This is a genomic window from uncultured Mesonia sp., from assembly GCA_947499595.1.
Taxonomy (GTDB): Bacteria; Bacteroidota; Bacteroidia; order Flavobacteriales; family Flavobacteriaceae; genus Mesonia; species Mesonia sediminis.
In genome coordinates, this window is the sequence record CANMOY010000006.1 from 1 (window position 1) to 115,343 (window position 115,343).

The window sequence follows — 115,343 nt, forward strand, 5'->3', positions numbered from 1 at the left end:
AAACTGCTAAACAAGTCCTTGAAAAACTTAAAGAAAATCACTTTACTACCAATCCACAACCAAACTAGGATTGAAACCGAAGTTATTTTATTAGACGCTTGTTTAATCGAATCTTTACTACCAATCCACAACCAAACTAGGATTGAAACTTACAGTGAGAAAATTCTCACAAAACAACAGAAAGACTTTACTACCAATCCACAACCAAACTAGGATTGAAACTCGGAAGTTCAAAAAGTAGTGTGCAGATAGGAGAAGCTTTACTACCAATCCACAACCAAACTAGGATTGAAACCTAAGAGAGCAAGAAGAAATACTTAACAACCTAAAGCTTTACTACCAATCCACATCCAAACTAGGATTGAAACTGTTCTATATGATTGATAAAGGTATCAATGCTTTAGCTTTACTACCAATCCACAACCAAACTAGGATTGAAACAGGCAATGGAAAAAGAGCAAAAAGAACAATCTGAAAACTTTACTACCAATCCACAACCAAACTAGGATTGAAACCAACAGTGCAGGTGTTGAAACTCATATTGAGATAAACTTTACTACCAATCCACAACCAAACTAGGATTGAAACATTACGTTTGAATCTGCTGCAAATAACTTCAAGTACTTTACTACCAATCCACAACCAAACTAGGATTGAAACTTATCGCTGAGTTGGTAGGGCTGCCTACATACCTATCTTTACTACCAATCCACAACCAAACTAGGATTGAAACTTAGGCTTATCGAGTTAGCAAATGGTAGACAAGCGTACTTTACTACCAATCCACAACCAAACTAGGATTGAAACTACGAAGTAGAAAGCTATGAAATAAACAGAATAACTCTTTACTACCAATCCACAACCAAACTAGGATTGAAACACGAATCTATAATAGGGATATTTATAGGGATATTTGCTTTACTACCAATCCACAACCAAACTAGGATTGAAACTGTTTGTGTAACAAATCACTTGCGGTAATGTGCCGCCTTTACTACCAATCCACAACCAAACTAGGATTGAAACACCAAGTAGGTAATAGCAATGTGAGCCAAGTTCAGCCTTTACTACCAATCCACAACCAAACTAGGATTGAAACCGCCTAGTAAAATAAAGGGGTATATCAAAAAAGATCTTTACTACCAATCCACAACCAAACTAGGATTGAAACCAGAACTCCCTGCTATTTGCGCTTGCTCTGTTGGGCTTTACTACCAATCCACAACCAAACTAGGATTGAAACTCATGCAAATAGAGCTTTGGAAACTTTGGATCGGGTCCTTTACTACCAATCCACAACCAAACTAGGATTGAAACAAATATGGTTTCAAAAATTATTTTTTAAACAATACTCTTTACTACCAATCCACAACCAAACTAGGATTGAAACACTATTTCAGCGGACGGTGAACTCCCTAAAACTTACTTTACTACCAATCCACAACCAAACTAGGATTGAAACAGCATTAACGCTGTTTTACCCATTCCAGGTCGAGCGGCTTTACTACCAATCCACAACCAAACTAGGATTGAAACTGCAATCTTGGAGCACTTAACGCACAGTGCCCGTGCCTTTACTACCAATCCACAACCAAACTAGGATTGAAACTCACCAGTTAAAGACTGAAAAAGATTTAAGGGAATACTTTACTACCAATCCACAACCAAACTAGGATTGAATTCTAAAGACCTGTTCTACCTCCAGTGACCAGGCCATAGCCCGAATAACAAAACTTTGTGTAGAAAACGGTCCCAGTCTCGAGAATCAACGGAGCACGGCGGAGTTAAACAATTGCAAGTAATAAATTTCCTTTAAAAATGCAGCAGCCTTCAAAACCTAGCCATTAACCAAATTGTAGCATAGTGTCTAATAACTAGACCTTCATGCAAGCCTTACTGGCCACACAGCTTGCCCCGATTTTTCATTGGGGAACGCTTAGTTATTATGCCACGTTTTTCTATTTTTTTAATTGGATTCTTACCGCGGGAACATAAAAATTTTCTTCTCTAGAAATATATTTATTCCACATTTCTTTTACATTTCTAGTGCTACCAAGATAAGCTTCCAAAAATGTGTTTTTTTTAGCACGAGCAACACCAAATACAATATTTGAACTTTTGGCAATATACCCGGCGAATATTTGTGATTTCATTTTTCCCGCATACTTCTCTAGGGGTATGTTTATCCATGCTTTCCTGAATTTATCTTTGAGGGTGAGCAGTTTTCCTTTAGGATATACATATATTTTGTTGGGATCATAAAGACTATCCGCTAAAAACAAAACTGGTACAAATACCGAATTTTCAACTTTATTTTTGTGAATTAAAATGCTGAAACTTTCAATCTCTATGGGTTGTTTTAATTCGAAACTCACTATATCGCCACGAGAATTTTGCGTGTTTATGCCTTTAGTATTTTTATTAAATGTGCCTATTGTCTTAGTTTCTTTTTTTTCCACTACCACTTCCTCCAAATACAATTGCTTATTTATATAAATTAGATTTTTATCAAATTTTCTTTTAGGAATTTTTTCTTGATACCAATAATCAAAATACAAAACAATGGAGTCGGCTTTTTCAATCTTTTCTAGGCTCAGGTCAAGCGCATTATTTTTTCCAGGAAGATATATTATTGGGTCGGTTTGGTTGTATACTTTAAGTTTGTAATTAGAGATGGTGTCAAAATCATTATTGGAAACAAAATAATAGTGCTTTTGCGCGCTTACCAAGTTGAACGTTAATAAAAGAAACAGAAAAACCAACAAAAAATATTTGTTCATAATTAAAAAATTTTTAACCTCTCCGACAATATATCCGAGAGGTTATGTTCATTCAAAATATTTATCCTTCTGCGACCCATTCTTGCCAAGTGCAAGGAACTTCAACTGAACCTCCTCCCATAGCAATGCCAAAACGATATTTTTTGACCGTGGCATTTCTTGCCAGGTAATAACCGCCTTGAGGTCTTTCTTTTGTTTCACAAGGTCCTGGATTGGAAATTTCATTGCACCAAAAGCACGCATTGGGTTCGACACCTATTGACGGGGTGTCGAGGTAATATATTAAGTTGATTACTTGATTAGGCTCGAACACCGCAAGGATGTGTTTATTCAATACATTAAATTCATATTCATTGTAGTTTTGATTAAGATGGGCGTCGTGAACAAAACTAGATAAAATATTCAAATACTGCATTTGTTCATCGGAAAGTTGGGAATTTTCTTCAAATATATTGTATTTGATAACCCAAAAATTCGCCTTTTCTTCATTGGACAATGCATTAAATTCAGCAATAGCATTGTTTGAATTGATAATATCAAAATACCAACTGCATTATACTGAAATAGGTTGACCTTTTTTACGGTCTTTTTTGGTTGATTAACTACTACTTTTAGATAGTAAGTTCAGGTAAATTTACATTATTTCTTCGATAGGATCTGTATTTGATCGTTGGATTTTTGTGGACTTCAGCTGGCTTTCTTAAATCCAGGCTAAAATGTGTACTTAGGTTATTGTAAATATACACTGCTTATGCAGTCATATTCTGCGCTAATTCGGTGTTTTTAATCGTTTGTTTTAGTCCATATTCATATTTAAGGGTTTTGTTAATTCGCATTGCAACTGCGTTTTTATAGGGAGGATACTATTCTGTCATACTCATAATAATAATAATATTTTTTTTCAGCAAATTGGGTGTATTTGGGGTTACAGTATTGAAAACTTCTGTTAGAGTGGTGAATCAATTTTTCATTGGAGTATTTTCTATTTTTAATAGCCATAGCCGGATATAGACTTCCCAAAAAAGGGAATGCCTATAGTGAACCTCCAGTATATTGGATTGAACGACTCAAAAAACAAAATTAAATGATAATAAAAAACGATTCTTCAAGAGGTAATAGAATGCTACACCCCAAAATCAAGAAAAACCGCATAAAGTGATACCAATAAACCAATCAATACGCAAAGAGGTGCAATTTATAAGCTTTTTGGTTATCCTAAGTCTACCGCTAAGAAAAGAAATCTTGCTAATCATCTCTAAAAGAGCTGCACAGCAATAGATTAATCCCCATAGTACCAACCGACAAACAGCCGGGTTAGTCAACACGGCGTTCATGTTAGGCTCCCGAAAAAAGAAGTCGGGACAGGCTGTACCGGCCACACGAACGCTTAGTTATTATTATTGCCAGTAGTTTTTTAATTATTAAAATCAACTGTGTAATCCAAAGTTGTTCCTGCATCGATAAATAGCGTGTCGTTTTCTCTCGTTGTTATATCGTTAATTTTACGTACAATTTCAATAACCACTGGTTGATTTCCTGCTGTTTCCAATAATTGATTGCTGTCAAACTCGTTTGTCCAACCTCTTATATTGCCATCGATAGTTTGAGAAAAACCTGAGGGTCGTGGATATTCAAAATTTGTCCAAAGTTGGTCACTACCTTGGATGTCGTCAAGATTTAATAGAGTTAAATTCACAAAAGCTTTCTTAACAACATTATGATTCCGAACAACCAAAGTATCCCGAACAGATTGAATTGATGGCATTCCATTCAAATCTGAACGAAGAAATTCATTTTCATTAAGTCTATCAAATCTCATTCTATGAATTCCGCTTTCTAATTCGTCGTCTCGCATAAAGAAACTTATACTAAAGTCGCCATTTGAGTCAGTTCTTGCAGTCGCTTTTGTTCTTACTGTTCCGAATCCTAAGCTTGTATTGTCCCAGACAACAGTAATTTTCTGATTTGTTATTGGTGTAGTTCCATCGTCAGTCATCAATTTTCCAACTATTTCAGTACAATCTGCTTCACAGTTTTGACTTATTAAATCATCTTCCTTTTCGCAACTTTGAAACGCAAAAGCAATTATTATCAATATTATTAAACTCTTTTTCATAGACGTTTTTCAAATTAGTGCTAACTCGTTACACCAACTCAAATATACGCTTTTAAAACAATTTTATACTGGTTAAAGTTGAACACGGTTATTGCGATTACTCTGTCTAGACTGCTCTGGTTCAAAAGGCTAGAAGCCTGCGATCCAATTGCGCAGCAGCGGGGGCCACCAGAATATTGGATTGAACGACTTAAAAAACAAAATTAAATGATAATAAAAAACGACTCTTCAAGACGTAATAGAATGCTACACCCCAAAATCAAGAAAAACCGCATAAAGTGATAGCAATAAACCATTCAATACGCAAAGAGGTGCAATTTATAAGCTTTTTGGGTATCCTAAGTCTGCCGCTAAGAAAAGACATGTGGCTAATCATCTCTAAAAGAGCAGCACAGCAATAGATTAATCCCCATAGTACCAACCGACAAACAGCCGGGTTAGTCAACACGGCGTTCATGTTGGGCCGTACCGGCCACACGAACGCTTAGTTATTGGTAGTAGTAATTTTTAGAAACTTGTTGAAAATCCTAACCCAATTAAATAAATTTCTATTTGTTTTTGTTCGTATCCATTGTTTTTAATGCTATCTGTTTCGTTCATAATATCAAAAATAAGTTTAACAGTCGTGTTTTCGCTTAAATCATAATCTAATCCTGTCGAAATGCCAAACCCTAAGTTAAATCCGCCACTTTTTGTGTCAATTTCTTTTGCCAATTCTAATATTCTTGAACGTAACAAAAAGTTCGCATATCCACCTATTCCAATTACTAACTTTAATTTCTCTTCCTTTTCTAAATTCACTCTGTGGGTCAATTTTAAGGGTATTTGCAGGTATTCGTTTTTTAGACGACTTTGATTAGTTCCATTAAAAAAATTAGAATTAAATTCTAAAGCCTCAAGTCCTGATGTAAGTTTAGTCCTTGAGTTGCTGCTAAAATCATAGTCGACATTAAATTTAATTGCGAGTAGATTACCGTCAAGAACTCCAATTTGATTGTTTTCGAGTGCTGAATTTCCGAAACCAAAGTTTAAACCATAACTGAATTTACTTTTATCGTTTTCTTGGGCGTAAGAAAATGAAGTAATTGCGAAAAAGCAGAACAAAGTAAATAATATTTTTTTCATATTCTTATATTTTGTTATGGTGAAATGGTGCACAGCTCGTTATATCATCCCAAATATACACTTTTAACACCATATTTTACTGGTTAAAGTTGAACACGGTTATTGGGCATAAAATCTGGAAGGGTCAACATTACCCCGTCTAGGCTGCTCTGGTTTAAAAGGTTAGAAGAACAAGGCGATGCAATCGCGCAGCAGCGGGGGGTGAAAGCAAGAAACTGGCGTTGATTGCAGTGGTCAATAAGCTTTTAAAACAAGCCTTCGCTATAGCTAAATCAGGATTGCCTTATGATGAAAAATATGTTTCTATTCTGGCAAAAAGATAGATATAAAATAAAAGTAAATAAAAGTATATAAAACAGGCTAATTAAGTCTCAAATTTAAGATAGAAAAAAGTTGGTTTTTACCTCAGTTCTTTGTTCTCGGGTGTTTTTTAAAATATAGAATACCCAAATATTACCGATACTGTATGATAATCAGAATGCCAAAAAATATAATTGCTTAAAATTTCTCTACTTGTCTGATATCTCAATTCTAAACTATACTTATCATTATTTTTATAACCTATACCTAATGCTAAGTTATTTCTTGTTTTGATTTCTAAATCTGTTCCAGAACTAAAATCAATAATTGAATTACTACTTAAATCAAAAATGAATGAGCTATTAATAAAAATTTTAGAATTCTCATTTAGGAAAAAATAATACCTTATACCAACAGGTATTTCAATTGACTTATAGTCAGCTTTAACCTTCTGATTTGTTTTTTCTTTTTCCGATTTAAAATATTGATATGTTGGCTCAATTATAAATGACCATTTATTTTTATTAAAAGGCATAATAAATTCTGCCTCAACACCAAATCTAAATCCTAACTCGTTATCAAAATCTGTGTCTCTTAAACTTGAGGCACTATTTTGTATTGAAAGAGAAGAACTATTAAGACCAGGTCGAATACTTAAATTAAATAAGTCTTTTTTCTGTTTTTTTTTCATAATTGATGTATTTTTCATTGTTACATTCGTTGTATTCTACAAAAATATCAATTAGTTCATTTTTTTGATAATCTAGATTTTCAAATTTGTTTATTTTCAAATTTGGACATTTTAGGCTATTCCAAAGTTGATTCTTAAATCTATTATTCTTACCGATTTTATTGTCCGAGGTTCTGTAAGATTTGAAAACTAATTGCTCAATTGCTGAATTTCCTTTATTGAAAAAGTATCTTCTTAAAGCTCCATCTTCAAATAGATACAAATTTGCTTTTCCCTCAACTAATACCTTTAAAAATAGTTTTTCTTCTTTAAATATAGGGTTTCTATCATAACTTAATTTATTGATGTCCTCACTAGACCTGTCAAGGTTTACACTACTTCTGACATATTTTGAAATATTATCAATTCCAAATTCTTTAATTGATGCTATAGTTTTCTTTTTCGATTCGCTATTTTCAGATATTTTATATTTAAATTCAGTTGGATTACTTTTCCAATCAATATTTTTGATTAAACAATGAGTCTTTTGATTGTTGTTATCAATGTAATATCCTTTCTCAAAAGAAATTTGTGCATGGCAATTAAAGCTTAAAATTGTTATTAAAAGAAATAAAAGTTGCTTTTTCATTAATATTTTAATTTATTGATATTCATCTAGTTGATGCATTATACTGAAATAGGTTGACCTTTTTTACGGTCTTTTTTGGTTGATTAACTACTACTTTTAGATAGTAAGTTCAGGTAAATTTACATTATTTCTTCGATAGGATCTGTATTTGATCGTTGGATTTTTGTGGACTTCAGCTGGCTTTCTTAAATCTAGGCTAAAATGTGTTCTTAGGTTATTGTAAATATACACTGCTTGTGCTGTCATTTTCTGCGCTAATTCGGTGTTTTTAATCGTTTGTTTTAGTCCATATTCATATTTAAGGGTTCTGTTAATTCGCTCTGCAACTGCGTTTCAAAGGGATCATACTGTTCGGTCATACTCATAACAATATTATTTTTTTCAGCAAATTGGGTGTATTTAGGGTTACAGTATTGAAAACCTCTATCGGAATGATGGATGAGTCTTTCACTTGGAGTACTTTAGCCCTTTATGTAAAAAAGGGAAACTAGTGACCCTCTACGTTTTTACCGCACGTGGGCCACCAGAATATTGGATTGAACGCCTCAAAAAACAAAATTAAATGATAATAAAAAACGATTCTTCAAGACGTAATAGAATGCTACACCCCAAAATCGAGAAAAACCGCATAAAGTGATAGCAATAAACCATTCAATACGCAAAGAGGTGCAATTTATAAGCTTTTTGGGTATACTAAGTCTACCGCTAAGAAAAGAAATGTGGCTAATCATCTCTAAAAGAGCAGCACAGCAATAGATTAAACCCCATAGTACCAACCGAAAAACAGCCGGGTTAGTCAACACGGCGTTCATGTTAGGCTCCCGAAAAAAGAAGTCGGGACGGGCCGTACCGGCCACACAGCTTGCCCCGATTTTTCATTGGGGAACGCTTAGTTATTATGCCACGTTTTTTACTTTACTATTTTTATTTTTATCGCAAGGGTATAAAAGTCTTCTTCCCTATAAATATATTTCTGCCATATTTTTTTTACATTTTTACTGTTTCCAAGGTAGCAATCTAAAAATGTGTTTTTTTTAGCACGAGCAACACCAAATACAATATTTGAGTTTTCAGCTATTCGACCAGCAAAAATTTTGGACTTCATTTTTGACGAATATTTCTTTATGGGTATATTGACCCATTTTTTTTTAAATTTTTCATGCAAAACAAATGACTTTCCCTTTGGGTAAAGGTGTATTTTATTGGGATCATCAATACTATCTGCCATAAATAAGACGGGAATAAATACCGAGTTTTCAACTTTGTTTTTAAAGATCAATATATTGAAACTTTCAATTTTTTTGGCTTGTTCTAAATTAAAACTTATCAAATTACCAATCCCGTAGTTTGATTTTATTCCTCTGAAATTTTTATTAAATGTGCCTATTGTCTTAGTTTCTTTTTTTATTACAACTTCATCCAAATATAATTGCTTGTTTAAATAGATTGTATTTTTGTTGAATTTTTTCTTCTGAATTTTTTCTTTGTACCAATAATCAAAATGCAAAACAATAGAGTCAGCTTTGTTAATTTTTTCTAAGTCAACTGTGACACTATTATTTTTATTTGGAAGGTATGTTTTTGTATTGGTATGATCATATAGCTTAAGACTGTAATTTGAGATTGTATCTAAATCATTGCTCGTTAAAAAATAATAATATTTTTGCGCTGTTGTCAAGTTGACCTTAAATAAAAAAAACAATAAAACCAATATAGTGAGTTTGTTCATAATAATTATTTTACTTCTCCCACAAATTGTGGGAGAAGTGATTAAATTTAATACATTTAGCCCTCAGCAACCCATTCTTCCCAAGAACATGGAACCTCTACCTCTTGTCCTCCACCCAAGGAGATGCCAAAACGATATTTTTTTACAGTTGCAGTTCTTGCCAAATAGTATCCGCCTTGTGGTCTTTCTCTTATAGTGCAAGGTCCTGGATTGGAAATTTCATTGCACCAAAAGCACGCATTGGGTTCGACACCTAATGACGGGGTGTCGAGGTAATATATTAAGTCGATTACTTGATTAGGCTCGAACACCGCAAGAATGTGTTTATTCAATACATTAAATTCATATTCATTGTAGTTTTGATTAAGATGGGCGTCGTGAACAAAACTAGATAAAATATTCAAATACTGCATTTGTTCATCGGAAAGTTGGGAATTTTCTTCAAATATATTGTATTTGATAACCCAAAAATTCGCCTTTTCTTCATTTGACAATGCATTAAATTCAGCAATAGCATTGTTTGAATTGATAATATCAAAGTACCAACCTTCTGTTGAATTGGTTTGCATATCGTATTCCTCAGAAGTTTGAAACCTATTAACATCTTCTAATTGCCCGTTTTTTTCTAAACTGTTTACTTCGTTGTTCAAAACTTCATCTCTTTAATAGCCAAGAAATAATACAATGCCTTATAGTATTAGGCTCAAATTTAATTTTCGATTCTTCATCTTAAAATTTTTATACTCTCATTTTTTTTGAAAGCTAGATTATTATCTTTTAATTAAAATATTGTGATGGATTTATTGAAACGACATCACTCACATAAGAATGGATGGTCAGTCCTTTTTGACCGAAAATGCTGTTTTAATGTGGCATAACGTGTTTGTATAACAATCAGTTGCGGATTGTTTGAAAACTAAGATAGCTAAAATTCCTGACTTTTATGCTTGGGCGGTTGTGTCCGCAGGACATAAAACCGCAATTGTTGTTATACTTTGTGTGTGCCCAGCATGGGCATCTTTATCATATCGAAGATATGATATTAATCTATAGGGTGCAAGTCCCTTATGGGCAGGGGCGACGCCTTGAACCATTAGTAAGCTGCAAGCTTGTCTGTTGCGAGACAGGAAGTGAAGGAAGCAGGACTACAAACCCTGGTACTGACGAACAGGAACCAGATATGAGGCTACAAGGTTGGATGAGCAAGCACATCATTGTGATGTCCTAAACATTTCTTTTGAAATGGAAACCAGAGCAGTAGATCTGGCAGGAATCAAGGTGCAGAAAACTGCATAGGTCTCACGGGTGGGGAAGTACCGAACGCAGTCATTCCAAAAATTAGAATGGGAGCATTGATTTTCATTAATTGGGTGACCGATTCCCAAGAAAATCTGTAGCCTATTCATAAAGTATGGAATAGTTTCAATGGGTGTAAAGAACGATTGGAAAGATGGGTTGTGAACCGCCGTATGCGAGACCCGCACGTACGGTGGTGTGAGGGGTGCACTCCGTCATTTGAAGGCGGAGCCATCCACTCGATTGGCAACTGGCTTTTATTTTTTTCGTCCTATTTTTATTGGATTTTGGCGAGTATCAAAAACATCATTTATTTCAATTCTATTCTCTTCCTTGTTAATCCAATAAATAATTTTATAGTTTTTGTAGATTAGATATCTAAACCCTTGATTTCTGTTTTTAAGAAGTTCTTCGGCTTGTCCAATTTCTGGTTGCCTTTTTAATTTTAAAGTTTCATTATAAATACCGTTAACGAGTTTTTTTGCTATTCGAATTCCTGCTTTTTCTCGATGATATTGATAAATTTTTTCAAGTTCATTTTGAGAAAAATCAGTTCAAAATAATTTAATTCCATTTATCAATCTTGGCTTTTAATTCGCTAGATTCTATTAGTCGATCATTTATTGAATCTTCCATAGATTTGTCAATTCGAGAATTAAACTCCTCTATTGTCATTGGTTTAAAATCATCATTATTAAAATTCTTGTTTTCTTTTCTAAGGATTTTTTCAAGACGTGAAATTACATCTTCACTTTGAATCTTTAAAAACTCTTGAATAAGTTCTAATTTTCTTGTTTGTAAATCCATTTTATTAGCTTTTTATCAAAGATACAAAATTATCAATTTAAACCTCTAATTTTCTTGCTTTCACGAATTTCACAGCTTGTTGCCAACGGTTTGCGTATATGGTTTGTGGCGGAGAAAAAAGCGTAATTTTTTCGGTTAAGGTTTTACGTTTCTAAAAGTACAAAAATTTTGGGTTTGTTACTAATTCCGCCATAAACTATATGCGCTGTTGTAGCATGTTTTTTTTATCTAAAATTATTTTCGTTTAATATCAGTTTATATTCAACCTCGTCCATTGCAAAAAGTCCACTTTTCAACACTTTATATTTCCAATTTTTTCGATCAAATATATCTTTAGTCAATTTTCCGTTTATTTTTTTTATAATTATTGTGTCAATTCCATTGAGGAAATTATTTCCTTTGTCGTGAGCATTTCCAATTTCTCCGTATTTTGTAATTATTGATTCCATATTTGGTTTTAATTCAATCGTTTTCACAGAATCTTTTTCGGTTATTTTTCTTTTACCATATTCCAGTATTGATTCAATTTCTAAATCAGATTCAGTTCTGTTTTCAACTACATACTTATTTACAACTCCTGGGTCACAAGATGTAATGAACATTAAAGTCAGAATTGGAATTATTTTTTTCATTCGTTTTTATTCTATTTGGTGGAATCCCCTTTCACTACTCATTCCAATTCTTTTTTTCTCAACTGATTTTCCATAAAACATAATAGCTACTATCACCGAAGTTTTTTCAGTCGGCTTTTCCCAGTTCAGATTTTTGTCAATTATTTTTTTAAGTTTTAGCTTTTCAGTCGGAATATTTGTGTCATTATCGACACTTAAAAGACAAGATTTTCCATTTAAGTCAACTATGATTTGGCAACTCAATAATCCTCTAATTTTCTTTACATTTTCTTCTTCCAGATTATTCGCTAAAACGTAGACTAAGTCTTTATCAGTTTCTTTAACTTCTATTGAATCCTTTTCGGTGCTAAATCTATCAGTATTACATCCTTCAAATTTTTCATCAAAAATGTTTTGGGCGTGAACTCCAAAAGAAATACTGAATATAAGAAGAAATATTGTTATGCTTAGGGTTGGTTTAAACTTTTTCATATTTTTTTCAAATGTGCTACAACTCGTTATAAACCCTCAAATATAATCTTTTAACATAATATTTAATAAGATAAAGTGTCTTTTTTATTTTGACTGCAAGGCTGTAACCGTATTTGCTTATTGGTTTTAACACTTGCCTGTACGCTCTTTTCTTATTCAATCATCAGTGTGAAATTTTCGTAATTCTGTTTGGATGCAATACTGCTTTAGGCCGCTATATTAATCCGCTACAGCTATAGTAATCATTCGTATGTAGCAGTTCTTTTGATGCTTTGGCGTTGAATTTCAGCGTTGACGATCTTTCCAAAGTTGTCGGGCCTTCTGCCAGCAATTGGTGTGCGCAAACTGTTCAAATTACAGACAACTCACCCTTATATGTAAGAACGGTACTGCCCAGGCTTATATAAGGCGTAAAATAAAACAAGCAGCTCGATTATAATTTAAACCAGCTGCTTGTTGTTAAGTCGAATAGGTAGGCCTACTAGTGCGGTAATTTGTTTTTAAGTAAGCCATACAGAAAAGTACCAGCGATTGCACCAACTATAACAATCAAAATAGAAAGATAACCGCTTCCTGCCAATACATACATAGGGCCCGGACAAGCACCGGCGAGCGCCCAACCTAAGCCAAATAATATACCTCCTATTAAATAACGGGCAATACTTTTATCTTTGGGTTTTAAACTCATCTCGCCGCCCCCCAAAGGTTTGAGGTTTTTGCGTTTGATAATTTGAACCCCAATCACCCCAATAAATAAAGCAGAACCCATAATGCCATACATATGAAAACTGCCAAATTGAAACATTTCATAAATACGAAACCAAGAGGCAGCCTCTGATTTAAACATTAAAATGCCAAAGAAAATACCAACCAATAAATATATAAAGTAACGCATAGCTTAAAAGATTAAAGGAAATAATAAATGTACCATTATTAGGCCGCCTATAAAGAAACCTATAGTGGCGATAAGTGACGGTAATTGAAGGTTACTCATTCCCGAAATAGAATGACCAGAGGTGCAACCCCCTGCATACCGCGCACCAAAACCAACGAGCAATCCGCCTAAAAGCAATATCAAAATATTTGATGGGTCGCTTAGGTTCTCAGTCGCAAAAATTTCGGTTGGTAAGTAGGCTTCCCCCGCACTGTTTATCTGGTAATCCTCAGCAAGTTGCTCAGCCACCGCTGGGTTTATCTCAACTTTATTATCACTCAGGTAATTAGAGGCAATAAAACCACCAATTGCAGCTCCTACTGCCAACATTAAATTCCAACGCTCAGCTTTCCAGTCAAACTTAAAAAAGTCTGCTGCTTTATCAGCACCTGCGATGGTACAAGCGGTACGTAGGTTAGACGACATTCCAAATTTTTTGCCGAGAAATAATAACAAAAACATCACTAAGGCAATCAAAGGCCCGGCTACATACCAAGGCCAAGGTTCATAAATTAAGTTCATTTTTCAATTTTTGACAAACATGGTATTTTTAAATGAATTTGTAAGTAACTAAAGTTACAATTGTCAAAATTTAATTTTAAGAATTTCAAGTTTAAAACGGATTGGAATAGAACTATAAACTCAAATTTAAGGTAAAGCCATAGAGAATAGTAAGTCGTTTTTTGTTTTTTTAATCGGTAAAGAGATCGGGAAATAGAGCGTATTATGCTATCACTTTTTTTCGCAGCTCATACTATTCTTAATTTTTTTGAAGTTGGGTAACATTAGTTACAAAACGCCTGCATAAAATCTGCTATATTTGCTAGCAATATGAAAAGTAAAGCAGTTTTATCCATTTTATTGAACCTTGTGTTTGTGGTAAAATTCATCGCCGTAGAGGCAAATGGATTAAACACATTACTTAATGGTAATGAGTTTAAGCTGGTAAAAACTTTTTGTGCAAAAGAAAGGGCAGCCAATAAAACTAGCGAAGATGCAACTTATTTGTCGGTAGACAATAATGCTATGCAAGAGGTTGCGCTAAGCAGTATTTGTACTTCCCCATTTCAATTTGATCTTTTTAGCTGGGAAACAAATTTGGTAGAACCCATTGCCGCCCTGGGTAATTACTTTCCCACAGATTTACTTTATCGTTACTTAGAAAACGATTCTCCGCCTCCCCGCTGGGCATAAACTTTTTCCAATTATTTAAATCCGTTTTTCCGTAAAGTTTAGTCAATAGCAATAGGCGAAAATACTATTCGCCTAAAGGCAGGAAAAATGCAAATAAGTAAAAGGCTTTTGAATAATATATAGGAAAATTTAAGGCTTGTAAAGTGGTTGCTCTTACGATTGTAAATAAGGTAGGTATATTTTAACAAGTTGTCTTATAGACGATTTAACTCCGATATCCCCTGGCCAAGCGCTGGTTGATAAAATTTAAATCTAAATTGTAATTATAACACATTAATAGTTTTCGCTTAGTAGCGGATGCAATATTGCCAATAGGCTTAAGCCGAATAAGCTTCACAAAAGCATCTATAATTATTGTTAAGCATAAGTTTATATAAATCAAATACGAATCATCATGAAATTATTAAATAAAAATATAGTACCGGCTATTATTTTAGTAGCCTTTGCGGTGTTTGCCGTTTCTTGCAAAGCCGAAAAATCTAAAACAACCAAGAGTGCTCACCCGGCAAAAGACACCTTGAAAATAAGCGTGTTACAAACTGCCGATATACACGGACAGCTCGATACCCATCCAGAACTGTTTTGGGAAAATGAGCAAATCGTCTTTAAAAATCGGGGTGGCCTGGCTAATATAAAAACTCTTTTTGATCAAGAACGTCAAAAAAACCCTAACCAAACGCTTATTGTAGATGGCGGTGACTTAATTCAGGGGAGCGGATATACGGCGCTTTCTAATGGCGATGTAATGCCTCAACTTATTAAAGAAATGGGGTATGATGTAATTATTCCTGGTAACTGGGAAGTTGTATACGGTAAGCAAATTATGCTAGAGGTGATGAATGCTTATGATACCGATGTAATTGCCCAGAATATGTACCATGATAATAGTAAAGAACCGCTTTTTCCTGCTTATTCTGTTAAAGAAATTGAAGGTGTACGCATTGGTTTTATGGGTGTTAATGATCCCGATGTTCCCGTTCGTCAAAATCCAATTTTTAGTGAGGGAATCGCTTTCAGCGGTCTATCAAAAGAATTAAAATCACAAATAGATGAGCTAAAGCAGAAAGAGAAATTAGATGTACTTTTCTTGGTGACCCATATAGGGATTTTTAAACAAGTAGAATTGGCCAATAATCCTATAGCCGAAAATGTCGACTATATTTTAGGGAATGATACACACGAACGTGTGCGCGAACCCATACAAGGAAAATATGCAAAAGTAACGGAGCCAGGAGCATTTGGTTCGTTTGTAGGAAAGCTGACACTACATTTTGTAGACGGCGAGCTGGTAGGCGATGAGTATGAGTTAATAGAGGTAGATCCTGAAGTGTTTCCAGCAGATAAAGAAATGCAACAATTGGTTGAAAAAGCCAAGGCACCGTATAAAGAGCATTTAGAAACCGTAGTAGGATATACCAAAACGCCTATTTACCGGTATCTAACCGTTGAAAACCCGATGGATAATATGATTACCGATGCGGCTAGATGGAAAACAGGAGCAGATATATCTATTTCTAACGGCTTTAGATTCGGAAATCCTATCGTGCCCGAGAACGGTCAGCCTGCACCTATTACAAGAGCTAACTTATGGAACTTGTTGCCTGTAAATGAAAAGGTTAAAACCGGAAGGGCTACAGGTAAACAAATTAAAAATTGGCTAGAAAAAGAAATGCACAATGCGTTTGCACAAAATCCTACCGAGAGATTTGGGGGTTGGTTGGTTCGGTTCTCAGGAATGAAAGTCGATTTTGATAGCCAAAATGAGAAAGGGAAACGTATAAAAAGTATTACGGTAAATGGAGAGCCAATGATTGATGATAAATACTATACCCTCTCAGCTTGTGTTCGTCCAGGCGATCCTATAGATAATCTTTGTAGAATGCCCAACGTGAAAGATGTTGAAGTTAAAGACTATACCATTCACGATGTTGTTGAAGAATACCTAAGAAAAAATTCTCCTGTTGCGCCAACTTTAGAAGGAAGGGCCTATTGTGAGTACCTAGGGGTCAATTCATTTTCAACCGTACCAAAAACAGATTACCAATTTAAATAAACACTATGCAAAAGAATAAAAATAAAAAGAGTACCAAGAAAACGTGGATGCAATATGCCATTTTTGCGGTCGTCGGCCTAATCTTGTACGCTACTGGTTGGCATACCGAGATAATAGGATTTGCTCAACGCGGTGTGCTGGCTACGGGTTTAATGAATCCAGATGTTGAAGAAATTGCCGAAAAAAGAGAGCAGACCAATACACAAGATAAATCTCAAGCGAGCAATCTTCAAAAAGTAGACTACAACCTAGATCTTATAGATGCAGCCGGCAACAGGAGATCGCTGAAGGAGTTTGAAGGTAAAGTGATTTTCCTAAATTTCTGGGCTACTTGGTGTCCGCCTTGTGTTGCAGAAATGCCTAGTATAAATAGTTTACACGAAGAAATGGGAGATGAGGTGGCTTTTGTGCTGCTCTCCTTCGATAAAGATTTTGAGAAAGCCAAGGCTTTTGATAAACGCAAAGGCTATAACCTGCCTATTTTCGCACCAGCGGGTAAGTTACCCTCCATGTTCCAATCTTCGGCACTGCCAACCACCTATGTTATCGATGCCGCAGGTAACTTGGCATTGACTCACACCGGAATGGCCCATTACAGTGATCCAAAATTTAAGAAGTTTTTAGAAAGCCTGAAGTAGAATTTTTATAAGCTGGAAGCTAATGGCTTCCAGCTTACATGAAAAATCCCGAAAAGCTTAGCTCTTCGGGATAATCAGGGTAACCAAAATAAGGGGCAACATAAAGGTTATAAACAAAAAACATCAGGTTACCTATTAAAAGTCTATAACCAATAGGCCTTGATTTAGTCTTTGAATTGTTGTATCGCATCACTCAAATCATACACCTTTGTTCCTGCTAATTCTTTTTGAAGAATACTGCTACCGGTAGCACTGCGGTAACCGCCGGCACAATGAACAACAATGGGTTTATCGGTTGGTATTTCACTGGCTTTTTCCCTTAATTCATTCAATGGATAACTAAGTGCACTTTCAAAATACTTACCTTCTTCTACCTCGCTCGTATTGCGTATGTCAACAATTGTATATTGATCTAGATTTTCTTTGAATTCCGTAACATCTAATAGTTCTGTATTTTCTAAATTTTCATCTGAGAGGGTAATAACCTGCTCCAGCAATTTCTCATAACTTATTTTGGCTACGCGTTGCAATAAAGTCTCTTTATGCTCAGCGCTATCAATTACCAAGGTGAAGGTCTCCTCTGGTTTAATTACAGAACCGAGCCATGTTTCGAATTTAGCGTTTTCAGATACTGCTTGTATGTTTATACTACCTTTTAAATGACCTTTTTTAAAGCTAGCTTCATCGCGGGTATCTACAATTATACCCTCGGCGGTTGCATTTTCGGTAAAAGGAACCCTTGCAATAGAGGGTTGCAAATCTTCTGCACCTGCTTTATTGGTATCTACGTCAAAGCCAAAATAATGCGGAATAAAAGGCTGTCCGTCGAGTAGGGTATCCATAAACTCTTCTTTAGATTGCTTTTTAAAAGCCCAATTTCCCATACGTTCATTGCCAAGTGTACTGCTCGCTGCATCGCTCATATTTTTTCCGCAAAGCGAACCTGCACCGTGTGCGGGATAAACTACTGCATCGTCTGGTAAATCTGTGAACTTATGTTGAATGGTTTCATACATCATCTCGGCAAGTTGCTCACGCTTGGCCTTCATATTCCCCGCTTTTTCGCGCAAATCTGGCCGACCAACATCACCTATAAATAGAGTATCACCTGTAAATAGCGCTGTTTCATTTTCTTCTGTAGCCACAATAGTTATACTATCGGGGGAGTGCCCGGGTGTATTTATGGCCTTTAACTTAACACTCCCCAAGCTTATGCTGTCCCCTTCATCAAATGCCTCGTGAGGGTAGTCTGCACCTAGTTTTTCGCTGTTGTAAATAGTGGCCCCCGTAGCTTTGTGGATTTCTAAATGTGAGCTCACAAAATCGGCGTGCGGGTGGGTCTCGATTACTGCGACTATTTCTGCATTATTGGCTTTGGCAAATTCAAAATACTGTTCTGGATTCCTTTCCGGATCTATAACGGCCATCTTACCATCGCTTACAATAGCATAACTGTAATGAGCTAATGGTTTATATTCAAATTGTTTAATATTCATAATTATTCTTTTTTTCAATTTACTATAAAAATAAGTCCTAAAATTGAGAATACGAGTGACTTAGGTTACATTGTGAAATTTTTAAAATTCCTTTAACACATAAAAACCCGTCGGTAAAGACGGGTTTTAAAAATCTTATTCTCAATAGAATTTAATTTCACTTCATTTATATTTAAAAGAAATTTAACCTATAGCAGCAATTGGTGTTTAGGGGATGATTACATTATACCCCTTGGCCTGGATCTGCAAAAGTCTTGAAAAGGCATTTTCAACAGGAATAACAGATTGTGGCAAATCTTTTTCGGTTACTTTTAACCTTTTCATAGCTTGTTTGCAAACGCTTATGCGCAATTTCTGATGTTCGTTGTTATTAATTAAACGAGAGAGATCAGTACCTTGTTTTAACTCAGCTACTACACCTCCCCAAATTACGATTTCAAAATTTTCGAAGTTAACCTCACTTTTCAGCAATCGATCAAAAAACTTGAAAGCCCCTTTTATATGACGTTCTTTTTGTAATCCTAGGGCCATATAAGGAGTTTTATTCAAATCATTCACCATTTCTAAATCAATAGCTTTTTGGTTGCTGCTTTGCGCGGATAAGGTTAAAGAAGACAAGGCGATTAAAGCGATTGAGATGCATTTTGTTAACTGTGCTAGTTTCATAGTTTAATTGAATTTTTGTTTATAATTAATCTTATTGTTTTTAGAAATTTGAATCCTTGTAAAAGAAAGAGCACCTCTTATTTAAAAACCCTGTGCCGCTAATTCTTTATAAATGATATAGATTCCCATTAGGAGAACAAACCAGCCAAAAGCTTTTTTTAACTTTTTGCCGTCGATGAATTTATTCAGCCATATACCGATAAATATCCCTACTATAGACAAGCCCGAAAAGGTAAGTAGAAATGGCCAATTAATGTCTAAGTTTTGTACATCGCCTAAAAAGCCGGTAAGCGATTTTATGGCGATGATGAGCAAAGAGGTGGCCACTGCCTTTTTCATGGGTAATTTCGCTAAAAGTACAAGCGCAGGAATAATCAAAAATCCGCCGCCAGCACCAACAATACCGGTTATGGCGCCCACTACAATACCTTCAACAACTATTAGGGGGTAATTATAAGAAACAGGTCCATCCTTATCATTTTCTCCTTTCTTGTTTCGTATCATAGAAAAAGATGCCACAAGCATTATTATGGCAAAAAAGAGCATTATGGCTAAATTTTTAGTAAGCGTGAAATTGTTAATTTCGAGGAGCTCCTCGGGTAGGGCAGGAATTAAAAAAGCTCGGGTAAGATAAACGGCAATAAAGGCAGGTATAGCAAAAATAATGGCGGTTTTAAAATCAACCAGACCTTTAGACATATTCTTTATTGCCCCAATAAGCGATGTGATACCAACAACAAAAAGAGAATAAGCCGTAGCGATAATAGGGTTAAGCGAAAGAGCATAAACTAATATAGGAACGGTTAGAATAGAGCCGCCGCCACCAATTAACCCTAAAACCAGTCCGATAATTAGCGCGCCCGCATAACCTAGAATCTCATATAGCTCCATTTATATACCTTTTAGAGTACAAATATACATGGGTAAACTTACAAGTTTTGTAACTCTGGTTACAAGACCTTGTTATACCCATGAATTTTCACCGATTTTGGAAAAGCGCCATATTAATAGCCTCATCGGGGCGGCATATCAATAACCCCGTAGGGGTGCCATATCAATAGCCCCGTAGGGGCGACATATCCATAACCTCGCCAACGCATAACCCCGTAGGGGTGCCATATTAATAATAACCCCGTCAACTCCATAATCCCGCCCGTCCGTAACCCCGTAGGGGTGTCATATCAATAGCCCCGTAGGGGCGGCATATTAATAAACGTAGGGGCGGCATATCCATAACCCCGTAGGGGTGACATCAATCATCTGTAAAAATATATTCGCTATTAAAATCAATTTCATAAGCGTTTAAAGCATCAATATATTCTTCTCTAAATGATTTCTTCCTATGATGATTTTCTTGATTTTTAATATAATCTACCACATGATTAACACCCGATTGACTCACCGTAAAAGCACCGAAGCCTGTTTGCCATTCAAATTTGCCCTTGATGAGTTGTTTTTGGTTTATCCATCTAGAAGAATTCGCTTTAATATCTCTAACCAAATCCGACAAGGTACAATTTGGTTTAGTTCCGATTAATATATGGATATGGTCAGGCATTCCGTTGATAATCATTAATTTTTGGTTTTTATTGGTTACAATGCCTGTAATATATTTATACAACTCATCTTTCCATTTTTTTGAAATATGGTTTTTTCTACCCTTTACGGCAAAAACAATATGAAAATATAATTGAGTGTAGGTATTGGCCATATTGATCTATCGTTGCTCAGCTATAATTTAAAATTGAATTACTGGCTAATATTAAACGGCCAGGCGAAGGCTATGATGATCTTACTCCATAAGGGGCGGGATATTAATTGGGTGATGAATTATATCACCGCCATCACCGATAAACCTGTTATAGGTAGAACGCCTTTGAAGTTCACAAGCCAAAATCAAGGCAAGTGCGTTTTAATTATTGTTCACTAATCGCATTTAAAATTCTGGTTGCGAGTTCATCCTGTCCTTTTTCACTGGTCAATATTCGGCGATCATTTTCATTTGAAAGAAAACCCAGTTCAACCAATGCTATAGGATAGTCTACTTGTCTAAGCAGATAAAAACCAGCTTTTTTTATGGCCACTTTTTTATCCTCAAAGCCATAAAGTAACTTCGAGGCCAAATCTGCAGATTTTGCTCTTTCTTTATTTTCATCACTAAGATAAATTTCTATTCCTTGCTTGTTGGTGTTGGTATGTTGGTTGACGTGCAGCGAAATCACCATATCGGGTTGTAATTTATTGATGTGCTTAGCGCGATCTATTAGCGATATAAACTCATCTGCTTCTCGCGTTAAAATGATTTCAATGGCCGAATTACGATTAAGCGCCTTAATTTTGTTGGCCACTTTAAGCGCAATCTCTTTCTCTTGAAAGCCTTCAATTGTGCTGCCATTGTCTTGACCGCCGTGCGCCACATCGATTACTACCGTCTTTTTGTCTACACCTGTAAACGCCATACAAAGCGTTAATAGGGCAATACCGATAAATTGCAATAGTTTTCTCATACCTTTTTGTTATTTAATTAAGAATTACCGATTTAAGATAGATTCAAAATATTATACTTTTTATTAAGAATCATCTTTTAAAGATATCATAAAAATTTAATTTTCAGTAATAGGAATATATTTTTCAAGGTTTTTCACGCATTTGTTTTTAAGTGATATGCCCGAGCAAGGCTCTATTTTAGTTGATTTTTGTAACCGCTAAAAACAACCTAAGAGCAGGGCTACTTCGTAACTCCTTCGGTACTTCTTCGTTGATCCCTCGAAATATAAGGATTTGTCGATGTTTTATCGAAGGAGTATCGAACTAGTATCGAGCTAGCTATGGAGTATCTCTTCGGTTTTTTCGGGTAAGCTAAGGGGTTCTCTTGAGTTTGGTTCATAGCATTTCAACTTTTATTCCACCGCCACAAGGAAGATTGCTTCGCTTTGTACGAATTAGCCCTTTACAAAAAGCCAGCATCCCTTATTATTTACGAGGCCCACCGTTTGGTAAACACAACAGCAATCAGCTACTAGCTAACCAAGTAAACTGGGTAGTTGATCAAAATTTCAGCAATTATACCGGGACCACTGCTCATTTTCATGAACACTTAGACGTTCCGCAAAATGCGACTCCGGGTGAATACCACCTGAGCATTAGCGTAACCGATGAAGACGGGCATACGCATAGCGAAGGCGCTCACTTTATGGTGAACTAAGCCGCTTATTTTTTTTAAAATCATAGTCTGTTACCCCCAAGTGCATTTGCGCTTGGGGGTTTTTTGATTTTGCGGCATCTTTATTTTTAGAAAGTTATATAGATAAAAAGTTAAAGCTTAAAGCGGATGAACACTCGCATAAAAATCAAGCATTACATTTTAAAAAATAGCTTTGATAGATTTCATTAGCTATTTTTTGCTTAAATTACTTCGATAATTAATGCATACGGCGAAACCTTTTTGTTTGGGTGGTGTTTAGATCTTTTTGTATTCGCCATTGAAACAAATTTATAACGTGTAGATGGTTGATAAGCTTAAATTTTTTTTAATTCAACCTAAACCTTATCCGCCTTGAGCTAAAACAGTATCAACCTTAACACCTTTTAAAAAAATAGTAGAAAAATCCAACGCCTATGAACCTTAATAAATTACTTTTTTGTTTATTGTTTATCCTTTCGGGTAGTATGATGGCTCAAGAACAAGCGCCTGAAAACCAAAAAACCTCCACTACGGTGGTAAGCAAGTTTGCTTTTTCAACCGGCAACCTTGAAGAGCTCAAAAACATCGATTATGATTTACTACGCGCTGCTTTTGAAGGTAATGCTGCCGATGCGCGAATTAGTGTAAAAATTAGTTTCGAAGGTGAAGTACCCGAGGTTGCCGATGGTCAACTGACTCAATTTGTGATTGAGATGAAAGGACGTTCGGGTAACTTAGAGAAAATCATTCATAAATTAGACACCCGACTAAAAAAACTAGTAGCCGAAATGGAGTGAGTTGCTTCTTACCAACGGTTTATCAAACACCAGCCTTTAAAAACGCTGGTGTTTTTGGTTTTAGGCAAAAAATTAGGGACAAAATAGGTATAAAATAAAAGAAACTTGATAGCAACTAAGTAAGAAAAATTCCTAAGTTGCTGTTCTTTTTTATCTAAGCTGCAAGGCTTGCAGAGACAAGCCTTGCAGCTTGCTATAAAATATTGTACAATATTTAAGTAAAAATTGTACAATATTTTTATAAAAGTTGTACAATATTTTTTAGAAAATTGTAGAAAATGTACAAAAAAGCTCTTGAACGCGCTATTCATTCGTCGGCAACTTATTATGATTTGTTCGGCAAGAATTTGTTCTTGGGTTTGTAATAGTTGTTGCATTTTGGCTTATAAAAAATTAGAAAATAGGTTTTGCTGGGTTATTGGCTTAATGTAGACTACACATTACTGGGGTATATTTCATATTGTGCTAAGCATCTCTTTACCTTTTCTTGATATAAGGCAACACGAAATATACTTTTTTTGTAAAAAGACAAAATCCGTGTTACGTAATAACTACAAAAGACTTAGCGATATAGATTTATTGAGTTTGGTTGTTAAAGACGACAGATTAGCTTTTGCTGAAATATATTCTCGCTACTGGCAAGCTTTATACAAGTATGCTTACAAGGTATGTCCAGATGAGATGCTATGTGAGGATATGGTTCAAGAGGTGTTTATAAGCCTTTACTATAAGAATCGAGAGACGCGTATTGTACACCTGGAGTCCTATTTAATCAAAGCGGTAAAATACAAAGTCCTAAATCAATTACGAAAGAGAGAATTCACCGATTTGCAGCAGCGGTATATAGAATTAATACCCGAAAAAGAAGAGTCGCAAGAATTAGAATACCAGGAGTTGCTGGCGCTTACTCATCGTTCTATCAATCAGTTACCCCCAAGGTGTAGGCAAGTATTCAAAATGAGCCGAGAGCAGGGTTTAAGTCACGCCCAAATAGCTGCAGAGTTAAGTTTATCGGTGCGTACCATCGAGAAACACATTAGCAATGCCATAGCGGCCTTACGTCATTTAAATGAGTTTTCGATTTGGTTCGCCTTTATATTAATAAATTATTAAGACAGAACGGGGATTATGAAGAAAGCGTTAAGACTAGATTTTTACTTACGTATAATCTGCTTTTAAAGTGACTTATAATAAAGAAGCCGTAATTTGAAGCCAGAACAATTTAAAAAACTAATTCGAAACTATCTTGAGGGTAGTTGTACTGACGCGCAAAGGAGACAAGTAGAGGCTTTTTTGAGAGAACAGCAAAATGCTTCTATAGTGATTAAGCAGAGACCTTTTGCAAATGCGCGTATTTGGATGCGAATAAAAAAGGGGTTACCACAACTCAAAGTACGTAGCAATAGAGTAGTAATAGCTTCGGCGATGGTCGCTATTCTTATATTGATTTTTATGTTGCCTCATTTTTTAATCAAAACAAACACAAATCAGATAACTGAAAAAGGTGAAAAGAAAGTTTTTATACTTCCAGATGGATCAGAAATACATCTGAATTCGGCTTCTCAACTTAGCTACACAAAAGATTTTAAAAATAAGCGTAGGATCCAATTTAATGGTCAGGCATTTTTCTCCATTGCCCAAGATAGTTTAAAACCCTTTACTATAGAGACCGGTGAAGCACAAATTAGGGTTTTGGGTACTTCTTTTGACGTAAATACCTACCATAACGAGCGCTTGGTTGTAGAAGTTACCGAAGGTAGTGTTGAGGTTGAGAAAGGAGGAGCGTCTATTGTACTAGAGGCGCAAGACCGTTTGGTTTGGGAGCAATCAACTTGGAGATGCGAGCGAGTGGTAAATACGGATGAGAATTGGAGACAACATTGGTTAATAATAAAAAACCAAAAGTTATCGTCGGCCATAAAGCAGATTGAAATATGGTACAATACCCGAATAGAGCTGGGCAAAAATTTAGATAAAGACTACCGTGTTTCTGGAAAATTCAAAAAAGCTGAACTTGAAGAGGTGTTGGCCTCCCTAAGCCATATTTATAATCTAAATATAAAATTAATAAAACCCAATCATTATGTAATAGAGAACTAAGAATTAGCCCACCAAAAAAGCCCAAGACTGCTGCAACAGTTTGGGCTTATGAGTATGCAAACAGCCATTAAAATCAGCTATTTAAACTATGAAAACTAAATTACAAAAATTAATTAAACTACCTTACTTATTTTTAGGTTTATGCCTTTTGCTGCCGGGAATAAGTACATTCAATTCGCTTGCTGCCGAAAAGAGTGTTAGTGCTATTGATCTCGCTATAAGGAATAAAACCCTAATAGAGATTTTTGAGACCATCGAATCACAAACGGCATATAATTTTATTTATGATACTAAAATTACTCAAGATGCAGCTAAATACAACATTAATATCAGCCATAAGGATATTCAATCGGTTTTAAAACAATTGGAGAATTTAAGCCCATACACTTTTCGCCTTTATCAGCATAGTATTAGTGTAAAATATCAAGAAGAGCAACAACTTATTTTAAAGGGCAATGTACGCGATAGCCAGAACATTCCGTTGCCTGGAGCCAGTGTTTTGATTAGGTCTAGTGGGGTAGGAACCACCACCGATTTTGATGGGAACTTTAGCTTAGAGGTGAGTAATTTTCCTGTTGAAATTCAAATTTCATACATGGGCTTTGAGACCCAGCTTATCAATTTAGAGACCAATCGAGTACTCGAGGTAACTCTTCAAGAATCAGACAATGCACTTAGCGAGGTGGTTATAACCGCGCTCGGAATTAAACGAGAAGAAAAAAAATTGGGTTATGCCCAACAAAGTATATCAAATGAATCATTAACAGCAGCAAGGCCAAACAACTGGTCTGAAGCGCTTAGAGGAAAGGTGCCCGGACTTAATATAAATGGTTTGGGTGGGCCCGTGGGCTCCCAGCAAATTGTTTTGCGGGGTAACGCCTCTTTAGATCCGAGTAACAATGCTGCATTAATTGTAATTGATGGTGTGCCTATACAAAATGAGTTTCCGGGTTCGGGAGCTTCCAATGGGTATATGGGAGGCTCGGCTAGTAATGATACCCCTGTTGATTTTGGAAATGCTATAGCCGATCTTAATCCAGAGGACATAGCCAGCATTTCGGTACTAAAAGGACCAGCTGCGGCTGCTCTATACGGTTATCAAGGTGCCAATGGTGCGGTAATCATAACTACTAAATCTGGTAAAAAGGCAAAAGGGCTAGGAGTTACTTTTTCAAGTAATACAAAAATTGATATCATACAGCGTTGGCCCGATTGGCAATATACCTATGGGCAGGGAAGTGGAAAAGGTAGTTATTTAAAACCTGCTACCGACGAGAATGGTAACCCAGTTGCTTATAACGATAGGTTGTATTATTCTTACGGAGCCTCGGAAGATGGGAATTCGACTGGTGGAAGTAGTAGTGCTTTTGGGCCTAAGTTTGATGGTCAGTATTACTTTCAATACGATCCAGAGCTAGAAGGTCAATCGGCCGAAAGACAATTGTGGAGACCTTACAAAGATAATCGTAAAGACTACTGGCGAACTGGGGTTACCCACACACAAAACGTAGCGGTGCAAGGCGGTGGTGATGCAGGAAATATGCGGGCCTCCCTAACCCATACTAAGAATGAATGGATTATGCCTAACACAGGCTTCGAACAACTGTCTTTATCGCTTAATGCAAGCCATCGGATTTCTGAAAAAATAAAGATGCAAGGGGTAGCCAATTATCGCAACAAAACCAGCGATAATCTACCAGGACAAGGCTATAATAATCACTCTATAGCTTATTTCATGATTTTTCAAAATCCTAACGTAAACCTAGATTGGTATAAGCCCATTTGGAAAAAAGATGCAGATCAACTGGATATGATTAGACCTTATAGCAGCTATATAGACAATCCTTATGCTATGGCACATGAAATTATTAATGCACTAGACCAACATGCCTTTACCGGAAATTTAAATACGCAAATAAAATTATCTCCTTCACTAGAGTTAATGTTACGCGGCTCAATAAATATGTATAATAAGAATATGCGACAAGAGCGACCATATGATATTAATCGTTATGCAAGAGGTTATTACCGAAAGACCAATGTGTTTAAAAATGAAACCAACTTAGATTTCTTACTTACCTATACCAAGCAATTTAAAAATTGGAACCTCACCGGAAATCTAGGAGGCAATCGTCTAGATTACCAATATTTGAGGCAAGACTCTTGGGCAGAAGGTCTCGAAATTCCTGGACAGTACAACTTGGTTAACGGCACTGAGACTTTTACAAGTGAATATGACGGTTTTAATAAGGTTAATTCTCTTTATGGCTTATTGAATATAGCTTACAGAGGGTATTTGTTTATTGATGTTACAGCCAGAAATGATTGGAATTCAATGCTACCAAAAAAGAATCAATCCTATTTCTTTCCTTCTATAAATTCTGGTTTTGTATTTAGCGAGATCATTGATTTAGGACAATCGGTGAGTTTTGCGAAACTACGCGGGTCTTGGGCACAAGTAGGAGGTGCAGGTCAATTTGCTAACCGCTACAAAACCCAAAAGTATTATGGACGATCAGATTTTCCAGGTGCGGCCGTTGCTCCTGGATCACTTTATAATACCAATTTAAAACCAGAGATCACTACGAGTACAGAGTTCGGGTTAGACTGGCGAATGTTTAAAAGCAGACTTAAGCTTGATTTGAGTGTTTATGAAAATATCTCTAAAAATCAAATTTTATCTACGCCATTACCACAATCATCTGGCTATAGCAATATGTTGATAAATGCCGGTAAGGTACGCAACAGAGGAGTAGAGGTTTTGCTTTCGGCAACCGCATTGAAATCTCAAAATTTCTCATGGAACACGACCCTCACTTGGTCTAAAAATGAGGGTAAGGTATTGTCTTTACACGAAAATGCAGAAAACGGTCAATTAGAAATGCTTAGCTCTTCTGGAGCCAAATTAATGGCGGTTGAAGGAGGTTCTCCAACCGCTTTGTTTGGAAGAGCATATTTAAGAAATGAAGAAGGTCAGGTGATTTATGATAATAAGGGAGCTCCAAAAATGACCGATAATAGTGTTTATATCGGCGATACTCAACCCAAATGGATTGCTGGTTTTATCAATAAATTTACCTATAAAAACTTTGATTTAAACTTGGTGATTGATGGTAAGTACGGAGGGAAAATTTATTCGCATACGCATCATAAATTGACCCAGCAAGGAAAACTAAAACATACTCTAAAGGGTAGAGATACGGGGGAGTTAATAGGAAAAGGAGTAGTGGAAAATCCCGATGGATCTTATTCAGAAAATACTACACCGCTTAGCATTGCAAATTATTACAACCTACACTATCCCTTAGCCAATACCGAAGCTAACTCTTTTGATGGTTCTTTTGTAAAACTGAGAGAAATAAGCCTAGGCTATAGTTTTGGAAGGCAATTTTTAGCGAAGAGCTTTTTAACCGATCTTAAACTTTCTATTTACGGTAGAAATTTAGCTGTAATTTCAGACTTTCCTATTTATGATCCCGAAGTAGCAGGTATAGCAGGAGGTTCAAGTATGCACCCTGGCGTTGAAGTAGGGCAAATGCCTGTGCCAGCTGAATACGGGTTTAATCTAAAAGTTAGTTTTTAAAACCATAGAATAATCAACAACCATGAGAAAATTTATATTGATAACTTTAACTGTAATTGGACTAAACGCTTGCACTAAAGATTTTGAAGAAACCAATACAGACCCTAATAAATTAACCGAAATTACGGCGGGTAGCGTGCTGAACCCAGTATTGTATGAATTGGCAAAGAGAAATGCTTATACGGTTCGTAATTTATCTGCACCAATGATGCAAATGTTTATTCAGACCGATGATTATATCAATGCACCTTTTTTATACAGTTTTACCCAGAATGTTGGCGGATCTATGTGGAACGCCTACTATAAGCAAATAAACAATTTAAATGAGATGGAACAGGCCGCTATTAGGGAGGGACTTCCTAATTATGAGGCTATTGCACTTAGCTTGAAAGCCTATACCTATTCGCTACTTACCGATACTTTTGGAGATGTACCAATGGTTGAGGCTGGCCAAGCAGAAAATGGTGTATTCTATCCTTCCTTTACCCCTCAAAAAGAGATATATGAACAGATTTTTAAAGATTTAAGCTATGCTAATAGTCTCTATGACCCAGAAAGTCCAATGCCTTATGTTCCCGATATTTTATTTAATAATGACGTTTTACATTGGCAAAAATTCACTAATTCCTTGCATTTAAGGTTGCTGTTACGGGTTTCAAACCGGCCCGAACTGCAAGCTTTCGATAAGTTAAAGCAAATGCTAAATGACCCCATGCAGTATCCTGTATTTGAAAGTAATGAGGAGCATGCAGTAATCGAAATTACTGGAATACCTCCTTTACTTTCACCTTGGGATCGCCCGCAGGATTTTGGCGTATTTAGATACTATACAGCATTTTTTATCGATCGGTTAAACGAGTGGGATGATCCCAGAAGAGCCGTTTTTGCTAGTGAAGCCAAAGGTCTCAATAATGAGAATTACGGCTATATAGGAGAGCCAATTGATTATCTAAATGAATCATTGGCAGATAGTATTGCAACCGCTTCTGGAGTTCAAAATTCATTAGCTGAAGCCCCTTTAATTATACCCATTTTAACTTTTGCAGAAGTTTCATTTATAAAAGCCGAATTAGCGCAAAGAGGTTACTTGGGTCAGGCAGAAATGCACTACAAAACGGGTGTAGAAGCTGCGGTGAAATTATGGGGAGAAGATTTGCCCAGTGATTATTTTGACAACCCCTTAGCAGCTTATGATAATAGTTTATCTAGAATTTTAACTCAAAAATACTTCGGTTTATTTTTTACCGATTTGCAGGCATGGTATGAACACAGGAGAACTGGTCTACCGGTTTTACCTACCACTACCGCTATGGAAAATAACCAGCAAATGCCCGAGCGACTTTATTATCCGATAGATGAGGTAGACCGGAACTATGATAATTATCTAAAAGCAATCGATCAAATGGGACCAGATCAAATCAATACCAAAGTTTGGTGGAATAAATAAATAGAGAAAAATGATAAGAATATTACCCATAGTACTATTGACTTTTATTAGTCTTTGGTGCGTAAGTGCCCAAAATAAAGTAAGTGGTTTTGTTTATGAAGATCTTAATAAAAATGGTGTTAAAGATCTAGGCGAACCAGGAATAAGCCAAGTTGGCGTTAGTAATGGCGAACAAGTTGTACGCACAGATAAATCTGGAGCATACCAGTTAAGCGTTGACAAGGATCAAATTATATTTGTCATAAAACCTACAGGGTATAAGGTACCCGTTGATGAAAACCAATTACCGCAATTTTATTATATTCATAAGCCTGAAGGTTCGCCAGTTTTAAATTATAAGGGGGTGTCACCAACTGGACCGCTACCAGAGGAAGTGAATTTCCCATTATTTGCAACCCAAGAAAGCGATCGTTTTAGTGCTTTGATTTTTGGCGATCCGCAAGCTTATAATAAGAAGGAAATTGATTACTACTACCGCGGGATAATTAAAGAGTTAGAAGGAATACAAGGAGTAGAATTTGGCTTGAGCCTAGGGGATTTGGTAGGAGATGATTTGAGCTTGTTTAAACCCTATATCAAGGCCACTCAGGCAGTAGGCATACCATGGTATAACGTACTTGGTAATCATGATTTGAATTTCGATGCCGAGCTAGACCAACATTCAGACGAAACCTTTGAAGCTCACTTTGGTCCGACCAATTATGCATTTAATATAGGGAAAGTCCATTTTATAGTATTAGATGACGTACTTTACCCTGATCCCAGAGATAAAAAAGGTTATTGGGGTGGCTTTCGAAAAGACCAACTTAATTTTGTAAAAAACGATTTAAAATACGTACCCCAAGATCATTTGATTGTTCTGGCTTTTCACATTCCGATTTCAGAAACAGGAAAGGATACCTTTAATGACAAACATAGAGAGGCTTTGTTTCGATTATTAAAAAAGCACCCTTATACTTTATCATTGTCGGCTCATACCCATATACAGAAACATGACTACTTTGGGAAAGAATCGGGTTGGCGGCATAAAACTCCTCATCACCATTATAACGTAGGTACCACTTCGGGCGATTGGTATTCGGGAGCTTTAAATGAATCTGGTGTACCTATTTCTACCATGCGTGATGGCACCCCAAAAGGTTATGCGTATATTCATTTTGATGCGAACCAATACCGCATTCAATACAAAGTGGCTGAGCAGCCTATTAGTTATCAAATAGAATTATATCATCCTAAAGTTGTAGCACAAGCAAATAAAACCCGTGCAGGCTTGTTCGCCAACTTCTTTATGGGGAGTAAAACAGATTTGGTGGAGTATAGAGTGGATTCAGGAAAGTGGAAGACTATGCGTTTTACCCCTACTTTAGATCCGAGCTACCAGTTAAACTTATTTAAACGTGATTATGCCAACCAATTAATGCCGGGTAAACGAGGTAGTAATGCTATTCCTAGTACACATTTATGGTATGCCAAGTTGCCAGCTGAATTAACTATTGGGAAGCATCAAATTGAGGTGCGAGCTACCGATAGATATGGCCAAGTGCATTACGCACAAAGTGTCTATAATATTGAAACTCCGCAAAACAATGACTATGAATAAAAGGAGACCTAAAGTAGTGGCCTTAATAATATATGCTTGTTTAGTGGCAATATCTTGTAAGAAAAAGTCTTCGGATTTACCGTCAGAGGTTCAGAATTTGTCGAAGTATAAAGGCGAGATTCACGGACATCGAGGAGATCGTGGGAGTTTCCCTGAAAACACTATTCCGGCCTGTATTAGTGCCTTAAAGAAAAAAGTAGATTTTATCGAAATTGATGTGGTAATTTCAAAAGATCATCAAGTGGTTGTATCTCACGAGCCTTATATGCATCATATTCTTATGAATACTCCAGACGGTGGGGTTATAGATGAGGCAAATCAGCTAAATTATAATCTATTTACTATGACAGCCGATAGTATTAAAACGTATGTAGCGGGTAATTTGCCTCATCCGCAGTTTAAAAGTCAACAACCAACCAAAACTTACAAACCAACATTGGTAGGACTTATTGATACGCTTAATATATATGCTGAACAATTTAATTTACCCGAACCTAAGTTTAATATAGAACTCAAATCTAATCCGAATCTCTATGGGAAATACCAACCCAAGCCAGGCCAGTTTGTAGAACTACTTATGCAAACCTTAAAAGATAAAGGAATGATAGACCGTGTGCAGCTGCAGTCTTTTGATTTGGCCGTGTTGGAATATCTGCACGAAAATTATCCTGATATGCCTTTGAATTATTTGGTTGGTAAAGGGAATTTGGACGAGAATTTAGCTAAACTGAGTTTTAAACCCCAAGCTTATGCTGTGCATTTTGAGTTGCTCAAATCCGTAAAGGATGTAGAAGCAATTAAAAATAAAGGCATGAAGGCCGTAGTCTGGACCGTAAATGAAAAAAAACAGATTGCGCAGATGAAAAACTGGGGAGTTGATGTGATTATAACCGATTATCCAGAAAGAGCCTTATTTTAAACCTGAGCGTAGTTAGTTTTGCAGTTTTCAACGCTCTTAAGGCAGGTGCAAATTGCGCCTGCCTTTCTTATGTTAGCGCCGCTGGCATCCGCTTAAAGCGAAAAGAGATTATTTGTTATAGGTGTTTGAGCTGGTAGAGTTTATTTTTTAGACAAGAAATGAAGTATTATAAAGGCTTATTTTGTTATTTTGCTTAAAATAGGAGAGCAGATGAGTAAAAAATGGGTTTATATGGTTTTGGCACTGGTGGCTTTAAGTGCTTTTACGCATTGTGCCAAGCGCGGGATGCCAACAGGCGGTGAGAAAGATACTATACCACCGGTGTTTTTACGCGCCAATCCGGGGAACTTTACCACCAATTTTAAAGCTGAGGAAATCCGTATTCATTTCAATGAGTTCATCAAATTGCAAGATGCGCAAAAACAAGTTATTTTCTCGCCGCCCCTAGATCCCAAACCTACTTTGAGTCCGCTAGGCAATCCGCAAAAATACATCCGCATTCAATTTAACGATACGCTGTTGCAGCCCAATACTACCTACACGATAAACTTTGGGAATAGCATTGTAGATCATAATGAAGAAAATCCGTTGCCTTTTTTTAAATACGTTTTTTCTACCGGACCCCAATTGGATAGTTTACAAGTTAGCGGTCGTGTTGACAATGCGCTTGAAAGAGAAACCGATGCTTTCGTAGCGGTGATGCTTTACCGATTAGACGAGCAGTATACCGACTCTATTCCTTATCAAAAGCCGCCCACCTATATTGCTTATACTAAGGATTCTACAGGGCAGTTTAGTCTAGAGAATATGCGTGCCGGAAAATACAAAGCCGTCGCGATAAAAGACGAGAACAGTAATTATTTGTACAACCCTTACCAAGATAAAATAGACTTTTTAAGCGATACCATAAGCCTACCCACCGATAAAACCTTACGTTTTAGTTTGTTTAAAGAAAAGCCGAGCTTTGAATTGGTAAAACTCAAACAAGAATCGGCGCGAAAAGCTGGCATTGGCTATGTAGGAGAACTGCCCGATAGTCTAGAGATTAACCAAATTTATCCGACATATGCCAACGCTAAATTGCCTTACATCAAAAGTTTAGATACCGATACCTTATATTATTTTGTTCCAGAAGCTTTAAAACAAGACAGTTTGGTGATAGCCTACCGCCACCAGCAGCAAGTAGATACTTTGCACACCCGCGTGAAAGAATTGTATAAAGATTCCTTGCAATTTACACCGCTTACCAAGCCCAATATCGGTTTATTAGATAGTATTGGCGTTTATGCCAATGTACCTAAAGCCGACTTAGATCTAACAAAAGTTTCGCTGACCGATCAAGACAGTGCGACAGTAGCATTTAAATCGGTTTTTAAACCTATAAAAAACCAGTGGGTATTCGGTTTTGAATCGGCTCCCAGTAGCAAATACAATTTACAACTTTTACCCGGAGCTTTTACCGATATTTATGGTGCAACCAATGACACCTTAAGTTTTAACTACCAAACGCCAAGTCTAGATAATCTCGCCAATTTACAGGTAAATGTAAGCATAGATTCGCCGTACCCTTTGCTAATGCAGGTGCTTAATGATCGTGATGAGATAGTACGCTCTATAAGTCAAAACAATGCGCAAAAAGCATTTGCGTTTAATTACCTTAAACCTGGCAATTATTATATTCGTTTAATTGAAGACGTTAACGGCAATAAGCAATGGGATACCGGAAATTACTTAAAAAAGCAAAAACCCGAAAAGGTACATTACCTGCCGGGTAAGGTAGAACTACGTGCCAACTGGGAGGTGGTAGAGCAATTTAATATAAGGTAAAGCTATCGGCATCTCGTAAGAAACCCAACTTTTTTCTGGCTTTTTGCAATGCTTCTTTGTTTAGTAGCACTCCTTGGCTAGTGTCTTTTTCAAGCTTCTCGGGGGTGAGTGCTTGGCCCAGCATATCGCAAATTATGGAATGCCCTAGGTACTGGTTTTCATTGGCGTCTTGCCCTATTCGATTTACGCCCACAACATAACTCATATTTTCAATGGCACGCGCCTTTAACAGCTGATCCCAAGCATAGGTGCGGCGTGCAGGCCAATTGGCTACATATAGTAGCAAATCATAGGCTTCATCTTGATTACGCGACCAAACCGGGAAGCGCAAGTCATAGCATATCAACGGGCAAATGCGCCAGCCTTTATAAGTAATAATGTTTAGCGCTTTACCAGGCGAGTACTTGTGCTGTTCACCTGCTAAACTGAACAGGTGTTTTTTATCATAATGCGTGTATTGGCCATCGGGATAAACAAAATACAAACGGTTGTAATACTTTTGCTTTTCTTGAACGATTAAGCTCCCGCAAAGGGCAAATTGATATTGGGTAGCCATTTTTTGCATCCATTGCAAGCTGGGTCCGTTGGTCGGTTCGGCTAGGGGTTCGGGATGCATGCTAAAGCCCGTACTAAACATTTCGGGCAGCAGCACTAAATCGGTAGGAGCTAAGTTGGCCAATTTAGCCTCAAAATGAGTCCGATTCTTCTGCGGGTCTTCCCAAAAAAGTTGCGTCTGAATAAAACTTACATGTAAATCTTCCATGCTTCTAAGATATAAAATACTTCTTGAAAGCGAATGGTTTTTCCGCTTAAAGCGGATGCTTGAGACGCATTTAGCATTGAAAATTAGAATTTTCTAATTAATATTTTGTTTATGGGGAGCCTACAGCCGTAATTGCGGTTATGCATTGTTGGCAACTGGCTTTTTTTATAATATGTCTTTGTCTTTTCCGTCAATTTTATGTTTCATTTTTTGTCCCATCCCGTTTGTCACATATCCAGCAACCATTTCTTTTTTAATTTCTCCGTTTTCTAAATATTCCAAGGTTATTGAGCAATCTCCAGTAATTCCAACCCACACAGTTTTACTTTCATTCGGTTCAAGTTCAGCGATGTGCTCTGTTTCACATCCGACTATTTTAATGTCAGTCAGTTTGTTATTAGTTCCGTTTGTGAACGTGATTCTCATATTCCCAATTAAAATCAGCGAGAACCAAATGAAAAGGAACATTATTGGTAGATTAATCAGCATCAATCCGCTTGTTTTTAAAAGTCTTTTACGATTGGTTGAGTCCGAATTTGATTTAGCTAAAATTGCTATTAAAATTATGAAATTTACAATTCCTGTAAGAACTATAAATCCGTATCCGATAAATAACAAATCGCTGTTTGAGGTCAGAAAGTAAATTCCGAAAATCAATGCTCCGATTAAAAATGATAGTATAGCAGTTCCTTTTCCTAAATTGATATATTTTTCGGATTTCATTTTTTTTAGCTTGTTGCCAACGGTTTGCGTGTATGAGAAGTAGCGGATTAAAAAGCACTTCATTTTCAGTCTGGTGCAAAACTTTATTAAAAGAACAGACCTTTGATTTACCAATAAACCCGCTATTTTTCATACACGCTGTTATAAGCTGGCCTTTCTATTATACTTGCTTTTCCTCGCTTTATTATTTTTACTATTTCATACCAAATAACGGAAATAAACCCGATTATTATACTGGTCAAAAGTTGAACCCAATTCAACCTTTCAAATTCAAAAAATACTGTCAAAGGATTTACATAAAGTATTAACCCCACAAGAACGATTGTAATAAAGACAATAAATAAAACCATATTGTTTTTATACTTCAAGGTCGTTAAAATGGAATAATAAAATGAACGATTGATTAATGTAAGAAAAATATTTGCAGTAATTAAAACGGTGAAAACCATCGTTCGTGTAATTGCTTCGTTATAACCACTAACCACGGCAAACTGGTAAATAGACAATGTTCCTACTGTGATGAACAATCCTTGAATAATACTAACAGAAAGCTCCTTCAAATTAAAAAAGGTTGTAGATAGCGGTTTCGGTTTTTTAGACATTGTATTCGGCTCCATCGGTTCGTTTTCGTATATTATGGAACAAGTTGGCCCCATAATTAACTCTAAAAAAATGATGTGTATCGGAGAAAAAATATTCGGATAAATCCATCCAAGGGCTAAAGGAATAAAAACGGTAAATATAATGGGGATATGTATAGAAATGATGTATTGGATAGCTTTTTTTAGGTTGGTATATATTTTTCTTCCCATTGCAACGGCATCCACCATTTTGGACAAGTCATCTTCCAATAAAATTAAAGAAGCTGCCTGCTTGGCTATTTCAGTTCCTTTTTGTCCCATTGCAATACCAATATGTGACGCTTTTAAAGCAGGGCCATCATTCACGCCATCACCTGTCATTGCTACGATTTGATTGTTGGATTTTAAAGCATTGATTATTTTCAGCTTGGCTTCGGGAAACATTCGGGTGAAAATGGCCGTGTCCATTACCCTAACTTGCAATTCTTTTTCCGATAGTTCCATCAACTCATCTCCCGAAATGGTTTTATCATAATCCTTAAAACCAATTTGCTTTGCAATGGAAGCTGTTGTAGCTGTATTATCACCCGTAATAATTTTCACTTGTATGCCTGCGGTATAAAAATCTTCCATTACTCGCTGAATATTCTTTTTTGGCGGGTCATAAAAGGCAACTATCCCCTTAAATTCAAAAGGTAAGTCTTGTTGTTGTGCAGGATAATCTTCACCTTCAAAATTGGAGACACCTACACCTAAAACCCTATATCCTTCAGTTGCTAAAACCTCGATAGCAGAATGGATTTGTTGTATATCCGTCTTGTTAAGATTTGACACTTTGATTAATGCTTCGGGAGCACCTTTGGCCGCAATAATTTTATTGTCCTTATTATCAGAAAAGATATGCGTCATCATAGGAGGTTTACCACCTAAAGGATATTCGTGAATGAGCTTGTAATTAGGTCGTTCGTCATTTATTATTAGGTTTTTATACGCTTGATGCAATGCCACTTCCATAGGGTCGAACGGAATGGGTTCACTTGCCCACATTGATAATTCTATAAGCTCTTTTTCGCTGTCGTTTAATACTGACTCAGGGCTTACAATTTTATTATTTTTCAAAACAAACAGTTTGGCCAAACTCATTTTGTTTTCAGTAATCGTTCCTGTTTTGTCTGTACAGATTACCGTTGCACTTCCAAGGGTTTCTACTGTTTTAGTTTGTTTTACTACAATTCCCAACTTCATCAATCGCCACGCCCCAAGCGCCATAAAGGTGGTAAAAGCCACAGGAATTTCTTCGGGCAAAATACTCATTGCCAAAGTGAGCGATTGTAGTAAGCTGTTTAAAATATGTTTTGATTGCCAATAATTGATAACCCAAACAAGCACAAAAACGATAGCCCCTACGATAGCCATCCATTTGACAAAATTGGACACCTGAATTTCTAAAGGTGTTTTTTCTTCGCTGATGCTCTCTAAACTCTTTCCAATTTTACCTAATTTGGTTTCGTTACCAATAGCCGTAATTTCAGCAATGGCCAATCCACTTGCTACAATGGTTCCGCTGTAAATAAATCTGTCTTCTTTTTCTTTATCCTTAAAAACAGCAAGCGATTCACCTGTAAGTATTGATTCATTAACAGAGAAATCGTTCGACTGCACTATGTTTCCATCTGCGGTGATTGAGGTGCCTTCTTCCACCAAAAGAAAATCACCCACCACCAATTCTTCACTTTTTATTTCAGTAAGGATTCCATTCCGAATGACTTTGCAATGGGGTTGGGACAGATCCTTTAATTTTTCAAGGGCGTTTTTACTTCGCGAATCCTGATATAATGAAATGGAAGCGATAAAAAGGATAGCAACGACCATAAAAATGCCATTACCTGTTTCACCACTAATAAAATAGATAGTAGAGGCCACCAACAATAAAATGGTCATAGGTTCTTTAACTATCCGAAGTAAAACATCTAAAAAGGTGTTTTCTTTTTTATAGTCAAGCTTATTGCGTCCAAATTTTTCTCTTGAAAAGTTAACTTGTTCGCTATCTAATCCTTTTATGTTAAATTGATTTACAGGCATTTTAAGCTAACTTTTATTGCATACAAAAAAGATTTTGTTAGCTCTATTAGTCATCATCATCTTCTTGGTTTTCAATATTTTTAAGTGAAATAGTTAGGTCTTTCACAATTTCTGAATGTCTTATTTGTCCACCTAAATAGCCTGTTCTTGCTACCAGTCCGAAACTAACTAATGAAATAAGAAAAATTACAAATGCTATTGTTCTTGTTGCAGGTGATTTTCTCAAAGTCAGGAATATCCCTATGATGGAAGCCACTCCTAAAATGATTAGTGAAACCAAAGCATAGATTGCAAAATCTTCGTGTCTTTCGATTGTTGCTTCAAAAATTCCCGGCAAATGTTCCACACTTTCTTCTGCTGCTTCGCCTGTTAAGTAAGCAATGCCTACACCCATAGAAGAAATGATAAAAAGGCCATAAGCGGCAATTTTCGTTTCATTGCTTTTTGTCCAAAGGCCATAGGCAAGGACAAGTCCACCCAAAATTGAACCGAATATCGGAAGATGGGTGATTACTAAATGAATGTGTGTTTGATCCATTGTATTAATTTTCTTAAAGGTCGTCTTTATTTTTCAATAGGAATATGATATTTCACTTTTAAAAATGATTCTTAGATTGATGTGTTGTTTAGGCTTGCTTATAACTCGTTATATCCACTCAAATATACACTTTTAAAACAATTTTGTACTGGATAAAGCCTAACTCGGTTATTAGGGATAAAATCTGGAAGGGTCAATATTTTCCCGTACAGGCTGCTTTGGTTTATAAGTCAAGGAGAACGCGATGCAACCGCGCACTAGCGGGGAAAGAATATCTAATCATAATGTAAAAATTTATAAATTTGTATTAATATTTTCAAAAAAATACTAAAAAAATGGAAAAACAGAGTAAAATTCTACTTTATATATCTTGTTTCATTTTGGTCTACTGGTTTTTGACTAAATTGATTGACTTATACGATTACGCAATTATAGGTGCTATTTATGAATTGACAGCTTTAATTTTTCTATTTGCTACTTTTTTGATGCCTATTTTGGCTTTAGTATTTTGGATTAAATCCAAATTTTCCACAAAAATCAAAATTATTTCTCCAGTAATTATTTCCATTATCAGTATTTTGGTTATGATTTATTTTCCTTTTTTATATGAAAATTGATGTTTGGTAATGAATAGGCCATAAAATTCTTAGCTATTGCACAACTCGTTATATCAACCCAGATATACACTTTTAAAACAATTTTGTACTGGATAAAGCGCTACCAGCTAATTGCGGTGTAAATAAGATGGGTGCAGTATTAACTTGTTAAGACTAGTTTTGGTGATAAGGCAAGGAGAACGCGATGCAATCGCGCACTAGCGGGGATAGCCCCGATTTGGCAGCTATCATAGCAGACAAAGTTCGAGGTTGGATTCATTATTATGGTAAAGTTCGAATGAGCGAACTGCATTATGTATTTCGGTTTTTGAATAAGCGATTAGCGAAATGGGTACGAAACAAATATCGGAGGTTCAGGCGAAAACATTGGTTCTTTGCTTACAAATGGTTACAGGAAACTGCAAAGCATTATCCTAACCTGTTTGTGCATTGGCAATATGGTTTTAAGCCTTAGACCTGCCTGACGGCAGGCAGGCTTGTTAAGAAGAGCCGTATGATGTGAGAGCATCACGTACGGTTCTGTGAGAGGTTTAGGGGTGAGACTCCCCTTTACCTACACGACTATTTCCCACAATATGGACAAGTGTCCGTCATCATTGGTCCTAAACTTCTTTTAAAGGATTCATTTATTTCTCTTTTTTCTGAATATTCCTTTTTTTCAAAATCTAATATGAAGTCTCTAACTTCTTTTCTACTATCCCAATCTAATTCTGAATAAACTTTTAGTAGCCTTTTTACTTTCTCATCCATTGAATAATAATTTATTGATTAAACTTTTTTCATAATTTCCACATACTTCACAATCTGTTGAATCTAGAGATAGAGGAACTTCTTTGCATCCGATACAAGTTCTTTGGAATTCACGTAATGCATATCTCATTCCTTTTCGTCTTTCTAACTCTTTGATCTGAAATTTCGAATCTTGATCATTTCGGAGATTGTATTTTGTATTAAGAATATCTATTTTATGTTCTAATAATTTTAAATCTGATGGTGGATTTTTTCCTAACTTTTTAAATTCTTCTGATAAGTTTGCGTAATCATTTGTAGCCTCAATAGAATAAGAAAAATTTTCACTCCATCTATTTACAATTGAAAATACTGATATTACTAGCTGCAATATTGTAAGTGGAATAGAGATATTGATTGTCCATTTTAATATATCTGAATCAATTCCATAACCAGATGCTGTCGCTCCAATAAACACGGGAACAATTATCCCTAAAATTGTCAAAAACCTTATCCAGTTATTGTAAAAAACTGTCCGTTGACTAAAAATATATGATTTCCCAAAACTTTGTATTGCTTTATCCCAAGCTTCTTTTCCAAATATTTGTTCTTGTTGTGTCATTGTTTAAATTATCGCCAACTCGTTATATCCACTCAAATATACACTTTTAATAGCATTTTTTATTAGGTAAAGCGCTACCAGTTAATTGCGGTGTAAATAAGATGGGTTCAGTATTAACTTGTTGAGGCTAGTTTTGGTGATAAGGCAAGGAGAACGCGATGCAATCGCGCACTAGCGGGGATAGCAATAAACCATTCAATACGCAAAGAGGTGCAATTTATAAGTTTTTGGGTATCCTAAGTCTACCGCTAAGAAAAGAAATGTTGCTAATCATCTCTAAAGGAGCAGCACAGCAATAGATTAATCCCCATAGTACCAACCGACAAACAGCCGGATTAGTCAACACGGCGTTCATGTTAGGCTCCCGAAAAAAGAAGTCGGGACAGGCTGTACCGGCCACACGAACGCTTAGTTGCTGTGTACAGTTTTTATTCCTATTTCTTTAATTTAAAAATCCAAGATGTCAATTTGTATTTATATTTTAAATGAAAAATTAATATTGGAATTGGTCTTAGAGGTTTTGATTCCTTTTCTTCCAGTAGCTCTTTTAAAATCGCTAAATCGAAATTTGTATTTTCAGCTTTGGGATTAAATCTATTCAAGTTTTTAACAATAGAGATATAATATTTTTTGAATAATATAAAATCATAATTGAAACTATTCAGTTTGTTATAGAATTCATCAATGTCAGATTCGGTCAAACTAATTTTTTGAGTAGACAAGTCAATAACAGTCATTGTTTTTGAAATTCCTCTCAACATAATATTATTTTCAACATCTTTTTCTGTTAATTTACGAGCTTCGTTTTGTTTTCTAGGTAATTTATTTCTGAACTCAACTAATATTTCGTAAAACGAATTATGTTTCTCATAAAGAGGTTTAATTCCAAATGTCAGAATGTTTAATATTAAATCCATTTTGTTGTTTCAGAAATTGTACCCAACGTGTTTGTATATGGCTCGTAGCGTGCAAATTAGCGATTATTTTCGGTTGAGCCACAAGCCAGATTTTTAAATTTTGCTATTTATCTTTTTTATTGGAAAATCGTCAAATTTAAAAATTTGGCGACTTTCCAAATATGCCTTAACTTCGATTAAGCAACTCACTAGCTATGAGCTATATACGTTGTTGTAGCCAGTTATTTTTCCAGAGTTCATATCTTCTATCAGTACAATTATCTCTTTCGTTAAAAAATTCGCTCACAGGTTCCATAAACTTATTTAATATTTTAACCGAACCAATATTCGCAATATTTACATCAGCCATTACTTTTTCTACGTTCATTTTTTTAAAATAATATTCTAACATTCCTTTCGTAGTTTCTGTTCCGTATCCTTTTCCCCAATAATTCGTTCTGAATCGGTATCCTAATTCCTTTTCGCCATCCTCGTTAATTAGAAATAGAGCAAGTCCAATCATTTCAGATTTCCCTTTTTCATATATACCACAAGCACGTTTTTGGTCTTTTAAATCATTCAATTCCAAATTCAGACTTTTGTTAAATCTATCTGTTATTTGGTCTTCAGTAAATGCTTTTTGGGGTATTAATTCCAATATTTTTGTGTCAGTAAAAAGTTCAGCGAAATATTCCTTATCCGCTTTTTCTAAACTTTTAATAATTAGTCTTTCGGTTTCGAATATTTTCATTTTATCGAAATGCTTGGTTTTAATTGGCTACAACTCGTTATATCCACTCAAATATACACTTTTAAAACAATTTTGTACTGGATAAAGCCTAACTCGGTTATTAGGGATAAAATCTGGAAGGGTCAATATTTTCCCGTACAGGCTGCTTTGGTTTATAAGGCAAGGTGAACGCGATGCAACCGCGCACTAGCGGGGATAGCAATAAACCATTCAATACGCAAAGAGTTGCATTTTATAAGCTTTTTGGGTATCCTAATCTACCGCTAAGAAAAGACATGTTGCTAATCATCTCTAAAAGGGCAGCACAGCAATAGATTAATCCCCATAGTACCAACCGAAAAACAGCTGGGTTAGTCAACACGGCGTTCATGTTAGGCTCCCGAAAAAAGAAGTCGGGACAGGCTGTACCGGCCACACGAACGCTTAGTTATTAGGCAAAGTATTTTTTAATTTATAATTCCAACCGCAATTATTCCAACCACAACTGCTCCAATTATTACAGCTTTGAGTTTCATATTCGAACCATATAAATGTCCATATAAAGTTGTAAGAATTTCTAAATCCGTAACTTTCTTGTTTGTTATTTCAATTTCGTATTTGTTCGTATTTACAATTTGGTTCTCATTTCTGATTTTCAAAAGAGTATTTTTTTCTTTATCAACCATTTTTGTCCCCCATTTTAATCCAAAAACACCTGTTATTTTATTTCCTGTTTCTAAAATCTCTGCATTTCCTGAAAAAGAGTTCATTTTCAAATTATAAATAACTTTACCATTTTCGGAAATTTCGGTATTCCATTTATCGCGATATAGTTCGTATTTGTTTTCTCCGATTTTAATTTCCGTATTTTTAAAATTCGGTTGTGTTTTAATTCCACCAATTAAATTGTTTTCCTCGTTATAGACATTCAAAATATCATTTTCTAATTTAGCTATCATATCTTTTTTTTAGTTAACGTTTTCTATTTGTTGCTCGATATTTTGCACAACTCGTTATATCAACCCAAATATACACTTTTAAAACAATTTTGTACTGGATAAAGCCTAACTCGGTTATTAGGGATAAAATCTGGAAGGGTCAATATTTTCCCGTACAGGCTACTTTGGTTTATAAGGCAAGGAGAACGCGATGCAATCGCGCACTAGCGGGGATAGCAATAAACCATTCAATACGCAAAGAGGTGCAATTTATAAGTTTTTGGGTATCCTAAGTCTACCGCTAAGAAAAGAAATGTTGCTAATCATCTCTAAAGGAGCAGCACAGCAATAGGTTAATCCTCATAGTACCAACCGACAAACAGCCGGGTTAGTCAACACGGCGTTCATGTTAGGCTCCCGAAAAAAGAAGTCGGGACAGGCTGTACCGGCCACACAGCTTGCCCCGATTTTTCATTGGGGAACGCTTAGTTATTAGGCATAGTTATTATTCCGCTATGATTTCAGGGTCATTTTTCCGCCCTCTTTTGTTTTCAGCTTGATATTCTCTCCGCTGTTTTGTTATTTCATAAAGTACAATTCCAGTACTTGTCGCAAGGTTCATACTTTCAATTATTCCAGCCATTTGAATTTGCACACAAGCTTTACAATTTTTAACTGCCAAATCGCTAATTCCACGAGCTTCGTTTCCGAACCAAACTGCTAATCTCTTTTGCGTATAATCTCCATTTTGTAAGTAAAGATTGGTTTTTTCTTTCGTATGCGGTGAAGTAGCAATTGATATGAAACGTTTTTTTTCTAAATGTTCAATACATTCTTCCGTGCTCGAAAATGTTTTTACAAAACTCCATTTAATAGCGGAAACGGAAGGTTTTAAAAGTGATTTTCGTTCACGCATTTCCTCCCAGTTTTCTGGTAATCTTTTCTTTCCATCAACTATATAAAGCTTTTCAACTCCAAGTGCATTTATATTCCGCACAACAGTTCCTATATTTTTTATGTCAGTCGGTTCTTCGAGAACTGCGATAAGATTTTTACATCTCAAATCCTTGACTTCATCAGCCTTTTTTCTCAAACTTGACTTGGTATTTTCGGTCTGTTTATTCAATTGACGAATGTTTGTTTTTAATTATGCCTAACGTGTTTGGCTATGGTTTCGTTGCGGATAAATCCGCAGGATTTGTCCGCCGTAGACCAAAGATAGTAAAGTGGAAGGAATTTTCGGCAGAAAATTCCGAAGCAATGAACTATAGCCGGTGTGTGTGCCCAGCATGGGCATCTTTATTATATCGAAGATATGATATTAATCTATAGGGTGCAAGTCCCTTATGGGCAGGGGTAACGCCTTGAACCATTAGTAAGCTGCAAGCTTGTCTGTCGCGAGACAGGAAGTGAAGGAAGCAGGACTACAAACCCTGGTACTGACGAACAGGAACCAGATATGAGGCTACAAGGTTGGATGAGCAAGCACATCATTGTGATGTCCTAAACATTTCTTTCGAAATGAACACCGAAGTAGTAGATCTGGCAGGAATCAGGGGAAAGAAGATGTTCTTACCTGGGGAGGTCTCTAAAGTTACGTGTAACTATATGGAGAAGTCAGCCGAAGTCGTAGTAGCCAGCCGCCTGATAGGTTGGTGAAGGACTGAACGATAATGGTCCTCAATAAACGAGGGAGCAATCTTACGCTTGCGGATAGTGTTCCAGTAAGATAGTAGCCCTTGATTAAGCGGGACAGCGAATCGATTGTAATGATTTATGATTAAACAATTAACAAGTAAAAAGAACCTAAATGCTGCCTATCGACGGGTGTACCGCAATAAAGGAGCAGCAGGAGTAGATGCAGTTCAAATAATAGAACTGAAATCCATTCTACAAACGCACGGTAAGCGATACATCCAACAGATAGGACGGGAGCAATATCAGGTATCTCCAATACTGGGTGTTGAAATACCAAAAAGCAATGGGAAGAAACGTTTACTCGGCATTCCCACCGTTGTGGACAGGGTATTTCAACAAGCACTGCAACAAGTTTTGCAACCTGTATTCGAGCCAAGCTTTCAGAAGCATAGTTATGGGTTCAGACCAAAGCGCAACGCCCACGGGGCTGTTGTCCAAAGCCTTGAAAATATTAACTCCGGTTATCAGTACATAGTGGATATCGACTTAAAGAGTTTCTTTGATGAAGTGGAACACTATATTCTTTTGGAGTTGATTTATAAAAAGGTAAAAAGCAAGCCAACGATGAAACTGTTGCGCTCATTTCTTAGAGCGCCAATACTGATTGACGGTAAACTACATAAACGCAGAAAAGGAGTACCGCAAGGTTCCCCCTTAAGTCCGCTGCTTTCCAATATCCTGCTCAACGAGCTGGATAAAGAACTGGAAAAACGTGGACATCGTTATGTAAGATATGCCGATGATTTCAGTATTTACCTCAGGAGTAAGAAAGCTGCAAAACGAGTAGGCAACAGCATCTACAAGTTCTTACGGGACAAGCTCCAACTTCCCATAAACAGGGAGAAAAGTGGTATACGTAAACCTTTAGATTTTCAAGTACTGGGGTTCGGTTTTGTGCCGACCTACAAGAAAGGGGAAAAAGGTAAGTATCAACTGGTGGCTGGATTATCGAAATGGAAAGAATTTAAGGCAAAACTTAAACATCTAACCAAAAAGACGATTCCTGCCAATTTTGAAGAACGTATCCAACGGATCAACCTGCTACTGCGGGGCTGGATAAATTACTTCAAACCTGCCTCCATTCAAGGAAAGCTTAAAAAGCTGTAAGAATGGCTAAGAAACCGTTTACGGTACTGCATCTGGTCCCGAAGCTTCGGGAGAAAAAGCCCGAACGAAAACGGAAAAATCTTATCCGATTGGGTGTAAATCCAGATCAAGCCTATGCCTGGAGTCGTACCAGAATGGGAGGTTGGGCAGTAGCCCAGAGCCCTATTTTGCGTACCACTATAACCGTAAAACGATTAAAGTTGAAGGGTTATGTTAGTTTAATCGAATATTATAACCGATGAGTTTCATTATTGAACCGCCGTATGCGAGACCCGCACGTACGGTGGTGTGAGGGGTGCACTCCGTCATTTGAAGGCGGAGCCATCCACTCGATTGGCAACTGGCTTTTTTAATTTAAAATAGAATAACCGATTGAAAATTGATATACGCTATTTTTGTATTCCACGAAATCAGATTTGTTTATATTATTTAAACCTAAAGAATACCTCAAATTAACGTTTATACCGTTATTAAATTCATAACCTATACCAAAGTTAAAGTCAAATGTAAATTTTTTGAAATCCCCATTGAAATTATGATTAGTATAATATGAATTAGAATTATCAATAAGTTCTTGTTTGGATGAAATTAAATATCCTAATTGAGGTCCACCAGTAACGAAAAATCCTTTGTAAAAATTATATTTTAACATTATCGGTAATAAAAGGTAATTAAATGAATATTTCAGTTCGGATTTTGAACCTGAAATTACTGGATCTCCAGGATTTGTGCCGCCAATTAAATCACTTTCATCTAAAAATACTTTCGAGCCTTGAGCTGAATATAACAATTCAGGCTGTATTTTAATTTTTTCACTAATTGAAACGTCGGCATAAATTCCAGCGTGGTAAAAGAACTTATATTCAAAATCGAAACGACCAGTATTAGAAGTTTCAAAGTTTGAATAATTTAAACCTGCTTTTACTCCATAGTTAATTTCTTGCGCTTTCACTTTAAAATTAGAAATTAATAAAAACGATACTGCAATTAAAAATAATAGTTTATGTTTCATCTTGATGTGAAATTTTTAGCTTGTTGCCAACGGTTTTGGCTATGGTTTCGTTACGGAATGGTACGCGAGTATCATTCCGCCATAACCATAAATTTAGCAAAAAGGCTTGAAATTCCGATTAGGAATTTCAGCCGTAATGAACTATAGCCGTTGTTGTAATGCGTTTTTTTATTGAGTTTTTTCAATTAGTGTTATTGTCAATTGTTTTAAAAATTCATCTGTTAGATTTCGGTTATAACCATATAATTCGTGCCAGTCTTTATCCATTGGTATTCCAACACAAACCATTACACTCGGTATTTGGATATAATAATCTTCGAGAATCAAGTTTCCATTTTCATAATAGAATTCTGTAAATTTCCACGCATCATCTTCGTCTTTAAAATCAGGACTTTTTTCAGCCATTTTTACAAAGAGAATTTTCCCATTTTCAAAATATAATTCCGAAACAAGATAAGTTCCGCTATTTTTAAATTCACTTTCCACGTAGACTTTATTTGAGTATAGTTTTGCTTCGTGTTTTATACTGTCAGTTTCAAATTTTCGCTTTTCGAGTATTTTGTTGGACTGCTCCTTAAGTTTAGCAGATTTTATTTCGATTTGTCGCATTTTAAGACTATCTGATTGTGAGAAAATCAATCCACAATTAAATATCAAAATAAGTATGATTATTATTTTCTTCATTGTTTTTCTCAAATGCATTACAACTCGTTATATCAACCCAAATATACACTTTTAAAACAATTTTGTACTGGATAAAGCGCTACCAGTTAATTGCGATGTAAATAAGATAGGTGCAGTATTAACTTGTTGAGACTAGTTTTGGTGATAAGGCAAGGAGAACGCGATGCAACCGCGCACTAGCGGGGCACAACGTGTTTGTGTATAATTTCGTTGGTTTAGCGACTAATTTACTAAAAAATTTCTGGCTTTAATTCAGCGCAAGAATTTTCCGAAAGGAAAATCAGAAGTAATGAATTATACCGGTTGCTAGCCATTGGCTTTGCCTTTCAAATACGTTTCAGGGGTAAAGATAGCTAGATCACTTTTTTTAAAGTCCTTTAAGTTTCTTGTTAGAATGATATTTATTTGTCCGTTTTCCATTGCCGAGAAATTCTGTAAGGCATCCTCGAAATCTTTGAATTCAGAATTCAATGCATTTAGGACAGCATTTTTATCCATGCTAACAATGTCAATTATATTTAGAAGTTGTTTGATCTTCTCAACTATAATATTATGCTTAGCCGTTTTTCTAAGTAAGTAATATACATTAGAAATTATAACTGGAGTTGTATACCCTTTGATGTCTTTTTCTGCACAAAGATTAAGAATTTCAGCTGAATATTCTGCGAATGGTTTTCTGTCAAAAAAGAAATCAAGAAGGACATCTGTGTCAATTAGAACTTTATCCATTTATAAATATTTTTTTTCTAATCGATTTTTAAGTTCTTTTTTATAATCCATATCCTTAGGCATTTTAAACGACCCTTTTAATGACTCTACGATTGGATTCATTTTTTTTCTTTTATCCTTCCGTTCTTCTTTGGTAAGTATTTTTAAATAGTTTTCGATAATATCAGACAGGCTACGATTTTTTTCTTTCGCATAGTTTTTTGCCCGTTCAATTATTTCTCTTTCTATTGTTAATGTCAACTTTGTGTTCATAATAATAAGTTTCTGTATGCAAAGTTACAATATAAATTTTAAGCACGTGTTGATATTTTTTTATTTACACGTGTTGGTTTTTGTTTGTGCAAAACGCTTTTGTGTATGGATCGTTACGGAAAATCAGCTATGATTTTCCGCCGTGACCGAAAGATAGCTCATTGCAATGAATTCCGATTAGGAATTCAGCCGCAATGAACTATAGTCGTTTTTTTATTTTTTCTCAAAGAATGCTTTTACTTCAGAATAATAATCTTCACCGTATTGTTTGTAAAATTCTCCGTTTGGTTTTATTATTAAAAATCCAGCGCAATTTTGATGTTCTGTAAAAACATTTTCATAGAAAAACCCTGAATCCATTATAAATTCAGTCATTTGTTCATAAATCTTTTTGTTAAATGAATCTTTAGCATAAACAAAGAAATCAACTGCATTATAATTAGAACTCATTCTTGAAGAGATTCTAATTCGATTATTAGTTACTTGTTTGTTGTCTTTTTCACTATAACGAACATTTGTACAATTCGGTGCTTTTTGGTTATAATTTATTAGAATTGACTTGTCATTAGGGATTGTAGTTTTTAATTCTATTTCCAATCTTTTAATCAGCTCATCGTATTCATTTTTATTTAAGGTTCCAGCGTAAGCTGTTCTGCTTTTCTTGTATTTAGAATTTGGGTAAGTGTTTACTTTCGTATTAGTAATACCTTTATTAGTTCCACAAGAGATAAGTAAAATGATGAATACTAAATAGGTTACTTTTTTTAATATATTGTTCATAGATTTTGATTTGGTCAAATTAAGTACAACTCGTTATATCAAACCAAATATAGACTTTTAATACCATATTTTATTGGATAAAGCCCAACCAGGTAATTGAGGTGTATATAAGAGAGGTGCAGCATTAGCCTATTGATTCTGAGTTGGGTGATAAGGCAAGGTGAACGCGATGTAATCGCGCACTAGCGGGGGGGCTAAAGGAAAGAGCAAAAAGTTGGCTTTAATTGCAGTATGCAATAAGCTACTAAAACAAGCTTTTGCTATTGCTAAATCAGGGTTACTTTATGATGATTCTCATAGAAGTACTTTAGTGAAAAATTAATGCGATTTTACTTGTTTTTTACCACAGTACTTTGTTGGCAATCAGGCTTTATTTTGTTCGTTTTATTTTTGGTGGATTTTGTCGTTTATCATAAACGTCAGCAATTTTTATAAATCCGTTTAATTCATCAACCGAATATATCACTTTGTAGTTTTTGAATACCAAATAACGATATTGAATTTCTCTATCTTTAAGTAATTCTTCTTCTTGTCCAATAAAGGACGCTTTGATTAATTTTTCCGATTCTTTAATTATTCCAGTTACGATTTTGGTAGCAACTTTTAAACTTGCTTCCTTTTTGTAATATTCATAAATTTCGTCAAGTTGAGTTTCCGAAAAGTCTGACCAAATAATTTTAAAGTTCATTATTCGTATTTGGCTAAAAGTTCAGAACTTGTTTTAAATCGATTGTTTTGGAAATCCGATTCCGATTTGTCAATTCGCTTGTTTAACTCATCAATGGTCATAGGCTTAAAAAGCCTTTCGTCAGAAGTGTCTTTTTCCTTTTTCAATATTTTCTCAAGTTTGGAAATTGTTTCCTCGCTTTGAAGTTTTAGGAATTCTTGAATAAATTCTATTTTTCGAGCTTCAATATTCATTTCGAGTTTCTTTTTATCAAAGATATTAAATTATCAAATTCAATCAATATCTTTCTTGGTTTAACGAATTTTTCAGCTTGTTGCCAACGGTTTCTGGTATGGCAAGTAGCGTGTAAATTAGCGATTATTTTTCGGTTGGACACAAGCCAGATTTTTAAATTTTACTATTTATCTTTTTTACTGGAAATCGTCAAATTTAAAAATTTGGCGACTTTCCAAATATGCCTTATTTGGTTAAACAACTAACTAGTTATGAGCTATATACGGTGTTACCTGCAGTATTCTTTCCGCTGTTTTAGTCAACTTGTTTTTTCATCATATTCGCATAGTTCGTAAACAACACATTCTCGGCACTTTGGTTTTCGTGATATACAAATATTACCACCGTGCTGTATAAGCCATTCGTGAGCGTGCTTTTTATACTTTTTCGGTGTAATATCGTTTATTATATCTGCTGTTTCTTTACTACTCTTAGTTTCTACTATGCCCAAACGGTTTAAAAGGCGATGTACGTGAGTGTCAACAGCTATTGTCTCTCCACCGAAATTGAAGTTCATAAGTATGTCAGCTGTTTTGCGTCCAACTCCTTGAAGAGACATCAATTCTTTTTTGGTTTTTGGTACCTCGCCATCGAATTCCTCGATTACCTGTCTACATAATTCTTTTAAATGTTTTGTTTTTTTATTGTAATGAGCAACCGGTCTTATCATTTCGGTTAATTCGTCATCTGTCAAAGCGATGATTTGTTCTGGTGTAGTAGCTTTTTCATATAGCGCGTTACAGGCTCTAACTACTCGCTTTGTATGTGTCATTGCCGATAGCATTACTGAAACAAGACTTTTGAAATCCGTACTGTTCAATCCATTATTATCCCATTCGTTATCGGTTTCAGCAAATACATTATATTCTTCACTTAATATTTCATAAATTTTTTCGAGATTCTTCTTTGCCATTGCCGTTTTAGTTCTTCTGATTAAGTAACAGATTGATATGGTGGTTTATTTGTTCAATTTGCTCGGCCTCTGTAGTTTTTGAAATGATATCATCTATGATTTCTTTTTGTTCATCTTTATTCAATGATTTGAAAGAATCTTTTACGCCTGCGTCTTCAAAACATTTGGTAATTTCCGAATTGTCATTGATTCTGTTGTGTGTATGAAGATATAAAGTTACGGTAACTTTATCACCGCCGCTTTTACCGATTGCATTTCTAATTTCTTCGTTTATTGAAATCATTTTATCTTCTTCCTTTCTTGGTGCCAAATTCATTTCTTTCAACTCGTAATCATCAAGCAAACCAGTGACTTTTAGCGAACCCCAAGTTCCTTCTATGTCGGCTGTATTTGGTATAACGATATGGTATGTCCAAGCTCCATTGCCTTTTTTATAGACTAATTCGAGTTCTTGATTATCGACAATTTTTTTCATTCTTCAATCTTTACGTTTTTTTTGATATTGCAGGTAACGAGTTTGTTTAAGATTAGTTGCGTGATTTAAGCACTAAAGTTAGCAAATAAATCACAGATAGAAAGTCCGCTAGGACTTTCGTAAGTAGGCTTTAACCAAGCAATTAATTTTATACGATGTTGGCAACTGGCTTTTTTTCAGTCGTAAATTCTAATTATTTCTCCATTTCCTTTTCCGTTTACACTTCTTACATATCCGTTAATTACTTTTTTCATTGGTATTGGATTGTGCCCTGGGAAATAGTCTTTGTATTTTTTATAAGCATCTTCCACCATTCCAGAAGAAACCACATTTACTCTAATTCCGTTTTCAATTTCGAGTGCAACAGCTTGAACAAAACTATGAATTCCGCCATTTACCATAGCAGCACTCGTTGTTTTTACAACTGGGTCATCTGCTAAAATTCCTGTGGATAGAGTTATGGAACCATTTGAATTTAAATAATTCTGTCCAATACGTACAAGATTAACTTGTCCCATTAGTTTACTTTTTAGTCCGATATAATAATCGTCTTCAGAAAGTTTATTGAAATCGTCCCATTTTGCTTCTCCAGCGATACAAATTATAGCGTCCAGTTTTCCAATTTTTTCAAACATTGACTTTATCGAGCTACTATCAGCAATGTCAACAGTCACATCTCCATTGGTTCGTCCACCGATTAAAATTTCATTTTTTTGTTTAAAATGCGAAACAACTTTTTTTCCTATTGTTCCATTTCCTCCAATTATTAAAATTTTCATTGTTTTATTTTTAAGTTAAACATTTAGTCTTGTTACATTTCTCTTTTTTATTTCTTGACTTATATATCGTTAAAGTTGCAATGACACTCCAAAGTAGATTAGTTGCAAATGGTGGAATTGCACTATAGTAATAACAGTTTATGGCTATTAAAAGTCCTCCAAGCAAATTTAAATACTTGCCATAGTGCAAATATTTTTTGTTTTCGATTAGAGTTAGGGCATAGGCAAGGATTATCAATCCTGAACCTGACCAACCTAATATGTCAATTAATAATGTCATAGTTTGTCATATTGCGAAATGTCGATATGTAATATCAAATTTTTTTATGTTAGAAAATCCGTAAACTGTTTAATAGTCTCTTCGTTCCTTTTTAAATACGACCATTTTCCGTGTCTTGTTGAAATTAAAAGTCCACATTTTTCCATATTGGTCAAATATGTTGAAATAGTCGATTGAGATAACTCCGTTTTTTCTTGAATATAGGTAACGCAAACACCATCATTGAAGTGTTTTAATGTTTCGTGTGGTGGAAAGTGTTTTTCTGGTTCTTTCAGCCATTCCAATATCTGAAACCTGATTTGGTTCGATAAACATTTACCAATTTCTGTTGCCGTTTTCAAATTCATACTACAAACATATTGATAAATCTCGATATATGAAAATGATTACGTGTTTTTTGTTTGAAGTTCGATGTTTTTTTAGCTTGTTGCCAACTCGTTATATCCACTCAAATATACACTTTTTATAGCATATTTTATTGGATAAAGCGCTAGCAGTTAATTGCGATGTAAATAAAATAGGTGCAGTATTAACTTGTTGAGACTAGTTTTGGTTATAAGGCAAGGTGAACGCGATGCAATCGCATAGCACCGGCAGGCAATGAATCAGCGTAAAAGGAATATAGTTTTAAAACAATATATCAAATTAAAATATGCAAACAATAGTAGTAATTGAAATGGCTTGAAAGGAATGTTTGGGGTACTATCGAGAAATAGAACTAAGCGCGAATGTTAATAGTGTTTGATACTTACCTATAAGGCTTGTTTAGTAACACAAAGACACGATCATAAATGTACTAAGGATTAGATTCCTTTTTAATGGGAGATTTGGTTTTTCTAGTGCGGTACACCAGTGCGCCAAATAGGATGAATAATACAATTTTTCCCGCCAGATAACCATAGCCATAAGAAGTAAGTCGGCTAAAATCAGTAATAAAAATTTTTAAAATATTGAGCAATAGCACGAGGCTTAAGGCTAGTGCAATGTAAAAGATTACTTTTCTCATATATGGAGACAAATGGGAGTTTGCTAAAAACAGCGAACTCCCAATTTAAAGATTATTTGGTTACCGTAGTGGTAGTTGGCGTGTAGATTCCAAAAGTTAGTGCAGAAACTAAGCCATTTACAAAAGACTGTCGGGTATGTACCGTGTAATTTTCGGCACCATTAGCCATTTGCTTAGAATCAGAAACTCCTACAGGGGCAAGACCATAAACCACGTAGTGGTTCCATTTAGTGGTTTCGTTAGATCCCTGAGCTCCTTCGCCTACAACGCTGGTATACGAATAACAAGAAGTAAGCAACATTGACGCAGCAAATAAAACTGACATCATTTTTAGTGATTTTTTAATCATTTTTTAAAATTTAATGGTTATTTAAAATACTCTTTTAGAGTGGGTTTGGTCTATTTTGGTTTTTAACGTCCAGATTTAGTATTACTTAAGATCAAAAAAAAATTTAAGCTTTTCATTTTAACCCTTTTACGATTTGATTGTTAAATATTTAGATTGTCTTAAATTTATCGCGGCTTTTTAAGATTTTCGAGGCAAATATATCAAAAAATTTAAAGAAGAAAAGCGTTTTAAAGTTGGTTAAAATCATAATTTTATTTAATAAGCTAAAAGCCAGTAGATGGAATTTGGCGTGCTTACTCGTATACGGTTTTGCGTAAAACCTATGTCTTGCAGATTTTAAAATCGTAAACAAACAAATCCCGCTTGTTCTGCTTTACATCAAAATAAATTTCAGGTATGTTTTCTATTGGCATTTTGTCGCTGTTGATTGTGGGTAGTTAAATTTACGTGAAATTAGTAAGCAACCACCCCTTTTCTTTTGATGCCCACCACTTCGCAGGCTATGCACTCACCATCTTGCAACTGTTTAAAGTATCTTTTGATCGTTGGTTTGGCTTGTCAATAAAATGCACTCTTCCTATTAATCTTACTGGGGTATTTTCTTAAAACATAATAGGCAGGTCGGTGCTGCTTAGGCTTTGAACCCTGTACTTCCTGAAAATTCTCAGTCCATTTGGTATCACACCTTTTAGTCACTTAGGGCGTTCTAGGTTATCGCCCAATATAAGTTGTTGCTTCTCATTGTATCCCATAAATTGGGTGGAAATAATTTCACCCTCCTGTACAGCTTCCCATTGATTTTCATCTTGCATATTGGATTGATGAATTAAACCCAATAACGAACCGTATTGCCAATTAAAGTGAACGCCTAGGTCGGCAAAAATACCATATTTTGACTTTTGTAAAGCCACTGCCCGATAGGAGGAATGCAAGGCTAGCGGTGCCGGCTCAAAAGAAGAAGATTTGGCATCGATTAAAATACCAACTGGATTTTCTTGAAGGCTGTGAATACTTCCGCTAAAGCTATGACCCACTAAATGACGAGAGGCATTGTGCCAGAATTTAATATTGGGGTAAGACCAAGCAAAATGACCAAAGCTAACAAAGGCAAACAAGCCGTTCACTTTTATGCTAAAGCCTTTATCCTTGGCTTCTATGATGCTAAAGTTTATAGGTTCTTCTTGTTCAAAAGCCTGCCTTACTCCTTGCAAAGCTTGCTTTAAATAAGCTGGTAGCTTAGCCGCTGCTGTATTGGATGAGTGCTGTGTTCTTTCGTTTTTCATCGAGTAAAGCTTTAGACTGTTTCTTTGGCATTTAGCCTTATCACTGCTAGTGGTTGAAATATAGGTTTTTTGCTTGACAAATAAAACCGACGGCCCGAGTATAATTCTTTTTTAATCAAGTTTAAAAAAATCTTCGCCCTGCCGCAGCACATGGTCTTTCCCGTACTCCCCTAAATAGTAATAGTAGCGGCCATCGGGTTTTATCAAAATATAATTGCCGAGGGCCACAGTTTTCTTAAGGAATAAAATAAAAAGCGCATCTTTCTCATCGGCTAACCAATTTAAACGATTGGCGTGGTGGTAGTCTAAAGTTTTAATAGTGGGGGAGTGCATCCAAAATTGCTTTATTGGCGCAAGTTGATGCAATTTCTTTAAATAATTCTTATGGTAGATATTCCATTTTGATCGACTAGAATGACCTGTTGGTTGATTCTTTTCGGGATATCGACTAAGGTAATTGATGACTATATTTTCGTTTTCACGGATTTCTTTTCCGCTTAAAGCGGATAAATACTGCTTCAATTGCAAAAAGGTAGAAGGTTGTAAAGTGCCGGTATTCTCTCTCCGAATCAAGCGATACTGCATAGTCGAATCGGTCGCCGTAATTTGGTTTAAACTATTGGTCTCTTCTTTTAGTTTAAAATAAGCTTGCCAACCTATCTCCTCATCGTTTAGGTTGTAGAAAACTTTTGGTTTATCATTGTTCTGCCCCCAAACGCCGAGGCTGAAGAAGCTTATAATAAAGAGTATTTTTTTCATATCGAGACTTGGTTTATAAACAATAAGTTGATTAGCCATACTATATTAATAGATTGATTAGTAATTTACAATAATAAGGGCAGTTGATTTTATTTTTACTAAAAATTGTCTGTATGAAAATTCTTATATCAAAGCTAAGACAATTATGTTTTTGACTCCCCTATTACAAATCCTAGGTTTAATTTTTAGTCAACCTATTTCAAGTAAAGTTCGTGCTTTATGTTTTTACCAAGTATCTTGTATATCATTCTTTTGTAGGAATTTAGAACTTAAGATAGTAAAAAGAACTGCCGTAGATGCTTAAACGCTTGTGCCCGAAGGACACAGAGCCACAGTTGAAGATATGCGTTGTTGACTTCGTTTTCTAATTTTCTTTTCTTTTCAAAAGGTATATTCCATTTTCGGAATTATTTGGATATAAAATTTTCGCAAATTTAGGTTCGAAGTAATAAAAATGAAATTTATCATTTAAATGATTTAATTCTTCAGACTTTAGCTTTTTTAAAAACTCATCTAATGTCATTTCTTTATTTTCAAAAATAAATATCGCTTCATATTTATCGTAGGAACAAGAAACTCGTCCCAAAATTACGTATGAATTTTTAATTTTAATTTCTTGATTCTCTGAAATATTTTTCTTTGATAAGATTAAATCTGTGGTTTCAAACTGGGTGTTATTCTGATCGAATGAAACTTTTATAACATTCTGATCTTTTATTAGCGCGTTTGGGATTTTAATAGAAAAATTTCCTTTTTTATCTGAATAGGTAGTTAATATCTTCTCAAGTGTAACAAAACTAATTTTTGCATTGATTATTGGATTTCCATTTTTATCAGATATAACCTTGCCTTTAAAATGGGTTGAGTCATTAGGTTTAAGCTTATTTGGCTTTTTTGTGGAAGAAATTCTTTTTGATTTCAAAAGGGAATCTGTTGACTGCACCAACTCAGTTCTTGGCTTAGCATTTTCTGCATTTAAAGGTTGGCCAATAGATAATGAGGTAGCAAGCATTAAACCTATTGCTATATGAGAAGAAGGTAAATTGTAATTTTTTTTTGGCTCAAAGTCCAATAATGGCATATTCAATTGTCTCTGAGTTACTCTTGCACAAATATTACCGTTTGCTTTTTTAATTTTATCAGATATTTCAAATTGGTTCAATTGGGTGAAATCAATTACATTTTTTGAACATAAATCACAAAAACCACCTTTTTCATTAGGGTTCATATTTTCCCATTTTTCGCTGCAAGGCTTTTTAATTTTTAATGATTTAGTTTTCATATTTAATTTTTTATAATGAATGGTAGCGGTTTTGTATAGGATGCTTTGCGGTTGAAATGCGCGGACTTGTCCGCCGCAACTTTTGCTTTTTTAAAAGTAAAAAATTTTGAGCTAATACAGACACAGCAATTTTTTATATGCGTCGTTGTTGTAACACGTCTTTTTAATCCATAAATATCAATGTAAGCCCCAGCATTATTAACATCAGAGTAAAAGCCCAAGTCTCAACCATTAATTTCCAAGTTATCACGTTAAAGTCTTTCATTTTAAAAGAATGTTTTTTGTTGATTTTATAAATTAAAAATGAAACTCCTAAAATCAAACATAAGCTCCCTATGTAAAATGGATATTCCGTCATTAATTCGTTGAGTTTGTCCTTCATCTATTTAAGCTCTAAATTCTATTTATTTTTTAGAAGTTGCTTTGTGAAATTTGTATTATAATCAGAACGCAAAATAGGCCGAATAAAACTTTTACATTAATTTTCTGAATTTTTAAATTTACAAGAATTAAAATGAAAAGTACACCGAATAATATTCCATAACTTAAATTTATCATAGAATAAAGTTTCGCGCTTTTATAATAGTAAGGAACAGGTCCTTCACCTCTAAAAGGATAGAATTCCGTATTCTTCTTTATTGATATATTATAATATTCAAATAGTTCGAGTGAAGCAAAAATTCCGCTCCACAGAATTGCTATTCCACTTATAATTTTTGTCGATATTGTTAGGCTTTTGTTCAGATTTAAATGTTTGCCAACTCCTTATATCAACTCAAATATACACTTTTATTACCATTTTTTATTGGGTAAAGGGCTACCTGTTAATTTCGGTGTAAATAAGATAGGTGCAGCATTGGGCTGTTGAAGCTGACTTGGTTGTTAAGGCAAAGGGAACGGGATGCTATCGTCTAGCAGCGGGGTAAGCTGTACCGGCCTCAAGAAGGCTTAGTTAGTGTACAGGGTTTTCATTCTCTTCCTTTAATGAGGTCATTTCCAAAATATAATACCGATAAACTGATTAAAAGACAAGGAAATAGCCCAGTTGTAAAACCAGTGGGGAATCCGTGTATTACCATTACCAGAACAAAATAAGCGAGATAACCAAAACCGAATTTTAGCATTCTTTCCATTCCGTTCAATTTCTTTGTCGTTATAACTATAAAAAATGGTAAAAAAATACTCAATAAAAGTCCGCCAAATACACTATTTGTATTTGCGTTTGAATCTAAAGTCAGGTAGCCGATAATACCCATTAAAACCACATTTAAGGCAACTAGAAAAAGGCCATTAACTATTTTAGTTTCAATATTTTTTTCTCTAATAGAAGTTTTATTTAAAATCAATTCTTTTGATTCAATTTCTAAAACGTTACAAATTAAATTAAGGGTTTTCCCTCTCGGTTCACTTTCTGAGTTTTCAATTCGCTGAATGGTTCTCAAGTTTATTTTTGCTTTTTCAGCCAATTCTTCTTGAGTCAGTCCTTTGATTTTTCGAGTTTCGCTTATTTTCTTTGCAATCCAATTCATTTATTTACTATTTAAAATTAATGCTAAAAGTAAATAATCAGTCCAATACAGATAAGGGTTTTATTCTGATTTTTATACGACATTTGCTTTGTCATTAAATGTCGTAAAGGAATTTTTAAAGAATTGGGAAATTTTCAATAATTTTAACTTCCTTAGAATTATTGATTTACCGCATCCTTTAGCAATCCCGAGTGGATTCGGACGTAGTCTCCCGACGGTTCGGGACGCCGTAATTGCGGTTATACATTGTTGGCAAATATTTTATAGGTTATAACTCCATTTATTTGTCTTTAGATCATAATAGACCCAAATGTGTCTTATGTACGGAACGTTAATTCCTGTTTGTTTGTGTTTTTTTATTTCCCATTTTTTAACTTGACTAATTAATTCAATAGCATCTTTTTCAAATTCCGTAATTGGTTTTCTATTAGCATCTCCAATTTCTATTGTCAAATTAAAAATTGAGTCTTTCTTTCTTATCAGTTCTCTTTGTCTAGTGACTGATTTTAAGTTACCATTAGAATCAATCGAAACATTTAATAATGTCGTTTGAGTTTTATATTCTTTTATTTTTCCTTTTTCAAGAATTGAACTTATGTCAGTTATATTTTCACAGTAATTAAATGCATTTTCATATTCGAAAATGTAATTTTCAATTTTGAATGAATTACCATTATCCAGTATTTTTTGTTCACTGGCTCTTATACGTTTATAATCAAGATTTTTCGAGTTAGAACAAACATTTGGGAAATGGAATTTTCCTTTATACCTGCTTGCATATACTAGCCAAATTTCCCCTTTTTCGGGATAATACTCACAGTTTGAACCAATTCCTATATATTTTCCTTTTGAAAAAGCTTCGAACTCTATTTTTTTTGGTAAATCTCCGTTCTTATAATGTTTTGAAATATCAAAGGTAATTTTATAAGTTAAGCTGTCTTTAGCGTAAACCTTTGAAATTACTTTTCCTTCAAAAACATATTCTGATGAATAAAATTCTATTATTGGTTTAATTTCATTGCAACTACAAGCAAAAGTTAGAGTTGAAGTAAGAATCGCCATTAATGTAAGGAGTCGTTTTTTCATATTTGTGGTAGCGGTCTTGTATATCTTTCAGTTGTGGGAATTTAGAAATTAATGATAGTAAAAAGAACTGACTTTGACGCGTGAGCGTCTGTGTCCGCAGGACCCAGAGCCACAATTGAAGATATACGTTGTTAGCAAAAGTTTTATGAAAAAGTCAATGGTATACTAAATAAAACCCTAACAGGTTTATCTCCACTATATGCAGGAATAAATCTAGGTAATTTTTTTAAAGTTTTTAACCCACTTTTAATTTGTTGCTTTGAAACACCTTCACTCTCTTTGACCTTGACATTAGTAACTTTTCCTGTAGTATCAATAATTATCTCATATAACACTTTACCGTGAATATCAGGTGTTGGGTTTTTAAAATTATTTTTTATAAAATCAATAATTTTTTTGTTAGTACAAGCCTTTCTTTGTTTGTCACCTTTAACATTTTCACATCCAAAAGCTATAAAATCTTTTTGTTCAACTTTACCATTTGGTTCAATAAATGAAAATGGTTTTCCCTCAACATTTAAACCAACAAACCCTACGCCCTTTTTATAAAAGGATTGATAACGCTTTTTTGATTCTTTATTTAAATTTTCAATTTCTAATAGGTTTTTTAGCTCACAATATGGTGTTTCTAGAGTAGCATCTAAGTCAGTAATTTTATACTCCCATTTCTTATCAGCACTTTCCCATTTTTCACCTTTTTTAATATTTGAAGGTAATATAAGAGATTTTGAATTAGTTTTTTCATCATAGTAATAAATGGAGCCATTTTCATTTCTAAAATAGGATTTAACTATTTTACCGTTTTTATGTTTCTTAACTCTGGTAACGTAAAATTGATTATTTATTTCTACACTGTCTTTGATATATATAAATGAATACTCGCCATTAAGCGAATATATATTTTTCACTTTTGAATCAAAAGGCCAATATTCTCCTTTAGATATTTCATAACATAATGATTGGCCGTGAATAGTTAGACTTAATAGAAAGGTTGATAAGAAAATTATAGTTAATTTCATTTATTTTGATTTTAATTTTTGCTAACTCGCTATATCCACTCAAATATACATATTTAATACAGTTTTGTTCAGGATAAAGTCTAACACGGTAATTGAGGTGTAAATAAGATAGGTGCAGCATTGGGCTGTGGAAGCTGACTTGGTTGTTAAGGCAAAGGGAACGGGATGCTATCGTCTAGCAGTAAGAGTTTTAATCAGTTTCGCTTTTAAATTTGTTCTTGCGGGGTTAACAAAGGAGTCCGAATTCCGATAAAAACCACATTATTAAAACTATAATTGCGATATAGAACCTTAAGTCTGTCAGAAAATCCCAAAAGTCCGTTTTCTTTTTCGGTCTTTCTTTTTTTACTTCAGACTTTTTTTGCACTTAAATTACCTTATATCTTTTAATTATTGAATATCAGACCTAATTTTTGCAGGATGATTAAAATCAATACTATTAGGGTACCATAAAATGAAAAATTCCGCCAATTTCCTATAAAGTCAAATTTATCCTTGTTTGATTTATTTTTAGAGGACCTATTTCCATAATAATCTGAATTGATTTTTTTATTTTGTTTTTCCATTATACGGTTTTTTATCCTAAGACTTCTTTCCGGCCTAGCCGCAACTACCCAGTAAAAATAAAATTACTTCTTATTTTCGGTATTTACAAAAAAACAAGTCCTGCTAAATCGCTTTAATTGAACATTTCTTTTCCTGTTTTATTCAGATTACTTGTTCCTTAAATGGCAAATCTTGAATTTATTTGCCAGTATGCAACTATTTATAAAATAGAGTTTTATAATTTGCAGATGCGGCTGAAGGTCGGTTATTAGTGACTTAGGCCGTGAATAGAACACCTTAAGCAATTGCTTACAACCGTTTGAAAACGAATGTAAGCACAAGCAATTGGTTACTAACCGATTAAAAACAACCAAGCGTCTCATCTTTGTACCGTTGACAAACAACACATTTATTAATCATTTAAAACTTTATACTATGAACGCTTTTAAAAACAGAATTCAGTTAATGGGAAACTTAGGTAATGATCCCGAAATCGTAAATTTAGAAACCGGTAAGAAGCTAGCCAAATTTTCGTTGGCGACCAATGAGACCTACAAAAATGCTAGGGGCGAAAAAGTAACCGATACCCAATGGCATAATGTTGTTGCCTGGGGTGGTGTGGCCGATATTATCGAGAACTATTGCAAAAAAGGAAATGAGTTAATGTTGCAAGGTAAGCTAACCAACCGCTCGTATGAGAATGCGGCAGGAGAGAAGCGGTACATCACCGAAGTGGTGGCCCAAGAAGTATTGCTGATGGGTAAAAAAGCATAAAACTGCCCTGGCCTTCGAGTCCAATTAAAAAATAAGGATGTTCTTCTTTTATAGGGCATCCTTATTTTTTGTTTTTAAATTTCAATTAAAATGCTTATATTCAGTTGGTTAATTTTTAAAAGTAATGTTATGGGTATTAAAAGCTTTCAAGGTAAAATGATAGGAGATACGGGGGTAAATCCCGAAAAGATAGAAGTCCGTGATTTTATGATTCGGGAGGTGATTTATTTTCACGAGCAAGAGCATATTTTTGAGGTGATGCAAAAAATGATTCAATACAATATTTCGGGAGGCCCTGTGGTAGATGATCAGCACCAGTTGGTTGGAGTTATTTCTGAAGGAGATTGTATCAAACAATTATCTGAATCGCGCTATTACAATCAGCCGCTCGAAGGCGTTTTAGTTAGTGATTATATGATTAAAGAGGTTGAAACCGTTGCTCCCGATATGCATTTATTCGATTTAGCCCAAAAGTTTTTAAATTTAAAGTTAAGGCGTTTCCCGGTTTGTGAAAACCAGAAATTAATCGGTTTGGTGAGTCAGCGTAACGTACTAGATACAGCCTTGGCTTTACACGGCCATACTTGGCAACGACCGGCCTAAGCTTAATAATATATTGCTTGAACAAGTTTAAAGGTATTGGCATGTGCATTTACAATATGTTTGATGGCCGGAGAATAGCCTCCGCCCATACTAATTTCTACCGGTAAATTACGGGCCTTTAATTGTTCTAATACCATTTGGTCACGCATTTTACAGCCGTCTTGGCTAAGGCTTAGTTTTCCTAGCTTATCGGTGGCTAATACGTCTACTCCACTCAGGTAAAAAACAAAATCGGGTTGCACTTGATCTAACAGTTGAGGTAGCTTTTCTTTTAAAATTTGTAAATAGGCATCATCTCCTGTGGCATTAGGCAAAGCGATATCTAAATCGCTTTTCTCTTTCTTAAACGGATAGTTTTTTTCGCCATGCATAGAGAAAGTAAATACACGCTTTTCATTTTCAAATATTTTTGCGGTTCCGTTGCCTTGGTGCACATCTAAATCGATGATTAAAATTTGTTGCGCCAGTTGGTGGTTGAGTAGGTATTGAGCGGCTATCGCTTGATCATTGAGCATACAAAAGCCCTCTGCACTATCCGCGTAAGCGTGATGGGTGCCGCCTGCAATATTCATTCCTACCCCTTGATTTAAAGCGTGTAGGCTGGCTTGCAAAGTACCTGCAGCAATTAATAGCTCTCTGCTAACCAAACTTCTTGACAAGGGAAATCCGCTTTTACGGATTTGTCTTTGAGTAAATTTTAAATTTAAGAAGTCATAAAAATACTCGGCATCGTGCACCGCCAAAAAATGCTTATGATTGATGGCTTGAGGCTCAAAAAAATGCTTATGCTCTACTATACCTTCTCGCAGTAATTGTTGAGGTAATAGTTCATACTTTGCCATAGGGAAACGGTGTTTGGGCGGCAGTTCTTGAACATAACAAGGGGCGAAGGCAATTTGTAACATAGTAGGCCAGGTTATTTTATAGGCTCTAAATTAGGCAATTTGAGGCAAGTTAACACATCATAAACAGCGAACAATGCTTAAAAGTTTCTTTATGGAAATAATCGTAGATGTAAAAAAAAACCGTTTAAAAAGAAAAAGAGTATACGTGCTTTAGCTTAACCAGAATTGGTTTTGGCTTTTACAGCTTAATTTCTTTTCGCTTTTTAAACGGTTGATGAATGTAGCCGACTTATTTAGTCTATAATATCAAAACCGGTATAAGGCACCAATACTTCTGGTATTTTTATTCCTTCTGGGGTTTGGTAGTTCTCTAAAATACCCGCCAGTACGCGAGGTAAAGCAAGCGAACTTCCGTTAAGCGTATGCACTAATTCTTTTTCGCCTTGACTGTTTTTATAACGCACTTTTAGTCGGTTGGCCTGAAAATCTTCAAAATTTGATACCGAAGATATTTCTAACCAGCGGTCTTGAGCGGTAGAAAACAATTCGAAATCATAGGTTAAAGCCGAGGTGAACCCCAAATCGCCTCCGCAAAGTCGTAGTATGCGGTAAGGTAATTTTAATTCTTTTAAGATGCCTTTTACATGCTCTACCATTTGGTCTAATACGGCATAAGACTCGCTAGGTTTAACCAGATTAACCAATTCTACCTTATCAAATTGGTGCAATCGGTTTAAACCTCGCACGTGAGCTCCATAAGATCCAGCTTCGCGTCTAAAGCAAGGGGTAAAAGCTGTACACTGTATGGGCAGGTCTTTATCGGTTAATAAATCACCACGAAACATATTGGTTAAGGGAACTTCAGAAGTAGGAATCAAATACAAATCGTCGTTTTGTACGTGGTACATTTGTCCTTCTTTATCGGGCAATTGCCCCGTACCGTAGCCAGAAGCTTCATTTACCACCAAAGGAACTTGGTATTCGGTGTAACCAGCCTCAATATTTTTGTCTAGAAAGTAAGTGATTAAAGCGCGTTGTAAACGTGCACCTTTACCTTTGTAAATAGGGAAACCAGCACCAGTAACTTTGTTACCGAGCTCAAAATCTATCAAGTCATACTTTTTAGCCAGCTCCCAATGGGGTAGCTTGTCTTCGTGCAATTGTGGCACTTCACCGGCTGTAAAGATGCACTCGTTGTCTTCTTCAGACTTTCCTGCGGGCACACTCTCGTGTGGTATGTTGGGTATATTGTATAATCTTTCTTGTAAAGCTTCTTGAGTGCTTTGTAACAAATCGGTAAGTTGTTTAGACTCTTCTTTAAGACCTGCCGTTTGCTCTTTCACCTTGTTGGCTTTTTGGTGCTCACCCGATTTAAAAAGCATGCCTATTTCTTTGGATAAACGGTTCGATTCGGCCAGTACTTTGTCTAATTGGGTTTGTGTAGATCTTCTGGTTTCATCAAGTTGTAAAACCTCTTCAAAAATAGCGGAAGCATCAAAATTTCTTTTGGCTAAAGCCGCAATAAATTTTTCTTTGTTTTCTCGGATTTGAGCAACAATAAGCATAATCAGATTTTTTATCGATTTATAGAATAAGCAAATGTAGTATAAAAGCCTAAAATTACAGATTTTGCGGTAACAAAATCCAAGTATTATGTTTAAAATAATTCCAATCCGCGGCAGCTAAGTCGACCTCCGGATTGATTAAAGGCGTATACGAACCCTTATTCACCCGAATGCCACAGCGTACAAATACTTGTACCTCTTTTCCCTGTTGGGCATAATCACGAGCAATGCGTTGGGCGAACTGCCAAATGATATCGGGCTTGGTAGTGGCTTGGCGCATTTGCTTAGGGGTAAGGTATTTTGCTTTGTTAATGATTGTTTTTTCTCCTGTTTTGGTGTCAACTACCGTGTAAGTGGCGTGGCCGCTTTTGGTGCGCAACATCATGCGCCAACTCATACGGTGGCCTTCTTCTGTGTACAAAACATCTCCGGGTATAAACCAATGCCTTAGAGGCAAGCCTATTTGGCAAACAAACCACAAAACCATAAACAGTTTGAGTGCACCAGCGTAGTTAGGCACTTGAATGGCTTTTTCTTGGTAAAAATCTTTTTTCTTTAAAAACCAGCGATGGACTTTTTCTGCTGGAAAGAAAAATAGACTAAAAGCTAATGAAAGATAGGGGAATATTCCTATTTGAAACACAATGCTGTTGAAAAGGTGAAAAAAAACAGAGAAGAAAAAGATATACTTTCGTGTGGGCTTATACAACAGTAAAGGAACTACTAGTAGGTCGAACAATATACCAAAATAGGCAATCACATAATGCGTCCATTTTTGCTGTAAAATATCGCCTACAATATAGTAGTGCGCTTTTCCTGCCATTAAAATTTCGGGAACTTTGGCTTGCAACCAATCGGGATATATTTTCGCCAAAGCGGCGTAGGTATAAACGATGAATAATTGCAATATAATAAAGACATTTACCCAATTGGGCATGGCATTGCTTCTTAAACTTGGCTTGCGTTTGGCGTCGATAGAGGCATACGTATGGGCAGGGACTAACAGCATAAAAATGCAAATGAGAATAAGCAGGTAATAATGATTGTTGTAGCTCGATTTTTGCATCAAATAACTCAGCGTCCACAGCAAGGTATAGCCCCCCATGCTCCAGCGGTATTTGTAGCCCAAACATACCATAAGTCCTAAGCCGCCCATAAGTAAATAATAGCCATACATAAAGGGGCCTACGAATACCTGCAAAAAATCAAAACCAATAAAATTAAAGGTAAATTGAGGTTCTACAAAAACGCGTTTTACCCAACCAGTGGCAATTGCTCCCCAAGCTTCTAAGGTGATAAGTATTCCAAAAATAATTCTGAAAACAATAAGAGCACTGTTGTCTACCTGTTTAAAAAGGAGCGTCTTCATAATGGTGTTCTTTTAAGTAAGCCTTCGTAAAGTGCAGATCGGCTTGCATAGCTTCTTTGAGTTTTGCTATAGACTCAAATTGCTTTTCCCCACGAATGCGGCTTAAAAACTCGATTTTTAATTTTTTACCATAAAGTGATTCCGACCAGTTTATAAAATAAGTTTCGATGGTTTGTTGGTCGCTGCCCACAGTAGGTTTAAAACCTATATTCATCATACCATACACATAATGCCCTTTAATTTTACTGCGAACAATATAAACACCAATTTTAGGGATGAGCTTATAAGTTTCTTCAACGGCTAAATTAGCGGTAGGAAAACCAAAACCTTTACCTTTACCATTGCCGTGAACCACTAATCCTTGTACAGAAAAGGGTCGGCCTAAGTAAATATTGGCCTTTTCAATATGTCCCATCTCAAGAGCTTTACGGATTTTTGTACTGCTTACCGCGACATCATCAATATCTTTTTTAGAAATCTCTTCAACTTCAAAACCATATTCTTTGCCCAATTTGCGTAAATCATGAATATCTGCAGCACGATTGCGTCCAAAATGATGGTCGTACCCGATGATCACTTTCTGAGCTTTCATTTTCTTAACCAAGATTTGTTCAACATATTCTTGGGCGGTTAATCTTGAAAAATCTTTGGTGAACGGGTGTACGATAAAATAATCGATTCCTTCACTTTGGATCACCTCTTGCCGCTCGTTGATAGTTTGAATGAGCTTTATATCCATTTCTTTTTGTAAAACCATTCTAGGATGCGGAAAAAAAGTAAGCACAGCCGAAGCTAATTCTTCTTTTTTGGCAGACTCGATAAGGCGTTTTAGTATTTTCTGATGCCCAACGTGCACACCATCAAAAGTACCAATAGTAACCACAGTTGGCTGGTTTATTGTTAAATTATTAGCATCTTTCATGATAAAAAAGAATATATGTTTTAATTAACGCTGCTTATCTTGTAAATTAGTCGCAAAATTAAACAACTATGAAAGCAAATTTACGAGATGTTTTGAGCATACTTTGTATTTTTTTTAGTTTTTCTTTGTTTGCCCAAACCAATTACTGGAGCAAGGTAAACCAAGAAGAGCTTAGTCAATTCGAAAAAATCAATCGAAAATCGCAACCCGATGGTTTTACCTTATACCAATTGGATTTGGATGCTTTAAAAAACAAATTAAAGAAAGCACCACAGCATACGCAACAAGCCGCTCCTTTAATTCTAGAATTCCCTATGCCTAACGGCGAGATGGAGCAATTTAGCGTAGTTGAGTTTTCAATTATGGCCGAAGAGCTTCAAGCAAAATATCCTCAAATAAGAACATATAAAGCTAAAGGAATTGATGATCCTACCGCAAGTATGCGCTTTAGTGTCACTCCACAAGGATTTCATGCGATGAGTTTATCGGGAAAACGTATGGCGATGTACATCGATCCATATACCACTGATAGGGAGCATTATATTGTTTTTGCCCGAGAAGCTTTAAGCGGACAAGTATCTGATTTTACTTGTTTTATGGATGAAGAGTCGTTAATACCCACTTTGGTACGCGGCGAAAGCCAGCAAACTATGGCCGCTAATGACAGTCAGTTGCGTACTTATAGATTAGCGCTTTCTTGCACAGCCGAATACGGTAATATATTCGCTACTAGCACGGCTACAGCTAAAGCTGATATTCAAGCCCAAATGGCTGTAAGTATTAACCGGGTGAATGAGATTTATGAGCGAGATCTGGCTATTACATTACAGTTTATACCCAATAACGATGCTTTGATTTATTTTGGCTCGACCGCTGCAGACCCTTGGTCTAATGAATTTAATCAAACCACGCAAAACACTATTGATAATACCATAGGGAATGCCAATTATGATATTGGGCACAATTTCAATACCACTGGTGGTGGTAATGCGGGTTGTATAGGATGTGTATGTGTAAGCGGACAAAAAGGTAGCGCTTACACCGGTAGTAATAATCCGGTAGGTGATGCCTTTTATATCGATTATGTTGCCCACGAAATGGGGCATCAATTCGGTGGGTATCATACTATGAATATTTGTAGTCGTAGTGGAGACGGAACCACAGAAGTAGAGCCAGGAAGTGGAAGCTCAATTATGGGTTATGCAGGTATTTGTTCGCCAAATGTTCAAAATAATTCCGATGCTCACTTTAATTATGTGAATATTCGTGATATTGCCGATAATATAAAAAACGGTCCGAGTAGCTCTTGTGCGCAAATTACCACTTTGGTCAATGCTGCTCCTGTAGCAGATGCAGGTTTAGACTATACCATACCAAAATCTACTGCTTTTGTTTTAGAAGGTAGCGCTACAGATGTAGACGGTACGGCAAGCCTTACTTATAACTGGTCACAAAATGATCCAGAGCCTGCACCCGGAAATGGGCAACCTCAACCTACTTGGGTAGACGGGCCGCTATACCGGTCTATTTTACCTACCTCATCACCAAAACGTTATATGCCAAAATTGAGCGATGTAATAGCGGGTAACTTAACCCCAACTTGGGAAGTAACCCCTTCTGTAGGAAGAGAGTTGAACTTTGCGTTTACTGTACGTGATAATGCTAATACCTTTGCCAATGGAATCGGGCAAACCGATACCGATTTGATGAAAGTTACCGTAGCTAATAATGCGGGTCCGTTTGTGGTTACTTCTCAAAATCAATCTGGGATAACCTGGAATGTGGGAAGCTCGCAAACCATCACTTGGGATGTTGCCAATACAGATGTAGCCCCAGTTTCGGCAAACGAGGTAGATATTCTATTGAGTATTGATGGCGGACAAAACTTTAATCAAGTGATTGCACAAAACCAGCCGAATACAGGAAATGCCTTAATAACCGTACCTAACGTAGGAAATGTAGCCAATGCCCGATTAATGGTAAAGGCCAGTAACTCTATTTTTTATGCGGTGAATACCACCAGTTTTGCTATTCAAGAGGTAGATTATGTGTTATCTTTTAATTCAACTTTTCAAGAAGTTTGTTTGCCCAATACTGCTAATTACACGTTTACCTATAACACCTTTAATGGTTACAGCCAAAATACCACCTTTAGTGTGAGTAATTTACCAACGGGAGCCACCGCTACCTTTACTCCAAATGCGGCGAGCAGTACAGGTACACAGGTTGACTTAGCATTGAGCAATCTAAGTGGAGTAAGCGTAGGAGAATATACTTTTAATGTGAAAGCAACGTCAAATGGGGTAACTCAAGAATACCCATTGGTGCTTGGGGTATATGATAACAATGCGGTAACGCCTACTTTGCTTACACCTGCGCAAGGCGCTATTGATGTAGCAACCCCTAGTGTGCTTACTTGGAGTAATGAGAGTAATGCTTCTTCGTATCAATTGCAAATAGCCGAAGATGCTAATTTTACCACCTTAGTGGTCGATGAGAGTTTAAGCGATAACAATTACACTTTTGCGGGTCAAAATGAAACAACTTACTACTGGCGAGTAAAAGCAACCAATGCATGTGCAGCATTCTCTTACTCTGCTGCCAATAGCTTTACTACAGAAGCTTGTGATATTTGTCCGTCTTCCGGCGACAGCCAATCGCCAGTTGCCATTACCGAGGTAAACTTTAATACCATTAGTAATGTATCGGGTAAATCTGGAGGTTATAGCGACTTTACAAGCTTGACCACGCAAGTTGACAAAGGGCAGAACTATATTTTAAGTGTTCGCGGTGATGCCGGAGGATCGAACTTTATTGCAGGAGTGTATGCTTATATAGATTGGAATCAAAACTGTGTTTTTGATGCGAATGAAAGATATGATCTTGGCGGTGTAGTCGGTGCTAGCCAAAGCACCAATTCGCCAATAAATATTACTGTGCCTAATGATGCCGTAGAAGGATCAACAATTATGCGTGTGTCTACAGAATTCTTTGCCTATCCTAATGATTGTGCCGTAGGTTTTACCGGTGAGGTAGAAGATTATACGGTTGTGGTAAATACTTTAGGTTTGAATGAGAATGATTTGGCACTTCAATTCAAAGTATGGCCTAACCCTAATGAGGGGGCATTTAATCTACAATATACTGGTGAAGGATCATTAAAAGTTCAGGTTTATGATGTAGCCGGTAGGCTCATTTATATAAGAGATTTTAAAGAGAACCCTCAGACAGGCTTTAAGGTAAACCTGCCAACTGCTCAAACCGGAGTGTATTTCTTAAAAGCGAGTACAAGCAATAATCAGGCTATAAACAGAAAAATAATTGTACGTTAATCGTATAGTGAAATTTATAATAAACAAAAATCCGCTAAAGCTTCATTCGCTACAGCGGATTTTTTTATTGCGATGCCAGCAAGAAAAAGCTATTTATTGTTAAAGGCATTCATGGTATTGGCTAGTGTGGTAGTACCAAAAGACTGTATGGCTTTTACGGCTTGGTCTAGGCGTTCGGGTAGATGTTTTTGTTCATGGGGAGACCACTCGCCCAACACATAATCTACTTGTTTGCCCTTGGAGAAGCTATTGCTAATTCCAAACCTAAAGCGGTTGTATTTACTGGTATTTAGTTTATCTTGAATGTCTTTTAGTCCGTTATGACCGCCATCACTTCCTTTGCTTTTAATGCGAATTGTACCAAACTCAAGGTTTAAATCATCGGTAACTACCAGAAGGTTATCGATATCTATTTTTTCTTTTTCTAGCCAATAGCGCACTGCTTTACCGCTTAAATTCATATAGGTATTGGGTTTAAGCAAGACAAAGGGGCGGCCTTTGTACTTATAGGTGCAGATATCGCCTAATTTATCGGTGGTGAAGCTTAAATTTTCTTGTTCTGCCAGATGATCTAATATTTTAAAACCAATATTATGTCTGGTATTGGCGTATTTTATTCCTGGGTTACCAAGGCCTACGATAAGTGACTTTTTCATTTCCTTTACGGATTTTTTTTTCGTTTTCTTATTGTTGAGTATTCTTCCAAAAAAGGCAAGCATAGGTTTATTTTTATAAAAAGAACTATAAAAATAAAAAAAGCACCTTAGATAAGTAAGGTGCTTTCTATTTATTTAAAGATTGTGCTTAACCGTCGTTAGAAGCAGCTGCAGCACCTACCTTATCGGTTTCTGTAGAAGGTACATCTTCATCTTCATCTTCATCAGCTCCAGCTACCACGTTACGAGAAGTTCTCACTTGGCAAATAACCGTGTTATCTGGGTGCATAATGGTATAATCATCAGAAGTTACTGCGGTAACATATAATTTGTTTCCGATTTTTAATGGAGTAACGTCAGCAACGATATAATCAGGTAAGTTTTTGGCTAAACCTCTTACACGCATTCTACGTAAGTTGAAACGTAAAACACCACCATTTTTAACCCCTTTAGCAACTCCTTCAGAGTGCACAGGAATCTCCATAGTAATTTCTTGATCGTCACCAAACTCATAGAAATCCATATGTAAGATTTCATCGGTTACTGGGTGAAACTGAATATCTTGTAAAACCGCATTGTGTTTTTGTCCATCTAGTTCTAAAACAACAGTATGAACGTCTGGAGTGTAAACCAAACTGTTAAACGCAATTGTGGGTGCTGAAAAATGTACAGGTTGATCTCCTCCGTATAATACGCAAGGAACCTCTCCAGCATTACGTAGGGCTTTAGTAGCTTTTTTTCCTACGCTTTCTCTTTTAGATCCGTTGATCGTAATTGACTTCATTTGTAAAAAATTTAATTAATTATATTTATTGTTGTTCTAGTTTAGCCATCTTCTTTAAGAAGATTTAGAACAGGCTTTTACATTAAAAATTTTGAGCTGATGGATTTGTTCTCGTGAACGGCTTTCATCACATCGGCAAATAAGCGGGCGCAAGATACAACTTTTATTTTTTGGCTTTCTTGTTTTAGAGGAATAGAATCGGTAACAATTAATTCTTCTAATTTAGAGTTGGCGATACGCTCGTATGCATTGCCCGAAAGTATAGGGTGTGTACATATAGCACGAACGCTTATTGCACCGCGTTCAATCATCACATCGGCTGCTTTGGTTAAAGTTCCGGCGGTGTCTACCATATCGTCTACCAATACAACGTTCTTACCTTCAACATCACCAATAAGCTCCATATGAGAAATCACATTGGCTTTTGCTCGTTGTTTATAACAAATTACCACATCGCTTTCTAGGGCTTTTGAATAAGCATAAGCCCTTTTTGATCCACCCATATCTGGTGAAGCTACGGTTAGATTTGCCAAATTTAAATCTTGCAAATAAGGTAGAAAAACAGTTGAGGCAAAAAGGTGATCAACAGGTTTCTCGAAAAAACCTTGAATTTGATCGGCGTGAAGATCCATTGTTATCACTCTTGTGGCACCAGCGGTTTCTAACATTTTGGCAACCAGTTTAGCTGCGATTGGTACCCGTGGTTTATCTTTTCTGTCTTGTCTTGCCCAACCAAAATAAGGTAATACCGCCGTAATATGTCTTGCCGAAGCGCGTTTTGCAGCATCGAGCATCAAGAGCATTTCCATAAGATGGTCGCTACCAGGATGGGTAGAGCCAATAATAAAAACACGATCTCCTCGTACAGACTCTTCAAAAGAAGGTTGAAATTCACCGTCACTATAGGTTGAGGTAATGACATTACCAAGTTCAATTCCGTATTCTTGGGCAATTTTTTTGGCTAAAGTTTCGCTTTGTGAGCAAGCAAAAAGTTTTGCATCGGGTAGCGCGTGTGTCATAAGTGCTTATTTTTCTTTAAGTTATCTGCTTGAAGCAGCGAATAATAAGGTTGCAAATTTAAGGATTTTATTTTAGTTGAAAAGAATTCTTTTTGTTTATTTGAAAATGAAAAAAAAGTTTTAAATTTGCGCATCCATTTAGCTCAAGTGGCGGAACTGGTAGACGCGCTGGATTCAAAATCCAGTTTCTTCGGAAGTGCGGGTTCGATTCCCGCCTTGAGTACAAAAGACGAAACCCCTTGTATTTACAGGGGGTTTCAGCGTTTTATAAGGGTATAGTTTACCATGAAAAAAACGTACAAATTGCAAAGTGAACCTATAAACGAACCTATTAGAATAGAAATAGTTTTGGCTAAAGTAAAGTATTCTACTCCTAAATTGTACGCTCCAAAAGTTCTTAAAAATGGTAAAAAGGTACACGCAATTGTACCCGGTAAAAGATGGTATGTATATTTCTATTGGTTGAACCCAGAAACCAATAGAAAGGATATAAAAATAATGATCTACAAAGGGCTAAACCGCCTAGATTCCTTGCAGGAGCGCAAATCAGCTGCAAGTGCTTTGATCGATGCCGTTAAGCTTGCACTATATCAAAATTGGGTTCCAAAACAGGTGAGAGGGCTTGAATATAAGAACGAAAAAACTTATTCAGTAGGGGAAGCTTTAGACTATGCGTTCAAGTTAAAAGTTAACTCAATTAGTGAAGCAACCGCACAGGATTACAGCACAAGAAAAGAGTTCTTTAAAAGCTACCTAATTCAAAATGGCCAGCAGTATATTGATATAAGACAATATGGGTTAAATGACTTTTATCGGTTTTTAGATTGGTTGCAGTTGGAATACAAAAAACCCAATGGAACAACTCTATCAAATACGAGTATTGATAATTATAAAAGATCTATATCGGCCTTGTTTACCGTTTTGCAGCATAAGCGTATAATAGATCATAATTTTATAAATGATATTCCTAAGCTCAAAAGTAAACCGGTAAAAAACAAACCTTTTACAAAGAAAGAATTTACCAAGGTTTTAAAGCAGATTAAAAAAGATGATCCTTATTTGATAAATGTAATCGGACTTATGGTTTTCGCTTTATTAAGACCCAGGGAAATCATAAGGTTAAAGGTTGGGGATATTAATACAGAAAATTGGATTTTGGGTGTTGAGCGTAAAAATCAATCAATCGGATATTCCAGGGTAATTGAAAAACTTAAACCACTACTCAAAGAAATGAATTTGGACCAGGAACCAAAGGATCATCATTTAATTACAAAATTTGATAAACCAGCGGTTTGGGAAACAAACAAATTGAGTAGTAAGGTTAATTATTTTAGTCGGAGGTTTCGAAAGATTTTAAAGAAACTAAAGTTTGATCCTACTTACAATTTGTATAGTGTACGACATACGGCAATATTAGATTTATACAGTTCATTGCTAAACCGGGGGTTTAATGAACAGGAAATAATATTCAAACTCATGCCTATAACCGGCCATAAATCGCAAGCAGGTTTAAAAAACTACCTTAGAGATATTCAAGCATTCATACCTGCAGACCATAGTGAGATTTATACCTTAGAATTATAGAAAAAACCGCCGTAAAGATTTGGCGGTTTTCGAGCTTTATTCTAAGTTAATTTTAGTCCAGGTATTTTTTGTTCTAGCTTTTTAGCATCTGAAACGCTTAGCTCGTTGGCTAACCAAGTAATCAAATGATGCTTGTCAGATGTGATCGGGTCTCCTACATTACCCCAAAATAAAGAATATTGGCGCATTCCAAAAGCATTATATACCTTTAGGAAATCATTTGCATTTAAACCACTTAATGCGCTGAAAATAGCTTTTTCATCTGTGCCAACCGTCGCCATGGCTGTAAATAGTTTTTCAGCAATATTTTGAGCTTGAACGTCTGTTAATGTGCTTTTAGCTAAATTGGAATCTTCGATTAACTCTGGCCTTTTTGGAGCTGCAGGAAAAACTTTTTTGTAAACCTTGTATCCAACTGCGGCCACAGTTACGGCTGCAGCTGCATACAAAATTGTTTTAGGGTTGGCCAAGGCATAATCTTTAGATTTTTTTGCTACGTTTTCTATTTTCGTTATTGCTGTACTCATATTTTTAGTTTAAAATTCAGTTAATATTAGGTTTCCAGTTGGCTTTATTTGCACTTGCGGATCTGCTTCTGGTTGGGGTAAGTTGCCTGATGGTTCGGGAACCAACATGGCTTTGTGATAAATGCTATACTTTAAATCGGTTGCAGGTAGTTCATTATATCGGTTCTTATCAACGTAAATATAATTTTCACGGTAATCATCAAACTTTTCTGTAAACAAAACTATATCTACGTCAAATTGGCTTTTTGAACCGCCACGCATTTTTCCGTCTGATGTCATTTGAAAAATAAAAATGAAAAGTTTACCATCATATTTTTTCCTTAAATCTTTGTCAACTTCTATTTGCTTGTTGATTTCTCTTAGCTTTTCAAAACTGTCAATGGCTATAATATCATTGCGCATAATTAAGCCATGCAAATCTGCCATGGTTTTAATTTCTGGTGCTTCAATATTTGCTAGATTTTCTGGTTTAATATACTGTTCAACTTTACTGGTGTAAAGGCTACTATCTGGGTGTTCTTCCATAGAAGCATGACCAACCTTATAATGATCTGCAAACGCATCAATTACTTGAAAAAGAAATCTAGTTTTCCCTGCTCCTTGCGGGGCGGTAATTGAAATTCATACGCTTTCTTTTTCTTTAATTTCTATTTTCCCGAGGAATTTCGACAATTCGGGGTTTGAAATTGTGTAATAATTGTAGACCTTATTTTTATTGGCGGCCATTCGAGCTGCTAGACTATTTTTATTAACAGGGTATTCAACCGGTTGGGGTAGCGGTTGGGGCAACGGTTGACCTACTTGTAAGCCTGGTTTATGATTTTGGTTGAGCTTATTTTTAACATCATTTTGAGGTTTAGAAACTTCTTTTTTAGTATCTTTGCTATAAGAGAGCGGTTTTTTGTCGCTTTTTATTACCTCATTTGGGCTGCTGGATAGCTTTTGCGATTCCTTGGACAAATGAGTTTTTTTCTTTCCTACTTCATAAGATTTTAAAAGCGTTTTTTTATCTTTAAACACTTCAACCGATATTCTTACGTGTCTATTTTTTCCGTCAATATTTACCTTTGATTTAAAATTCATATAACCAAGTAAATCTGGACTATCTTTTGGCTTTGGTTCGCCCCAATTATTATAAGTGGAATTTTTTAAAACAACTTCAAAATGCTCAATAACAGCGGCCTTTGCTTTATATGCAGCACTACCCTTTGAAATTTTCCTCCCAGCTCGACTTAATAATTCTACTTTCTGCAATGAGTTTTTTATAGCTAAGGTTTTATTTTTAAGAAATAAATTATAATATTTTAAAATAAATGCTCTTAGCTCTGGGGTTGAAAACTCTTTAAAATTTTCAGTTGAAATTTTGATTTGATTTTTAATGCCAATCAAGCCTATGCCATTATGGGGGGTTGTTCTATTTTTAACTTCACTTTGAGGTTTAGAAGCTTCTTTTTTTTTGGCGGTATTAGCGCCTAAAAGTGCATATTGACCGGTTTTCTTGTTTACTTTTGGCTCTTTTTTGGTCTTTTTCTGGGCTTTTTTGGTCTTTTTAGACTGGGGTTTTACTTCCTCTGCATTTTTGCTTGTGGGCTTGTTTTTTGTTTTAGGTTTCTTTTTGGCTTTTCTTCCTTGTTTTCTTCAAACTTTAAATTTTTAAGGTAAGCCGGATTACCCTCTTTATCAAGATTTAAAATATAATCTGCAGCTTTTTGCGATTGGCTGATGGCTCGCATGAGTAAACGGTTATCTTCTTTAAGAAATTCAGCACGGTTTTTCCAGCCTTTAATATAAGCCGCGTGATTTTTATTTGTGTACCACATTATTCCTTTAGACTTGCATAAGAGAAAATATAAAGATAAATAATTAAATTTATGGATGTTTAATTAGAAAAAGAGAGCTGAACTTAAGTACACTATCCGGACTCAGAATTTAAAAAATTCATATGTCGATTCAGACTTAAGTTCAGACTTTCATCAACAATCTCTAATAGAAATTCGGGATTTTAAGCCCATTATTAAGGAGTTGAGGTATTGATGAAATCCCTCTTTTCAATAAAAGTATTACAAAGTTATGAAAAGTATTTATGTTGGTATTGACATTAGTAAAAAGACATTAGATTTTTGTGTTCAAAATCAAGGAGATCTAGACTATTTTAAGATACCTAATAAGGTAAAAAGTATTCAAAAGTTGCTAAAAAACTTAGCGAAAATAGACCCCAATACCTATATAGCTATGGAGAATACTGGTTACTATAATTACAACTTGTATGAAGTTTTAGAAGGCTTTGACTTTAGGGTATATGTTGTAGATCCTAAGCATATCAAGAGAAGTATTGGTTTGGTTCGTGGCAAGAATGATAAAGTAGATGCCAAAAGAATAGCTGTTTTTATTGAGCGCAATCATCAAGACTTCGAACCTTGGAAACCGGCCAGTGAAGTTGTTAAAACAGTAAAAATCTTAATGAGTCAGCGGAGGTCAAAAATTAAACAGCGTAAGGCTTTAAAGCAACAAGTAGCTGATCTTAAATACGTATCTTTTAATAAAACAACTAAAAGGCTCATTACAATTAATGAAAGAGCTATCAAGCAATTGGATAAGTTTATAAAAGAATTAGAAGCTTTAATACGAGCAGAGATTAAAACCGATAAAGAATTATCTACACAAGTTAAGCGCATTAAGACAGTTCCTGGAATCGGAGATATTACAGCTTGGATGATCGCGGTAAAAACAGAGGGTTTTCAACGACTTTTAGATCCAAGAAAATTAGCTTGTTTTGCTGGTGTAGTGCCCTTTGAACAACAAAGTGGTAGTAGTTTAAAAACAAAACCTAGAGTCTCTAAAATAGCAGACAAGAAGCTTAAATGGGTGTTGCAAATGGCTGCCATGCGAGCAGTCAGAATGCAAAATCAATTAAAGGTGTATTACGATAAAAAAGTGAAAGAAGGTAAAAATAAAATGAGCGTTTTAAATGCGGTAAGAAATAAACTTTTACACATAGCTTTGGCTCTTATTAAAAATCAAACTTATTATAAAAATAGCTTGGATTTGTCATAGAAATCGACATACAAGAAGCTGAATATGAAAAGGAACGTAAAGGTAGACAAAAAGCAACCTTAAAAAAGCTAACCAAAAAGTTAGAAGATTACAGAAAGTGGTTATTGCAGGTTACCATTTGCGACCCAGCCTGTGGTAGTGGTGCTTTTTTAAATCAAGCCTTGGAATTTCTAATTGCAGAACATAAATACATTGACGAGTTACAGGCCAAACTTTTTGGAGATGCGATTATTTTAAGTGAAGTTGAAAACTCAATTTTGGAAAACAATTTATTTGGTGTAGATATTAATGAAGAAAGTGTCGAAATTGCTAAACTTTCATTGTGGCTTAGAACTGCTCAAAAAGGTAGAAAATTAACCTCATTAAATAACAATATAAAATGCGGCAACAGTCTAATTGATGATCCCAATGTTGCAGGAGAGAAAGCCTTTAACTGGCAAAACGAATTTCCAGAAGTTTTTGCAAAGGGAGGGTTTGATGTAATAGTTGGGAACCCACCATACATAAAAGAATACACAAACAAAAAGGTCTTTGAGGAATTGCATGGGCATCCTTGTTATCAAGGTAAAATGGATTTTTGGTATTTCTTTGGAGTTTTGGCTTTAGACATAATCAAAAAAGATTATGGTCTCATAGGGTATATTGCACCAAATAATTGGATTACAAATTCGGGGGCTTCAAACTTTAGGAATATCGTCCTCACAAAAGGAAAAATAAAAAAATTTATCGATTTTGGTGATTTTAAAGTTTTTGATTCAGCAGGAATCCAAACAATGATTTATATAATGAAAAGGTCAGATAGAAATAGAAATTACAATTTCAACTTTTCAAAAGTATTATATAGCAAAATAAAGCATGAGGACGCTCAACTATTTTTAGATCGTGTCAAGGACAAAAGATTTGAGTACTTCGAGGCAAATATAGAACAAAATGAAAACTATGATAAGCCTATCAATTTTGTGAATGCAGAACTTACTCTAATAATTGATAAAATTCGGGAACATCAAAATTTTGTATTTGATAAAAAAGAAATAGCCCAAGGAATTGTTGCTCCACAGGATTTTTTAAATAAGAAGAACCAAGCGATATTGGGAGAAGAATTTGAAATTGGAGATGGTATCTTTAATTTGAGTCAGGAGGAGTATGAAAACTTAAATCTTACCTCTCAAGAAAAAGAGTTGGTAAAACCATTTTTTACAACATCAGAGTTAGGTAGGTTTTACGGAACAAACGAAAATCGATTTTGGATAATTTATACAGATTCAAATTTTAAAGATCCTAAAAACATTAGAGTCTATCCGAATTTAAAACAACATTTAGATAAATATCAAGAAATAATTACTTCAAGTAATAAACCCTATGGTTTGCATAGAGCGAGAGAAGAAAGTTTTTTTAAAGGAGATAAAATAATTTCATTACGTAAATGTGCTAGGCCAACTTTTACATTTACAGATTTTGATTGTTATGTTTCTCAAACCTATTTCTCTATACAGACAGGCCGATTGAACCAAAAATATTTAACTGGGCTACTCAATTCAAACTTGATTGCATTTTGGTTAAAATACCAAGGAAAAATGCAAGGGGATTTATATCAAGTAGATAAAGGACCCTTGATGAATTTACCCATTATCAAACCTTCAAATAAAATTCAAAAACAAATTGCCGATTTAGTCGCAACCATAATTTTAAACAAACAAAAGTGTAGCGACTATGGTGAATTGTTGAATAAAGCAAAAACTGAAAATAGTTTTGACAGGGAAATACAACTAACAAAAGAATTGGAGCAACTCAAAGCAGAAATAGAAAAATACGAGAGCAAAATCAATGCTTTGATTTATGAGGTTTACGATATTAAACCGAAAGAAATTGCAACGATTGAAAAAAACATAAATCTATAATTTGGAACATTTAAAAACATTATTTGATTTAACTAAACTTCCCACAAAATTTTTTATACTTTTTGCGGTAATATCAGCTTTTATACTTTTTGCGGAACCTGAATGGTTTGCAATTATAGAAATTGAAAACATAAAGGTAGAACATGGCAAATATATAGGCTTGACTTTTATATTTTCAGCGGGGTTAGTAGCGATTAATTTTTTAATATGGGTTGAAAAGTTTGTTTCAAAGGAGATTAGAGCTTATAAATTCAAGAAAAAGTATTCGGAAAATCTTAAAATGCTTGATCCACAAGAAAAAGCGGTTATTCGAGAGTTTTTTATTAGAAAGCAAAATTCAATTGAAATGCCTATTGACGACCCAGTAGTAAATGGATTGATAAGTAAGAACATTCTGGGAATAAACAAACAATTCGGTAACTCATTTATTTTGAGCGGAATGAATACGTCGGTTTCACTGAGGGATAGAGCTAAAAAATTATTGAAATTATCAGATATTAATTTAAATGAAAATCTTTCAGAAGATGAAATTGAATTAATTAAATCCAATCGACCTTCCGGGGTAGATAAGTGGGATGTAAGATACTAATAAAAAGCCAGCACTGTGAGTCAAATATATCTGCAATTCCAACAGCCAACGCGATGCCAAGAATTGCAAAAATCGAGTTAAATTATCATTAAGCGAAAAGGCCGAATGGGCACAGTATTTTAACGAACAAAGGCAAAATGAAAAGAGAAATAAAAAGTGAGTATCAAATTAAATTAGAATTTAAAAAAAATAAGAAAATCACAAACATAAAGGATATAAGTGATTCTAAATTTTACAAAGATTACTTTAGACCTTCAAGTGAATACAAGGCAGGGTGCATGTTAATTGCAGATGAGTTTAAAACTTACCTTGATCATATCGAACTTAAAAATGATGAATTTGGAAAAAATATTAAATATAAACACGTACTTTCTAAATTCGATTTCAACTTAGATTTTAATGATAGTTATTTTTATTATCTAGCCAAGAATAATAATTATACTATTTTAACACATGATGGAGATTTCAAAGTTAAAGGTGTTGATGTTTTAACATTAAATGGTAGCTTATTGAAAGCTTAACTATTATTTTCTGTGCCATAGGCGAACCATTTTAATGATATAATCTAACAATATTAAAAAACACAAACAACTAACTAATAGTGGTGTATCTTTTTAATTAAACTAGAATTTTTTATCCATAATTTAGTTTCTTCGGAGGTGCGGGTTGAATTTCAGCGTTGAGTACAAAACAAAACCTTCTTCTAATTTATGAGCAGGAGGATTTGTTATTTTTCTCTATCATTTTAGTTGTCAATAAATTCCCCCAAACACAAGGCAATACAATTACTATTTGCGATACAACCCAAGAAGTCGCAAAAGAAAACGACACTCATTTTTTAAATTTTGGTAGGCCTAATACCAATCAAACTTCTACTACAATTATTTTTAACGAATACATTGCCAATTTCTATTTCGTTTTTAATACCTAAAAAAATTAAAATGTTTGAATATCCCAAGAAGTTGTCAAGTATAAAAACACAATTCAAGTCATTTTAGAAGATAAAAGTTAGATTGAGGCAAAAAAAATATTTAGAGGGGATTTAAAGCTGAAATAACATTTATTTATTCTATTACAATTATTTATATTCTATTTTACTCAATACCCTATATGTAATTGACAGTAGATAAGCTGAAGTAATTTAAAATTTTTATTTCATCTTTAAAAAATATTATTATTTTTATTCTTTTAACCAAAATTATACTTGTTAAGGTTAGGTCTGACAAACCATTTTATGCGAGAATAGTTGATGCAGAATATTCTATTCTCTGACTATTTCTGTTATTTGTTTAACTTACCCCACCAATAAATTAAAATCTTGAAAATAAATTATTTAAAAATCACTCTTGCCTTAGTTTGTTCATTAGCAATTTTTAGTTGCTCGAAAGATGAAGAATCCATTAATACAGAAAATGAAGTGTTTGAAAAAACAACTTTTTCTACAAGCAGCATCTACTACGATGTTTTGAATTCAGATAACCCTCAAGAAAGCTACGACGCTTTATCTAATGAAGATAAGGCTATAGTTTGGCAAACTAAATATGAGATTTTTTCTGAAAACTCAAATTTAAATGAAGAACAATTAGATGCCATTAATAATTTATCAGAATTCGTTTATAATGCTCAATTGAATCAAGATTACAATCTTGAAGAATCTTATGAAATAGAAAAACAGTTGATTATGTCTGGTTTTACAAACACCGACTTGAAAAATCTTATAATTGCTGTAGATAATCCATTTGAACCTGCCCCAGGAAACCAAACTGAATGCTTGGTTTGCTCAGTAATTGTTGAAGAAGGGCCTTGCCATGCTGAAGAATATAATGGACATACACATTTAGTAAAAGACGTAAAAGTTGTAAAGAAATTTTTAGTCTTTAAAAGTGAACCAAGAGACGCTCAAATACCTTGTTCTGATGAAGAAATTGAAGATTGGTTTAATGGTTAATAAATATTATTAAAGTTAAATAGTGAGGTTCATCAAAATGAGCCTCACTAATACATATTATGCAAAATTTTTTTTTACAAATTCTTTGTTTTTTTCTACCAATAATTACTTTAGCACAAGTAAAAGAAATTAATTTATTTGATGGGAATGATGCTATAAATGAGTTTCAGCTTTTCCTTTATTATAAAGATTCTACAGAAGTTCTTTACAACAACAATTCTAATAAATTAATAATTCATAAAAGTCAAAAGAAAAATTTAGACTCTTTATTTATTCATTATGATGGTTTCTATTCGCAAAAATTAGAACTTTCAGAATTAGAAAAAGATTCAATAATTTTAGATAAAAGTTTGCATTTGGAAGAAGTAATCATTAAGAAGAAACTGAATTATGAAATACTAGGGATTAGGAAGGAAAAAAGAAAAATAAATGGTTTTGGTGGTGGTACAGTCTCTGGAAAATTAATTCAATTAAATGCTGAAGAATATGTAAATGCAAAGGTGAAAAATATTAACCTATATATCAAAAAAGGTTTTACTGGTTTTTACGGAAATAAACATCGGAGTCAAAATAAAAATATTCAATTTCTCATATTTCAATCTAACTCAAAAAACCCCAATGACAGCATAATAAATTTACTTCCAAATAAATTGATTGTTAATACTAAAAGTATTAAGAACGATTGGTTAAAAGTTGATTTAGATAATGAAAACATTATCCTGAAAAATTATAAATATTTATATATAGGTTTTATAAATCTGCAGGGGTCTCTCGAGTATGGAGTAGTTTATAATAGAAAGTTAGAAAATCCACCTGCTTATTTTGAAAATTCATATTATGAAATAAATAAAAAATGGTTACCTATAAATTACATAGAGAAATATAAAAAGTTAGAATCTGTTCCGGCTATTTATATTGAAACTGTCAAATAAAAATATCGTTAAAGTTAAAATTAGAAAAGAGAAAATAATACTATAATATATAGAGCCATAAAGCGAGCCATTTTTATGATATATTCTAACAATATTAATAAAAACAAATAACTAACAGCTAGCGGTTTATCCTTTTAATCGAACTAGGATTTTTATTCAAAATCCAGTTTCTTCGGAAGTGCGGGTTCGATTCCCGCCTTGAGTACAAAAGACGAAACCCCTTGTATTTACAGGGGGTTTCAGCGTTTTATAAGGGTATAGTTTACCATGAAAAAAACGTACAAATTGCAAAGTGAACCTATAAACGAACCTATTAGAATAGAAATAGTTTTGGCTAAAGTAAGCCAGCGCCCACGATAAGCTACTGGATTGTACTTATTAAATAGGAGTAATTTTTTGTTTAAATTGGATACCTCTAATTCAGGCCATACCATTTTATTTTTTTTCTCGTTTTAAAATAGTTGTTGGCGCTAAATTTTTATGCCTTAGCGGTGATGTAATATTTGCGTTATTTAAATGAGTAAGTTTATAGATGTTCAAAAATTGAAATAAGGTTTTGATATAAAGCAATAGTTTATTTTTCTGGAAAACAGTAATTTATGAGCCTGTTATGTAGGAATTTTGGAGTGTGTAAAATTATTTAAAATTTAACATTTAAACTATTTTTTTATTTATAAAAAAGTATTCCATTTGTACTTATAAACGCGTCTGTTATAAGGCTCTAATTTCTTACAAGATAAAATTCGTTAAGCGTACTATTTTTTTATTTCTGCAATAGTATTTATATATTTAAATAACTAAAATATTGACGATTTACCCTTTACACATTCAATGAACACAAAATACATCGATTTAATCGAACAAACTTTTGATTTTCCTCAAGATGAATTTCAATTGCAAAATGATCAACTCCGTTTTCACGGAATAGATCTGATGGGTTTAATCAAGGAGTATGGAGCTCCTTTAAAATTCACCTATCTTCCTAAGATTTCAGATAACATTCAACGAGCTAAAAGCTGGTTCAATGGGGCAATAGAGAAACACGCTTACCCAGCGAGTTATAACTACTGTTATTGTACCAAAAGTTCGCATTTTAAGCACGTTTTACACGAAGCTTTGCGCAACGATATCCATATTGAGACTTCCTCGGCTTTTGATATCGATATAGTGCAAAACTTGAAAAAAGAAGGTAAAATCAACGAGCAAACCTATGTGATTTGCAATGGTTTTAAACGCGATCAATACATAAAAAACATCGCTCAACTGATTAATGAAGGGCATGAAAATTGTATCCCAGTAATCGATAATTATGAGGAGATAGCATTGTTAACCAATCAAACGCATAAAGATTTTAAAATCGGTATCCGTATCGCTTCAGAAGAAGAACCTAAATTTGAGTTTTATACTTCACGCTTGGGTATTGGTTATAAAAATATTGTTCCGTTTTACGAAGATCAAATCAAGCATAATGACCAAATCGAGCTTAAAATGCTTCATTTTTTCATCAATACAGGTATCCGTGACAACGCTTATTATTGGAATGAACTTCAAAAATGTTTGCGTGTGTATACGCGCTTAAAAAAAATATGTCCCACGCTAGATAGCTTAAATATTGGAGGCGGGTTTCCTATTAAAAACTCGCTTGGTTTTGATTATGATTATGCCTATATGGCCGATGAGGTGATAAATCAAATTAAATTATTCTGTGAAGAAGAAGGTGTAACTCCGCCGCATATTTTTACCGAGTTTGGCAGTTTTACTGTTGGAGAAAGTGGAGGCGCCATTTATGAGATTTTATATCAAAAACAACAAAACGATCGCGAAAAGTGGAATATGATTAACTCATCATTCATTACCACCTTACCCGATTCTTGGGCCATTAATAAACGTTTTATCATGCTGCCCATCAACCGTTGGAGCGATCGCTATGAACGGGTGCTGTTAGGTGGTCTAACTTGTGATTCTGATGATTACTACAACTCAGAACAGCATATGAATGCCATTTATTTACCGCGCTATGATAAAGAAAAACCTTTGTATATCGGGTTTTTTAATACCGGCGCTTATCAAGAAACCATTGGGGGTTTTGGCGGTTTGCAACATTGTTTAATTCCTGCGCCCAAACACCTGCTAATACAAAAAAATGAAGACGGCAGTCTTTCTACACAACTCTTTAAAGAACAACAAAAAAGTGAAGACTTACTTAAAATTTTAGGTTATGAACACTAAAAGAAACTATGCGGGAATTCCCGATAAATATGCACGTATAGATGATGCCAAAGTGGTATTAATACCTGTGCCTTATGATGGAACCAGTACCTGGCAAAAAGGTGCAGATAAAGGTCCAGCTGCATTTTTGGAGGCTTCTGAGAATATGGAGCTATATGATATAGAAACCCAAAGTGAGGTATATAAACAAGGTATTTATTTAGCTCCTGCTGTTTCAGAAAATTCTTCGCCAGAAAAAATGGTCGAGAGCGTTTATAAAACGGTAAAAAACTATTTGAAACAAGATAAATTTGTTACGCTTTTTGGTGGGGAACATTCGGTGTCTATTGGTAGTATTCGTGCTTTCAGCGAAAGCTTTGAAGAGCTAAGTGTAGTTCAAATCGACGCCCACGCCGATTTGCGTAAAAGTTATGATGGTTCAAGTTGTAATCACGCTTGTGCGTTGCACGAGGCAAGTAAAAACACCAACCTTATTCAGGTAGGAATACGATCGATGGATGCTTCTGAAAAAGAGTTTATGGACGAAACTCGGGTTTATTTTGCTCACGATTTGTACGAAGACTGGATGGATGACGCTATAGGGCAAATGACTCCTAATGTTTTTATCACCATAGATCTAGATGCCTTTGACCCTTCTATATTACCCGCAACAGGAACCCCAGAGCCCGGTGGATTACTATGGTATGAAACCTTAGATTTTTTAAAAATGATTTTTAAAACAAAAAATGTAGTCGGTTTTGATATCGTAGAACTTTGCCCCAATGAAAATCATAAAGCTTCAGACTTTTTAGCGGCAAAATTATATTATAAGATGCTGAGTTATAAATTTAATGCTTCCAAACTGAGGGAAGCCGATGAGTATTAAAATAAACTGAATAGATCTGTAAAGCAGTTGCTTTTCATAGATTTCTTAATGTAAAATCTACCACCATGAATAAACCTATTTCACAATTTATAGAAAAATATTTTTTGCATTTTAATGCTGCCAGTTTAGTTGATGCTGCCTTAGGCTATGAAAAACAACTCGAGCAGGGATCAAAGATGTTAGTATCCTTAGCAGGGGCAATGAGTACTGCAGAACTGGGTAAAATCTTCGCCGAAATGATTCGTCAAAACAAAGTGCATATCATTTCTTGTACCGGCGCCAATTTAGAAGAAGATATCATGAATTTAGTGGCGCATTCACATTACAAACGGGTGCCTAATTATCGCGATTTAACCCCGCAAGATGAATGGGATTTACTAGAGAAAGGACTCAATAGAGTTACCGATACTTGTATTCCCGAAGAAGAAGCTTTTAGACGTATTCAAGAGCATATTGTAAAAATTTGGAAGGATGCAGAGGCCAATGGAGAGCGCTACTTTCCGCACGAGTATATGTACAAGCTTTTACTCTCTGGTGTTTTAGAAGAACACTATGAAATTGATATTAAAGATTCTTGGATGTATGCCGCAGCAGAGAAAAATTTACCTATAGTGGTTCCCGGTTGGGAAGATAGTACTATGGGAAATATCTTTGCTAGCTACGTAGTTAAAGGTGAATTAAAAGCTTCTACCGTAAAATCTGGAATCGAATATATGACTTTCCTAGCCGATTGGTATACAGAAAACACAAAACCAGAGGTGTCTAATGGTATTGGCTTTTTTCAAATAGGAGGAGGTATTGCTGGTGATTTTCCTATTTGTGTAGTACCAATGCTTTACCAAGATTTAGAACGAACCGACACTCCGTTTTGGAGCTATTTTTGTCAGATTTCAGATTCTACCACTAGCTATGGCTCATACTCTGGTGCTGTGCCTAATGAGAAAATTACTTGGGGTAAACTCGATATCAATACCCCGAAATATATCATCGAGAGCGATGCTACCATCGTGGCTCCCTTAATTTTCGCCTACTTATTAGGCATGTAATCGCTACTTCTAAGCAAAAAAATTGCTGGGAAGCCTATAGACGATAATTAACCAACAAGCAATTGAAAATAATTTTCAATTGCTTGTTGTTAAACGAGATATACTTTTTGTTTTCCACCTAAAGCACTATAAACTTATAGCTACTTTTTCCCTTATCGCCTTTCGCAAAATAACATTTGTCTAAAACTGTATATTAATGAATAACCAAGCTCCTCATATAGAATTGCGCTACCTGTCTTTAAATGATTTTGAAGACTTAAAAGAAGTTTTTATCGAAATTTATGGCGATGCACCCGATGCGTATTGGAAAAAAGAAGAGTTAAGAGAATTGCTTAAAACTTTCCCTAAGGGGCAAGTCGTGGTAATGGTTAACGGGAATCTAGCCGGTTGTGCCTTCTCTATTGTTGTCGATTCTAAAAAGCTAGACGAGAAACATACCTATGAAGATGTGGTGGGTGATGCCAAGTTTAAAAATCATACCCTAAATGGCGATATGCTTTACGGAATTGATATCATCATAAAAAGAGAATTTCGCGGTTTGCGTTTAGGAAGACGACTTTATGATTACCGCAAAGAGCTATGCGAACAACTCAATTTAAAAGCGATTGTCTTTGGAGGTAGATTGCCCAATTATCACAAATACGCCCAAGAACTAACGCCTAAAGCCTATTTAGAAAAAGTACGCAATTGCGAGATTGAAGATCCTGTGCTTAACTTTCAATTGGCCAATGACTTTAGACCTGTAAGAATTCTCTCTAATTACTTAGAGGGAGACCAGCAGTCAAAAGAGTATGCGGTATGGCTACAATGGGATAATATTTACTACACCAAAGACAGCAGTAGGCCTATGCCTACGAAAACAGAGGTGCGTTTAGGCTTAGTACAGTGGCAAATGCGCTCATATAACAATTTAGAAGAACTGCTGCATCAAGTTGAGTATTTTGTAGAATCTCTTTCGGGCTACCGATCAGATTTTGCGTTGTTCCCCGAGTTTTTTAATGCGCCTTTAATGGCAAAATACAATCATTTATCAGAAGCCGAAGCTATTCGTGAATTAGCGGGCTATACACAGCCTATAAAAGAAAAAATGATGCAGCTAGCCGTAAGTCATAATATTAATATTATTACCGGTAGTATGCCAGAAATTATAGAAGACAAGCTATACAATGTGGGTTATTTGTGTAAAAGAGACGGCCTCGTAGAGCAGTTTAAAAAAATTCATGTGACTCCAGATGAGGCCCAAATTTGGGGGTTGCAAGGCGGACAAGAATTTCAGGTTTTTGATACAGACTGTGGTAAAATAGGAATATTAATCTGTTACGATGTTGAATTTCCTGAGCTTTCGCGGATTCTAGCTCTAGAGGGGATGCAAATTTTATTTGTTCCTTTTTTAACCGATACCCAAAACGGATACTCACGCGTAAAACTTTGCGCCCAAGCCCGTGCGGTAGAAAACGAATGCTATGTGGCCATTGCTGGCAGTGTTGGTAATTTACCAAAGGTGCATAATATGGATATTCAATATGCACAATCTGCTGTTTTCACCCCTTCAGACTTTAAATTTCCGTACGACGGGGTAAAGGCTGAAACCACACCCAATACCGAAATGATTTTGATAGCCGATGTAGATCTTGATGCCTTACGCGATTTACATAATTTTGGAAGCGTAAAAAACCTAAAAGATAGAAGAGAAGAGCTTTATGTGCTTAAGCGGAATAAATTAAACTAACACAATTAAATAAGTTGGCAGACTTAGGTACCATCAATAACAATCCATTTTAAGCTGTTTTCTACTTTCATAATAGCAAAGTGCTTTTTGGTTGTGCGTGAGCGCAATTTTGTTGAGACATGCTAAAACCGCCTCCTGCATTACTACTGATCCGCAAATCATAAAAACAGCTTTGTTTTTAAGTGCGTCGGCAATAAACGTGGCATCTTTTATCAACAGGTCTTGAACATAGCTTTTCTCCTGATTAGTTTCGCGCGAAAAAGCCAATTTTAAAGTAGATAAGCTACCTTCTTGTTGGGCACGTTCTAGATGCTCTCGGTAGGGAGAAAATTGTTCTTGATTACGGCCACCCCAATATAAACATACCTGTTGTTTAGATTGCTGAAGCATACCTAAAAAAGGGCCTACACCAGTACCCGTGGCTAACATAATAACTTGTTTAGCGCGTTTGGGTAAATGAAAATTTTTGTTTTTTACTAAACCAGCACTAAGTTCGCCGGTTGTATTTAATTGGTACAACCAATTGGAGACTAATCCAAATTCGTGACGCTTTACAGCAATCAAAATTTCATTATTTGTAGATTTACCAATAGAATATAAGCGTTCGCGTTGATCTTCTGGCGGAACTATCGATAACAAATCTCCCGATTTAAACTTTAACCTCCCTTTGGGCTTTAAACAAAGTAAAAAGCTAGCATCTAATCCTTGTCCTCCTTTTGTGTTTTGCGTGCAAACTAATTGTTGTTGCTTTATTTTTCTTGGTTTGACGATGTTTTTGGGTATTCTGGCAGGAATATTTAACCTATCGCACCAATCCATCATCCAAGTTTTAAAAGCTTCGGTAGATTGGTTGTTTATGCTAGTGTAAGGCATTTCTTCCTTAAAGTAATTTGTTTCGCTTAAAGCGGATTGCACTTCTTTAGCAAATGCACAAAAATGTGGGTAGCTTCTCGAACCAAAACCCAAAACAGTAAAACCAATTTCATTTGATGTGTGCTGTTTTTGTAAGTGTTTTAGAAATTTTTGAGCGTTGCTAGGTGCCTCACCGTTTCCGTAGGTGGCGGTCATAATAACTAGGTGCTCAAGTTTAGGTTTTAGTTGCACTTGGTTCATCTCTGCCAAGTAAACGCGTTTTCCTAACCGAATCAATTCCGCGTAAAGCGCTTTTGCAAAATTAAAAGTAGTTCCGCCTTCAGACCCTACTAATATAAGATGAGAACAATCTTTAAGCGCATAATGATTCTTAATTTTTCCCGATTGCCTAGACCACATAATTTTAAAGCCAGAATAAATAAAAAACAAAATTCCTATACTAGCCAGAACAAGTAAGATAGACCACAGCCAGCTGCCTTGACCGGTATGCAATACCAAACTATAATGTGCCAAAACATGGCTGATGGGGTAGGTGTGGGTACTGATGATCTCGCCACTAAATTGGTTGATAATAACATGTTGTGTGCGTGTTTGTAAACTAAAATAATCTTCGGGGAAAGGCGAGAAAGGAAATTCTACGCGTTTCAAATCGCCTAACATGGTCTCATTAAAGATTGTAAACTCAGTTATTTTTTGCGGTTCGCTTTCTTGCCATTCGTGCTCATCTAACTGATGCTTGGCATCGCTTGGGGTTATGAGGTTAAATTGAAGCAAGCTAAGATAGCTCCCGCTTAGAGCGATAATTAAAATGGGTAGCAATAACCAACGTCCTAAAAGCGCATGCCATAACGGATAAAATTTGTCTTTAATTATGGGTTTAAACCACTTTTTAAATCCGCCTTGGCGTTTACTAACGAGAAAAATTCCGCTTAAAGCGATAAAAAACAACAAAAAAGCAGTTAACCCGATAAGAAAACGCCCCGTAGATTTTAAAAATAAAGAGCGGTGTAAGGTTTTTGCCCATAAATAGATAGGTTTTTCGGGCTCTTTAACCGCTAAAATCTCCCCGGTGAGCGGATTGATATAAACCTCTTGGTTTTCACCCTTGGCATTCACCACCGATGCCAATACACCACCGTTGTTGTCTACCTCTAACCAAAGTACTTCTTCTTGAGATTGGCTGAGCTTTTCAAGCGTGCTAGCTAGGCTAATATCTTCTAGGGAGAAGCGGTTGTGTTGTTGCAGCTTTTGATCTATTGGGGCTAGCCCGAGTATAATTCCGGTTAAACTGGCCAATGCCAGAAACAGAAAACTTACCCAGGCTAAGGCCAAGTGAATCAATCTCCAAGGGGATATACTCATACAAGCGCTCGTCTAACTTTTGTTGCTTTATTTTTGTTCGAGTAGGCGTACGTATCGTATGTAGCCTTTACCTTCTTGTTTTTGTTTAAGGTTTTCTTTGGTGAGCTCAAACTCCAAGTCTGTTGCAAAATAATCTTGGTCTTCTACGGCGGTTTCAAATCTTAGCTTGAAACCTGCATCTATGGTGTGTGTGGGTATTTCAAGTATTTTTATGGCACGCTCCCCACCGCCTATGGTGGCTCCCGTTATAGCGTCTATGCTTTCGGTCTTTTTTTGCCAATGTGCATACCATTGAGGAAGGTCTTTGTACCACTCTGAGTCATCGCCTAAAACTTGTAAGGTTTTTTGGTATTCGTTGGCTTGGTTTACCACCGATACTACTACATAAGCGCCTTCTCCTTCATAATTCTTTAACTGAATAAGGCATTTATATGAGGAGCTAGGGTTGGAGTTAAAAGCCATTAAGGCTAATAGAAAAATACTAAGTATTGCAGATTTGATTCGCATAACTTGATTTATGATTTTAAAAATTGGATGTTTTCATTCTTTAGTAATTCGTTTTCACGTGCCATGTCATAGGCGGTTTCTTCAAAAAGCGTTTTAATGCTTGGGTCGGCACCGCGTTTCACTAATTCTTTCAACATTTTGCTGTCTTTTGCCGTTAAGCTTATTTTATGAAGTAAGGTTACTCCCTCGTCATTTTGGGCGTTGATATCAACCCCCTCTTGCAACAATGCGTCGATCAAGTTGAGGTCTTCTTTTTCGGCAGCTAAATGCAATAGGGTATTCCCGTTACCTTGTTTCGCTTTAAAGTCAAGATTTTTAGCTTTAAGCAATTCCCATTTTTTATAAAAATCTTCTTTTGATCGCGCTGAGTATCCTGAAATCAAATGACCCAGTAGGGTTCTTTGGTCTTGACTAACGATATTGGTATGCGCTCCGTTTTCTAATAATATCGCTACTATCTCTGAGCTATTGTTTTGTACCGCTAAACTCAATGCACTTTCACCTGCTTTATTGGTGTGGTTAATGCTTTGACTTTGGTCTAACACAAAATTAACCACTGGTAAATTATTTTGAGAAGCAGCATATAGTAAAATGGTATTCCCATGATTATCTATAGCGTCTATATCAACTTTTCTAGAGAAAAAGTAATCGAGGTTTTCTGGGTGTGAATTATTTTTTGCCAGGTAATGGAGTATGTTTTTGTTTTCTAGATCTTTTTGATGCGGGTCAAGCTCTAGACTATTCAAGTATTTAAAAAATTCAAGTTTATTATCGCCTGCACGGCTACTGCTTGCCGCTTGATGAAACAAATTAGTATTATCTTTATTAATGTCTTTATAAGCTACTCCTTTACGGATTAGTTCGGTCATTATTTTTTTATTACCGGTTACCGCTGCATAATCGACAGCATTTTTTCCAGTTTTGTCGGTATGATTTAACGTTAATCCTTTTTTGATGAAGTAGTCTAAAATTGACCAGTCTTTTGCCGTCCCTGCCAAAACTAAAAGAGCGTTTATTCCTTTGGGATTTGCATAGGCTGGATCAACTCCATTTTTAATTAAGATATCATAAACCGCGGTTTTTTCAAGTCCAGCCCGTGCCGCAAACATAATTGGGCTGTACAGGCGGTTGTCAAAAACTTTTGGGTTTGCGCCCTTTTTAAATAAATAATCGAGCAGGGCCACATTGCCTCTATTGGCTGCCCAAAAAATATAGGTGCGTTTGTCGTGGGTAAGTTTATTTACTTCGTTTCCTGGTAGCTCTAAAAGGTATTTAATACTAGCATTAGAAACTTTATTAAGAATGGCGTAGCTTACGGCATCAAAACCGCGAGAGTTTAAGGCAGTTGGACTGTTACCTTCCTTTATTTTTGCTTCAATGGTGGCGATATCGGGATTTTGTTTCCAGAAATCGGCAGACCAAAAGACATTATCTTGTGCATTTGCCGATAAACTCAGCAAAAGTATCAGGCTTATTTGAAGTAAATGTTTCATAATGTATTATGTCTAGTTTTAATAATTGTAAAAGTCGGACTTTTATAAAAACCTGCTCCATTTTTAGAGCAGGTTTTTGGTTTTAGTTTTGGGTATTTTTTTAATAAACCCCTAAGTAAAATGAATCTGCTCCGTTTTCTAGCTGTGCACCAACCTCAAAAGCATCTGGCGAAGTGCTGCTAGGATCAAATTTATAGATGTTACCCTTTTGCCCTAGTGGGGTAATGGCCATGTAAAATTTACCATCTCGACCAACCACACCCGATTGGTAGTACCACATCCAAAGGTTATTAGGAAGGTTTAATTTGGTAGCTGTTTGGTTATAAATATCAATACGTGCTACTCCCCAAGCGGCTTCTTCTTTTCCTCGACCTTTGCTAGCATCGTAAAAAGGAACGTAACCGATTCCGTTACCTACATAGAACCAACCGTTTGCACCCACTTTGGCCATTCCTAAAGCATTAGCTAAATCAAATGAGTAGCTGTTGTCGTAGTCTTCGTTACTTATTTTTAAAAGCTTAGCAGGATTGCTGGTTAAATGATAAATATCACCTTGCTCGTCACCGTGATAGACAGGAGTTCTGTATCCATAAGTAGAACCTTGAGCATTTTCAGACCGTAAAAATTGTAAATTGGTCAATTCAGGATAATCTACCACCATAGTAGTTGCTTTATAGGTTTCTGGGTTTACGTTTTCACCCGTAGCAGGATCAAACTGGCGCATTGCCACCCCATAGTAAGCCTTTCCGTTTTTGATAGTCGGGTTATCTATTCTCCAGATATGGTAGTTCTCCTCAAAACTTGGTATTTCCAATACGCTTTTTTCTTCTAAACTCATATTCTCTAAACCAATATTCTGTAATACGGCCTCAGACTTAGTGTAAGTGTAGTTCTCGTTCTCATCGTATTGGTTTTCGGTGTTAATCGTATGCACTAAAGCATTGTCTTTACTTACTACCGTCCATCGCGGGTAGGCGGTACCCATTGCTACCTGTACATTAGTTTCGGCTAATTGGGTATAATTAGACCCGCCATTTACTTGGTACTTATAAATCATACCGCCACCATAGCTAAGGTTATATAAAAATTCACCTGAAGGAGATCCGTAGATTCTAGCTGTTCTTACCGAAGGAACTTCAAAACCTTTACCATTAAAACTGATGTTACCCTCAGAGATGTTTTCAAGTGCCTGTGCGTAGGTTCCCGAGTTACCCTCAGAACTTACTCCAAATATCACATTGTAATAGGACTGGTTCCCAACAGGCGGAGTGGTTTTGCTGCCGTTATCATCATCAGAATCACAGCTAAACAAGCTTAATGAAAGGCCAATCGCGGCAAGCAAATTAATTTTACTTTTACTTAAAAAGGTGTTTTTAAAAATCATAGTATTTAGGTTTATATAGCGTTATAGGTTATTTTAAAATAGAAGGCTCTACCTGGTTTTTGCAGTGCCCAATTGTCGAATAAATGCTCGTTGGTAATGTTTTTGGCGTCAAAGCCAAGTACAACCTTGTTTCCTGGGAAACGGTAATTCACCCCTGCACTGTGCACGGCTTGTGTGGGTATATAGGCTTTACCTTGACTGGCTAGGCTTTCCCAGTTTCTAAAAAACCGATGCGTGTAGCCAAAATTGTAGTGTACATTGAGCCCGTGGTTTTGTTTAAATAAATTTTTAAACTCATAATTAGCATGTAAATTACCCGTTAGAAATGGAGCATTACGCAAGCGGTCGCCATAATAAATGTATTCTGAGCCATACTCATCGTACTTTAAGTTATAGCGGGCATTAAAATTAGATAGGTTGGCGGTAAGGGTAAAGCGCTTGTCATAGTTATAATTCATTTCGAGGTCTACCCCTGTACTGCGTACCTTACCTAGATTTTCAAATCCGTATTGATCGGTGATATTACTTGCAATTCCGCGTACAATCATATCGCTAATATCTCTTAAGAAAAAATTTATATCCGCTTTAAGCTGATGTTTATTAAAGCTAAAGCTGCCTAAACTTGCGCCTAGATTTACATTGGTGCTGTTTTCTGGTCTTAAGTTGTAGGTAGGTAAAATATTCTCTGAAGTATTACCTAAGAGTTCAAATATTCCTGGCATACGTATGGCTTTTTCTACCGAGCTGGTAATCAAAATTTCATCGGTCAAAGCATAGGAGAATGCTGCACCATAGCCGTTAAAGCTTATTTTTTTATCATACGCAGTGGCGGTAAGCTTGTCTTGTCTTTTGGTGTAGTCTGTAAGTTTAACTTTTTGGTGATAATTCTTAAAAAATAAGGTTGAGGTGAGTTTCTCATTCAACCATTTGGCTTCATAAGAGAAACTGAGAATGGTTTTGCTCAAAAAGCGCGTGTCAAGCAGTTCATTTTCGGCCTCAGGTAATTTTGGGTCGTCTATATCCCGAGTAAATTGGTTATAAAAAAAGTTAGCATTTAGCTTCTGAGTATCAGAAAAAGAATATCCTAATCCGGTTCTATTGGCAAAGTTCTTCTCGTTATTATTGGCTAACGTAGCGGGGCCTGCCTCTCCTCCTGAATTTCTCCAATTAATGGGGTTGTCATCTTGATCTCGAACAATCTCGCCCAACCAATTATACATATAAGGGATAGTGTCAATAACTTTACGATTGGTTTGAGAATAAGATACAAAGGTTTTTGCGCTTAGATTGGGTAAGATTAAGTTGTCTTTTTCGTATTTTAAGTTAAACATACGAGTGTCGCGCTCAGACCTTCTATTGCCATAAACCACATCCATGGTTGCACCGGTTTGTATGTCATTATCCATATCAGAAAATAGCAAACCTAGACTCAACTCATCTGCGAAAGACTTGTCGCGTATACTTATATTGGCTTGAATACCCTTAGATTCATAACTATCGTGAAAACGCTCTGCCTTAACATACTTTACTTTACCCGTTTGCGGATTAATAACATAAACATTGTCTCCATAAACCTCATAATTATTATCGGTGTAAGCATAAAAAGCGCCTATTTGAGCATTAAGTCCGGTTTTACTATCAAATAAATTAGCGTTCACGTCGGCCTGGTGGGTATTAAATGAGCCATAACTATAAGCAACCGAAAGCTTGTTCTTTTTTTCTTTCTTTAGAATTATATTTATGCCGCCTCCTAAAGCGTCTTCGGTAAGGTGTCCCGGTAGCACCCCTTTGTAAATTTCAATTCGTTCGATCATACTGGGCGGTATGTTGTTTAAAGAAAAGGCCTTTCCGTAATTGCGCAGTGGGATTCCATCTATAAAAATGCGAACAGAGTTTCCTGTTAGACCATTTAGGTTAAAATCGATATGAGAACCCAATCCTGCAGATTGTCTTATTTTTACCCCCGCCGATCGATCTAATAGCTCACTGGCGGCGACATTTTGAACGGTATAGGCTTGGGTGTTCACCACCTCTATATTATAGCCCTTTTCTTTGCTTTCGCGGATTTTAGATTTGCTTTTAATTACAATGTCTTCTAAAGCAAAATTGGTTTCTTGTTGGAGCGCTACATAAAGATTGTCTGAATGCTCGCTTAAATCGACTGTGAGGTGGATCTCCTTTTGCCCAAAAGGCTGAATGATGACTTCATATTCTTTTGCGGCTAGGCCCGAAATATTAAAATTGCCTTGCTCATCAGAATACGCCGATTTTGCATTTGCAGGAATATAAATGAGTGCCGATACCACAGGACTAGCGTCTTTAAAAACCACTTGCCCGGTTAGCTTCCTTAAGTCAGCCAACTCTTGCGCCTGCAAGTCTAAAAGACCGAGTCCCGTAATAATAAGTACAAGAAATAACCTCATTTGTTACTTAAATTTATTCTAAATAAGCGCAAATGTATAACTTTATCTAGATTAATTATAAATAAAAAATAAGAATATTAGCGTTGGGTGCTAGAGCCGATTAATAAAAATGTGAAGAAATTGTCTTGTATTTTTTTTACTAATTTTTTTTGTGTTAAAAAATTAGTTATTTGGAAAGAATGAGCCTGTTGCTTGATAAAAAGAATAAAATGTTAAAGTTAAATAGTCAATGCCATGCTTGCAATGCTAATTTTGAGTCCGGGTATGTCGAGTAATTTTTTAGCGCAAGTTTCTAAGGTTGCACCAGTAGTGATGATATCATCTACCAGTAAAATATGTTTGTTTTTGAGCAGGTCTGCACCATTTAACGCAAACAAATGATGCTGTAACTGGGCACGGGCAAATCTATCTTTAAAAACTTGTGTTTTAGACGGATTGTTTTTTATGAGTACATGGTGCGTATAATTTGTACCAAGCGCTTTTGCTATTTCCTGCCCAAATCCGGCTACTTGGTTATAGCCGCGCTTTGCCAATTTACGCTTATGTAATGGTATGGGAATTACATAATCAATATGCTGGTAAGCGGGCAATTGACTTAGAATGGCGCCCAACCATTTTCCCAAATAAAAACTAATTTCAACCCGACCTTTGTACTTTAACTCATGCATTAAATGTTGTACCAACGAGTTTTTCTCAAAAATAAACAAGCTACAGGCATTCTCTAAGGGTATTCTTCCTGAAAATACTTTTTTTACTGTATTTTCGTTGGTTAATTGCGCAGTGGCCATCGGTAATAAATAATGACAAGCCAAACAAACTACTTGTTCTCTGTGAAGAAGGTACTCGGAACAGCAGGCGCAGGTTTTTGGAAATAGAAAATTTAATAACAAGATTGAATGCATTTCATTAGGCTTGTTTAATTTACGTAAAATTCTTGAAAAGAGAGGCTTATGAATATTCAGAATAATAAAAACATACTCAAGGTACTCATGCTATTGCTTGCCGGGATCTTGATTATCTCTGTGTTTTTTACTCTAAATTTTTATCAAGAAAACAAAAAGAACTTGGCTATTATAGCACAAGAAAAAGAACGCTTGCGCACCGAATTAGATGCTTTGCGCGAACAATATGCGCAGGTAATTCAAGAGAATAAAGAGCTAAAGAATCAGGTGCAAAAAGACGCCGACCGAATCAAGGGTTTGTTAGATAGTTTAGATGTACAGCAAATTGATTTGCAACAACTCTCTAAAGTCGAATTACTAGCCATTAAATACAAACAAAAAACCAACAAGTTGCAAAAGCAAGTTGATAGTCTCCAGGCTATGAAGCGTAATTTAGAAGACGATGTGGTATTGGCACAAGCAGCCCAGTTGCGCGAGCAAAAAAAGAGCGATTCACTTTTTAAAGAAAACCAATTGCTCAGTCGGCAATTAGAAGATGCTTCACAACTTCAATTTGGGCAATATAAAGTACAGGCGAAGGCATCAACCAGGCCAGGGAGTAAATCAATCCGTAAAGCAAAAAAAACACGGGTTTTAGAAATTTGCGCCCAAATTCAAGCCAACACCTTGGCACGGGCAGGAGAGTATCAAATGTATGTTCAGATTATCAATCCTAAAAACAATCTTCTTGGGAGCAAAGGGAGCCTTAGAATGGGCAGTCAAAAGTTGGTTTATTCTCTAAAGCATAAATTTAGTTATGAGCAAAAGGAACTTGATATTTGTATGCATTTTGAACAAGAAAATTTCATAGCGGGCCGCTATGTAATCAACTTATTTTTTGGTGACCGTAAAGTAGGCACTCAAGAGTTGAATCTAGAATAAAAACCTTAAAAAATACAAGATAAAACATTGGTATAATATTACTATTTTTGTGCTATGGCAAAACAACAAGATACATTTAAACAAGTAATAGCCCATGCTAAGGAGTATGGCTATATTTTTTCATCTAGCGAAATCTATGATGGATTAAGTGCCGTTTATGATTACGGTCAAAACGGAGCAGAACTCAAAAAAAATATAAAAGATTATTGGTGGAAAAGCATGGTGCAAATGCATCAAAATATTGTTGGCTTAGATGCTGCGATTCTTATGCATCCTACCACTTGGAAAGCCTCGGGTCACGTTGATGCTTTTAACGATCCTTTGATTGATAATAAAGACTCTAAAAAGCGTTACCGCGCCGATGTTTTGGTAGAAGATTATGCAGAGAAACTTAACCAAAAGGCCGAGAAGGAAATTGCCAAGGCCAAGAAACGATTTGGAGATGCTTTTAATGAGGAGGAGTTTGTAAGCACCAATTCGCGTGTATTGCGTTACCGTAGAGAGCAAAAAGAAGTGCTGGAACGATTAGCTAAATCACTTACCGAAGAAGATCTCGCCGATGTTAAAGCTTTAATCGAAGAATTGGGGATTGCTTGCCCCGAAACTGGTTCAAAAAATTGGACCGATGTTAAACAATTCAACTTGATGTTTGGTACTAAACTAGGTGCTTCTGCAGATTCAGCTACCGATTTATACCTACGACCTGAAACTGCTCAAGGTATATTTGTAAATTTTGCCAACGTGCAAAAAACGGGGCGTATGAAAATACCATTTGGTATTGCTCAAATAGGTAAAGCTTTTAGGAATGAAATTGTTGCAAGACAGTTTATTTTTCGCCAGCGCGAATTTGAACAAATGGAAATGCAGTTTTTTGTTCGGCCAGGAGAAGAACTCAAGTGGTTTGAGTATTGGAAAGAAACCAGACAAAATTGGCATCGATCATTAGGCTTAGGTGATGATAATTACCGTTTCCATGATCATGAAAAAATGGCTCATTATGCCAATGCCGCTACCGATATCGAGTTTAAATTTCCCTTTGGATTTAAAGAATTGGAAGGGATACATTCTAGAACCGACTTTGATTTGAAAGCCCACGAGCAGCACTCTGGTAAAAAATTACAGTTTTTTGATCCTGAATTGAACAAGAATTACACCCCTTACGTTATTGAGACTTCTATAGGACTCGACCGTATGTTTTTAGCGGTTTTCTCTAGTGCTTTACAGGAAGAAGAATTAGAAGGAGGCACCACACGAACCGTCCTTAAATTACCGGCTATATTGGCACCTTATAAAGCGGCCATCTTGCCTTTAGTGAAGAAAGACGGTTTACCCGAAATAGCCGAAAAAATAGTAGCAGATTTACAGTGGGACTTCAATGTGACTTACGACGAGAAAGACGCCGTTGGTAGGAGATATAGAAGGCAAGATGCTGCTGGGACTCCTTTTTGTATTACGGTAGATCACGATACTTTAGAAGACAACCAAGTGACTATTAGACACCGTGATAGTATGGAGCAGCAGCGCGTACCTATTACGCAATTACGTGAAATAATAGGAAAAGCAGTAGATTTTAGAACCTGGATGCAATCCCAATAAATTTTTTATGTTAGTGCAGTTTCTAAAATATACGCGCTATGTAGCATTAGGAGCTTTTTTTATTTGCTTTATATTGTTACGATTTGAGTGGGGGAAAGCTTTAATTACAACAGATTTGCAAAACTTTTTTGTGTTGCTTTATCTGATTGCGGAGTTGTTTTATTTAAGACGCCAGGTGAAGAGTCAAAAAGAAGAAATAAGAAAGCTTAAAAATTTGAATAAGAAGCTATAAATAAAAAACCCAGTGAGAACTGGGTTTTTTATGTTTAAATCCGCCTTGAGCGTAATAATAAAATTAATTCTTAGGCATATGAAGAGCTATTAAAACTCTGCGTTTTGGGGTGTTCTAGGAAAAGGAATTACGTCTCTAATATTACTCATTCCGGTTGCGAAAAGCACCAAACGTTCAAAGCCCAGTCCAAAACCACTGTGAACACAAGAACCAAAACGGCGGGTATCTAGGTACCACCACAGTTCTTCTTCGTCTATATTAAACTCTTTCATTTTTTCTTGTAGTACCTCTAAACGTTCTTCACGTTGCGAACCACCTACCATTTCGCCAATACCAGGGAAAAGAACATCCATGGCTCTAACGGTCTTGCCGTCTTCATTTAAACGCATATAAAAGGCTTTTATTTGCGCAGGATAATCAAATAAAATTACTGGGCACTTAAAGTGTTTTTCTACCAAATAACGTTCGTGCTCACTCTGCAAATCGGCACCCCACTCTTTAATTAAATAATCAAATTTCTTCTTCTTATTGGGTTTAGAATTTTTAAGAATTTCTATGGCCTCTGTATAGCTTACTCGTTTGAAATTATTTTCTGTAATAAACTTTAATTTTTCTCGTAAAGGCATGGGCGCTCTATCTTTTTCGGGCTTTGCCTTATCTTCTTGAATTAATCGGTTTTCTAAGAATGCGAGATCATCATCACAATGAGTAAGTACGTAGTTTAAAACATATTTAATAAAATCTTCAGCTAAATCCATATTGCCATCTAAATCACAGAAGGCAACCTCTGGCTCAATCATCCAAAATTCAGCTAAGTGTCTTGAGGTGTTTGAGTTTTCGGCTCTAAAAGTAGGTCCAAAGGTATAAACTTGACCTAGGCCCATAGCATAAGTTTCGGCTTCTAACTGTCCGCTAACGGTAAGATTGGTTTCTTTTCCAAAGAAATCTTCTTTAAAATTCACTTTACCATTCTCATCTTTGGCGGGGTTGTTTAGATCAAAGTTTGTAACGCGGAACATTTCGCCAGCACCCTCGGCATCACTACCCGTAATAATAGGGGTATTTACGTAATAAAATCCGTTCTCATTAAAGTATTGGTGTACCGCAAAAGATAATTTGGCACGTACGCGCATAATGGCACCAAAGGTATTGGTACGTACGCGCAAGTGAGCTTGCTCTCTAAGTTTTTCTAGACTATGACGCTTGGGAGATAGGATGGTCTTTTTTACATCATCAGAGTTGGCTTTACCTAGAATAGTAATCTCTTTGGCAGCAATTTCTACCTTTTGCCCTTTACCTTCGCTTTCTTTTAAGGTTCCAGTAATATGTAGCGCAGCGCCAATATTAATTTCATCTAAGATTTCTTGTGGTGTATTTTCAAAGTCAACTACAGCTTGTATATTATTTATCGTAGAACCATCATTAAGAGCAATAAATCGGTTACTTCTAAAGGCACGTACCCATCCTTGCACGCTTATTTCTTGCAGTACAGGATCGGTTTTTAATACTTCTACAATTTTTGTGTTTTTCATGTCGTTTGCATTTGTAGGGCAAAGATAATTTTTTCGACATAGCTTTTAAAACACTAAGGCGGGAATTTTGGTTGCTTACAACTTAATTCGATATAAGTTGACACAAAAAAAGGGGGTTAAGGTAAAAACTAAATTTACGATAAGTACGAGTTTTTTAAAAGCGGCCTTTGCGGATTGCACCGCCCACTGGATAGTGGGAGCAGAATCTTATTGATGTTCTAAAAGTTAAACGATTTTTAGGGTGAAGCCGTATCAATTATTTAAGGCGGGTAGTCTTCGGCTTTAGCTTACTTACGCTTTTCGCGGATATGTAAGTAGTGGTCTCTGAGTAATAAGTCGGTTTTGTTTTTATCATCGGTGAGTAATTCCGCTGGGACGGAAGTATCAAAATCATTAAAAAAAACTTCGTATTGGCTGATGGGGCCTGCCGAAAGGAGCATGTCTTCAGCAACAAAAATATTGTTTTTATCTATGGGTTTATTTTTGGTGGCAACAAACAAAACATCGCCATACCGGTTATTGGGTGCTTTAACGGGATTAAACATACTAACCTCAAATCCGGCTTGACCTAGGGTTTTATGCAGGCTAGGTACAAACTTGTTTTTAGAAAAGTCTTGAATACCGCCATGTTCAATTATTAAAGTACCTTGATCGGGTAATAGATTATACATTTTTTTAAAACTCTCTAAGGTCACCAATTGCTTGGCTACATTTTCGCCAACAATAACATCGAGTACAATGATATCGTATTGTTTTTGTGCGGTATTAATAAAGTAGCGCCCATCGGTAATATGACTTTTTTCGGGGTGTGGTTTCATTTTAAAATACTTTACCCCATAATCGTAAATGCGCTGGTCAATCTCCACGGTTTCTACATCTATATTGTACAATTGCATGTCTGAGTATATATTACCTGCACCTAGACCTACAATTAGTGCTGATTCTTTCTTAGGCAATTGTCCTACCAAATTGCGAATAAAGTTTACATAATAAACCAAACTGGCTTTTGGGTAGTTGAGCACGGCTTGATTTTGCATTACATTGTTAACCTTAAGCATTCGTGCCTTGAAAGGCCGACCATCTGGACTTTTTAAATTTTGATTGCTGATGCTGATTTCGCCTAATAAACCTTCTGAATATTCTACTAAACTTTCACCCTTAGCGTGAATGGGTGAATATTCTTGATAACTTACATAAGCTTGCCTAAATTGAGCTAAAATTATCAATGCTAAAACCAAGCCCATCGGTACAGAAATTTTTTGACGCAATAATAGTACAGAAGAAAACAATATTACGAAAGCACCTAATAGAATAACCGGTAAGCTAATACCGTACTCAGGAATAATTAAAAAACCGAAAAGCAGGGTGAATAAAATACCGCCAAAAGTAGAAATGGCGTAGATGTTACCAGCAGATTTGCCTGCCCGCTGTACCGTTTGATTGATTTGCGCAATGATCATTGGGCTCATCATACCCATTAGAAAAACGGGAGGAAATAAAAAGATTAGTTGCGAAATAATAATCCCGGTGAAGAATGGGAGTTGAATGGTTTCTTGCATAACGGTTCTGCCTAAGCTAGGCTGTAGCATCACCATTAAACCACTTATGAGAAAAACTAAAAAAATTGCTTTTGGTGTGCTGGTTTTTCTTTTGGTGGTGGCATAACCGACAGTATAGTAACCTGTCATTAAGGCTAACAAAGTAATTGACAAGGTTGCGGCCCAACTGTAAAGAGACGAGCCAAAAAAGGGAGCTAAAATACGAGCACCGGCGAGCTCGGTTACCATAACTACACCACCTTCTAAAAAAGAGATGAGATAAAATAAATTACCCCCCCCCCCTTTTTTTTTAATCTTTGAAAGATTGGGTTTAATTTTTAAATTAAGCATAATTTTTATGTAAAAGTATTGGGGTAAATATATAAATTATAACAAATAGACCCAACAGGATAATTGGTTTTATTCCTTATCCTCCATCTCTTCTGGTAGAATTTCTAAGTTTGGTTCTTTAAAATCTTCTTTATTAGCAATGCTTCTTGCTAAAGAAAGCAATAAAGAAGGGAGCAGAAGTAGGTTAGAAAGCATCGCAAATAGCAAGGTTGCAGAAACCAGTCCGCCTAATGCTTTAGTACCTCCAAAACTACTAATCATAAAAACAGAAAAACCAAAGAAAAGTACGATTGAGGTGTAAAACATACTTACGGTAGTTTCGCGTAAGGCGGGGTACACCGATTTGCTAATTTTCCAATTTCTGGCCTTGAGTTCTTGCCTGTATTTAGCTAAGAAGTGAATGGTATCATCTACCGATATACCAAAAGCAATACTAAACACCAAAATTGTAGACGGCTTGATAGGAATGCCTAAAAAGCCCATCATACCTGCGGTAATAAGAAGGGGGAGTAAATTGGGAATTAGCGATATGATAATCATTTTAAATGACCTAAACATCCAAGCCATAAAAATAGCGATAAGCAGAATGGCTAAAGACAATGACATTACAAGGTTTTTAACCAAATAATTGGTTCCTTTTTGAAAAACCAGAGCCTTACCTGTCATGGTAATTTCATAGCGATCTTCGGGAAAAAGCTTGTTGATTTTTGGCCATATTTGATCTTCAATAGCTTCCATTTCTTCGGTGCCAATATCTTTCATAAAAACCGTCATTCGGGCAAATTGACCAGTAGAATCTATATAAGCATTCAGCTGATTGCTGCCTTTAGTATTTATACCTTTTAAATACGGAAAAATAAAATTTTTCTCTTGTGAAGTAGGCAGTTGGTAGTATTCTGGGTTGCCGTTGTAATAGGCTTGTTTGCTATATTTCACCAGTTCTACCATCGATACAGGTTTAGACAGTTCGGGGTACTCGGCGAGCAGATCTTGCAAGTCGCGCATGCGTTTAAGCGTACTTAAATTGGTGACGCCTTGAGGTCTTTTAGTATCAATCAATAGTTCGAGTGGCATAATGCCATCAAATTCTTCTTCGAAGAATTCGATGTCTTTAAAAAAGGCCGCCTCTTTAGGCATATCTTCGAGTAAGCTACCCGAAACCCTAATGGTATAAATACCAATAATACTTATTACCAAAGCACAAATAGAAACAATATAAATGGTAATGCGCCTATGTTTTACCATGCGCACAATCCAATTTTCAAAGCCTTCTATCCAGGTTTTTCCTAAATGCCTTAAATGTCGTTCTTTGGGCAAAGCCAAATAGCTGTAAATGATAGGTATAATTAAAAGGCTAAGAATAAAAATAGCCACTATATTTATTGAAGCTACAATACCAAATTCTTTAAGTAAGGTGCTTTCTGTAATAATAAAAGTAGCAAAACCAGAAGCGGTAGTTACGTTTGTCATCAAAGTTGCATTTCCAACCTTAGCTATAACCCGTTGCAATGATTTTGCTTGATTACCATGCTTTTTTATTTCTTGCTGGTATTTGTTAATTAAGAAAATACAATTAGGAATTCCAATTACAATAATAAGTGGCGGAATAATAGCGGTTAAAACGGTAATTTCATAATGCAGTAAACCTAAAACTCCAAAAGCCCACATTACTCCAATAATAACCGTAAGCATAGAGATTAAAGTGGCGCGCACCGATCTAAAAAAGAAAAAGAAAATCAGTGAGGTTACCAACAAAGCACCCCCTACAAACCATTGAATTTCATCGATGATATTTTGGGAGTTAAGCGTGCGGATGTAAGGCATACCCGAAACGTGAATTTTAATATCATTTTCTTCTTTAAATTCATCTAAGACCGGTTGTAGTTTTTCGAGTATAAAGATTTTTCTTTCTTTGCTATTTACAATGGCCTTATCTATGTAAACTGCGGTTTGTACCGTATTTGATTTTTTACTGTAAACCAAACCTTCATAAAAAGGCAATTTCTCAAATAATTGAGTTTTGAGTTGTTGGGCTGTAGCCGAATTGATGCTAGCACTGCTATCAATTACAGGAACCAACTCAAACCGAGCTGGATTTTCAAACTTTTTTAATTGTTTTAAATTATGTAAACCTAGCGTTTGATCAACCTCTTGAAAAGTACTTAACTTTTTAGCAAGTTGATTCCAAGCATTTAATTTTTCTGGCGTGAATAAAAGCGAATCGTTGGTTGCGATGAGTAAAACATTTCCTTCTTCACCAAATGTGTTTACAAATTTTTGATACTCTTGGTTAACTGGATGGTGATCGGGTAGCAAGTTGGCTTCGGTGTATGAAAACCGCATGTTTTTCCATTGCATCGCCAAAAAAGTGGTCATGGCCACAATTCCTATAATAATAAGGATTCTATTTCTTAAGATAATACGTGCTATCGTATTCCAAAAACCAAAACTAAACAGCTTAGACATGAGTATGAATTAAGGCTGCAAAGGTATAAAATGATACCTAATAATAGGGTGATTTTAGCAATTAAAGCTTGAAGTAAAAGGTGAATTTTAGACTGATATTTTCTTCTAATTGAGGCAAGTGATAGGCTCCGTAGCGGTAGGCAAAGTTTAATCCGAAACCAAAAAGTATATTGTTTAATTCTATACCCGCTTCGTGATAACCTTTGTTTAGCGTATTAAAACGCACCCCCAGGTGTCTGTCTTTCGCTTCAAAATCGCCAATAGCGTGGCGCGAAATAAATACCAGTTGAGGTTGAATACGCTGTGATATAGTAAAGGGGCGTAATTTATGTTTTATTTGTAAACTGGCCTGCTTGTCACTAAAAAACTCACTAAAATACATGGTTTCAAAGGTTCGTCTACCCGCCACAGAAAACCGATTCATAATGGTTGCTTTATTAGGGCTATTAGGAAAAGCATGAAAAGTATGGGTTAGTGGTAAATCTCCAAAACCTGCGTTGGCTTCGGCAATGAATTCGGTGTTTACCTGAGTAATGCGTTCTATAGTATATTGCATTTTAAGTCCTAATTTGGTATAGTTGTAATCACCGTTTAGTATTCCTTTTATAGCTCGTTCTACTTGGAAACTGAATTGCGGATAGCCCACCTCGACTTCTATATTTTTGTTGGGCGCTTGTAAAAATGTACTTTTAGGACTGTACCTAAAACTTGCTGTAAATGCGGTAATATCATAGGCTTTTCTGGCGCGCTGATTGTCGATGTAGCGGTAACCACCAGTCTGATTGATATTGGTTTTGGCTACCTTAAATTCGCTTAAAAGCGAAGGGGCAATTTGGTGTTGCAGGTTAGCTTGATAAGATTCGTATTTAAAGTAAAAGTTGATGTTTACCAGGCGAGGCTCAAATAGTGAATAAACGCGCGCATCTGTGAGGTATTTAAAAGTTCCTATTTCTTCAATATCATTTATATAACTCAGGTTTAACCAAGTATTTTTATTGGGGTTTAGCTGATAGCCTGCACCAATTTTATATTTAAAAGCTCGGTCTTTAAACCCATAAACACTGTAGCCATCAATTCTAAAGCGTTTAGCAAAATTTTGATTAGTTACTCCCCCAGCGCCCAGCCTAAATCCTTCGTAATCGTTATATTTAACAAGTGTACGTAAATCGAGATTAAAAAAGCCAATGGGTAAATAACCGATATTAAAATTTTGAAGTAGATTAATCTTTCGGTCAATATGTTGTTTCTCGATTAGCCGCTCCACACTTGTAAATGTTCGCTGATCTCTGGAGGTGTAGGGGATGCTCCGATTTTGATGCCAAAACTCAGTATTTCGCTCGGTTGCCCTGGCGGATAGGCTAATGGCGGCTTTCTGATTTAATAATTGTTCTTGGCTATTAAACTTCCAGTTTGAGTTGGTGCTAATAGCTTGTAAATATTGTGCTTGCTCATTAGACTTATTTGAAGTTAAACTTCCTAAGCTTATACTTCCACCAAAAATAGATACTTTTTTACCACCGGTTCCCGGTTTTAAAAGAATCTCATTTCTTACAGGAAACCAAATATCTTGTTCTGGAAGATAGGTGAAATTTTGCGTGGCCTCTATTTCTAACTCCCCTTTTAATTGCCCTACTGCTTTCTGGAGTCCATAGTTTAAAGTGTCGATGTATAGTAGTCCTTCTAGTGAGGCTACGGTTTTTTGACGTTTGGGTTGAAAGTAAATCACGTACGCAGGGCGAGTACTTTGGGTAGTGTCTAATACTTTATAACGATAGTTTCTAAAAGGATTTTTTGCCAGAGGGCCGGCATAGTCATTTCCAAAAACCGTATATTTTTCTTTATACCAAGAAGGGGACTGAATGTTTAACGATAGCATCTCAAAAACCGGTTGCTTAAAGCCAGCTGTTCGGGTGCCTAAAATTTTTTCCTGTAAGCCTTTGTCGTTTGTATATTCAAAATTGCTAAATTCCTCGGTTAAATAAGCGCGGCCTTGATTTAAAATGGTAGAAACACTTGTGTTGGTGGTGTCTAGCTCAACTTTAAAATTTGCTTTTTGGTTATCGATTATTAATTTGAGGTAGTTATTATAGCTGTAATTTTTAAATTTAAGATCGGGGTCGTTGTACGCTTTTTGCTGAATGCTTTTATTGATAATACGTTGAGCAAGTTGTTGTGTAGAGGTTACAAAAACTTCCTCGAGTTTTTCTGGATCTGGTTCAAGTTGGATAAGATAATAGGGGTTTGAACTAATCTTTATCTTTTTACTGATGTAGCCTAAGTAACTCACTTTTAAATATCCTTGCTTTTGGCTAACATTGAGATTAAAACTTCCGTCAATATTGGAGAGTTCGGTTTGATCTTGGTTCACCCATTCAATTCTAGCATAGGGTATAGGAGTTTGATCCTCTTGTGATACTATTTTACCTCTAAGTAGGTGTTGGGAATGCGCAAAGCCTCCAACCAACAACAAAAGATAAAGAAATGTAAACCTATGCATGAATAATTTTATAAGATGCAAGTAAATAAAAAAAGCGACAAAATTGTCGCTTTTAAAAGATTTTAGCAAAAGAATTAAACCGTCATAATTTCTTTTTCCTTTACTTTTAGAATGTCATCTATTTGCGTGATGTGTTTATCGGTAAGCTCTTGCACATCAGCTTCAGCTCCTTTTAGCATATCTTCAGATAGATCTAATTTTTTCAATTCGTTATTGGCATTTTTTCGATCATTACGTACACCCACTTTGGCATCTTCGGCTACAGCTTTAGCTTGCTTGGCTAGTTCTCTACGACGTTCTTCGGTTAAGGGAGGAACATTGATAATTACACTTTCTCCGTTATTCATAGGGTTAAAGCCTAGGTTGGCATTCATAATCCCTTTTTCAATTTCGGGAATCAATGATTTTTCAAATGGCTGAATAGAAATGGTACGTGCATCTGGGGTATTGATATTTCCCACCTGGTTAAGCGGTGTTTTGCTTCCGTAATACTCTACCAAAACCGAACTCACCATATTAGGACTAGCTTTACCGGCTCTAATTTTAATTAATTCTTTTTCTAAATGCTTAATAGCATTTTGCATGGCCTCCTCGGTGCTGTCTATAATTAATTCAATCTCTTCGTTCATGGTTTTACAATTTATAAACTGGTTGTCAAATATACGATAAGTCTTTTTACAAGTTTACTTTAGTACCAATGTTTTCGCCATGTACTACTTTTAATAAATTACCGGGTTTGTTCATGTCAAATACAATTATCGGCAATTGGTTTTCTTGGCTCAAGGTAAAAGCGGTAGTATCCATAACTTTTAGTCCTTTGCGGAGTACATCATCAAAAGTAATAAAATCAAATTTTGTTGCTTCGGTGTTCTTTTCGGGATCTGCTGTGTAAATTCCATCTACCCGTGTGCCTTTTAAAATCACATCGGCGTTTATCTCTATGGCACGTAGTACGGCTGCAGAGTCTGTAGTGAAATAAGGATTACCTGTACCACCGCCAAAAATTACCACACGGCCTTTATCTAAATGTCTCATAGCCTTTCGGCGGATAAAAGGTTCGGCAACTTCATTAATTTTTACTGCTGATTGCAGGCGAGTAGGAATTCCGGCATCTTCACAAGCACTTTGTAGGGCTAAGCCGTTGATAACCGTGGCTAGCATCCCCATGTGGTCACCCTGAACGCGGTCCATACCCTTGCTGGCTCCGGCTACTCCTCTAAAAATGTTACCACCACCAATTACGATAGCTACTTGTACGCCTTTATCGGTAACCGATTTAATTTCTGCGGCGTATTCGGCGAGTCTTTCTGGGTCAATCCCATACTGGCGATTGCCCATCAAAGCTTCTCCAGATAGTTTTAATAAAATTCTTTTGTATTGCATAAGTTGTGTCGTAAAGTTGGGCAAATATACGCATATTCTAAAGTTTGAAAAACGGCATGTAAAAAAACCATTCATTTAGCAAGACCTTTTTGGGGTAGCAAGAATGTTTTAGGCTTTAAATTTTGTTATTGAGGATAGAGTAGAATAGCATTAATTGAGTGGTAATCTTGGGTTTAACTTTTTTTTAGCTTAAAAACAGTCTATTTAAGGCAAAAAAAAGCCTACAACTTTTTAAGTTGTAGGCTGTGTTTATAAGTGTTTGGATTTTAATTATCCTAAAGAAACACGCTTAAATTCAGTAATGTTAACCTCTCCGTAAGAAGCTACATACTCGGCTACGTTTTTCTTATCATCTTTGATAAAAGTTTGGTCTAATAAGCACATTTCTTTATCAAGTGTAGTGTTGTCAGATAGGAAACGATCCATTTTACCTGGTAAGATTCTATCCCAAATTTTCTCTGGTTTTCCTTCAGCTTTAAGTTCTGCTTTCGCATCTTCTTCGGCTTTAGCCATTACTTCGGGAGTAATTTGTGACATAGAGATAAATTGTGGTACGTTTTTCTTGGTTTTTCCTAAACGCTCAAGCTCTATATTTCCTTTTTCAATTTCAGCAATTCTAGCTTCGGTTTCAGAAGCTACGAATGCAGGGTCAAGATCTTTGTAAGACAATGCTGTTGCGCCCATTGAGGCAATTTGCATGGCAACATCTTTACCTAAGGTTTCTGCGTTATCTACTTTAGCAGAGAATCCAACTACAGCAGCAATTTTATTAATGTGCACGTAAGACGCTACAAAAGGAGCTTTAACTACCTCAAAAGCATTAATATCTAATTTTTCACCAATAACTCCAGTTTGCTCAACAAGTTTATCGGCTACACTCATCCCGTTAAAGTCTGCAGCTAAAAACTCTTCTTTAGTTTCATAGTTTAAGGCCAATTCGCCCAACTCGCTTGCTAATTGCAAGAAATTCTCGTTTTTACCTACGAAGTCAGTTTCGCAACCTAAAACAATAGCTACACCTTTGTTTTCTTCGGCGTTTACTTTGGCTACAGCAGCTCCTTCAGAAGACTCTCTGTCTGCTCTTTTTGCCGCTACTTTTTGCCCTTTTTTACGTAATACTTCAATAGCCTTGTCAAAGTCACCTTCGGCTTCTACTAAAGCTTTTTTACAATCCATCATACCGGCACCGGTAGATTTTCTTAATTTATTTACTTCTGCAGCAGTTATTTTTGCCATTTTTTTCAGATTTTAATTTTAAAAAGCAAAGTCGTTTGCAACTCTATTTTACAATAAAATTACTAAACGACTTAGCATAGATTATAAAACGATTATTTTATTTGTCTTCTTGAGTTGCCTCTTTAGTTTCGGCTTGTTTTTTTGCCGCTTTAACTTCTTTTTTAGCGTCTTTGTCTGCTTTTCTTTCTTGCAAACCGTCAACTATAGCATCTGAAACGTAAGAGATTACTTTCTTAATTGATTTAGAAGCGTCATCGTTTGATGGGATTACGTAATCTACCTCACGTGGGTCAGAGTTGGTATCAACCATCGCAAAAATAGGAATGTTTAATTTTTGAGCTTCTTTAATCGCGATATGTTCACGAGTAATGTCTACTACAAATAGAGCTCCAGGTAAGCGTGTCATATCAGAGATAGAACCTAAGTTCTTTTCTAATTTTGCACGTAAACGGTCTACTTGTAAACGTTCTTTTTTAGAAAGTGAGTTGAAAGTACCATCTTTTTTCATTCTATCGATAGAAGCCATTTTCTTTACGGCTTTTCTAATCGTAACAAAGTTGGTAAGCATACCTCCAGGCCAACGCTCTGTAATGTATGGCATATTTGCTCTTTCAGCTTCTTCTGCAACAATTTCTTTTGCTTGTTTTTTGGTAGCTACAAATAAAATTTTTCTACCGCTGGCAGCGATTTTGCTAAGGGCGTTTGCCGCCTCTTCCATCTTAGCTGCACTTTTATATAAGTTGATGATGTGAATCCCGTTGCGCTCCATGTAAATGTAAGGCGCCATGTTGGGGTTCCATCTTCTTGTTAGGTGACCAAAGTGTACACCTGCATCAAGTAATTCTTTAACTTCTACTTTGTTTGCCATTTTTGTAATAGTTTACGTTCTGTTGAGATAGCAATAAACAAGTGGCTTACTTGTGTAATGGCCTTGCCTATTTAGATGCTAAACTAACTTCCGCTTTAAGCGAAATAACAACAAATACTTTAAATTTAAAATTAATTTTTTAATTCGTTCCAGAAATCGATTAACGTTTCGAGAATTGGAATTTCTTACGTGCTTTCTTCTGACCAAACTTCTTACGCTCAACCATTCTTGGGTCTCTAGTAAGTAAGCCTTCTGGTTTTAAAGCCGTTCTGTTTTCTTCGTCGATTGCACACATAGCTCTTGCAATAGCTAAACGTACAGCTTCTGCTTGACCAGTAATACCGCCTCCTTTAACGGTAACATTTAAGTCGAAAGCTTCTTCGTTACCAGTTAACATTAAAGGTTGGTTTACTTTGTATTGTAATGTACCTGTTGTGAAATAATCGTTAACCTTTTTCTTGTTTACTGTAATTTCACCTTTACCTGCTTGTACGAATACACGTGCTACGGCAGTTTTTCTACGACCTATTTTGTGAATTGTCTCCATTTACACCAGTTCGTTTAAATTAATATTCTTTGGTTTTTGTGCTTCGTGCTCGTGCTCAGAACCAACATAAACCTTTAAGTTTTTGAATAAGGCCGAACCTAATTTGTTTTTAGGTAACATCCCTTTTACAGCTTTTTCAATAACTCTTCTAGGGTCTTTTTCAAATAAGCCAGCTGCATTCAAGCTTCTTTGTCCGCCTGG

The 115,343-nt window shown here is 35.7% G+C and carries 105 protein-coding genes, 1 tRNA gene, 5 pseudogenes and 1 CRISPR repeat array (1 of these 112 running past the window's edge); of the genes and pseudogenes, 33 read left to right on the top strand and 78 right to left on the bottom strand.

Annotation, left to right across the window (positions count from 1 at the left end; translation table 11 throughout):
• Positions 1–40 precede the first annotated feature (40 nt).
• A CRISPR array of direct repeats spans positions 41–1,682; the repeat unit is 37 nt; unit sequence CTTTACTACCAATCCACAACCAAACTAGGATTGAAAC.
• Between the two features lie 276 nt (positions 1,683–1,958).
• The 4 genes from ACH2AZ_RS08210 to ACH2AZ_RS08225 form a co-directional block, all read right to left on the bottom strand.
• Positions 1,959–2,780 (bottom strand): hypothetical protein, encoded by an 822-nt coding sequence (locus tag ACH2AZ_RS08210; RefSeq protein ID WP_394907448.1) that lies wholly within the window; start codon positions 2,778–2,780, stop codon positions 1,959–1,961.
• Positions 2,781–2,841: 61 nt separating this feature from the next.
• Positions 2,842–3,276: a hypothetical protein gene (locus ACH2AZ_RS08215; protein ID WP_394907449.1), complete on the bottom strand. Its 435-nt coding sequence runs from the start codon at positions 3,274–3,276 to the stop codon at positions 2,842–2,844.
• A gap of 918 nt (positions 3,277–4,194) precedes the next feature.
• On the bottom strand, positions 4,195–4,896 hold the full coding sequence (locus ACH2AZ_RS08220; RefSeq protein ID WP_394907450.1) for a hypothetical protein: 702 nt from the start codon (positions 4,894–4,896) through the stop codon (positions 4,195–4,197).
• A 507-nt stretch (positions 4,897–5,403) separates the two neighbouring features.
• On the bottom strand, positions 5,404–6,021 hold the full coding sequence (locus tag ACH2AZ_RS08225; protein ID WP_394907451.1) for an outer membrane beta-barrel protein: 618 nt from the start codon (positions 6,019–6,021) through the stop codon (positions 5,404–5,406).
• Between the two features lie 185 nt (positions 6,022–6,206).
• On the opposite strand from ACH2AZ_RS08225, the pseudogene ACH2AZ_RS08230 reads away from it, so the two are divergent.
• Positions 6,207–6,344: pseudogene (locus ACH2AZ_RS08230) on the top strand (IS110 family transposase); the annotation flags it as partial.
• 107 nt (positions 6,345–6,451) lie between these two features.
• Here ACH2AZ_RS08230 and ACH2AZ_RS08235 read toward each other — a convergent pair.
• From ACH2AZ_RS08235 to ACH2AZ_RS08285, 11 genes and pseudogenes are all read right to left on the bottom strand, one after another.
• Positions 6,452–7,012 carry an outer membrane beta-barrel protein gene (locus ACH2AZ_RS08235; RefSeq protein WP_394907452.1) on the bottom strand — a complete coding sequence of 187 codons (561 nt, stop codon included), beginning with the start codon at positions 7,010–7,012 and terminating at the stop codon, positions 6,452–6,454.
• Positions 6,981–7,640, bottom strand: coding sequence for a hypothetical protein (locus ACH2AZ_RS08240; RefSeq protein ID WP_394907453.1), 660 nt, complete (start codon positions 7,638–7,640; stop codon positions 6,981–6,983). Before ACH2AZ_RS08240 ends, ACH2AZ_RS08235 begins: the two co-directional genes overlap by 32 nt.
• Before the next feature lie 96 nt (positions 7,641–7,736).
• Positions 7,737–7,961 (bottom strand): annotated as a pseudogene (locus tag ACH2AZ_RS08245) (integrase core domain-containing protein); the annotation flags it as partial.
• A gap of 589 nt (positions 7,962–8,550) precedes the next feature.
• Complete coding sequence (locus ACH2AZ_RS08250) at positions 8,551–9,369, bottom strand: hypothetical protein (RefSeq protein ID WP_394907454.1); 819 nt, start codon at positions 9,367–9,369, stop codon at positions 8,551–8,553.
• Positions 9,370–9,425: 56 nt separating this feature from the next.
• Complete coding sequence (locus ACH2AZ_RS08255; protein ID WP_394907455.1) at positions 9,426–10,019, bottom strand: hypothetical protein; 594 nt, start codon at positions 10,017–10,019, stop codon at positions 9,426–9,428.
• Between the two features lie 903 nt (positions 10,020–10,922).
• Positions 10,923–11,195, bottom strand: a pseudogene (locus ACH2AZ_RS08260) (type II toxin-antitoxin system RelE/ParE family toxin); the annotation flags it as partial.
• Positions 11,196–11,229: 34 nt separating this feature from the next.
• The gene (locus tag ACH2AZ_RS08265) at positions 11,230–11,472 is read right to left on the bottom strand and encodes a hypothetical protein (protein WP_379046666.1); all 243 of its coding nucleotides are present in this window, start codon (positions 11,470–11,472) and stop codon (positions 11,230–11,232) included.
• Positions 11,473–11,696: 224 nt separating this feature from the next.
• Positions 11,697–12,104, bottom strand: coding sequence for a hypothetical protein (locus tag ACH2AZ_RS08270; protein ID WP_394907456.1), 408 nt, complete (start codon positions 12,102–12,104; stop codon positions 11,697–11,699).
• 6 nt (positions 12,105–12,110) lie between these two features.
• Complete coding sequence (locus ACH2AZ_RS08275) at positions 12,111–12,575, bottom strand: hypothetical protein (RefSeq protein ID WP_394907457.1); 465 nt, start codon at positions 12,573–12,575, stop codon at positions 12,111–12,113.
• Between the two features lie 481 nt (positions 12,576–13,056).
• Entirely contained in the window at positions 13,057–13,470 is a 414-nt protein-coding gene (locus ACH2AZ_RS08280; RefSeq protein ID WP_394907458.1) for a DUF6691 family protein, read from the bottom strand.
• 3 nt (positions 13,471–13,473) lie between these two features.
• On the bottom strand, positions 13,474–14,031 hold the full coding sequence (locus tag ACH2AZ_RS08285) for a YeeE/YedE family protein (RefSeq protein ID WP_394907459.1): 558 nt from the start codon (positions 14,029–14,031) through the stop codon (positions 13,474–13,476).
• 309 nt (positions 14,032–14,340) lie between these two features.
• Between ACH2AZ_RS08285 and ACH2AZ_RS08290 the strand changes: the two genes are divergently transcribed.
• The 3 genes from ACH2AZ_RS08290 (at position 14,341) to ACH2AZ_RS08300 (ending at position 17,394) form a co-directional block, all read left to right on the top strand.
• The gene (locus tag ACH2AZ_RS08290; RefSeq protein WP_394907460.1) at positions 14,341–14,703 is read left to right on the top strand and encodes a hypothetical protein; all 363 of its coding nucleotides are present in this window, start codon (positions 14,341–14,343) and stop codon (positions 14,701–14,703) included.
• Between the two features lie 394 nt (positions 14,704–15,097).
• Positions 15,098–16,756 carry a bifunctional metallophosphatase/5'-nucleotidase gene (locus ACH2AZ_RS08295; RefSeq protein WP_394907461.1) on the top strand — a complete coding sequence of 553 codons (1,659 nt, stop codon included), beginning with the start codon at positions 15,098–15,100 and terminating at the stop codon, positions 16,754–16,756.
• Between the two features lie 5 nt (positions 16,757–16,761).
• Positions 16,762–17,394: a TlpA family protein disulfide reductase gene (locus tag ACH2AZ_RS08300; RefSeq protein WP_394907462.1), complete on the top strand. Its 633-nt coding sequence runs from the start codon at positions 16,762–16,764 to the stop codon at positions 17,392–17,394.
• Positions 17,395–17,558: 164 nt separating this feature from the next.
• Here the strand turns inward: ACH2AZ_RS08300 and ACH2AZ_RS08305 are convergent, their stop codons facing one another.
• From ACH2AZ_RS08305 to ACH2AZ_RS08325, 5 genes are all read right to left on the bottom strand, one after another.
• Entirely contained in the window at positions 17,559–18,890 is a 1,332-nt protein-coding gene (locus tag ACH2AZ_RS08305; RefSeq protein WP_394907463.1) for a rhodanese-like domain-containing protein, read from the bottom strand.
• A 207-nt stretch (positions 18,891–19,097) separates the two neighbouring features.
• A complete protein-coding gene (locus ACH2AZ_RS08310) occupies positions 19,098–19,556 on the bottom strand; it encodes a DsrE family protein (protein ID WP_394907464.1) in 459 nt (152 codons plus the stop codon).
• Positions 19,557–19,637: 81 nt separating this feature from the next.
• The gene (locus ACH2AZ_RS08315) at positions 19,638–20,447 is read right to left on the bottom strand and encodes a sulfite exporter TauE/SafE family protein (protein ID WP_394907465.1); all 810 of its coding nucleotides are present in this window, start codon (positions 20,445–20,447) and stop codon (positions 19,638–19,640) included.
• A gap of 361 nt (positions 20,448–20,808) precedes the next feature.
• The gene (gene tnpA / locus ACH2AZ_RS08320) at positions 20,809–21,267 is read right to left on the bottom strand and encodes an IS200/IS605 family transposase (protein WP_394907466.1); all 459 of its coding nucleotides are present in this window, start codon (positions 21,265–21,267) and stop codon (positions 20,809–20,811) included.
• Between the two features lie 205 nt (positions 21,268–21,472).
• A complete protein-coding gene (locus ACH2AZ_RS08325) occupies positions 21,473–22,063 on the bottom strand; it encodes an N-acetylmuramoyl-L-alanine amidase (RefSeq protein ID WP_394907467.1) in 591 nt (196 codons plus the stop codon).
• 365 nt (positions 22,064–22,428) lie between these two features.
• Between ACH2AZ_RS08325 and ACH2AZ_RS08330 the strand changes: the two genes are divergently transcribed.
• The 9 genes from ACH2AZ_RS08330 to ACH2AZ_RS08370 all read left to right on the top strand — a co-directional run bounded on the left by ACH2AZ_RS08330 (position 22,429) and on the right by ACH2AZ_RS08370 (position 35,013).
• Entirely contained in the window at positions 22,429–22,761 is a 333-nt protein-coding gene (locus ACH2AZ_RS08330; RefSeq protein WP_394907468.1) for a DUF4625 domain-containing protein, read from the top strand.
• Between the two features lie 413 nt (positions 22,762–23,174).
• A complete protein-coding gene (locus tag ACH2AZ_RS08335; protein WP_394907469.1) occupies positions 23,175–23,537 on the top strand; it encodes a hypothetical protein in 363 nt (120 codons plus the stop codon).
• A gap of 537 nt (positions 23,538–24,074) precedes the next feature.
• A complete protein-coding gene (locus ACH2AZ_RS08340) occupies positions 24,075–24,650 on the top strand; it encodes an RNA polymerase sigma factor (protein WP_379043634.1) in 576 nt (191 codons plus the stop codon).
• A gap of 93 nt (positions 24,651–24,743) precedes the next feature.
• Positions 24,744–25,637, top strand: a complete 894-nt coding sequence (locus ACH2AZ_RS08345; RefSeq protein WP_394907470.1) for a FecR family protein — start codon at positions 24,744–24,746, stop codon at positions 25,635–25,637.
• 88 nt (positions 25,638–25,725) lie between these two features.
• A complete protein-coding gene (locus tag ACH2AZ_RS08350) occupies positions 25,726–29,220 on the top strand; it encodes a SusC/RagA family TonB-linked outer membrane protein (RefSeq protein ID WP_394907471.1) in 3,495 nt (1,164 codons plus the stop codon).
• A 22-nt stretch (positions 29,221–29,242) separates the two neighbouring features.
• Positions 29,243–30,667 carry a SusD/RagB family nutrient-binding outer membrane lipoprotein gene (locus tag ACH2AZ_RS08355; RefSeq protein ID WP_394907472.1) on the top strand — a complete coding sequence of 475 codons (1,425 nt, stop codon included), beginning with the start codon at positions 29,243–29,245 and terminating at the stop codon, positions 30,665–30,667.
• 10 nt (positions 30,668–30,677) lie between these two features.
• Positions 30,678–32,267 carry a calcineurin-like phosphoesterase C-terminal domain-containing protein gene (locus ACH2AZ_RS08360; RefSeq protein ID WP_394907473.1) on the top strand — a complete coding sequence of 530 codons (1,590 nt, stop codon included), beginning with the start codon at positions 30,678–30,680 and terminating at the stop codon, positions 32,265–32,267.
• Positions 32,260–33,186, top strand: coding sequence for a glycerophosphodiester phosphodiesterase family protein (locus ACH2AZ_RS08365; protein ID WP_379043649.1), 927 nt, complete (start codon positions 32,260–32,262; stop codon positions 33,184–33,186). The genes ACH2AZ_RS08360 and ACH2AZ_RS08365 overlap by 8 nt, the downstream gene beginning before the upstream one ends.
• 210 nt (positions 33,187–33,396) lie before the next feature.
• Complete coding sequence (locus tag ACH2AZ_RS08370; protein WP_394907474.1) at positions 33,397–35,013, top strand: Ig-like domain-containing domain; 1,617 nt, start codon at positions 33,397–33,399, stop codon at positions 35,011–35,013.
• On the opposite strand, the gene ACH2AZ_RS08375 is transcribed toward ACH2AZ_RS08370, so the two are convergent.
• From ACH2AZ_RS08375 to ACH2AZ_RS08395, 5 genes are all read right to left on the bottom strand, one after another.
• Entirely contained in the window at positions 35,000–35,776 is a 777-nt protein-coding gene (locus ACH2AZ_RS08375; RefSeq protein ID WP_394907475.1) for an amidohydrolase, read from the bottom strand. The genes ACH2AZ_RS08370 and ACH2AZ_RS08375 overlap by 14 nt on opposite strands.
• A 165-nt stretch (positions 35,777–35,941) precedes the next feature.
• Positions 35,942–36,499: a hypothetical protein gene (locus ACH2AZ_RS08380; protein ID WP_394907476.1), complete on the bottom strand. Its 558-nt coding sequence runs from the start codon at positions 36,497–36,499 to the stop codon at positions 35,942–35,944.
• A 122-nt stretch (positions 36,500–36,621) separates the two neighbouring features.
• Positions 36,622–39,162 carry a cation-translocating P-type ATPase gene (locus ACH2AZ_RS08385; protein ID WP_394907477.1) on the bottom strand — a complete coding sequence of 847 codons (2,541 nt, stop codon included), beginning with the start codon at positions 39,160–39,162 and terminating at the stop codon, positions 36,622–36,624.
• A gap of 46 nt (positions 39,163–39,208) precedes the next feature.
• Positions 39,209–39,700, bottom strand: a complete 492-nt coding sequence (locus ACH2AZ_RS08390; protein ID WP_394907478.1) for a hypothetical protein — start codon at positions 39,698–39,700, stop codon at positions 39,209–39,211.
• 442 nt (positions 39,701–40,142) lie between these two features.
• On the bottom strand, positions 40,143–40,268 hold the full coding sequence (locus ACH2AZ_RS08395; RefSeq protein ID WP_394907479.1) for a hypothetical protein: 126 nt from the start codon (positions 40,266–40,268) through the stop codon (positions 40,143–40,145).
• Positions 40,269–40,501: 233 nt separating this feature from the next.
• Between ACH2AZ_RS08395 and ACH2AZ_RS08400 the strand changes: the two genes are divergently transcribed.
• Positions 40,502–40,771 carry a group II intron maturase-specific domain-containing protein gene (locus ACH2AZ_RS08400; RefSeq protein WP_394907480.1) on the top strand — a complete coding sequence of 90 codons (270 nt, stop codon included), beginning with the start codon at positions 40,502–40,504 and terminating at the stop codon, positions 40,769–40,771.
• A 107-nt stretch (positions 40,772–40,878) separates the two neighbouring features.
• On the opposite strand, the gene ACH2AZ_RS08405 is transcribed toward ACH2AZ_RS08400, so the two are convergent.
• The 6 genes from ACH2AZ_RS08405 to ACH2AZ_RS08430 form a co-directional block, all read right to left on the bottom strand.
• Positions 40,879–41,067, bottom strand: coding sequence for a hypothetical protein (locus ACH2AZ_RS08405; protein WP_394907481.1), 189 nt, complete (start codon positions 41,065–41,067; stop codon positions 40,879–40,881).
• Complete coding sequence (locus ACH2AZ_RS08410) at positions 41,060–41,668, bottom strand: mobilome CxxCx(11)CxxC protein (RefSeq protein ID WP_394907482.1); 609 nt, start codon at positions 41,666–41,668, stop codon at positions 41,060–41,062. The genes ACH2AZ_RS08405 and ACH2AZ_RS08410 overlap by 8 nt, the downstream gene beginning before the upstream one ends.
• A 434-nt stretch (positions 41,669–42,102) precedes the next feature.
• On the bottom strand, positions 42,103–42,585 hold the full coding sequence (locus tag ACH2AZ_RS08415; protein ID WP_394907483.1) for a hypothetical protein: 483 nt from the start codon (positions 42,583–42,585) through the stop codon (positions 42,103–42,105).
• Between the two features lie 199 nt (positions 42,586–42,784).
• The gene (locus tag ACH2AZ_RS08420) at positions 42,785–43,315 is read right to left on the bottom strand and encodes a GNAT family N-acetyltransferase (RefSeq protein ID WP_394907484.1); all 531 of its coding nucleotides are present in this window, start codon (positions 43,313–43,315) and stop codon (positions 42,785–42,787) included.
• A gap of 446 nt (positions 43,316–43,761) precedes the next feature.
• A complete protein-coding gene (locus ACH2AZ_RS08425) occupies positions 43,762–44,253 on the bottom strand; it encodes a hypothetical protein (RefSeq protein ID WP_379043680.1) in 492 nt (163 codons plus the stop codon).
• Between the two features lie 484 nt (positions 44,254–44,737).
• Positions 44,738–45,358, bottom strand: coding sequence for a TrmH family RNA methyltransferase (locus ACH2AZ_RS08430; protein WP_394907485.1), 621 nt, complete (start codon positions 45,356–45,358; stop codon positions 44,738–44,740).
• A 650-nt stretch (positions 45,359–46,008) separates the two neighbouring features.
• Between ACH2AZ_RS08430 and ltrA the strand changes: the two are divergent.
• A pseudogene (gene ltrA, locus ACH2AZ_RS08435) lies at positions 46,009–47,279 on the top strand (group II intron reverse transcriptase/maturase).
• 107 nt (positions 47,280–47,386) lie between these two features.
• Here the strand turns inward: ltrA and ACH2AZ_RS08440 are convergent.
• The 5 genes from ACH2AZ_RS08440 to ACH2AZ_RS08460 all read right to left on the bottom strand — a co-directional run bounded on the left by ACH2AZ_RS08440 (position 47,387) and on the right by ACH2AZ_RS08460 (position 50,494).
• Positions 47,387–48,049, bottom strand: coding sequence for a porin family protein (locus tag ACH2AZ_RS08440; RefSeq protein WP_394907486.1), 663 nt, complete (start codon positions 48,047–48,049; stop codon positions 47,387–47,389).
• A 168-nt stretch (positions 48,050–48,217) separates the two neighbouring features.
• Positions 48,218–48,733: a hypothetical protein gene (locus ACH2AZ_RS08445; RefSeq protein ID WP_394907487.1), complete on the bottom strand. Its 516-nt coding sequence runs from the start codon at positions 48,731–48,733 to the stop codon at positions 48,218–48,220.
• 306 nt (positions 48,734–49,039) lie between these two features.
• Positions 49,040–49,462, bottom strand: a complete 423-nt coding sequence (locus ACH2AZ_RS08450; protein WP_394907488.1) for a type II toxin-antitoxin system VapC family toxin — start codon at positions 49,460–49,462, stop codon at positions 49,040–49,042.
• Positions 49,463–49,714: a DUF6364 family protein gene (locus ACH2AZ_RS08455; RefSeq protein WP_394907489.1), complete on the bottom strand. Its 252-nt coding sequence runs from the start codon at positions 49,712–49,714 to the stop codon at positions 49,463–49,465.
• A gap of 213 nt (positions 49,715–49,927) precedes the next feature.
• Positions 49,928–50,494 carry a hypothetical protein gene (locus ACH2AZ_RS08460; RefSeq protein ID WP_394907490.1) on the bottom strand — a complete coding sequence of 189 codons (567 nt, stop codon included), beginning with the start codon at positions 50,492–50,494 and terminating at the stop codon, positions 49,928–49,930.
• 193 nt (positions 50,495–50,687) lie between these two features.
• Between ACH2AZ_RS08460 and ACH2AZ_RS08465 the strand changes: the two are divergent.
• Positions 50,688–50,816, top strand: a pseudogene (locus tag ACH2AZ_RS08465) (IS110 family transposase); the annotation flags it as partial.
• 48 nt (positions 50,817–50,864) lie between these two features.
• Here ACH2AZ_RS08465 and ACH2AZ_RS08470 read toward each other — a convergent pair.
• The 15 genes from ACH2AZ_RS08470 to ACH2AZ_RS08540 form a co-directional block, all read right to left on the bottom strand.
• Positions 50,865–51,182 carry a type II toxin-antitoxin system RelE/ParE family toxin gene (locus tag ACH2AZ_RS08470; RefSeq protein ID WP_394907491.1) on the bottom strand — a complete coding sequence of 106 codons (318 nt, stop codon included), beginning with the start codon at positions 51,180–51,182 and terminating at the stop codon, positions 50,865–50,867.
• Positions 51,182–51,415 (bottom strand): hypothetical protein, encoded by a 234-nt coding sequence (locus ACH2AZ_RS08475; protein WP_394907492.1) that lies wholly within the window; start codon positions 51,413–51,415, stop codon positions 51,182–51,184. Before ACH2AZ_RS08475 ends, ACH2AZ_RS08470 begins: the two co-directional genes overlap by 1 nt.
• Positions 51,416–51,714: 299 nt before the next feature.
• A complete protein-coding gene (nth, locus tag ACH2AZ_RS08480) occupies positions 51,715–52,368 on the bottom strand; it encodes an endonuclease III domain-containing protein (RefSeq protein ID WP_394907493.1) in 654 nt (217 codons plus the stop codon).
• A gap of 7 nt (positions 52,369–52,375) precedes the next feature.
• Positions 52,376–52,843, bottom strand: a complete 468-nt coding sequence (locus ACH2AZ_RS08485) for a DUF1905 domain-containing protein (RefSeq protein WP_394907494.1) — start codon at positions 52,841–52,843, stop codon at positions 52,376–52,378.
• Between the two features lie 176 nt (positions 52,844–53,019).
• Positions 53,020–53,622 carry a short chain dehydrogenase gene (locus ACH2AZ_RS08490; RefSeq protein ID WP_394907495.1) on the bottom strand — a complete coding sequence of 201 codons (603 nt, stop codon included), beginning with the start codon at positions 53,620–53,622 and terminating at the stop codon, positions 53,020–53,022.
• A gap of 10 nt (positions 53,623–53,632) precedes the next feature.
• Entirely contained in the window at positions 53,633–53,902 is a 270-nt protein-coding gene (locus tag ACH2AZ_RS08495; protein ID WP_279450129.1) for a hypothetical protein, read from the bottom strand.
• 44 nt (positions 53,903–53,946) lie between these two features.
• On the bottom strand, positions 53,947–54,249 hold the full coding sequence (locus ACH2AZ_RS08500) for an ArsR/SmtB family transcription factor (RefSeq protein WP_394907496.1): 303 nt from the start codon (positions 54,247–54,249) through the stop codon (positions 53,947–53,949).
• Between the two features lie 449 nt (positions 54,250–54,698).
• Entirely contained in the window at positions 54,699–54,908 is a 210-nt protein-coding gene (locus tag ACH2AZ_RS08505) for a hypothetical protein (RefSeq protein WP_394907497.1), read from the bottom strand.
• A 52-nt stretch (positions 54,909–54,960) separates the two neighbouring features.
• Positions 54,961–55,257, bottom strand: a complete 297-nt coding sequence (locus tag ACH2AZ_RS08510; RefSeq protein WP_394907498.1) for a Bor family protein — start codon at positions 55,255–55,257, stop codon at positions 54,961–54,963.
• A 692-nt stretch (positions 55,258–55,949) separates the two neighbouring features.
• Complete coding sequence (locus ACH2AZ_RS08515; protein ID WP_394907499.1) at positions 55,950–56,540, bottom strand: hypothetical protein; 591 nt, start codon at positions 56,538–56,540, stop codon at positions 55,950–55,952.
• Between the two features lie 111 nt (positions 56,541–56,651).
• The gene (locus tag ACH2AZ_RS08520; RefSeq protein WP_394907500.1) at positions 56,652–57,299 is read right to left on the bottom strand and encodes a hypothetical protein; all 648 of its coding nucleotides are present in this window, start codon (positions 57,297–57,299) and stop codon (positions 56,652–56,654) included.
• Positions 57,300–57,663: 364 nt separating this feature from the next.
• Entirely contained in the window at positions 57,664–58,581 is a 918-nt protein-coding gene (locus ACH2AZ_RS08525; RefSeq protein ID WP_394907501.1) for a hypothetical protein, read from the bottom strand.
• Positions 58,582–59,549: 968 nt separating this feature from the next.
• Entirely contained in the window at positions 59,550–60,110 is a 561-nt protein-coding gene (locus ACH2AZ_RS08530) for a helix-turn-helix domain-containing protein (protein WP_394907502.1), read from the bottom strand.
• 261 nt (positions 60,111–60,371) lie between these two features.
• Positions 60,372–61,196 (bottom strand): hypothetical protein, encoded by an 825-nt coding sequence (locus ACH2AZ_RS08535; RefSeq protein WP_394907503.1) that lies wholly within the window; start codon positions 61,194–61,196, stop codon positions 60,372–60,374.
• 143 nt (positions 61,197–61,339) lie between these two features.
• Complete coding sequence (locus ACH2AZ_RS08540; RefSeq protein WP_394907504.1) at positions 61,340–62,215, bottom strand: energy transducer TonB; 876 nt, start codon at positions 62,213–62,215, stop codon at positions 61,340–61,342.
• Between the two features lie 981 nt (positions 62,216–63,196).
• On the opposite strand from ACH2AZ_RS08540, the gene ACH2AZ_RS08545 reads away from it, so the two are divergent.
• On the top strand, positions 63,197–63,535 hold the full coding sequence (locus ACH2AZ_RS08545; RefSeq protein WP_379046249.1) for a single-stranded DNA-binding protein: 339 nt from the start codon (positions 63,197–63,199) through the stop codon (positions 63,533–63,535).
• 129 nt (positions 63,536–63,664) lie between these two features.
• Positions 63,665–64,138 carry a CBS domain-containing protein gene (locus ACH2AZ_RS08550; protein WP_394907505.1) on the top strand — a complete coding sequence of 158 codons (474 nt, stop codon included), beginning with the start codon at positions 63,665–63,667 and terminating at the stop codon, positions 64,136–64,138.
• Between the two features lie 2 nt (positions 64,139–64,140).
• On the opposite strand, the gene ACH2AZ_RS08555 is transcribed toward ACH2AZ_RS08550, so the two are convergent.
• From ACH2AZ_RS08555 to ACH2AZ_RS08570, 4 genes are all read right to left on the bottom strand, one after another.
• Complete coding sequence (locus tag ACH2AZ_RS08555; protein ID WP_394907506.1) at positions 64,141–65,043, bottom strand: histone deacetylase; 903 nt, start codon at positions 65,041–65,043, stop codon at positions 64,141–64,143.
• Between the two features lie 233 nt (positions 65,044–65,276).
• Positions 65,277–66,548: a serine--tRNA ligase gene (serS, locus tag ACH2AZ_RS08560; RefSeq protein WP_394907507.1), complete on the bottom strand. Its 1,272-nt coding sequence runs from the start codon at positions 66,546–66,548 to the stop codon at positions 65,277–65,279.
• 55 nt (positions 66,549–66,603) lie between these two features.
• Positions 66,604–67,917 (bottom strand): HTTM domain-containing protein, encoded by a 1,314-nt coding sequence (locus ACH2AZ_RS08565; protein ID WP_394907508.1) that lies wholly within the window; start codon positions 67,915–67,917, stop codon positions 66,604–66,606.
• Positions 67,898–68,839, bottom strand: coding sequence for a bifunctional riboflavin kinase/FAD synthetase (locus ACH2AZ_RS08570; RefSeq protein ID WP_394907509.1), 942 nt, complete (start codon positions 68,837–68,839; stop codon positions 67,898–67,900). The genes ACH2AZ_RS08565 and ACH2AZ_RS08570 overlap by 20 nt, the downstream gene beginning before the upstream one ends.
• A 68-nt stretch (positions 68,840–68,907) precedes the next feature.
• On the opposite strand from ACH2AZ_RS08570, the gene ACH2AZ_RS08575 reads away from it, so the two are divergent.
• Positions 68,908–72,171, top strand: coding sequence for a reprolysin-like metallopeptidase (locus ACH2AZ_RS08575; protein ID WP_394907510.1), 3,264 nt, complete (start codon positions 68,908–68,910; stop codon positions 72,169–72,171).
• Between the two features lie 89 nt (positions 72,172–72,260).
• On the opposite strand, the gene pth is transcribed toward ACH2AZ_RS08575, so the two are convergent.
• From pth to ACH2AZ_RS08590, 3 genes are all read right to left on the bottom strand, one after another.
• A complete protein-coding gene (gene pth / locus ACH2AZ_RS08580; RefSeq protein WP_394907511.1) occupies positions 72,261–72,890 on the bottom strand; it encodes an aminoacyl-tRNA hydrolase in 630 nt (209 codons plus the stop codon).
• 85 nt (positions 72,891–72,975) lie between these two features.
• On the bottom strand, positions 72,976–73,611 hold the full coding sequence (locus tag ACH2AZ_RS08585; RefSeq protein WP_379046273.1) for a 50S ribosomal protein L25/general stress protein Ctc: 636 nt from the start codon (positions 73,609–73,611) through the stop codon (positions 72,976–72,978).
• 77 nt (positions 73,612–73,688) lie between these two features.
• Positions 73,689–74,630, bottom strand: coding sequence for a ribose-phosphate pyrophosphokinase (locus tag ACH2AZ_RS08590; RefSeq protein WP_379046277.1), 942 nt, complete (start codon positions 74,628–74,630; stop codon positions 73,689–73,691).
• Between the two features lie 141 nt (positions 74,631–74,771).
• On the opposite strand from ACH2AZ_RS08590, the gene ACH2AZ_RS08595 reads away from it, so the two are divergent.
• A tRNA-Leu gene (locus ACH2AZ_RS08595) sits at positions 74,772–74,853 on the top strand.
• A gap of 62 nt (positions 74,854–74,915) precedes the next feature.
• A complete protein-coding gene (locus ACH2AZ_RS08600) occupies positions 74,916–76,214 on the top strand; it encodes a tyrosine-type recombinase/integrase (RefSeq protein ID WP_379046280.1) in 1,299 nt (432 codons plus the stop codon).
• 41 nt (positions 76,215–76,255) lie between these two features.
• On the opposite strand, the gene ACH2AZ_RS08605 is transcribed toward ACH2AZ_RS08600, so the two are convergent.
• The 4 genes from ACH2AZ_RS08605 to ACH2AZ_RS08620 all read right to left on the bottom strand — a co-directional run bounded on the left by ACH2AZ_RS08605 (position 76,256) and on the right by ACH2AZ_RS08620 (position 78,561).
• Positions 76,256–76,741: a hypothetical protein gene (locus ACH2AZ_RS08605; protein WP_379046283.1), complete on the bottom strand. Its 486-nt coding sequence runs from the start codon at positions 76,739–76,741 to the stop codon at positions 76,256–76,258.
• Positions 76,742–76,750: 9 nt separating this feature from the next.
• Positions 76,751–77,266 (bottom strand): hypothetical protein, encoded by a 516-nt coding sequence (locus ACH2AZ_RS08610; RefSeq protein ID WP_379046286.1) that lies wholly within the window; start codon positions 77,264–77,266, stop codon positions 76,751–76,753.
• A 96-nt stretch (positions 77,267–77,362) separates the two neighbouring features.
• A complete protein-coding gene (locus tag ACH2AZ_RS08615; RefSeq protein WP_394907512.1) occupies positions 77,363–78,130 on the bottom strand; it encodes a hypothetical protein in 768 nt (255 codons plus the stop codon).
• Positions 78,131–78,303: 173 nt separating this feature from the next.
• Positions 78,304–78,561, bottom strand: a complete 258-nt coding sequence (locus ACH2AZ_RS08620; protein WP_394907513.1) for a hypothetical protein — start codon at positions 78,559–78,561, stop codon at positions 78,304–78,306.
• A 250-nt stretch (positions 78,562–78,811) separates the two neighbouring features.
• Here ACH2AZ_RS08620 and ACH2AZ_RS08625 point away from each other — a divergent pair, with 250 nt between their 5' ends.
• From ACH2AZ_RS08625 to ACH2AZ_RS08670, 10 genes are all read left to right on the top strand, one after another.
• Positions 78,812–79,795: an IS110 family transposase gene (locus ACH2AZ_RS08625; protein ID WP_394907514.1), complete on the top strand. Its 984-nt coding sequence runs from the start codon at positions 78,812–78,814 to the stop codon at positions 79,793–79,795.
• Positions 79,796–79,899: 104 nt separating this feature from the next.
• A complete protein-coding gene (locus ACH2AZ_RS08630) occupies positions 79,900–81,693 on the top strand; it encodes an Eco57I restriction-modification methylase domain-containing protein (protein WP_394907515.1) in 1,794 nt (597 codons plus the stop codon).
• A 1-nt stretch (position 81,694) separates the two neighbouring features.
• Positions 81,695–82,282 (top strand): super-infection exclusion protein B, encoded by a 588-nt coding sequence (locus ACH2AZ_RS08635; protein WP_394907516.1) that lies wholly within the window; start codon positions 81,695–81,697, stop codon positions 82,280–82,282.
• A 137-nt stretch (positions 82,283–82,419) separates the two neighbouring features.
• Positions 82,420–82,803: a hypothetical protein gene (locus tag ACH2AZ_RS08640; protein ID WP_394907517.1), complete on the top strand. Its 384-nt coding sequence runs from the start codon at positions 82,420–82,422 to the stop codon at positions 82,801–82,803.
• A gap of 797 nt (positions 82,804–83,600) precedes the next feature.
• A complete protein-coding gene (locus ACH2AZ_RS08645; RefSeq protein WP_379043972.1) occupies positions 83,601–84,230 on the top strand; it encodes a hypothetical protein in 630 nt (209 codons plus the stop codon).
• A gap of 59 nt (positions 84,231–84,289) precedes the next feature.
• Complete coding sequence (locus ACH2AZ_RS08650) at positions 84,290–85,162, top strand: hypothetical protein (RefSeq protein WP_379043969.1); 873 nt, start codon at positions 84,290–84,292, stop codon at positions 85,160–85,162.
• 831 nt (positions 85,163–85,993) lie between these two features.
• Positions 85,994–87,391, top strand: coding sequence for an arginine decarboxylase (locus tag ACH2AZ_RS08655; RefSeq protein WP_394907518.1), 1,398 nt, complete (start codon positions 85,994–85,996; stop codon positions 87,389–87,391).
• Entirely contained in the window at positions 87,381–88,256 is an 876-nt protein-coding gene (speB, locus tag ACH2AZ_RS08660; RefSeq protein ID WP_394907519.1) for an agmatinase, read from the top strand. Before ACH2AZ_RS08655 ends, speB begins: the two co-directional genes overlap by 11 nt.
• 65 nt (positions 88,257–88,321) lie before the next feature.
• Positions 88,322–89,302, top strand: coding sequence for a deoxyhypusine synthase family protein (locus ACH2AZ_RS08665; RefSeq protein ID WP_394907520.1), 981 nt, complete (start codon positions 88,322–88,324; stop codon positions 89,300–89,302).
• Positions 89,303–89,498: 196 nt separating this feature from the next.
• Positions 89,499–91,031: a carbon-nitrogen hydrolase family protein gene (locus ACH2AZ_RS08670; RefSeq protein WP_394907521.1), complete on the top strand. Its 1,533-nt coding sequence runs from the start codon at positions 89,499–89,501 to the stop codon at positions 91,029–91,031.
• Between the two features lie 33 nt (positions 91,032–91,064).
• Here the strand turns inward: ACH2AZ_RS08670 and ACH2AZ_RS08675 are convergent, their stop codons facing one another.
• From ACH2AZ_RS08675 to ACH2AZ_RS08700, 6 genes are all read right to left on the bottom strand, one after another.
• Positions 91,065–93,266, bottom strand: coding sequence for a PepSY domain-containing protein (locus tag ACH2AZ_RS08675; RefSeq protein WP_394907522.1), 2,202 nt, complete (start codon positions 93,264–93,266; stop codon positions 91,065–91,067).
• Positions 93,267–93,293: 27 nt separating this feature from the next.
• Positions 93,294–93,773 (bottom strand): DUF2271 domain-containing protein, encoded by a 480-nt coding sequence (locus ACH2AZ_RS08680; protein ID WP_394907523.1) that lies wholly within the window; start codon positions 93,771–93,773, stop codon positions 93,294–93,296.
• 8 nt (positions 93,774–93,781) lie between these two features.
• Positions 93,782–95,266, bottom strand: coding sequence for an ankyrin repeat domain-containing protein (locus ACH2AZ_RS08685; protein ID WP_394907524.1), 1,485 nt, complete (start codon positions 95,264–95,266; stop codon positions 93,782–93,784).
• Between the two features lie 100 nt (positions 95,267–95,366).
• A complete protein-coding gene (locus ACH2AZ_RS08690; protein ID WP_394907525.1) occupies positions 95,367–96,650 on the bottom strand; it encodes a hypothetical protein in 1,284 nt (427 codons plus the stop codon).
• Positions 96,651–96,661: 11 nt separating this feature from the next.
• Positions 96,662–99,073 carry a TonB-dependent receptor domain-containing protein gene (locus ACH2AZ_RS08695; protein ID WP_394907526.1) on the bottom strand — a complete coding sequence of 804 codons (2,412 nt, stop codon included), beginning with the start codon at positions 99,071–99,073 and terminating at the stop codon, positions 96,662–96,664.
• A 218-nt stretch (positions 99,074–99,291) separates the two neighbouring features.
• Positions 99,292–99,861 (bottom strand): ComF family protein, encoded by a 570-nt coding sequence (locus ACH2AZ_RS08700; RefSeq protein ID WP_394907527.1) that lies wholly within the window; start codon positions 99,859–99,861, stop codon positions 99,292–99,294.
• Positions 99,862–100,023: 162 nt separating this feature from the next.
• Between ACH2AZ_RS08700 and ACH2AZ_RS08705 the strand changes: the two genes are divergently transcribed.
• Both ACH2AZ_RS08705 and ACH2AZ_RS08710 read left to right on the top strand, forming a co-directional pair.
• A complete protein-coding gene (locus ACH2AZ_RS08705; protein ID WP_394907528.1) occupies positions 100,024–100,896 on the top strand; it encodes a hypothetical protein in 873 nt (290 codons plus the stop codon).
• 54 nt (positions 100,897–100,950) lie between these two features.
• Positions 100,951–102,492 (top strand): glycine--tRNA ligase, encoded by a 1,542-nt coding sequence (locus ACH2AZ_RS08710; RefSeq protein WP_394907529.1) that lies wholly within the window; start codon positions 100,951–100,953, stop codon positions 102,490–102,492.
• 321 nt (positions 102,493–102,813) lie between these two features.
• Here the strand turns inward: ACH2AZ_RS08710 and asnS are convergent, their stop codons facing one another.
• From asnS to rplM, 10 genes are all read right to left on the bottom strand, one after another.
• Positions 102,814–104,256: an asparagine--tRNA ligase gene (gene asnS / locus ACH2AZ_RS08715; RefSeq protein WP_394907530.1), complete on the bottom strand. Its 1,443-nt coding sequence runs from the start codon at positions 104,254–104,256 to the stop codon at positions 102,814–102,816.
• Between the two features lie 287 nt (positions 104,257–104,543).
• Positions 104,544–106,145: a fused MFS/spermidine synthase gene (locus ACH2AZ_RS08720; protein WP_394907531.1), complete on the bottom strand. Its 1,602-nt coding sequence runs from the start codon at positions 106,143–106,145 to the stop codon at positions 104,544–104,546.
• Between the two features lie 69 nt (positions 106,146–106,214).
• Entirely contained in the window at positions 106,215–108,611 is a 2,397-nt protein-coding gene (locus ACH2AZ_RS08725) for an RND family transporter (protein ID WP_394907532.1), read from the bottom strand.
• A 61-nt stretch (positions 108,612–108,672) separates the two neighbouring features.
• On the bottom strand, positions 108,673–111,108 hold the full coding sequence (locus tag ACH2AZ_RS08730) for a DUF5686 family protein (protein WP_394907533.1): 2,436 nt from the start codon (positions 111,106–111,108) through the stop codon (positions 108,673–108,675).
• 74 nt (positions 111,109–111,182) lie between these two features.
• Complete coding sequence (frr, locus tag ACH2AZ_RS08735) at positions 111,183–111,737, bottom strand: ribosome recycling factor (RefSeq protein ID WP_394907534.1); 555 nt, start codon at positions 111,735–111,737, stop codon at positions 111,183–111,185.
• A 46-nt stretch (positions 111,738–111,783) separates the two neighbouring features.
• Complete coding sequence (gene pyrH / locus ACH2AZ_RS08740) at positions 111,784–112,491, bottom strand: UMP kinase (protein WP_147861614.1); 708 nt, start codon at positions 112,489–112,491, stop codon at positions 111,784–111,786.
• Positions 112,492–112,761: 270 nt separating this feature from the next.
• Positions 112,762–113,727 (bottom strand): translation elongation factor Ts, encoded by a 966-nt coding sequence (gene tsf / locus ACH2AZ_RS08745; RefSeq protein ID WP_394907535.1) that lies wholly within the window; start codon positions 113,725–113,727, stop codon positions 112,762–112,764.
• Between the two features lie 97 nt (positions 113,728–113,824).
• A complete protein-coding gene (gene rpsB, locus ACH2AZ_RS08750; RefSeq protein ID WP_147861612.1) occupies positions 113,825–114,595 on the bottom strand; it encodes a 30S ribosomal protein S2 in 771 nt (256 codons plus the stop codon).
• Positions 114,596–114,755: 160 nt separating this feature from the next.
• Complete coding sequence (rpsI, locus tag ACH2AZ_RS08755) at positions 114,756–115,142, bottom strand: 30S ribosomal protein S9 (protein ID WP_147861611.1); 387 nt, start codon at positions 115,140–115,142, stop codon at positions 114,756–114,758.
• A protein-coding gene (gene rplM / locus ACH2AZ_RS08760) for a 50S ribosomal protein L13 (protein ID WP_379043911.1) crosses the window boundary here: on the bottom strand, positions 115,143–115,343 show its 3' end. It continues 255 nt past the right edge of the window; the window shows 201 of its 456 coding nt (coding positions 256–456); the start codon falls outside the window, past its right edge; the stop codon is at positions 115,143–115,145. It abuts the gene before it with no gap.

Bases quoted from the DNA above. Each gene is read 5' to 3' on its own strand.
- ACH2AZ_RS08210 (WP_394907448.1), bottom strand. From the start codon at position 2,780: ATGAACAAATATTTTTTGTTGGTTTTTCTGTTTCTTTTATTAACGTTC.
- ACH2AZ_RS08220 (WP_394907450.1), bottom strand. From the start codon at position 4,896: ATGAAAAAGAGTTTAATAATATTGATAATAATTGCTTTTGCGTTTCAA.
- ACH2AZ_RS08225 (WP_394907451.1), bottom strand. From the start codon at position 6,021: ATGAAAAAAATATTATTTACTTTGTTCTGCTTTTTCGCAATTACTTCA.
- ACH2AZ_RS08235 (WP_394907452.1), bottom strand. From the start codon at position 7,012: ATGAAAAAAAAACAGAAAAAAGACTTATTTAATTTAAGTATTCGACCT.
- ACH2AZ_RS08240 (WP_394907453.1), bottom strand. From the start codon at position 7,640: ATGAAAAAGCAACTTTTATTTCTTTTAATAACAATTTTAAGCTTTAAT.
- ACH2AZ_RS08250 (WP_394907454.1), bottom strand. From the start codon at position 9,369: ATGAACAAACTCACTATATTGGTTTTATTGTTTTTTTTATTTAAGGTC.
- ACH2AZ_RS08265 (WP_379046666.1), bottom strand. From the start codon at position 11,472: ATGGATTTACAAACAAGAAAATTAGAACTTATTCAAGAGTTTTTAAAG.
- ACH2AZ_RS08270 (WP_394907456.1), bottom strand. From the start codon at position 12,104: ATGAAAAAAATAATTCCAATTCTGACTTTAATGTTCATTACATCTTGT.
- ACH2AZ_RS08275 (WP_394907457.1), bottom strand. From the start codon at position 12,575: ATGAAAAAGTTTAAACCAACCCTAAGCATAACAATATTTCTTCTTATA.
- ACH2AZ_RS08280 (WP_394907458.1), bottom strand. From the start codon at position 13,470: ATGCGTTACTTTATATATTTATTGGTTGGTATTTTCTTTGGCATTTTA.
- ACH2AZ_RS08285 (WP_394907459.1), bottom strand. From the start codon at position 14,031: ATGAACTTAATTTATGAACCTTGGCCTTGGTATGTAGCCGGGCCTTTG.
- ACH2AZ_RS08290 (WP_394907460.1), top strand. From the start codon at position 14,341: ATGAAAAGTAAAGCAGTTTTATCCATTTTATTGAACCTTGTGTTTGTG.
- ACH2AZ_RS08295 (WP_394907461.1), top strand. From the start codon at position 15,098: ATGAAATTATTAAATAAAAATATAGTACCGGCTATTATTTTAGTAGCC.
- ACH2AZ_RS08300 (WP_394907462.1), top strand. From the start codon at position 16,762: ATGCAAAAGAATAAAAATAAAAAGAGTACCAAGAAAACGTGGATGCAA.
- ACH2AZ_RS08305 (WP_394907463.1), bottom strand. From the start codon at position 18,890: ATGAATATTAAACAATTTGAATATAAACCATTAGCTCATTACAGTTAT.
- ACH2AZ_RS08310 (WP_394907464.1), bottom strand. From the start codon at position 19,556: ATGAAACTAGCACAGTTAACAAAATGCATCTCAATCGCTTTAATCGCC.
- ACH2AZ_RS08315 (WP_394907465.1), bottom strand. From the start codon at position 20,447: ATGGAGCTATATGAGATTCTAGGTTATGCGGGCGCGCTAATTATCGGA.
- tnpA (WP_394907466.1), bottom strand. From the start codon at position 21,267: ATGGCCAATACCTACACTCAATTATATTTTCATATTGTTTTTGCCGTA.
- ACH2AZ_RS08325 (WP_394907467.1), bottom strand. From the start codon at position 22,063: ATGAGAAAACTATTGCAATTTATCGGTATTGCCCTATTAACGCTTTGT.
- ACH2AZ_RS08335 (WP_394907469.1), top strand. From the start codon at position 23,175: ATGAACCTTAATAAATTACTTTTTTGTTTATTGTTTATCCTTTCGGGT.
- ACH2AZ_RS08350 (WP_394907471.1), top strand. From the start codon at position 25,726: ATGAAAACTAAATTACAAAAATTAATTAAACTACCTTACTTATTTTTA.
- ACH2AZ_RS08355 (WP_394907472.1), top strand. From the start codon at position 29,243: ATGAGAAAATTTATATTGATAACTTTAACTGTAATTGGACTAAACGCT.
- ACH2AZ_RS08360 (WP_394907473.1), top strand. From the start codon at position 30,678: ATGATAAGAATATTACCCATAGTACTATTGACTTTTATTAGTCTTTGG.
- ACH2AZ_RS08365 (WP_379043649.1), top strand. From the start codon at position 32,260: ATGAATAAAAGGAGACCTAAAGTAGTGGCCTTAATAATATATGCTTGT.
- ACH2AZ_RS08370 (WP_394907474.1), top strand. From the start codon at position 33,397: ATGAGTAAAAAATGGGTTTATATGGTTTTGGCACTGGTGGCTTTAAGT.
- ACH2AZ_RS08375 (WP_394907475.1), bottom strand. From the start codon at position 35,776: ATGGAAGATTTACATGTAAGTTTTATTCAGACGCAACTTTTTTGGGAA.
- ACH2AZ_RS08380 (WP_394907476.1), bottom strand. From the start codon at position 36,499: ATGAAATCCGAAAAATATATCAATTTAGGAAAAGGAACTGCTATACTA.
- ACH2AZ_RS08385 (WP_394907477.1), bottom strand. From the start codon at position 39,162: ATGCCTGTAAATCAATTTAACATAAAAGGATTAGATAGCGAACAAGTT.
- ACH2AZ_RS08390 (WP_394907478.1), bottom strand. From the start codon at position 39,700: ATGGATCAAACACACATTCATTTAGTAATCACCCATCTTCCGATATTC.
- ACH2AZ_RS08395 (WP_394907479.1), bottom strand. From the start codon at position 40,268: ATGGAAATAATTACTGGAGAAATAATTTTGATTTTTGTGGAAAATTTG.
- ACH2AZ_RS08400 (WP_394907480.1), top strand. From the start codon at position 40,502: ATGCAATCGCGCACTAGCGGGGATAGCCCCGATTTGGCAGCTATCATA.
- ACH2AZ_RS08405 (WP_394907481.1), bottom strand. From the start codon at position 41,067: ATGGATGAGAAAGTAAAAAGGCTACTAAAAGTTTATTCAGAATTAGAT.
- ACH2AZ_RS08410 (WP_394907482.1), bottom strand. From the start codon at position 41,668: ATGACACAACAAGAACAAATATTTGGAAAAGAAGCTTGGGATAAAGCA.
- ACH2AZ_RS08415 (WP_394907483.1), bottom strand. From the start codon at position 42,585: ATGGATTTAATATTAAACATTCTGACATTTGGAATTAAACCTCTTTAT.
- ACH2AZ_RS08420 (WP_394907484.1), bottom strand. From the start codon at position 43,315: ATGAAAATATTCGAAACCGAAAGACTAATTATTAAAAGTTTAGAAAAA.
- ACH2AZ_RS08425 (WP_379043680.1), bottom strand. From the start codon at position 44,253: ATGATAGCTAAATTAGAAAATGATATTTTGAATGTCTATAACGAGGAA.
- ACH2AZ_RS08440 (WP_394907486.1), bottom strand. From the start codon at position 48,049: ATGAAACATAAACTATTATTTTTAATTGCAGTATCGTTTTTATTAATT.
- ACH2AZ_RS08445 (WP_394907487.1), bottom strand. From the start codon at position 48,733: ATGAAGAAAATAATAATCATACTTATTTTGATATTTAATTGTGGATTG.
- ACH2AZ_RS08450 (WP_394907488.1), bottom strand. From the start codon at position 49,462: ATGGATAAAGTTCTAATTGACACAGATGTCCTTCTTGATTTCTTTTTT.
- ACH2AZ_RS08455 (WP_394907489.1), bottom strand. From the start codon at position 49,714: ATGAACACAAAGTTGACATTAACAATAGAAAGAGAAATAATTGAACGG.
- ACH2AZ_RS08460 (WP_394907490.1), bottom strand. From the start codon at position 50,494: ATGAACAATATATTAAAAAAAGTAACCTATTTAGTATTCATCATTTTA.
- ACH2AZ_RS08470 (WP_394907491.1), bottom strand. From the start codon at position 51,182: ATGAACTTTAAAATTATTTGGTCAGACTTTTCGGAAACTCAACTTGAC.
- ACH2AZ_RS08475 (WP_394907492.1), bottom strand. From the start codon at position 51,415: ATGAATATTGAAGCTCGAAAAATAGAATTTATTCAAGAATTCCTAAAA.
- nth (WP_394907493.1), bottom strand. From the start codon at position 52,368: ATGGCAAAGAAGAATCTCGAAAAAATTTATGAAATATTAAGTGAAGAA.
- ACH2AZ_RS08485 (WP_394907494.1), bottom strand. From the start codon at position 52,843: ATGAAAAAAATTGTCGATAATCAAGAACTCGAATTAGTCTATAAAAAA.
- ACH2AZ_RS08490 (WP_394907495.1), bottom strand. From the start codon at position 53,622: ATGAAAATTTTAATAATTGGAGGAAATGGAACAATAGGAAAAAAAGTT.
- ACH2AZ_RS08495 (WP_279450129.1), bottom strand. From the start codon at position 53,902: ATGACATTATTAATTGACATATTAGGTTGGTCAGGTTCAGGATTGATA.
- ACH2AZ_RS08500 (WP_394907496.1), bottom strand. From the start codon at position 54,249: ATGAATTTGAAAACGGCAACAGAAATTGGTAAATGTTTATCGAACCAA.
- ACH2AZ_RS08505 (WP_394907497.1), bottom strand. From the start codon at position 54,908: ATGAGAAAAGTAATCTTTTACATTGCACTAGCCTTAAGCCTCGTGCTA.
- ACH2AZ_RS08510 (WP_394907498.1), bottom strand. From the start codon at position 55,257: ATGATTAAAAAATCACTAAAAATGATGTCAGTTTTATTTGCTGCGTCA.
- ACH2AZ_RS08515 (WP_394907499.1), bottom strand. From the start codon at position 56,540: ATGAAAAACGAAAGAACACAGCACTCATCCAATACAGCAGCGGCTAAG.
- ACH2AZ_RS08520 (WP_394907500.1), bottom strand. From the start codon at position 57,299: ATGAAAAAAATACTCTTTATTATAAGCTTCTTCAGCCTCGGCGTTTGG.
- ACH2AZ_RS08525 (WP_394907501.1), bottom strand. From the start codon at position 58,581: ATGAAAACTAAATCATTAAAAATTAAAAAGCCTTGCAGCGAAAAATGG.
- ACH2AZ_RS08530 (WP_394907502.1), bottom strand. From the start codon at position 60,110: ATGAATTGGATTGCAAAGAAAATAAGCGAAACTCGAAAAATCAAAGGA.
- ACH2AZ_RS08535 (WP_394907503.1), bottom strand. From the start codon at position 61,196: ATGAAAAAACGACTCCTTACATTAATGGCGATTCTTACTTCAACTCTA.
- ACH2AZ_RS08540 (WP_394907504.1), bottom strand. From the start codon at position 62,215: ATGAAATTAACTATAATTTTCTTATCAACCTTTCTATTAAGTCTAACT.
- ACH2AZ_RS08545 (WP_379046249.1), top strand. From the start codon at position 63,197: ATGAACGCTTTTAAAAACAGAATTCAGTTAATGGGAAACTTAGGTAAT.
- ACH2AZ_RS08550 (WP_394907505.1), top strand. From the start codon at position 63,665: ATGGGTATTAAAAGCTTTCAAGGTAAAATGATAGGAGATACGGGGGTA.
- ACH2AZ_RS08555 (WP_394907506.1), bottom strand. From the start codon at position 65,043: ATGTTACAAATTGCCTTCGCCCCTTGTTATGTTCAAGAACTGCCGCCC.
- serS (WP_394907507.1), bottom strand. From the start codon at position 66,548: ATGCTTATTGTTGCTCAAATCCGAGAAAACAAAGAAAAATTTATTGCG.
- ACH2AZ_RS08565 (WP_394907508.1), bottom strand. From the start codon at position 67,917: ATGAAGACGCTCCTTTTTAAACAGGTAGACAACAGTGCTCTTATTGTT.
- ACH2AZ_RS08570 (WP_394907509.1), bottom strand. From the start codon at position 68,839: ATGAAAGATGCTAATAATTTAACAATAAACCAGCCAACTGTGGTTACT.
- ACH2AZ_RS08575 (WP_394907510.1), top strand. From the start codon at position 68,908: ATGAAAGCAAATTTACGAGATGTTTTGAGCATACTTTGTATTTTTTTT.
- pth (WP_394907511.1), bottom strand. From the start codon at position 72,890: ATGCTTGCCTTTTTTGGAAGAATACTCAACAATAAGAAAACGAAAAAA.
- ACH2AZ_RS08585 (WP_379046273.1), bottom strand. From the start codon at position 73,611: ATGAAGTCAATTACGATCAACGGATCTAAAAGAGAAAGCGTAGGAAAA.
- ACH2AZ_RS08590 (WP_379046277.1), bottom strand. From the start codon at position 74,630: ATGACACACGCGCTACCCGATGCAAAACTTTTTGCTTGCTCACAAAGC.
- ACH2AZ_RS08600 (WP_379046280.1), top strand. From the start codon at position 74,916: ATGAAAAAAACGTACAAATTGCAAAGTGAACCTATAAACGAACCTATT.
- ACH2AZ_RS08605 (WP_379046283.1), bottom strand. From the start codon at position 76,741: ATGAGTACAGCAATAACGAAAATAGAAAACGTAGCAAAAAAATCTAAA.
- ACH2AZ_RS08610 (WP_379046286.1), bottom strand. From the start codon at position 77,266: ATGGAAGAACACCCAGATAGTAGCCTTTACACCAGTAAAGTTGAACAG.
- ACH2AZ_RS08620 (WP_394907513.1), bottom strand. From the start codon at position 78,561: ATGTGGTACACAAATAAAAATCACGCGGCTTATATTAAAGGCTGGAAA.
- ACH2AZ_RS08625 (WP_394907514.1), top strand. From the start codon at position 78,812: ATGAAAAGTATTTATGTTGGTATTGACATTAGTAAAAAGACATTAGAT.
- ACH2AZ_RS08640 (WP_394907517.1), top strand. From the start codon at position 82,420: ATGAAAAGAGAAATAAAAAGTGAGTATCAAATTAAATTAGAATTTAAA.
- ACH2AZ_RS08650 (WP_379043969.1), top strand. From the start codon at position 84,290: ATGCAAAATTTTTTTTTACAAATTCTTTGTTTTTTTCTACCAATAATT.
- ACH2AZ_RS08655 (WP_394907518.1), top strand. From the start codon at position 85,994: ATGAACACAAAATACATCGATTTAATCGAACAAACTTTTGATTTTCCT.
- speB (WP_394907519.1), top strand. From the start codon at position 87,381: ATGAACACTAAAAGAAACTATGCGGGAATTCCCGATAAATATGCACGT.
- ACH2AZ_RS08665 (WP_394907520.1), top strand. From the start codon at position 88,322: ATGAATAAACCTATTTCACAATTTATAGAAAAATATTTTTTGCATTTT.
- ACH2AZ_RS08670 (WP_394907521.1), top strand. From the start codon at position 89,499: ATGAATAACCAAGCTCCTCATATAGAATTGCGCTACCTGTCTTTAAAT.
- ACH2AZ_RS08675 (WP_394907522.1), bottom strand. From the start codon at position 93,266: ATGAGTATATCCCCTTGGAGATTGATTCACTTGGCCTTAGCCTGGGTA.
- ACH2AZ_RS08680 (WP_394907523.1), bottom strand. From the start codon at position 93,773: ATGCGAATCAAATCTGCAATACTTAGTATTTTTCTATTAGCCTTAATG.
- ACH2AZ_RS08685 (WP_394907524.1), bottom strand. From the start codon at position 95,266: ATGAAACATTTACTTCAAATAAGCCTGATACTTTTGCTGAGTTTATCG.
- ACH2AZ_RS08690 (WP_394907525.1), bottom strand. From the start codon at position 96,650: ATGATTTTTAAAAACACCTTTTTAAGTAAAAGTAAAATTAATTTGCTT.
- ACH2AZ_RS08695 (WP_394907526.1), bottom strand. From the start codon at position 99,073: ATGAGGTTATTTCTTGTACTTATTATTACGGGACTCGGTCTTTTAGAC.
- ACH2AZ_RS08700 (WP_394907527.1), bottom strand. From the start codon at position 99,861: ATGGCCACTGCGCAATTAACCAACGAAAATACAGTAAAAAAAGTATTT.
- ACH2AZ_RS08705 (WP_394907528.1), top strand. From the start codon at position 100,024: ATGAATATTCAGAATAATAAAAACATACTCAAGGTACTCATGCTATTG.
- ACH2AZ_RS08710 (WP_394907529.1), top strand. From the start codon at position 100,951: ATGGCAAAACAACAAGATACATTTAAACAAGTAATAGCCCATGCTAAG.
- asnS (WP_394907530.1), bottom strand. From the start codon at position 104,256: ATGAAAAACACAAAAATTGTAGAAGTATTAAAAACCGATCCTGTACTG.
- ACH2AZ_RS08720 (WP_394907531.1), bottom strand. From the start codon at position 106,145: ATGCTTAATTTAAAAATTAAACCCAATCTTTCAAAGATTAAAAAAAAA.
- ACH2AZ_RS08725 (WP_394907532.1), bottom strand. From the start codon at position 108,611: ATGTCTAAGCTGTTTAGTTTTGGTTTTTGGAATACGATAGCACGTATT.
- ACH2AZ_RS08730 (WP_394907533.1), bottom strand. From the start codon at position 111,108: ATGCATAGGTTTACATTTCTTTATCTTTTGTTGTTGGTTGGAGGCTTT.
- frr (WP_394907534.1), bottom strand. From the start codon at position 111,737: ATGAACGAAGAGATTGAATTAATTATAGACAGCACCGAGGAGGCCATG.
- pyrH (WP_147861614.1), bottom strand. From the start codon at position 112,491: ATGCAATACAAAAGAATTTTATTAAAACTATCTGGAGAAGCTTTGATG.
- tsf (WP_394907535.1), bottom strand. From the start codon at position 113,727: ATGGCAAAAATAACTGCTGCAGAAGTAAATAAATTAAGAAAATCTACC.
- rpsB (WP_147861612.1), bottom strand. From the start codon at position 114,595: ATGGCAAACAAAGTAGAAGTTAAAGAATTACTTGATGCAGGTGTACAC.
- rpsI (WP_147861611.1), bottom strand. From the start codon at position 115,142: ATGGAGACAATTCACAAAATAGGTCGTAGAAAAACTGCCGTAGCACGT.